The sequence below is a fragment of the Mycobacterium appelbergii genome, from assembly GCF_032883035.1.
Classification (GTDB): domain Bacteria; phylum Actinomycetota; class Actinomycetes; order Mycobacteriales; family Mycobacteriaceae; genus Mycobacterium; species Mycobacterium appelbergii.
The window spans coordinates 1-110,467 of record NZ_JAMQTH010000021.1 but is presented as its reverse complement, the minus strand read 5'-3'; the positions used below and the strand labels follow the sequence as shown (position 1 = coordinate 110,467).

Sequence of the window (110,467 nt, the reverse complement as noted above, 5' to 3'; positions counted from 1 at the left end):
CCACCACGAAAAACCTGATCGTGCACATCGTGGCCGACCCCGCCACCATCAACGCCGCCACCACACCAGTCGACGCCACCCCAGCCGACAAGCCAGACCCTGCCGATGAGACCGCCACACCGGATCAGGCCACCCCTGTCGACGAGACCGCCATCGCGGACGAACCGGACCCTCCCGATGAGGAAGCCGGCACGGTGGACTCGACCGGCCCTGCCGATGAGACGGACCCTGCGCACAACACCGCCACGGTGGACCACACCAGTGCCATGGACCACAGCCATGCCACGGGCACGGGCACCACGTGCACGGTGCCGCCGGCGGTGATCGTCGGCGGCGGCGTGCTCACCGACCACCAACTCGCCGAACTACTTCCCCAAGCACTCGTGCGCACCCTGCACCACCCCGGTAACCGGCCCCCAGAACCCGGGTACGTGCCCTCCCGCGCACTGGCCGACTTCGTCCGATGCCGCGATATGACCTGCCGCTTCCCCGGCTGTGACACCCCGGCCTATCACTGCGACCTCGACCACACCGTGCCCTATCCCCACGGTTGCACCCACGCGTCAAACATGAAGTGCCTGTGCCGTTTACAGCGCCGGTTGTGCGAAATACACTCTAATTATGAGCACCACCAAAGCAGCCGTTTACCTGCGGCAATCGATGGACCGCTACGGCGACACCCTGGCCGTCGCTCGACAGCGCAAGGACTGCCTCGCCCTGTGTGAGCAGCGGAACTGGACGCCGGTCGAATACGTGGACAACGACCGGTCGGCGACCAACGGCAAGGCCCGACCGAAGTATCAGCAGATGCTGGCCGACATCGCCGAGGGCAAGATCGGCGCGGTGGTGGTGTGGGATCTGGACCGCCTGCACCGCCAGCCGCGTGAGCTGGAGGACTTCATCGAGCTGGCCGACGCGCACCGGCTGGCCCTGGCCACGGTGACCGGGGACTGTGACCTGTCCACCGACAACGGCCGGTTGTATGCCCGGATCAAGGGGGCGGTCGGCAAGAGTGAGACCGAGCGCAAAGCCGCCCGCCAGCGCGCCGCGGCCCGGCAGAAAGCCGAACAGGGACGGCCGCAGTGGAAACGGGCGTTCGGCTACGTGGCCGGTGCCAATGGGCCCGAGCCCGACCTCGAGATCGCCCCGCTGGTGAAACAGGCGTACGCGGCATTGCTAGCCGGGTCGTCGCTGAATGACATAGCCCGACTGTTCAATGAGGCGGGTGCGTACGGCCAGCGGTGGATGAGACCCAAAGACTCCCAAGGTAATACGGTCAAAGACGCTGCGCAGCAGTTGATACGTACCCCGTGGTCGGCCACGACGGTGAGCCTGTTTCTGCGCAAGCCGCGCAATGCCGGGCTGCGCGCGTACACCGACACCAAGACCAAAGGCACTGAGATCATCGGCAAGGGCACTTGGCCCGGCCTGGTGGACGAGGCCATGTGGCGGGCCGCCCAGGACAAACTCAACGCACCAGGCCGGGCGCCCGGCCGTAAGAGCGTGCGACGGCACAGGCTGACCGGGGTGCTGCGGTGCGGTAAGCCGGGGTGTGGTGGCTATCTGTCGGGTCAGTGGGTGATGCAGCCGACCGGCGGCAAGCCGGGACGGCCCAAGACGGGTGAAAAGCGGTGCACTAGTGGACAAGTCGCGCACTCGATTACCTACGCCTGCAAGTCATGCCGTGGCGTATCCGTCCGCGCTGAGCATGTCGAGCCGCTGCTCAATGACATCGTCGGCGGTCGGTTAGCGATGCCCGACGCGATCGATCTGCTGAAAGCCGAGGTTCACGACGAGGCTGAGGCCGAGGGGATCCGCCTGGAGTTGGAGACCCTCTACAGCGAGCTGGATAAGCTCGCGGTTGAACGCGCCGAGGGACTGTTAACCGCTCGCCAGGTGAAAATCAGCACCGACATTTTTGCCGAGAAGATCACGAAACTTGAACGTCGACAGCAGGACCAGGAACGGCTACGGGTGTTCGACGGGATCGCGCTGGGTACCCCCGAGGCCGCCGCTGCGGTCAAGAAGTTGTCACCGGATCGATTCCGCGCCGTCGTCGATGTCCTGATGGCACCGACCGTGATGCCGGTCGGAAAAGGTGGGCGAGTATTCGACCGGCAGCGGCTGAATACGAATTGGCATGAGTGATAAGCAATTCAGTGTCGTATGCACGGGGCGGGGCGAACATGGCCGCATCGAATGGCCCGCTGTGACGCTTGCCGATGACGGAACGATCCGGGAGGAGCGCACACGGCGAGCGCCCCTCGATCCAGGCGGCCCGACCCGTCAGGTTGTGATGCCAGCGGATAGTCACCGTGCCGCCAACGGAACGTGGCGGTGGCGCTGTCCGCGGTGTGGCCTCGACAGGCCCCTGACTGAGGACCACCTGCGCGCGTGGATGAACGCCACTACTGCCGACGTTCTCGACGTTTCCCGACTGCCTAGGTAGCATGCCGGATTGAGCGGTTTCGTGGACGCTCTGAATTCCACGGGCAGGCCCCGCCGACAAGCCGGGCGGACTTCTGCTGCCCGGAGGACACCATGTCACCCCGCGCCGACGCTGCGCGAACCATCGCACACCAGATCACCACTGACCCCGAAACTGCTGCCTACCTCACGACAATTCTCACCGAAGCACCACCGCTAACCGAAGAGCAACGTACTCGGCTTGCCGAGTTGTTGCGACCCGTGCGGCAGCGGCGGCCGGATACCGGCGGTGGCGCATGAACGACGGTGGCCCGGCACAAGACCGGGCCACCACCACGACCGCCACCAGGCAAGCCGATACTGGCTTTCCTAGCGCGAGGGAGGCCATGCGCGACTACCTGAGCGTCTGCCTCGGCGCCGCCGAGGGCACGCTGCACGTCGGCGTCGGCCTCGGCCCGCACGTATCCGAGGCCGGTAAGTACATCCACGAGCGCTGGGAGGAACGCCGCTACGCGTGGCCGGGCGAGGCCGACCGGGCCGTGACGGACATGCTCACCACGGCGCCCGACGCCGACGTGTACGTGTGCCCTTACGTGATGCGCGGTGACCGTCGGGCCAAGGGTGAGGCCGTCACCCACACGCTGGTGCACGCCGATGTGGACGACTTGATCGATATCGAAAAGGTGCGCGCCCTCGGTGGTTTCGCCGTCGGATCCGGTTCACGTGGTCACGGGCACGGCTACGTCGCCCTGGCCGAGCCGGTCACCGCGGCACAGCACGAGGTGCTGTGCCGGGCCCTGGGCGGCTACTTGGGTGCGGTCGACGCCAAGATCAGCGACAACGACGTGCTGCGCGCACCTGAAACGGTCAATCACAAGCTGGGTGCGGGGCCGGTGCGCTGGTTGGTGCACCCGTCGGAAAGGGTCCCGAGGACGCCCGGGGACCTAGCCCGTCAGCTGGGCGTGAAACTGGGTAATGCACTAGCCAGTTCCCCTCAGGCCAGCCGGAAACCCACAGTTGCCCCGGTTGACCTTGATCTCTCCGCGCATCCGGCGGTGCAGGCCGAACTGGGCCGGGTCACCGGCGACCGTTCCAGCGATATCTACCGTGTTCTCTCATCCTGTCGCAGTGCGGGTCTCACGTTCAACGAGGCAAGCAACGTCGTGAACAGTCGCCCCGATCTGGCCGCCAAGCTCACCGAGTGCGGCGGCGACGACCTCACCCGATGCTGGATCAAGCTGTGTGACGACCAGCAGCGGTTAGAGCTCCCTGACGGGAACGCGTCGGCCGAATCCACCGGCGGCACTGACGGCACGACCACAGCCTCGGGAATGCCGAAACTCTGGGCTGCAACGGATCTCATGCCCGCTACGCAGGCACGGTGGCTGGCCAAGGACCGGTTACCCCAGTCCGCGGTCACGCTGCTGATCGGCGACGAGGGTATCGGCAAGAGTCTGCTGTGGGTGTGGGTTGCCGCCGCGGTGACCACCGGTAAAGCCCTGCCCGGGTTTGGGATTCCAGCACGTGACCCGTCGCCGGTCATTGTGGCCGTTACCGAGGATGACTGGTCTACCACCGTGTTGCCCCGCCTGATCGTCGCCGGGGCCGACCTCGCGATGATTCAGGTTGTCTGCACCGAGCAGGACGGCACCGGGTCGCCGGTCTTCCCGCGTGACCTGTTCCTGATCGCCGAAGCCGACCCGTCGCCGGTGCTGATCGTCGTGGACGCATGGTTAGACACCGTGCCCGCGGGCATGTCCGTGCGCGACCCGCAGCAGGCCCGGCAGGCCCTACATCCATTCAAGGAGTTGGCCAGCAGCACCGACTGCGCGGTGTTGCTGCTCTGCCACACCAACCGGGTGGCCACGCCCAACGCACGCGATCGCTACGGGGCCACCGGAGAGCTACGCAAGAAAGCGCGCATGACGCTGTTCGCTCAACAGGACGACGAGGGTCACCTCGTGGTAGGCCCCGAGAAGATGAACACCGCCAAACCGATTCCAGCGTCGACGTTCACCATCACCTCAGTGCAGCATTTCGAGCCCACCGAGGACCACGACGGCACCGTGCCGCTGGTGTCCTACCTCGGCGAGTCCGACCAGACCGCGCGGGAACACCTCGCTGACGCCTACGCCACCGACCGCGAAATCAGCGGCGATCCCGGCGATGTGCTGGCGTGGCTGGCCGCCGAACTGGCCGCGGGTCCACGGTGGGCGACCGAGCTGTACACCGCGGGCGAGGAGGCCGGTCACAGCAGCGACAAGCTGAAGCGGGCCAAGCGGAAACTTCGCGTCGAATCCGAGCGCGACGGGGTGGTCGATCGGTGGTTCTGGCGGTTACCCCACCACCAAGGGAGCACCCCGTCCCCGTCTGTTGCTCCCTTGCATCCTTACTCCCTTGCCCCCCATCCGAAAAACCAAGGGAGCGCGTCTACCAGCGAAGAGAGCAAGAGGGTGAATGGAGAGGTACGGCCCACCCTTGCCACCGGCGACAACCAAGACGAGATCGCTTGCCGCGTCTGTGGGCGAGGGATCAACCCCGTGTTCGGGATCGACACCCACTACGACTGCGCCCGGCGGCAGCGATGAACCGCCGCCAGCGTCGCACCACCCGTGACAGCCGCCGACGGCTGGCCGACTTGGAACGCCTGGCCGCCTGCCCCGACTGCTGCGCCGATGTGTCTGTGGTCGAGGTGCTGCCCGGGATCTACCGGGGCGTGGTCCTCCACGACGGGACCTGCCCGTGGTTCGCCGCATTCACCCGCAGCACAGGAAGGAAACGAGATACATGACTGACCAGCCCGACGAGATCCCCAACGGTTTCGCCATCCCGGTGACCTACAACGACATCGACGGCGTCGAAGCCACCCGAACCGATGCGGGCGCCGACTACGTCGCCCCAGCGATCTATTCCAAGGAACAGTTGAGGCGCCTGCGAGAGGAACGAGACGATGACTGACGACACGACAACCCAACTCGACGCCGACCCCGATGGACTCGACGGCTCAGCGGCCGCTGACGACCTGAGCGACCTGTCCGAGGACGACTACGCCACCGCAGCCGAAATCATCGCCCAGGAGGCCACACCGACCCAGGACGACACCAGCGACGCCGCCCCGGACCTCGATGCCCGGGATCAGAAGTACCGCCAGCGTTTACGTGCCGCAGAGGCTGAGAACGACCGGCTGCACGGCCTGGTCGAAGCGATGCAGGCCGACGAGATCCACCGGCTGGCCGCCGGGAAGCTGGCCGACCCGGCCGACCTGTTGCGGGACGGGGCCACCGTGGCCGACCTGCTCGACGACGACGGGCACGTCGACCCGGCCCGGGTCGATGGTGCGATCAACGAGGTGCTGCAAGGACATCCGCATTGGGCCGCCCCGGCGGCGCCCTACCGCGGGCCGCTACTCAGCGGGGCCACCTCGATTCAGTTCGACCGGCCAACCAAGAAGTTCGCCGAGGCTTTCGCCCCGCCGACATCGGAGTAACATCCGGGGGTAACGCGTGCGACGCCCACCCCACGGCTTAGCGCGCGCACCCTGGGCGACGCGTTGCGGGGCACGGCAGTTAAGCGGAGCACTTGCCGCGAAATTCCATCCTGAAATTTTGCAGCGGCTACCTCCTTGCCGCAGAACGGCTGTCCCGCCATGGCTTTCACTGCTACCACCGTCAACAGCGCCAAAGCATGGGCGCCCGATATCACCACCTTCGCACCCGCCGACGCCGTCCCCGACGCCCTGATTCTCCAATGCTCAACGGTCAGCGGCCAAGTGGACGGCGACGCCCCCGCCGTGCGGGTGGCCTACGTCGATGACGACGAGGCCCAGTTCACCGCCGAAGGATCCGAGATTCCCGAAGGCGAACCGACGCTGGCCGAGGTGCTCCTCCACACCGCCAAGGTCACCCAACTGGTTCGGCTGTCCAACGAACAGTTCAACCAAACCAACACCGCCACCCAACTGTCCCAGTCGGTGTCACGCGCGATCACCCGCCGGGCCGACCTGGCTTTCGTCGCTGAGGTCGCACCCAGTGCGCCCGCGGTGGCGCCGGTCGCCGGTCTGGTCAACGTGCCCGGCATCGTGGCAGGCGACCAGATCAGCGGATCACTCGACGCTCTGGTCGACCTCGTCGCGCAGCTGCAAGACCACCTGTCGGTGCCCTCGGCGATCCTGGTCGACCCGCTGGGCTGGGGCGAACTACGCAAGCTCAAGGTGGCCAACGCCTACAACCAAAGCTTGCTCGGCGCAGGAACATCCGACGCCGCACAGCTGCTGCTGTCGCTGCCCGTGCTGGTCAACCCGGCCGTGCCCGACTACACCGGCGTAGTCATCGACCGCAACGCCGTCGTGTCCGCGGTGGGTCAGGTCAAGGTGGCCACATCGGAACACGCTGTGTTCGCCTCTGATTCGGTGCTACTCCGGGCGACGTGGCGGTTCGGTCACGCCGTGGTGAGGCCCGAGCGGGTCGGCACGTTCACCATCGCGGCCGCCGGATCCTAAAGGCGGTGGGCGGCGGTGAGTTCTGGAGATTGGAAACCCCACACCAACCATCCGGGCCAACCTGGCGGTAGCGCCGTCGCCCACTTACGCCCGTCGCCCCGAAGTCGAACGCGGGGCGACGGGCGACCCTGGGGGGAGACCCCCGCCAGGCCGCCGAGCCGGACCGCAGTGCATAGCGGCTGCCGGTCCGCGCAGTACACCCAGAACCTCCAGCAACCGTGGCGACATCCTGTCTTGGCAAATAGGAATTTCTGTTCCAATTTGCCGAGCGGATAATGGCCGCCCCTGACCGGCCACTAAACCCGGCCCGCCGTAAGGAGGAAACCATGACCCCAGGTGACCAACTCCGCGCCGACATGGCCCGCGCCATCCAGCACGCCGCCGCCGAGGCCGGGCGGCCGCTGGAATACGACGAACGTGAGGCCCGCACCATCGAGCACGCCGCCGCGGCAGCCGATCGTGCCGAGCAGCTGCGCGCGTTGTGGGCGGCCGAGCTGGCCGCCGACACCCGTGCCTCGGTCGCGGTCAAGATCGCCGCCGAGATCCGGCTCTGCGAAAAGCATGTGACCGATCTGCTGGCCCGGGTCAACCCGGGACCGGGGCAGGCCAAGAGCGAGCAGCACCAGCGCGCGGCCCGGGCCCGCTGGGATCGTGACCCACTACGGCGTCGCCGGGGCCCGGCCTGATGGCCCGCGACGCCCCGCCGACAACTGTCCACGCCGGGCTCTACGCGTTCCTGCTGGAACGCACCGAACGCGCGGTAGGGTGCCGCCATGCTGACAGGGTTGAGTCCGCGGGCGGCGGCGGTACTGATCATCGCGGTGGCTGTGGGGATAGCGTCGGGACTACTGGTGGCCGGGATCCAGACCGGGTCGACGGTGCTCGTCGTGAGCGCGGCGGTGATCTATGTCCTGGCGGCCTGCGCCCTGGTGGCAGCGATGCGCAAACTGCGCCGCCCATAGATGTCCAAGTAGGCGAGCTGCCTCTCTGGGCGCGCCCCGGTGAAGCCGTGCGCTGGTGGCGCCGGGCCACCGTGACCGCCGACGGGGCGGTGAGCTTCTACGACGATGAAGGCAGCCGGTGGCTGGCCGAGAACGGGTTGTAACTAATTACCACTTGTCCTCCCGAATGCCCGGCGGCAGTGGGGTACCTCGTTGTCGATCCGTGCGGGGTGAGAGGGACCATTCGCCGTAGATCGCCATGACGCCATGGCGTTTGGCCCCGAACTGACGTTTGCGGTCGACGATCCGTGCGACCGGCCGCGCTCGTGTGGTCTCGGCCAATCGGACGCTGAGAGCGTGCGTCCCTACGTGATACTCGTATCGGTGGCTATGGTTACGACCCAACACAATTGGCTGGAACTCGCTACCGTCGTCGGGGCCCAGTGTCATCTTGAAGATCCCGGGCGCGGTTTCTTCGACGTTCGTCGTAATTGCTTTGTCTAGAATGTTTCCCGCGACGGAAACGCCGGGTTGATCGTCTGGTGCGGAGTCAAATTCCCACTCCACCGCGAGGAGTGTCGTCTCGGCGTTGCCCGTGTTCGAAACAGTCACCTGGGCGGTCCAACCGAGGTCAATCGTTTCGCCGCCGTCAAGGCGGCGTTCAATCGCCACACGGTCGTCCTCAAAAACGATGTTCGGTCGATCCCACCAATTGCTCTTGACCTGCCAGAGTAGGGAACCGCCGCCTGCTAATAGAGCCAGTGTCGATACAACGTTGGCGTACCAGTCTGCAGACACGCACGGATCATAGACTGCGGTTCTCCGCGTCCGGCCCCGCCAGGAAGACTTAGATGACTAGACCATCCCGGCGGGTCCGGCAGTCGGCCAGTCGGTCACCCACGATATGATAAAGCTGCAGGCAAGACCAGCGGTGACGACACCCGCGGCGGTCCTCGCAAAGCCCCACAACCCCGAAAGGGGAAGCGATGAACTCACTTCATTGACTGCGTGAACGGTGCTATGGGTATATCGAACGCCAGCTCGACGCCGGTGAATCGTTGTCGGTCGATGGGGTCGGCGACTGGGACGACACCGTGCCGATCGGGATGGTCGGGGTGCGGTTCGTCGGCCGGGCCGGACACACCTACCGGCTCATCCCCATCGCCGACCACCCCAACCGGCGGATGGCGCTGTCGGCGGTGGCCAGATCGCAAACCTGGAACGACTGGAGGTAATCGGATGTATTACTACTACGCCGACGGCGATAACAAACTGATCCGCGTCGATGTGGGCGACAGCAAGCCCAGCATCGAGGTGTTCACCGCCTCACCCGGCCAGCTCTATATCGGCGACGGGGAGTGGATGGATCCGGAGCCCCCGGGCCGCAATCTGGCCACCGAGGCGCTCTACTCCGGCGACTACTACGGGGTCGACGAGACCGAGGCCCAGCGGGTCATGGGTGTCATCGACGCCCGGGTGCAAGCGGCCCGCGGCGACAGGTGATTGCAATAGAGACACTCGGGCGCACTTGGCGGGCCCGAAACTGAAGTGTTCTTTGGCCAATAGTTGCCACCACTTGTTGAAAACATTCTGGATCGGACCCGACGGATGGAGTGACCGCCAACTACCCGACGGCACCGTGATCTGGCGCGCACCCACCGGCCACGAATACACCACCTACCCCGGCAGCACCCTGCTCATCCCCGCCCTGGTAAAGCCGACCGGCACCCTGATCCTGCCCAACACCATCCCCCCCACCGCCGGCGACCGCACCGCCATGATGCCCAAACGCCGCCACACCCGCGCCCACGACACCGCCCAACGCATCACCGCCGAACGCAAACTCAACGACACCCTCATCGCCGAACAAAACCTCCCACCACCGTTCTGAACACTCAGGTGGGCTTGGCGTCGGTGTGTGGCGCCGAAGACTCCTGCTCACTCATCTAATCTGCGGTGTCCTGATGTCGCGGATGCGCGCGATATTCCATGGAGTGTTTACTGCGCACCGGTTTGCGTTTTGCAATCCAATATGCGATCAGATAAATGATCGTAAATGTGCTGGCAGTAATGATTGAAACGATTACAAACTGCAGATACTGCCCACGCGCGATGCCATAACCCCAACTGGCGTCTCCGAGTCCCAGGACTATCGAGAAGAAGAGAAGGAATGCGGCTCCGATAACTCCGGGCACCCAGTCTGCACCTCCACTCTCGATGAATATGCGCACGTTAACTGCAGCAATGAGCATGAGTATGGCAACCACCCACCACAGTTTGCGCGCTGTAAGGAGCCCGCTATAGGAGTCGGGCGCTGCATCACTTACGACGTGATCCTCGCTATCTACGCCGTTTTCCGCAGGTTTGTCCTCAGGGTCCGGCTGGCTATCGACGGAGTTTAGCGCGAATATCTTGCCGCGTATCTTGATGTACGGGGTGTACCCGTACGCGGCTGCTGCCATTGCTCCTAAAAAGAACAGGGCCATCCCGAATCCTTTTTCCCAGTCTGGGTAGAACGCGAAAAACGCGGCAATGGCCCCTACGCAGGCGCAGCTCCAGTAGATGCGGCGCTGAGAGCTACGACTGTGATCAAAAAATTGCTGGATCATCGCAACGGCGACGGCTGCGACGAGAATTGCGAAGAACAAGTTCGACATACCCTTATTTGCCCATCATCCAGTCCACAAACTCTTCTCCTCCAATTCCGCCACCAACGGCGCCAAGGAACCCGACGATGAGTGTGCCTTCGGGACCGACGAACGTTCCCCAGGCCGCGCCGGCCGCCCATCCGCCGAGCATCGTTCCGGCGGTCCGACCGCCGAATTCCGCGGCCTCTTGTCCGGCGGGCGCGCCATGCATCACATCATTGAACGTGATCACGCCGTCGATGAGCGTGCCAAAATTTCCAAGTTTGGAGCCGAAGCCCTTAAGTGCTTCAGCGTCGGCGTGTGACCACACTGGAGCTTTGCCCCAGTGTTCGCCCCCCGGCATAGCGCGACCGTGGGCCTTGGCGCCCTCGCCCAAATTGCTGGCTTGAGTCGCAAGGCCTCCCGTTGCTTCTTTAATGACCTGGTCCGGGGACTTCCCCGCCTTGATCTCCTCAACGGCAGCGTTGGCCCCGTCCGCGGACACTCCGAATTGTTCGAGGTCGTTCGTGAACTCACTGAGTACGCGCGCACGCCCCTCAACCTCCAATCGGTCCATGAACCGCGTTGCGTCGTCGGGTGTCATGAAGCCTGGATGTGCGGCGACTTGGCCGTTCTCGAGCGCGTGTTGCATGTCGAGCCTGGCCTGCGCACGGGTGCGGACGTCACCGCCGACAGCGGTGTCCTTCGGGAGCGGGCCGGTGAAGTGTGCCATGCGATAGTCGTCGAGTCGATCGCCGGCCAAGCGGCGTGCTTTGTCACCACCGTGGATAGCAATGTGACTGGTTGGGTCGGCGATGGTCTTGTAGTCGCGCAAACGGGCCGCCGCATCGACCTCCTCGCGGCTCATATGACCCGACTGCCCCTCCATGCTGGGCAGATAGGAATTTCTACCTTCGGCCTTGGCTTTATCGACGAGAGCCTGGTCCTTTGCACGCTGCCCAGACTGGTCGTACTGCTGAGCGGTAGCAGATGGATCGTCTGGCCTTGTCGTGCCGTCGGCTACGCCGGGCGGCGTGGTGCCCGTCGCCGTCGCAATTTCGCGAGCCAGGTCAGCGTCCACCAGATCGGCATCCGCCAGTACGGCTGCGATATCCGACTCCAAGGACGCGACCTTCGACGCGACTTTTTCGGCGGCCTCATCAGTCAGATGACTCGTGTCCGGGGGGACCACCTGATTGGTGGACTCGTTGATCTCGACCGAAGGCGGTTCGGCGGCATAGTCGAGGATGCCCTTGACCGTCTTGGAAACGTCTTCGGCGTCGTGCGCCGCGTCCTCCATCCCGCCCGCCGCCTTGCGCAGATTCTCCGCTGTTGCGTCGTGATTCTGGGCGGTCGCTTCCATCGCGGCCTTGGCCGCGTCTCCGCCCTCGCCCTCCCACGTTGAAGCTCTGTTCAGCGAGCGGTAGAACTCGGCTGCCTTGGCATGGTTGCCGACGGCCTCGCGCGTAGCTGTTGCCAGGTCGGCGATCTCGCCGTGCCAGTCCTTCAGTTCCTTCAACGACAGCGACATGCCGTCATTTCACAGATTAGAGCTGACGTCGCCGATTCCCTCGGCATTGTCAGTGTCGGTATCCACATACTGGGTCGCCGCACCGCGGTGACCCTCAGCGTGTCCGTCGAAATGCTTGCCGAACCGAGCGCCGTCGGCCTCCCACTCCGCAAGCATCGCCGGCAACGCCGCACCGGCCAAGCCAGACCCCAAACGTGCCTCGCTGGCCCGCCAATGCGCAGTCTGGTGGGCATCCTGGAAATCAGTCGCGTGCCCTTCGATTCGGCCCGCCACCAGACGCAACTCGGTTGGATCGGCTTTCAACGGCTCACTTCGCTTTGGCATCGCTCCCCCTCCCGTGACACCCTCGTCGCTGCAAATTTTACCTACTAGCAACCGCCGGTATACGCACCAATCGCAGTTTCGAGGTTCTCGGCAAACTCAGTGACCCGCTACTCGCCGAGCGTCGGCTCAGGCCCGAACCTGAAAATCAGCGCGCTGACCGCCACGGCGAGGGCAGCCAGGGCGATCACCGGTGCAACGGTGAAGCGTGTCAGTGTGGCGCCGAAGATGGCCCCGCCCAACATCGTTGCCACCACCCCGTAGCGGAGCTTCTCGCGGTGCCCGTTGCCGCCGGCGAGCCGGCTGTCGAATCCGATGCCGACAATGGTCTGAGTCAGCACTGTGGTGCTCAACTCTTGGATGCCGAATTGGCGGGCGGTCGCGTTCTGGATGCCGAACGTGACGGCGAGACCCGATATCAGAATCAGCTTGGTGTTGTCCTGATAGTCCAGGACCCCGGCGCCGGCCAGAATCGAAAGAGCCAGCAGCATAACAACTTCGACGACAAGGCTGATTGTAAGCCAGTTGCGCGCGTTGTAGTCGAGGTGACGGGCGAAGCGCCCACCCAGCACGGTACCGGCCACGAAGCTGACGAATGCGACGATGGCCGCAGTCAGATCGACACCGGAATGCGGCACAAACCAGAATCCCAGGAAGATCACATTGCCGGTCATGTTCGCAACGAATACATGCCCCAGCACCAATACGCTGACTGCGTCGACCATTCCGGTCGCAAAGGTCAGTAACAGCAGCGCGGTGACCGTCAGCCGATCGGAAATCGGCGATGCGATACCCATGGGCTGCTCCTGCGGCTAAAGCTGCGGCGAGAGATCCATTTTGGTCAATGCCGGCATCTGCGTGATCCGCCAGTCACCGCCCTGGCGTTCCAGCGTCAGTCGGTAGGACAGATACCGCAGCGACGGAATGTTCTTGGTCGCCGGGCTGGTCGACACCGAGTTCGTGTAGACGATCGCGGTCGCCTCGTCAGGACTGATGCTCTCCACCGCGGTTCCCATCACCTGGGTGTTGTTGCTGATCTGCGCCTGCTTGTTGGTGGCGACGATGGCATCGATGTACTTGCGGTACTCGTTGGCGAAATCCCCCGACAGATACCTGGCCGCTCGGTCCGGCAGTGCATCCATGTTCTCCGGGGTGTAAGTCCACAACGCAGTGATCGCGTCCGCAGACGTCTGCGCCACTTCAAGTTTCGTGTCCACCAACGCCCGGTCCGCCAGATACGGCTGGACCATCGCACCGGCGAACGCACCTGCTGCAACGAACAACGCCGCAGCGCCCACGGCTGCGTACGTCAGGCGCTTCCCGGCCGGGCGGTACGGGACGAGCACGGCCTCCGGTTCGGGCTCAGCGTCCGGTTCGGGGGCGCCCTCTGCCTCCGGCTCGGGCTCGGTTCCAGGTACGGGCTCCGCCGCCGCCTCCGGCTCGGCTTCCGCCGCGGGCTCAGTTTCGGCCTCCGCCTCCGGCTCGGGTTCGGGCTCAGGTTCGGCCTCCACGGCTGCGGCACGACGTCCTTTGCCTACCGGGACCCGCGGCTGGGGCGGCTCCTCGACGGCATCGGCGGCATCGGCGGCATCGGCTTCAGTCTCTTGCTCGGCCTCAGCTTCGGCCGCCACCTCACCACCGCGCTTCCAGGGGAAACGCCTGCGGCGACGCGGCTTTTCGGCCTTGGCCTGCGCGGCCTCCGACTCGTCCGGCGTCCCGGTGGTCAGATCACCTGAATCAGCTGGCTGATCTTCCACTGCTGTCCTTCCCGAATCGTCGTTGCCACCCAACGGTTTCCGCTCTCGATTGTCGACTTTCCGTCCGAGGAGCGGCTGCTGATCTTGGTGGCGACCAATACGTCGGCGCTGCCGTTGTCATTCCAGCGCTGGACACCGGCCTCGAGCACGGTGCCCTCGGTCGGCTCGGCACGGGCCACCCGGATGACGATCTCGTTCTGCTTTTCCTTGAACATCTTGGCGAATTCACCCGTGGCCTGCGACTGGATGCGATCGGCATAGTCGTTGGCGTGGAAGGGATCCAGGGTCGTGTACGCGGTCATGAACTCGTGCACGTACCACAGCGCCTGATCACTCTTGTTCTTGAGCTGGCGGTCAGATTCGTGTTGGACGACCATCAATGTGCTGCCCGCGATGGCCGCCACGACCAGCAGGGCTGACAGCACCGCGATGATCGGCAATCCCCATCGAATCGGCTTCTTCGGCTCGACCGCGAAGTAATCACGCTCTTGTGGGTCGACCTTGCGCCGCGGACTCATTGCCCTTCCCCGCCCGACTGAGGCTTCTTCAGCACCGTCAGGTTGTCGACGCGCCACTGGTCACCGGATTTGCGGAAATCCACGCGCACCGTCGCGGTGATGAACTTGAGGTCCTGCGGATTGATGCCGCGCTGCCCCTGCATCGCCAGCAGCATCGACGCCTCGGTCTTGGAGGCGGAGAGCACCGCGCTGCTGACCGCCCAGTATTCGTTGGTGGTCGGACCGGCCTTGCGCACCGCATCCTGCTGCGCGACCAGTTGCGGACGGTAGTTGTCGGTCACCAGGGCCTGGGCCTCGCCGAAGTCCTGGTCCACCGAATCGACCCCGTAACTCAGCATCTGTTCGACGATGCGGGGTCCCTGCTCGGCGATCTGCTGTTGAGCCTGATGCACGGCTTGGGCCTGCCGGTACACGCCCAGGTAACCCACGCCCGCTGCGGCCGCACACAGCACCGCCGCCGACAACAGCACGATCCCGGTGCGCCTGCGCACGTTCTGCTCGGGCGCATCGACACAGTGCACCTCGGTGCGCAGCAGCAGATCCGCGAACGTCCGGTTGCGGCTGTCCCACAGCGGCCACAGCCAGCCGATGAACACCGCGGCGGTGTCCAGTAGATGCGCCAGGTCACGCACCAGTAGCCGCAGCAGACCCACAGTGCCGCCGCGCCCGACCACCCGGATGGCGAACACCGAACGGCCCAGCGACCAGCCGGTCGTCGTCGGCAGCAGCACCCGGTTGATCAACATCGCGATCATCACCACCGCGGCGAGCGCCGCGTAGACCCACCACAGCCAGCTGTCCAGCGCCGACCACGCCAGCAGGCCCAACGTCGCGATCACAGCCAGCCCGAACAGCACGTCGATCGCGAACGCCCCCGCACGCGCAGGCCAGGAAGCCAACCGCACCGGGGTGACCTGGGGATCGTCGGCGGGGCGCGCGTCGGGGGTGTCCAGAACGTCCGTCACGACGTGACCTGATCGAGCCTGGCGACCTTGTAGGTGCCGTCGACCGGGGCCATCTGGACCCGCAGCCGGTAGCCCTGCTCCTCGTCGGTCTTCTCGGAGTTGGTCACCAACACCCGCACCGCCACCAGGACGTCCATGGAGCCGTCGTCGTTGTGCTTCTCCACCGCGGCGCGCATATCCGAGACCTTCACCTTGACGTTGGCCGCCTGATAAGCGTCGAGCAGGATCCCGCTGTACAACACTGACTGGGCGCCGAAGTCACCCGTCGCGCATTCGATGATCTTGGTCTGGGCGGCGGTCATCGCCGCGGTATCGGGGGCCTGCGTGGCGGTCACGCAGTCCTTGGCCGCCTGCAACGCCGCAGCCTCGTCACGTCCAATCTGCTCGCTGTCCAGGTGCGACCGCAGTGCCAGGTATCCCCCGGCACCGGCAGCAGCTGCGAGGACGACCAGTCCGGCACAGACACCGGCCATCCACCCCCGGCCGAGCCGGGACGGACGTTTTACGGACTCCTCGACGTGCGGTTCGGTGAGGTTCAGCTGGCTGGCGCCAGCATCTCCTTCCATCCGTCATCTCCTGGGTTATTCGAGTTGGTGACGGAGTACTTCACACCGCCGGGACCGACCACCTCACCACTGGATGGGCTGTAGGTAGCGGTATTGCCTGCAGCCGGAGTGTAGATGCAGGGATTGGGTTGCTGTCCACTGCAGCTGACACTGCCACCACGGGGTGCCGTCAACGGGTCGCTGGTCGGACCCGACGCCACTCCCGGTGGTGGCAACTGACTGGCCGGCAGCGGGTTCATTCCGTTGTTCACCGACGGTGCCGGAATCACCCGCCCCGGGTCGACAGGCTGATTACACCTGGCGCCGGGCGCCGGGCAGTCCACGATCTGGTTCGGGTCACCGATCCAGGGGTTGGTGCCCATCGGCACGTAGGGCTCGTCGCTGCGGCATTCCCTCGGCGTCGCCGCCCGCTTGCCCGGCACGTCCGCGCACGGATAGTTACGGGCACCGCGCACCGCGTTGGGGGCGTCCTTCGGAATCTTGCAGTACATGCCCGACGGCAGCGGAGCCGTCGTGGTGTCGGCTGGCGAACGCCACTGGGAGGCCGGCAGGAAGCCGGTCAGACACGGCGGCGGGATGTTGATGCCGAGGCCGAAGTGCAGCAGACCTTCTGGCGCGAAAATCGTTGCGGTCTGGGCGATCGCGCCACCCTGAGGTAGCACCACCAGTACCTGTTCGACGTTCTTGTTGTACCGCTTGAGCATGTCGATGACGATTTCGAGATTCGCCAGAGTCTGCGGCAACGAGTCACGAACGTCGCTGAACACCGCATTCAACTGGTCGGCTGTGGGAGCCGCCTGCTGCAGACCGCTACGCAACGCCGCATCGTTCTGGGCGGTCTGCGCGGCGATGCTGTTCAGGTTGGCCGCCCAACGCGAGATCGCATCGCCGGAGTTCACCTGGCTGTCGATGATCGGCCCGGAATTGTCGATGATGTCGTTGACCGGGCCGATGTTCTCCTTGAAGTCGCCCGCGATCGCCTGCGTCGAATCGACCAACCGCTGCAGCGACGGGCCGAGTCCGCCGAACGCCGTGGCCGCCTCGTCGAGCAGGCTGCCGATCTTCTCCTTCGGCAGCACCGACAAACCGTGTTCGGCCGCGTCGAGCGCCGGGCCCACCTCCGCAGGCACGGTGCCCTTGTGGATCGTGTCGCCCGGCTTGAAGTACGTCTTGGGTTCGCCGTCGGAGATCAAATCGATGAACTGCTCACCGACCGCCGACACCGAGTGCACGTCGGCCGAGGCATCGGTGGGGATCTTGTACCGGTCGTAGATGTCCATCTCGACCTTGGCGCCCTTTTCGGTGGGCTCCACCGAGGTCACCTTGCCGATGGTGGTGCCGCGATAGGTGACGTTGGCGGTCGCGTACAGGCCTGCCGAGTTGGGTAGTTCGGCCTTGAGCTGATACATGCCGATGCCGAGCGCCGTCGGCAACCGCAGGTAGAGCAACGCCAGCACGAGCAGCGCGACCACCGTCAGCGTCAGGAAGAGAACGAGCTGCATCTTGATGAAGCGGGTCAGCAACATCTCTCACTCCCCCCTTTCCACGAGCGGGCCACCGGGTGCATCGTGCGGGTTCGGGGTGAACCGCACGTCCGGGATCATCGTGTTCGGATCGCGGCCCCAGGCCTGTTCCAGCGCCCGCAGCATGCCCGACACACCGGTCCCGGAGAGGAACCCGTTGTCGACCGAACTCAACGTGAGATCCACGTTCAACGACACGTTGATGTAGTCGCCACGAATCGCCTTCGGGATGTTGTCGATGTTGAACGGCACCGTCAGCAACAGCTTCAGCGCACCCACCAGATACGGAGCCGCCCGGCTCAGCTGCTTGAGCGGCCGCTGCAGGTTCTGCAGGTTGGTATGCAGGTTGGCGTTGGTGTTCGAGAGCGTCTCGTCGGCAGCCGCTGACAACCGACCCAGCGCCGTCACCGCATCGGCGAACAGATCGCGGGTATCCGCGAAATGCTGGATCAGCGGCGGGAATTCGGTCAACACCCGGTCCAGCGTGTCGTTGCGCGCCGCCACGATGTTCAGCAGGCGGTTCGTCGAATCGATGGCGCGGGTGATGTCGTTGCGCTGCTGGTTGAGTTCGTCGGTGAAGGTGTCGAGACGGCCCAGGAAATCCCGGATCTGGTCGCCGCGACCGTTGAGGATGTTGTACACCTCGGTCTGGATGACCTCGATGTTCGGGATGCCGCCCCCGGTCAGGATGCCCGAGATTCCGGCCAGCGTCCGCTCGATCGTGGGATAGGCCGACGACTGCGCCAGCGGAATGGTGTCTCCGCTGCGCAGCATCTCACTCGACGGATCCTTCGGCGGATTGAGCTCGACGTGCTGAGAACCCAGCAGGCTGGTCTGGCCGATCTTGGCCAGCGTGTTCTTCGGCAGCTCGATGCCCTGCTGCAAATCGACCGTCAGGGTCGGCACCCAGTTGATCAGCTCGATTTTGCGGACCCGGCCGACGAACACGTCGCGCACCCGCACCCGGCTGTTGGCGTTGAGCGCCAACGTCTCCGGCATCTGCACATACAGCGTGGTGTGGCCGGACTCGGTGCCAGGACCGCCGGGCAGCGGGACGTTCGCGACACCGCGCCACTGACCGCACGAGGTCAGTATGAGCGCGGCTGCGGACAACACCCCGATACGGCGACCGATGCGACTCCATTTGCGTGCGCTCATGAGCCTGCTCCTGCCTCAGCCGGCAGCAACGGTCCCGCCGGCGCCGGGCCTGGTGCCGGGGCGGCCGGAGCCGCCGGTGCGATGGCCGACAACGGGTCACCGGGGATCACCCCTGGCGCCGGCGCGGGCGGCGGGCCCGGCTGCGGATACCACGGCGGTGGCAACGGATTGCGCTCGTCGTACGCGTTCGGCGGCGCACCCCCGCGGATGCCGGGGTTCGGCGGCGCGATGTCGGGGCCGCCCATGAGCTCGGACAGCGACTCCGGGGTCAGCATCTGCTGCGTGGCCGGCGAGACTTCCACACCCTGCATCCCCGGTGCCACCGTCCAGCCGGGCTCATGGTTGCCGTGCGAGAACAACGTGTCGCGAGACCAGATGCCGGGCACGGTGGTGTCCTTGAATCCCGGCGGCGGCTGCAACCGGGGCTCTGAGTAGGCGATCTGCTTGGGCAGCGTCATCGCGGTGCTCAGCATGTTCACCCCGAACGGCGGGGCGTTGAACTTGATCGCGTCCAAGATCGGGGCCAGGTACTGCGCGCACAGCTCCGCCGAATCCTGGTACCCCAACCGGCTACCGGCCTGGATCGAGCTGCAGATGAACTGCAGGGGGTTGGCCATGTTGTTGATCACCGGCAGGCCGACGATGCCACCCTGGTTGGGCGCCACGATGTTGACCACGTTGGCGGCCAGGTTCGGGTATGCATGCAGGCCGGTCTCGAGACCGTCGCGCGGCTCGGGCTGCAGGATCGCGGTGGTCGTTTCCGCCAGATTGTTGATGTCGTGGGTGAGCACGCCGCCGTTCTTGTCGAGGAACTGGCGGGTGGTCTTGAGCACCCGGTCGAGATCCTGCAGCGCGTTCGCCAACTCCTGATCCTGGGAGAACGAGTTGGTGAACTGCGCCAGATCGTTGTTGAGCGCCACGAACTGCTGATCGCTCTTGTGCAACGCGTTGACGAACAGCGCAAGGCTCTTCACCACGGTGAAGAAGTCGCCGCGCCCCTCGTTGAGTGTGGTCAACGCCTCCGACAATCCGTTGAGGGTGCGGTTGAGCTGCTCGCCCTTACCGGCGAATCCGTCGGCGAACGATTCGATGACGTCGCCGAACGGACCCTTCGGCTGCTCAGGTGTCGGGCCCAGTTCGTCGAGCAGCCGGGTGACCTGATTGCGCAGTTCGTCGTACTCGATCGGGATCTGGGTGCGCTCGATCGGGATGACCGCGTCGTTCTCCATCGCCGGGCCGCCGGTGAACGGCGGAGACAGCTGGATGACGCGCGAGGCGACCAGGCTCGGGTTCAGCACCGAAGCTGTGGCGTCCGCGGGCACCTTGTACTTGCTGTTGAAGTGGAAGACCACTTTCATCTTGTCGCCCGCGGTTTCGATCGAGTCGATCGCGCCGACGCGCACGCCCATGATGAGCACCTTGTCGCCCGGATACAGCGCAAGCACCTCAGGGAAGTAGGCCGTGACCGTGGTGGTGGTGATCTTCCGGTAGAGGCTCAGACCGAAGTAGCCGAGCACCAGTGCCAACACCACAACCAGCGCGCCGACGATCACCGCTGCCCGGGAAAGGGTGGGCAACTTCAGGTTTCGGATATTGAAAATCGTTGACATAGCTGCGGCCTATCCCTGCGAACCTGGCGGAAGGAACGGCGGATTCCCCGGTAGCGGAGGCGCTCCCGCGGGCGCCAACTGCTGCCCGGGACCCGGCGGTGGCGGTGGTCCGACCAACGGCGGCGGTGGCGGTGCGATACCCGGCACGAACTCGGCGGGCCCGGGCTGCGGGCTGACCGGCACGGTGCGGGCGCCGGGCGGGCCGGGCGCCAGCTCGACCGGGGCGCCAGGAGAGGCCGGCGGCAGCTGACCGGGGATGGCCGCGCTGGGCACACCCGGGGCCGGCGGGCCTGCGTCCGGGTTGGGTGCCGAGGTCGCCACATCCGGCGCACCGTAGTTGGGGCCGTAAGGGTTGTCGCCGTACGGGCCCTGGGCCAGGTGCGCACACGGCAGCGGGTTGCCCGGGGACGGAATGCCGTCGGCAGGCGGCGTGTACGAGCACGGCGAACCGGGCGGGACGGCAGGCCCCGGGTGTTCCGGAGTGCCTTCCAGCGGAGTCGGTGCGGCAGGCGGGGCGCCGTTGGGCTGCCGTTCCCCATTGGGATCGGGGAAACGGAAGGCAGGCAGACCGGCGTTGCGCCAGAACTGCTCCGGGTCGATGCCGCGCTTCTTGAACGCCGCGTCGACGAACGGCTGCAGGATCTGGTACGGCAGCAGGTTGACGAGCATGACCTTGAAGTACGGGCCCGACGCCAACGCCTCGGCCAGCGAGGTGATGAACTTACCTGCGACGGTGAGGGTGTCGGCGAGGTCCTGCTTGCGTTCCCGCAGCACGTCACTGACCGTACGCAGCTGCTCGAGCACGTGGTTGAGGTTCGGGTTGTCGTTGATCAGGCCCTCGACCTGATTCGACACCGACGAAATCCGTTGCAGCAGCAGGGTCACAGCCTGTCCGCGGGAGTTGACGGCCGCCAGCAGCGTCTGCGCGTTCACCAGCAGCTGGTTGACCTGGGTGCTGCGGTCGCCGAGCACCGTGGCGACCTTGTTGGCGTTGGCCAGCAGCTTCTTGACGTCATCGTCGCGCTTACCGATGGTGTCGGAGAACTTCTCCACGCCCTCGAGGGCGGCACTGAGATGGGGATAAGTCTGATCTACCGTCTCCGACAACACATTCAGCGACTGCTTGACCGATTTGGTGTCCCAGCCCGAGGCGTTGCGGGTGACGTCAAGGAACGCGTCGTAGATCTGGTACGGCGTCGTCGTCTGGCCCAGCGGCAGCATGCCCCGCGGCGGCAGCGTCTCGTTCCCGCGCGGCTGGATCTCGATGTTCTTGCGGCCCAGGATCGTATCGGTACGGATCGCCGCGCGGCTCTCGGTGCCGATGGTGCGGCCACCGAGGGTGTAGCCGATCTCGACCTTGTCCCCGTTGATGTCCATGCTCTTCACGTCGCCGACGTCCATCCCCGCGATCCGCACCCGGTCACCCACGCTCAGACCGCCGGTGTCGGAGAACTGCGCGTAGTACGTCGGCACGGCGAACAGCATCGGCACGCTGGTGAGCGTCGACCCGACAGCGATGACCATCGCCACGATGGCCACGCCCATCAGCCCCTTACCGAAGCGATCGGAACCCTGAAGTGTCCTCATTTCGGCGTGCACCTACCCGACGGCTGCGATGTGAGTCTGACGGTTCGGACCGGGCCGCCTGGCTGCAACCCGTTGAGCTTCAACGAGATGTCGCAGGCATAGAAGTTGAAGAAGTCACCGTAGATGCCACCCGCGCGGCCGATGATCTTCAGAGCCGCCGGGATCTGCACCAGAATGTCGTTGACCTGCTGCTTCTGGTCGACCAGCGGCTTCTGGACGACATCGAGGTAGCCGACGGTGTCCTTGAGCAGCGGCCGGTTGTCGCCCAGCAGATCGGCCAGCGAGCCGGCGGCGTTGCTGATGTTGGCGACCGACGAGGCGATCGGATCAGCGCGGTTCTTCAGCGAGGTGATCACCACCTCGAAGTTCTTGAGGGTGTCGTCGAACTGCTGCTGATGTTTGACCGTGGTGTCCAGCACCGTGTTGAGGTTCTTGATCACCTCACCGATGGCCTGGTCCCGCTCGGCGATCGAGGAGGTCAGCTGGGCCGTCTGGTCGAGGATGTCGTTGATCGTGCCGCCCTGGCCTTGGAAGATCGTGATGAGCGAGGTGGCAATGGTGTTGACCTTGTCCGGTTCCAACGACTTGAACAGCGGCCGGAACCCACCCACCAGTGCGTCGAGGTCGAGGGCCGGCTCGGTGCGCTCGACCGGGATGGTGCTGCCCGGTTGCAGGATCTGGTTGCTCTCGCCCCGCTTGAGTTCCAGGTACCGGTTGCCGATCAGGTCCTGGTAGCGGATTGCGGCGGTGGTCTCGTCGAACAGCGGCAAGGACTTCTCGACCTTGAACGTGACCTCGGCGGCCTGCCCGCCGTTGATCAGGTCCACGCCGGAGACCTTGCCGACCTCCACTCCGGCGGCGCGCACGAACTGCCCGGTCCGCAGACCGCTGACGTTCTTGAAGATCGCCGAGTACTCCGAGGTCCGGTTGAACCGGATCTGCCCGAACACCACGAAGATGATCGCCGTGAACGTGAGCAGTACCAGCGAGAAGACGCCGAGTTTGAATATCGTGCCTTTGATACTCATGGGTTGATCGTCAACTCCCCCACTTGGCGGCCCCAGACGTACTCGGTCATGATCGGCTGACCGAGTTCCAGGTGGTTGTACGGCGCGATGGATGCTCCGGTATCCATCACCAGATACGGCATCGGCCACAGGTCGCGCGTGATCGGCTGCCAGCAGCCCGGCCGCCCCTCCGGGCCACCCTTGGCGTTGATCCGCGGCAGGTTGTCCGGGTACTTGTACGGGTTACCGGCACCCAGGATGAACGAGTGGGTCTGCAGTGAGTAGCCGTTACCGCCAAGCGCGCCAGCCAGTTTCGGCGCGGCGTCGTGGAAGTTGCGAATGGTGCAGAACAGGGCTGGGCTGTACTTGTCCAGCAGGGCCGAGGTGGGCAGCAGATCCTCTGCGCCCCGCACCAGGTACGGGCCACCGCGTTCGAAGATGTCGCCGCCGGTGTTGCCGAAGCCCACCGCGGCCACCAACGCCTGATCCAGGTTGCCGCGTTGGTCATTGAGCGTGCGCGCGGTGGTCACCGCATTGGACAGGCCGTCGAACAGATCCGGTGACGCATCGGCGTACACCTCGCTCAGATTCGCCAAACCCGTGATGTCCCGGCGGATCTGCGGCATCCGTGGATTCACGTCGGCCAGGATGTCGTTGCCGTTGACGATCGACTGACCGAACTTGTCGCCCAACCCGTCGAGCGCCTGCGCGGTGGCGGTCAGCGTCTCGTTGAGTTTGATCGGATCGACCTGTTCGGAGATCGCGGTGATGGTCTCGAACAGGGTGTTGAACTCCGTCGTCACCCCGCTGGCGTGAATCGGGTCGGCAGGCGACAGCCGCTGCTTCGACGGATTCTCCGGCGACAGGAACGAGATGTACTTGTTGCCGAACACCGTGGTGGCGCGCAACTGGACATCCACATCGGCAGGCAACAACTGCATGTACTTCGGATCCACGTCCAGTGTCAGCTTGGCTTCGGGATTGTCGTCGACCTCCACCACGTCGATGGCGGCGAGCCTGCCGATCGGCACGCCGTTGAACGTCACCTTCGACCCGGGGTCCATCGACAACCCCGCGCGGCCGGAGAGCACCGTCAGCTGCGTCTTGGGCTCGAATGCCCCGCGAAACTGCAACCAGGTCAACCCCAGAATGAGCAGGGTAACCACCAGCAGCACCAGCCCCGCCACCTTGTACGGCGGAACCTTCGACTTGTTCACCGGCGCGGTCATGGCGCTACACCGTGAGGTTGAAGTTGGGGTCGGTGCCGTACAGCGCCAACGATGCCAACAGGACCACCACGACGATCGCGATCAGCGACGTACGCATCGACCTCCCCACTGCCTCACCGACACCGACCGCACCGCCACTGGCGAAATAGCCGAAGTAGCAATGGTTCAGCATGACGATCACCGACATGATGATCACTTCCAGGAAGGACCACATCACGTCGTCGACGCGAAGGAACGTATGGAAGTAGTGCTCATACGTACCGACCGACTGTGAGTAGAAGATGGTGGTCACCAGCTGCGCCGACATGAACGACAGCAGGATCGCCATGGCGTACAGCGGGATGATGACGACTGCGCCCGCCATGATGCGGGTGGACACCAGGTACGAAATCGACTTGATGCCCATGACTTCCAGCGCGTCGACTTCCTCGCTGATGCGCATGGCGCCGAGCTCGGCGGTGGCGCCGGCGCCGACCGTCGCAGCCAGCGCCTGGCCGGTGACGACGGGAGCGACGACGCGGATGTTTGCCAGGGCGGCAAAGAATCCGGTGAACGCCTCGACGCCGATGTTGCCCAGCGATGCGAAACCCTGGATGGCGATCAGTGAGCCTGCGGACAGCGTGACGAAGCCGATGATCGCCACAGTGCCACCGATGACGGCCATTGCCCCGGTGCCCATGCCGATCTCGGCGACCAGCCGCAGCGATTCACGCCGGTAGTGGCGGAACGCATGCGGGACATGGGCAATGGCCTGTACGACGAACCAGGCGACGTGCCCCATGCTGTCGAGCAGCCGGGCAGGCGCAGCGGCGACGCCTGCGGTGCGTGAGAAGGCTCTCGGGAACCGGGAGCGAAGGACTGTTGCGGTACTCATATCAGGTCCTTGTCCCGAACCGGACACCGATCGTGGTGAGCACGACGTTCACTGCGAACAGCGCGACCACGCACAACACCAGCGTCTCGTTCACCGCTGTACCAACACCTTTGGAACCTCCGGCGACCGTGAGGCCGCGGTAGCAGCCCACCAGTCCGGCGATCATGCCGAACAGGGTGGCCTTGATGACGGAGATCATCACCTCAGGGAATCCGGTGAGCAGTGTCAGCGTCGACACGTACGCACCGGCCGAGACGTTCTGGATGTAGACGCCGAAGAAGAAGCCACCGACCAGACCGATGGTGATGACCGCGCCGTTGAGCATGAAGGCGACGAACGTGGAGGCCACCACGCGGGGTACCACCAGTCGTTCGATCGGGTCGATGCCGAGCACTTCGAGGGCGTCGATCTCCTCACGGACCGTCCTGGCGCCGAGGTCGGCGCAGATGGCCGTGGATCCCGCGCCCGCCACCACCAGCACCGTGACGAGCGGGCCCAGCTGGGTGACCGCGCCGAGCGCCGCACCGGCACCGGACACATCGGCGGCGCCGAACTCGGCCAACAGGATGTTCAGCGTGAAAATGATCAGCACGGTGAGCGGTATGGAGACCGCCAGCGTCGGTAGGAACGCCACGCGGATCAGGAACCAGCTCTGGAGGACGAACTCTTTCCATTGGAATGGCCTGGTGAACAGTGCCTTTCCGGTGAGCACCGTCATCTTGAAGAAGCCGCCGACCATCGCAAGCGGCTTCTCCAACTGACCGCGTACGTAACCGGCGAGACCGGTCGACGCAGTCACCGGCGCACCCCCAGGACGTGTCGCACGCCCCCTCCTTGCCTCGTCCTCGCGTGTGTGACGTTGGCCTCCCTACTCGCGAGTAGTAAGTGAGACCACAGGACTGTACCCGATCGAATCGGGCCCATGCACTGCATCGGCTGGATTATGCCCTGAACCGTGAGCAAAGAGACCACCCTTTGGTTATTTTTCCCCACTACCTGCAGAAACCGTTGGCACAGCGCTAGTTTCGCTAACGTCAATCGCGGGTCGCGAACCGTACCGCGCCCTCAACTCTGTCTTCAGAACCTTGCCCGAGGGATTGCGCGGCAACGCCTCGACGATCTCCAACGCTTTGGGGTGTTTGTAGCGCGCCAGACGCTCGGCCAGGAAGCCCTCGAGATCGCCGAGGCTCAGCGGTTGGTCGGCACCGCCGCCGAGCGCCACGACGGCCACCGGCACCTCGCCCCACTTCTCGTCGCGGCGGCCGATGACCGCCACTTCGAGGATTGCCGGATGTGCGGCCAGGACGTTCTCCACCTCGGCGCAGTAGATGTTCTCGCCGCCCGAGATGATCATGTCCTTCTTGCGGTCGACGACCCAGATGTAGCCGTCCTCGTCCTGGCGGACGAGATCCCCGGAGTGGAACCAGCCGCCGGCGAAGGCTTCAGCTGTGGCTCCGGGGTTGTTCCAGTAGCCGGCCATCAACGTCGGGGCGCGGTAGACGATTTCGCCGACGTCACCGACCGCGACGTCGTTCATGTTCTCGTCGACGATGCGGGCCGCGACCGTGGGGATCACCCGACCGACCGAGCCCAGTTTGCGAATCGCGTCGTCGCCCAACAACATGCACGTCACCGGCGACATCTCCGTCTGGCCGAACGCGGCAAGGATCTGGGTTCCGGGGAAGGTCGCGGACATATCACGCAGCAGGGTGTCCGAGGCGGGGGCCGCGCCCCACGACAGCACGCGCAACTTGAGGTCGCGAGGTTTGGCTTGCTGTGCCGAGCAGACCGCCTGCCACTGGGCCGGTACCAGGAAGATGCCGGTGACCTGCTCGGCCTCCAGCACGTCGAGCAGGGCGCTCGGGTCGAACGCGCCCAGCGGATAGAGCACCGTGGGCCGGCCCAGCAGCAGGCCCGTCAGCATGTTGCCGATGCCGGCGATGTGGAACAGCGGGACCCCGATGAACCCGACATCGTTGTTGATGTCGGCGCCGGTGGTGAACAGGCTTGTCATCGCCTGGCCCGTGAGATTGGTGTGGGTGAGGACGGCGCCTTTGGGCCGGCCAGTGGTGCCCGAGGTGTACATGATGAGCGCGGGCGAATCATTCGGGATGTCCACCGGTTCGACGGCCGCGCCGTCCTCGGCGATCAGATCGTCATACCCCAGCACGGCACTGTCCGGAGATGCCTCGGTGCTGCCGCCTGCGACGATGACCGTAGACAGCGTGGGGTCCAGATCGCGGACCGCAGTGGCGACGCCGGCCAGAACGGATTCGGTGACGGCCACCCGGGCCTCGCAGTCGCTGACCAGAAACGCGATTTCCTGCGGAGTCATCCGGAAATTCACGGGCACCGCGATGGCGCCGAGCCTGTTGGCCGCCAGCACCGATTCGATGAACTCGTTGCGGTTGAGCATGAGTATCAGCACGCGGTCACCGAAGGCGACACCGCGGCGACGCAATGCACCGGCCAAGCGGCTCACCCGATCATCGAGGTCACGCCAGGTGGTGGTGTGGCCCAGGAATCGAAGGGCGGTCTGGTCGGGCTGCATCAAGGCGTGCCGCGCCAGTTGATTTGTCCAGTTCTGGCGGCGGGCGAGGTAGGGCTGCTCAGTCGGGGACGGCTCGGCACTCAATGGTCACTTGCTCCGTGGGGATCGGGTTGCGCGATATTTATATTTGATCAAACATGGTGTTGCCCCGGTCACACTATGGCCTCGGCGGCTTGGGGACAAGCACCACGCCAGTAAGGACCGAAAGGCGACCGGAAGTCACGTGAACGCACCCGTCAGACCTGCTGTGCGGCGCCGCGGAGCCCGCCGGGAACAACTTTCCGACGAAGTCGCCGCCCAGCTGCGGGCTGAGATCATGACCGGGATGCTGCGACCCGGCACATTCATCCGGCTCGACGAGACTGCGGCTGCGCTCGGAGTGAGCATCACCCCGGTGCGCGAGGCGCTGCGCACGCTGCGCAGCGAGGGCATGGTGCAGTTGGAACCGCACCGCGGTCACGTCGTGGTGCCGCTGTCCCGCATCGATGTCGAGGACATCTTCTGGTTGCAGGCCACCATTGCACGAGAACTCGCCGCCACCGCGACCGAACACATCACCGACGTCGAGATCGACGAGCTGGAACGGTTGAACGGCGAGCTTGCCGACGCCGTCGCCCGGCACGATTCCGAGGAGATCTCGGCCGTCGAATTCGCCTTCCACCGCGCGTTCAACCACGCCAGCGGCCGGATCAAACTGGCCTGGTTCCTGTTGCACGTGGCCCGTTATCTGCCCGCGGTGATCTACGCGACCGACCCTCGTTGGGGTTCCGAGGCGGTCAAGAGCCATCGCGAGTTGATCGCCGCGCTGCGCCGGCGAGATGCGGATACCGCGGTGCGGCTCAACGGTGGCCAGTTCACCGACGGGGCGCGGCGGCTGATCGCCCGGCTCGACGAGATCGGGATGTGGGACTGACCACTTTCGGGGCCGGTCGTGCGTCGTCGCGTCGTGGAACAGTGTCGTCGTGCCCGCCTATTAGCGACAAAGTCGCTGGAATCGCACCATCAGTCTCAGTAACCCCGTCAGCCCCGGCCTACGGATCGCACTGCGCGCATCCGTAACAACAGACGCGTTCGTCACAGGTTTAGGGCTGCCCGATTGTTAGCGACAAAGTCGCGCTGTTTCGCGAGGTGCCCCAGCGTGACCGTCCGGCGGGACCGGGACCACCGAGATTGCAGCCAGGGACAAAAACAGTCCCGGCCTTGTCCCTCAGCGCAATTCGGCACAGCTCGGCACAGTTTCAGCGTGAGACCGACGAGGCAGGCCGCTTTCAGCGACAAAGTCGCTATTAGGCGGGCAGCTCAAATCCTGATGCCGACGAGGCTTACGAGGCCAATGGGCTAAATGTGATTCCCGGGCTGGTGCCGCTGATACCAGTGCGCACCATGTGGCGTTCTCAGCGACAAAGTCGCTAACAGGCGGGCCGAACGACACATCCTTCCGGAGCCGGGACAGATGTGACTGGTGAGGTCCTGTCGGAGGGCGGTGGCAACGTGACGGCATGGGCACCAAGCTGCAGCTGCGGGGAACCGAACTCCGCTATGTGCTGACCATGTATCTGTTCCAGAACGGCCCGCAGTCGGTGGGCGATCTGGTCGAGGCACTTGATCACCAGGGATTCACCGTCGCCGGACGCGCGTCGAAAGCCGTCTCGGACGCGCTGCGCTGGGAGATCGGCCACGGCCGGGTGCTTCGTCTCAAACACGGCCGGTACCGACCCGCCTGGATGCCCCGTTCCACCGAGTACCGCATTCACCAACGCGTGATGGCGCTGCGCGCGAAAGCGGCGGAACTGGCTGCTTAGGCCGCCAACTGCTCGGCGCGGGTCTTGAGGTTGCCTGCCAGATACTCGAGAGTGTCGCCGATCGCCTTCTTCACCATGGGCCCGGGAATCGGCAACTTGGTCTCGACTTCGAGGTCCACGGTCAGCAGCGAGGTCGCACCGATCGGCACCACCGAGAACTTCTGCTCCTGCTTGGACAGGTGATCGCCCTGCTGCAGCACGGTGTAGATCTGGTTCTCGCCGGGGTAGTAGACGGCCGTGATGAAAACACCGGACTGGCCCTGCACCTCGACATCGAGGCGCAGCTGGCTGGGACGCCCGTCGTCATAGCGGGCCAGCACCCAGGCGCCCTTGATCTCGGGGTTCCACTGCGGATACGCCTCGAAGTCGGCGACGATCGCCATGATCGTCTCGGCGGGGGCTTCGACCTCGACGGTCTTACTCACGAGCGGCATCCGCCGAGCATATCGGCTCCAACAGCGACCGGATCGCGCCGGGAATCGGGACGGGACGACGCGTGGCCCTGTCCACGTAGACGTGCACCCAGTGCCCGACCGCAGCGACCGGACCGTCGGGCTCGAACAGTCCCAAACGGTAGGTGACGCTGCTGTTGCCCAGCCTGGTCACCGCCAGCCCGACCACCAGCGGGTCCGGGAATTTGAGTTCGGAGTAGTAGCGGCAACCGGATTCGGCGACCACTCCGAGCCACGAGGCTGTCACCGGGTCGACATCGCAGTTGGTGTTGATCCACGCATTTATCGCGGTGTCGAACAACGCGTAGTACACCGAGTTGTTGAGATGGCCGAACATGTCGTTGTCGGTCCACCGGGTCAGCACCGGCCAGTGCACCGGGAAATCTCCAGCGGTCAGTTCGGTACCCGTCATGGCTGAAGTCTTGCAGCCGCGGCAGGCTGGACGTCATGAAGATCCGTGGAGCCGTCCTCGAAAGCATCGGCCTGGCCCGTCCCTACACCGAATCCCGGCCACTGAGCGTGTCCGACCTCGACCTGGCCGAGCCCGGCCCCGGTGAACTGCTCGTACGTATCGAGGCTGCCGGGTTGTGCCACTCCGACCTGTCGGTGGTCGACGGCAACCGCGTCCGCCCGGTGCCGATGTTGTTGGGGCACGAGGCGGCCGGAGTGGTGGAAGGCGGTGACAGCGACCTTGCCGTCGGACAACGGGTGGTGATGACGTTCCTGCCCCGCTGCGGCGACTGCCCCGCCTGCGCGACCGACGGGCTGACCCCCTGCGGCCCCGGCTCCGCGGCCAACGGCGCGGGCACGCTGATGGACGGCGCCATCCGCCTGACCCGCAACGGCGAACCAGTGTTCCACCATCTCGGGGTGTCGGGCTTTGCCACACATGCGGTGGTGGATCGCCGGTCGGTGGTGCCGGTACCGCCGGACGTCGACCCTGTTGTCGCATCGCTGTTGGGTTGCGCGGTCCTGACAGGCGGCGGCGCCGTACTCAATGTGGGTAAGCCGCAACCCGGCCAGACCGTGATCGTGGTCGGACTGGGCGGGGTCGGGATGGCGGCGGCGTTGACCGCACTGGCGCACGACCATGTTCGCGTCATCGGGGTGGACCAGTTACCCGACAAATTGAACCGGGCGCGCGCACTCGGGGTCCACGAAACCTACACGCCCGAACAAGCAGCCGATATCAAAGCGTCCGTGGTGATCGAGGCCGCGGGCCATCCGGTCGCGTTGGAGACCGCGGTCGCGCTGACAGCCCCGGGTGGACGCACCATCACCGTCGGACTGCCCCGACCGGACGCCCGAATCTCGTTGTCACCGTTGGGTTTTGTCGCCGAAGGGCGTTCGCTGATCGGTAGCTACCTCGGATCCGCGGTTCCCGCCCGCGACATCCCGCGCTTCGTCGAGCTCTGGCGGGCCGGCCGGCTGCCTGTCGAGGAACTGGTCTCCGCGACGATCACACTCGACGAGATCAATGCGGGCATGGATGAACTCGCCGACGGCAAGGCCGTACGGCAGATCATCAACTTCGACTGAACCCTGTCCAACTTATATGACAAGTTGTACACTTGTCATATGTCTGATCGGATCCGTCACCTCGCCCTGTCCCACGTCGTGCTGCCGCTGACGAACCCCGTCAGCGACGCGAAAGTCCTCACCGGCAGGCAGAAACCGCTCACCGAAACCGTGCTGCTGTTCGTCGAGGTCCGCACCGAACAGGGCTTCGAGGGGATGGGTTTCAGCTATTCCAAGCGCGCCGGCGGCCCGGCTCAGTACACCCATCTCGCAGAGATCGCCGAGGTGTCGATCGGTCAGGACCCATCCGACATCGACCGCATCTACCAGTCGCTGCTGTGGGCCGGCGCCTCGGTCGGCCGTTCGGGTGTCGCCACCCAGGCCATCGCCGCACTGGATGTCGCGCTGTGGGACCTCAAGGCCCGCCGCGCGGATCTTCCCCTGGCCAAACTGCTTGGAGCCCACCGCGACTCCTGCCGGGTATACAACACCTCGGGCGGTTTCCTGCAGGCCTCGGTCGCCGAGATCAAGGAGAAGGCCACCGCCTCACTGGAAGCCGGTATCGGTGGCATCAAGATGAAAGTCGGACAACCGGATTGGAAGCTCGATCTGGACCGGGTCGCCGCCCTGCGCGAACATCTCGGCGACACCCCGTTGATGGTCGATGCCAACCAGCAGTGGGAACGGGCGCGGGCCCGCAGGATGTGCCGCGAACTCGAACAGTACGACCTGGTGTGGATCGAGGAACCTCTCGATGCCTGGGACGCCGTCGGACACGCTGATCTCAGCCACGCCTTCGACACCCCGATCGCCACCGGCGAGATGCTCACCTCGGTGGGTGAACACATGGCGCTGATCGACGCCGGCTACCGCGGCATAGTCCAGCCCGACGCGCCCCGCATCGGCGGCATCACGCCGTTCCTGCGGTTCGCCACACTTGCCTCCCACGCCGGGCTGGCGCTGGCCCCGCACTACGCGATGGAGATCCACCTGCACCTGGCCGCGGCCTACCCCACCGAGCCGTGGGTCGAGCACTTCGAGTGGCTGAACCCACTGTTCAACGAGCGCATCGAGATCCGCGACGGCCGGATGTGGCTGCCCGAACGGGCCGGGCTGGGCTTCACGCTCAGCGACCAGATGCGTGCGCTGACGAAGGAGCGGGCAGAATTCGGCCTGTGAGCGCATCGCAGCGGGTGGTCGCCGGCCTGAAGGACAAGATCCTGGCCGGCGACCTGCCCCCCGGGCACAAACTGCCCTCGGAGTCCGAGCTGATCGACGAATTCGGGGTCTCGCGCACCGTGATCCGGGAAGCCGTGACCCGGCTGCGCGCCGAGGGTCTGGTCGAAACCTTCCAGGGCCGTGGCTCATTCGTGCTGGCCCTGCCGGAACCGACGTCGTTCACCGTCGAATCGGCGGCCATCCGCACCCACCACGACGTGCTCGACATGATCGACTTCCGGCTCGGCGTCGAATGTGAGGCGGCAGCCCTGGCCGCATCCCGCATCGACGCTGCCGGCAGCACGGCGATCAGTACGGCACTCGCGGAGTTCGGCTCGGCCGCCCCCGACGACGCGGTCGAAGCGGACTTCCGGTTCCACCGGGCCGTCGCGGCCGCCAGCGGCAACCGGTTCTACGTCGAACTCGTCGACTCGCTGGGCCCGATGATGATCATGCTGACCCGCACCCGGTTGGGCGCAGCACATTCCATCACCGACGCCGCCCACGCCGAGCGGGTCCGGCGCGAACACGACGAGGTGGCGACCGCGGTCATCGCCGGCAACCCTGAACTGGCCAGGGCCGCCATGCGACTACACCTTGGAAACACCCGTCGGAGGCTCGACTCCGGCCGTTGACGCGGCCCGCCGCTTGCGCAGGTACTGGAACACCGGAAGCAGCGCCACCACAACAAAGATCGCCAGAATAGAGCCCGACAGCGGCCGGGTGACAAAGCCACTGGGGTCGCCGTCGAAGATCAGCAACGACCGACGGGTGCTCGCCTCGATGATGGTGCCCAGCACGAAGGCCAACACCATGGAGCCCGGATCGAAGCCGGTCTTCTTCATCAGGTAACCGAGAATGCCGAACGCGACCATCAGGAAGATGTCGAAGACCGAGTTGTTGATCGTATAGACACCCAGGATCGTGATGAGTGCGGTGATCGGCGCCAGGATCGCAGGGCGTACCCGCAGGATCCGGACGAACAGGCCCACCAACGGAATCGACAGGATCAGCAGCAGCAGGTTGCCGATGTACATCGAGTTGATCACGCCCCAGAACACATCCGGGTGCTCGTTGACCAGTTGCGGTCCGGGCGAGATGCCGAGGATCAACAGCGCGCCGAACAGCATTGCCATCGAGGCGTTGGCCGGCAGGCCGATGGTGAGCAGCGGTATGAACGACGAGGTGGCTGCCGCGTTGTTGGCCGTCTCCGGAGCGGCGACACCTTCGACCGCGCCACGCCCGAACCGCTCAGGATTCTTGGCGCGTCGTTTCTCGGTGGCGTAGGCCACGATTGAGGCGAGCGTGGCCCCGCCACCGGGCAGCACGCCGAGGAAAAAGCCGACCAGCGAGCCGCGGCCGATCGCCCCTGACGACTGCCGCAGGTCCTTGCGCGACGGCCACACATTGCCGACCTCGGCCGGGACGTGGGGCTTGCCGTGCCGCTGCTCGAGGTTGTAGAGGATCTCCCCCACGCCGAACAATCCCATTGCCACCACGACGAAGTCGATTCCGTCGGCCAGTTGCAGGCTGTCGAAGGTGAAGCGGGATGCGCCGCTGAAATTGTCCCGGCCCACGGTGGCCAGCAGCAGCCCCACGGTGCCTGCGATCATCGCCTTGAGCTTGTTGCCGCTGCCGATGGTGGCAACAAGCAACACACCCAGCAACGCCAGCGCGGCGTACTCCGGCGGGCCGAAATCCAGGGCGATGTCTGCCACCACGGGGGCGAGCAGGGTCAGCCCGATGATCGAAATGGTCGCGCCGACAAAGGAACCGATCGCCGCGATGCCGAGCGCTGTCCCCGCCTTGCCTTGTTTGGCCAGGGCGAAGCCGTCGAAGACGGTCACCACCGAGGACGCCTCGCCGGGAAGCCGCAACAGCACCGAGGTGATGGTGCCGCCGTACTGGGCGCCGTAGTAGATGCCGGCGAGCATGATGATCGCCGAGACCGGGTTGATGGTGTAGGTGATCGGAAGCAGGATCGCGATGGTGGCGGCGGGGCCGAGACCGGGCAGCACGCCGATCACCATGCCGACGAGCACGCCGATCAGGCAGTAGAGCAGGTTTGTCGGCTGTGCGACGAGGGCGAAGCCGTCCAGGAATGCGTTGAAATCCATGAACTCAGAAGGCGATCAGGTGGGGCAGTGCGACGCGCAACCCGTACAGGAAGAGAACGTAGAACGTCGCCGTGGTCAGCACGCTGATCACGATGGTGCTGCGCCAGCTCTCGCCGCCGAGGAACCGCAACCAGATCACGCACAGCAGCAGCGCGGGAATTTCGAAGCCGATCAGCGGCATCAACAACCCGAAGGCCGCGAAGGTGATCGCGCCGACGGCCACCAGAATGCTGCTGCGCGTGAACTTCTCGCTGTCGGTCAGTTTGCGGCCGACCACCAGCAGCAACGCCGACAGTGCCGCGATGACCACGCTGACCACGAACGGCCACAGGCCAGGTCCGGGTTCCCGGAGAGAGCCGAGCCCGTAGCCGTAGGCGAGCACGGCGCCGGCGACGCCGATGGCGAGACCGACCAGCGCACCGATGGTCTGGGACACAGGTCCGCCTGCCGGGGGACGCTCCTCCTCCAGTTCTTCGGCGACCTCGGCCTCGATCTCGGCGAGCACATCGCGCGCGTGTGGTTCCTTCACAGCGGTCATCAGCCGTTATCCCGCAGGTTGATGCCGTACTGGTTGACCAGGTCGGCGTAGCGCTTCTTGTCCTTCTGCAGCTGGGCCAGCATCTGGTCGCCCGGCAATTCCATCGGGGTCAGGCTGTTCTGCTCGTTGAACTTCTTGTACTCCTCGGTCGCGAACGTCGTCTTCATCCCTTCGATGAGCTTGTCCTTGACCTCCTGCGGTGTTCCCTTCGGAACCGTCATGAACCGGTACTGCGTCACCTCGACGTCCAGCCCCTGCTCCTTGGCAGTCGGAACCTCCGGCAGATAACTGATCCGGTCGGGCCCGAATACCGCCACGGGCACCAGCTTGCCCGCCTGGATGTTCTCGATCGCCTCGCCAACCTGGATGGAGGCCACGTCGACCTGGTTGCCCAACACCGCGGCCAGCGCCGGTGCCCCGCCGTCGAACGGAACCGCCTGGGATTTCACATCACTGGTCTTGAACAGCAACGCGGCCGACAACTGGGCGCCGGTGCCGACGCCGGTGGTGCCGTACCGCACCATCCGCTGGGCCTTCTTCAGGTCGTCGAGCGACTTGTACCCGCTGGCCGGATTGGTGACCAGCACGTAGTCGTCGCGGGACACGCCGTAGACCACGTCGAAGTCGTCGATGTTGGTGACCTCGTCGGGACTGACCGCCAGCGGCGTGATGGTGAACAGCGATGCGTTCTGGATCGCGATGACCGAACCGTCCGCGGGCGCCTTCGACACCTCGGCGGCCGCGAGTGCACCGTTGGCGCCCTCCCGGTTGATCACCGGGAACGACGCACCGAGCGAGTCGCTGAGCCCCTTGGACACGGCGCGACTGATCAAGTCGCTGGAACCGCCGGCGGAGGCACCGACGTACATCTCGACGGTGCCCGACGGGTAGGTGTCACCGGACCCGCTGCTGGTGCTTGTCTGCACCCCGCCGCAGCCGCTGAGCGAGAGCGCGGCGGCGGCGGTGAGCGCGAGCAGGACGCGAGTTCGACGGGTTGGCGGGCGCACAAGTGTGGCGGTCATCACTACAAAATAGGGAGCGTGGCGATACCTGTCCAAGCCCAACTTGGCATCGCTTAATACCGTTGTTGGATCTGTCAGCGGATGGTGCTGACGCCCCCATCGACCGGGATGACCGCGCCGGTGATGTACGCGCTGGCCCGGCTGGCCAGGAAGACCGCGATACCGGCGATGTCATCGGGCTGACCGATTCGGCCGAGCGGCAGAGCGGATCCGACGGCCTCGGATCCGGCTGCCAACAATTCCTTGGTCATCCGGGACTCGAACAGTCCCGGCGCGATGGCGTTGACCAGAATTTTCGGCGCGAGCTCCCCGGCCAGATGTTGGGTGAGCATGTGCACCGCGGCTTTGCTGGCGCTGTAGGAGAAGTTGTCGCGGCCGCGGCCCGGCGCCACGATGCCGTCGATGCTTCCGGTATTGATCACGCGCGCCGGATCACCCTCGGTGGCACCGGCGTTCAGCAGCGGCGTCAGCGCGCGGGTCAGCAGGAACACGCCTTTGACGTTGACGTTGTACACCTTGTCGAAGCCGGATTCCGGGAACTCGTCGTACGGTGCGCCCCACGCCGCACCCGCGTTGTTGAACAGCGCATGGATGGCGTCCTCGGCCCCGGTGACCGCCGCCGTCAGTGCCGCGACACCCTCGGCGGTGCCGAGGTCGGCAGGCACGGCCGCAACCCGGCCCAGCGGTGACAGCTCGGCCACCGCGGCGTCCAACTCGGCCTCCTTGCGGCTCGACAGGTACACGCTGGCACCGGCTTGCAGCAGGCCGCGGGCCATCATCAGGCCGATGCCACGGCCGCCGCCGGTGACCACGGCGACCTTGCCGTCGAGTCGGAACAAATCAGTCATGACATCAGTCTGGGGTCTGCGTCTTGACGTAGTCGGAGCGCCCCGACGTATAGTTTGTTCAGTTCATACTGAACGTACTTGCGGAGGTACACGTTGTCACCGGAGGAATCCGAGTTCGTGGCCCGGGTCGGGCTGTTCATGGAGATGCTCGGCGGCTCACGCACGATGGGCCGGGTCTACGGCTGGCTGATGATCTCCGAACCGCCGCACCAGTCGCTGTCCGAATTGGCCGATACGCTCGCCGTCAGCAAGGCCTCGGTCAGCACAGTCGCGCGTCAGCTCCAGGAAGGCGGAATGATCGAGCGGCTCCCGAGCTCCAACCGCCAGCACCTCTACCGCGTCGTTCCCGGCGGGTTCACCAGTGTGCTCAACGCGCAATTGGCCCGGATGAAGATGGGTATCGACGTCGCCGATTACGGGCTGTCACTGCTCGACGAGACCAAGACCGAACAGCGCGGGCGACTCGAGGACTTACGGGACTTCTGCGAATTCAGCACAACCACCTATCACGACGAACTGATCCGGCTCTGGACGGACTACCGCGATGCAAGGAGGCAGACATGACGACCACCAGGATCGACTTCAGCTCGGTGCGCTGGAAATCGGTCGAGTGGACCAACCTGTGCACTCTGTATCTGCGGGCGTGCGAAAGCCGCTTGGCACAACCGATTTTGGGCGATCGGGCGGCCGCCGAAGCGGTGGACCGGATCGACTACGACTTCAAACGCGTGCACCGCACCGTCCAGCCGTGGGCGAATCAGTTTCTGGTCGCGTTGCGCGCCAAGAAGCTCGACGTGTGGGCCACCGACTTCCTCGACCGCCATCGCGACGCGGTCGTGCTGCACCTCGGCTGCGGGCTGGACACCCGTGCGTTGCGGGTCAACAAGCCGCCTGCAACAGAAACGACGGACTGGTTCGACGTCGACCAGCCCGGCGTCATCGACCTGCGGCGCAAGCTGTATGACGACGGCGCCCACTACCGGATGATCGGATCGTCGGTGACCGACGCCGGCTGGCTCGACCAGATCCCGGCGGACCGGCCCGCACTGATCGTCGCCGAGGGGCTGCTGATGTATCTCGACGAGCCGGATGTGCGTGAACTGCTGCAGCGCATCACCGACCGCTTCGGTCGTGGCGAGATCCTGTTCGACACACTGTCGTCGAGCGCGCCCCGACTGTCCAGGATGTTCACCGGCGGGATCGTCAAGTGGGGAACCGGCGACGCCCGTGAGGTGGAGCGGTGGAACCCGCGGCTGCGCTTCCGCGAGCAGGTGCGCTCGCTGGCCGGCTACGAGGAGATCCCGTTCGCCGCTCAGCGCATGGTGTTCCGCGTGCTGAACGCCACGCCGGCCGGCCGCTACGACGTCCTGAACCGGTTCGAGTTCTAAGGCGCCTGCTCGACGTCGATGCCCAGCGGCGACTCGGCGCGGATCGCCTCATCCCGGATCAGCCCGCGCAGCAGGGCGGTGCTGAATTCGACGGCGATCTCCTTGGCGGTGCGCCTGCCGTGCGGACGCAGCCACCGGTATGCGCCGAGCGTCATCCCGATGTAGCCCAGGGCCAGCACGTGCGAGTCGCAGTCGTAGAACTCGCCGCTGGCGATGCCGCGGTCGATGACGTCGCGCACATGCTCGTAGACCTGGGTTTCGGCCCGACGGATGTAGGCCACCTGCTCCTCGGTGAACCACTCGGTGATGTAGGGGCCTTCCTGGAAGTAGACCGCGGCCTTCTCCAGGTCGTTGGCGATGCCGACCAGCAGCCGTCGGGTGAAGTTGTAGATGGTTTCCCGTGCGGACGTGGTCGGGTCGTCGTGCAGCGCCTCGACGGTGAAGTCGGCGGTGCTCTTGTAGATGTCGTAGAGGATCAGCGACTTGCTGGAGTAGTAGTGGTAGACCGTCGCCTTGTTGAGGCCCACGGCTTCCGCGACATCGTCCATCCTGGTGCCGTGGTAGCCCCGAGCAGCGAACAACTTGGCGGCCACGGACAACAGCTCGTCGCGCCGGGTCGTTCCGTTCCCGGCGGCGGCACCGCGGCCGGGACCGATTTCTGCATCGGATGACATAGCTACCCACTATCAGCTCGAACCCTGGCGGGTTATCAATCAACTGGCTGGTTGGATAGTCTAGGCAATCACTGTTCAGACCTTGCGCCGTCGGTCTAGACTTCGGGGCATGGACCCGAATCCCGACTACGACCTCAGCGACGAAGGCGAGTTCTTTTTCCCTTGGCTGGCCTGGGGTCTGCGCGGCGTCTATCCGCCGCCGGCCTACCCGCCGGTGTAATCGGAGCCTGTCGATTTCGCGCGCTGGTAATGCCGGCGCGCCTTCATTCGGTTGCCGCAGATCGCCATCGAACACCAGCGTGCGCTGTTCGGCTTGCTGCGATCGAGGAGAAACAACCGACATTCGTCGTTGGCGCAGGGACGTAGGCGTCCAGGGCTGGTGATCCGCAGTGCATCCCAGGCCAGCACGGCCCGTACTGCACCGCTCACCGCACTGTCGGTTCTCAGCCGCCAATCCACACCTTCTGACGTCACCGTCGGCACCAACGCGACCTCATCGAGGAACGGGGCCAACGCGGCCGGACTCTGCGTCCCGCTCACGACGGCCTGCAGCACCGTGCGGGCCGCGACCAGACCGGCAAGCTCCGGGTCGGTCTGAGCGATTCCATGCTCACGCAGCCAGGCCCGCGCTGATCTACCTGCGGCGAGATCATCGCGCCGCACCCCGTCGACCACCGGGGTGGTGTTCAGGAGATCCAGCAGCAGCACCTCATCCCGGGGGTCAATCGCCACCACATCCATATCTAACCTCCAAATACCTGTTGACAGGTTACGCGACCCCGCGTTGAATGTCACTAACCATCAAATGAGTTAAAAGGAGTTAGAGATGACCGCATCCGTTCACCACCGCTACGCCACCGTCGACGGGCACCAGCTGTTCTACCGCGAGGCCGGACCGGTCGATGCACCCGCGATCGTGCTGCTGCACGGGTTCCCCACGAGTTCGTTCATGTTCCGCGAGCTGATCGGCAGGCTCGCCGGGCGCTACCACGTCATCGCCCCGGACCATCTCGGGTTCGGCCAGTCCGATGCTCCGGCAGTCACCGAGTTCGACTACACCTTCGACGCGCTGACCGACCTCACCGAAGGACTGCTCGACCAACTCGGAGTCACCCGCTACGCGATCTACGTTCAGGACTACGGCGCCCCGATCGGCTGGCGCCTGGCGCTGCGACGGCCGACGGCCATCACCGCGATCGTCACGCAGAACGGCAACGGTTACGACGACGGCTTCGTCGAGAGTTTCTGGTCCGCGGTGTGGGACTACCAGCGCGAGCAGACGCCTCAGACCGAGGCCGGGGTGCGCGCGGCCCTGGACATCGAAGCGATCAAATGGCAGTACCTGACCGGGGTTTCCGACGAAAGCCTGGTGAGCCCGGACACCTGGACGCACGACGCCGCACAGCTGGCCCGTCCCGGCAACGACGAGATCCAGCTGAAGCTGTTCCGCGACTACGCGACCAATGCCCCGATGTACCCGGCGTTGCACGAATACCTGCGCACCAGTGCGGTTCCCGTCCTGGCGGTCTGGGGTGAAGGTGATCAGATCTTCGGGCCCGACGGCGCCCGCGCGTTCGCCAAAGATGCCGTGGACCCCGAGATCCATCTGCTCGACGGTGGGCACTTCCTCCTGGAAACCGCGGTCGACGAGGTCGCCGGGCTGATGGACTCCTTCCTCCAGCGGGCCACCCGATGAGGCCCGAGGTGCTGGTGTTCGACGTCAACGAGACGCTCATCGACATCGACTCGCTGCGACCACATTTCGGCCGGATGTTCGGTGATCCGGCCGTGTCGCGCGAGTGGTTCGGTCAGCTGGTGATGTACTCCATGGCCGTCACACTGTCCGGCCGCTACACCGATTTCTTCACCCTCGGGCAGGCGGTGTTGCGCATGACGGCCGAAGTCCACGACGTCGACATCACCGAGGATGACGTGCAATCTCTGGCCCACGGCATGCGCACCATGCCGGCACATCCCGATGTGGCGCCCGGCCTCGAGCGATTGCGCGCAGCCGGGTATCGCCTTGTGACGCTGACGAACTCGCCGCACAGCGACGGTGCCACGCCGCTGGAGCACGCTGGACTGGCGGGTTACTTCGAGCGGCAGTTCACCGTCGGGGAAACCCGCGCCTTCAAACCCGCACCTTCGCTGTACACCGGGGCCGCGGAGGCTCTCGGTGTGGACCCCTCACAGTGCATGATGGTGGCCGCACACATGTGGGACACCCTCGGCGCCCAGGCCGCCGGCTTCAGCGGCGCGCTCATCACGCGTCCCGGTAACGCTGTGCTCACCGCGCCGGGCATCCCGCAGCCGACACTGGTCGCCGCGGATCTACTGCAGCTCGCCGAACATCTGGAGAACCGATCATGACCGACACCACGATGATGCGGGCAATTGTGCTCGACGGTTTCGGCGGACTCGACCGCCTGGTGTACACCGACATTCCCAAGCCCCGGCCCGAACCTGGCGAGGTCGTCATCCAGATCAAGGGCTTCGGTATCAACCACGCCGAAATGCACATGCGCCGCGGTGAATGGGCGGAAGCCGCCGAAGTGAGCGGCATCGAGTGCGTCGGGATCGTCGACTCCTGCCCCGGAGGAGAGTTCCCCGTCGGCGCAAAAGTGGCGGCCCTCATGGGCGGCCTGGGCCGCACCATCAACGGCAGCTACGCCGAATACACCCGCGTCCGTGCCGCGAACGTGGCGCTCATCGACTCCGATCTGCCATGGGAGCAACTTGCCGCGTTGCCGGAAACCTACGCGACCGCCTGGACGTGCCTGTTCCGCAATCTCAACCTTCAGGCCGGGCAAACCCTGGTGATCCGCGGCGCCACCTCATCATTCGGACAGGCCGCACTCAAGCTCGCGGTCAACGCCGGTGCCCACGTCATCGCCACCACCCGCAACCCCGAGCGGTTCACGATGCTCGAGAGCCTGGGCGCCGTGCGGGCCGAGAAGGAGACGGCCGATCTGGCCGCCCATATCGCCGAGCGCGGCAAGATCGACGCGGTACTGGACCTGGTCGGCAACAGCACCATCCTCGATTCGCTCGATATGTTGCGCCGCGGTGGAACCGCCTGTCTGGCAGGCTGGTTGGGCGGCCTCGATCCGATCGCCGACTTCAATCCGCTGCTGCGCATGGCCAGCGGTGTCAACCTCAACTTCTTCGGCAGCTTCGTGTTCGGATCACCGGAATTCCCCTTGTCCGACGTACCACTGAGCGAGATCGCCCGGCAGGTGGCCGACGGCCGGTTGGAGGCCGCCCCGTCGCGGGTGTTCTCGTTCGGTGAGATCCGCGAGGCCCACCGCGTCATGGAGGCCGGTGAGGCAGGCGGGAAAATGGTGGTCGTGATGGGATGAGATGGCAGGGCCCGTCACAGGGGACCTACTTCAACGGGTGACGTCGGTCAACGGGCTCACGGACATTCGTTCGGTGCCCGTGACGCGAAGTATCTCCAGCGCCGAGGCCTCGCGGGTTCCGGCGGCAGCGGAGTAGACGATCATCGACTGGTCGGTGTCAGGCAGCAGCAGGGTGTCGCAGTCCAGCACGAGGCGCCCGAGATCGGGATGGTCGATCGTCTTGTGCATAGACCGCCGCACCGTGGTGCGTTCCTGCTCCCACATGGTGCGGAATCGGTTGCTGCCGTTGACCAGCTCCTCGATCAGCGCACGCAGGTCCGGATCATGTGGGTAGCGCGATAAAGCGGTGCGCAGCAATCCGATCGACTGTTGCGCCGAGGCTTCGTCTTCGTCCGGCTCGAGCGCCACATGAGTGGTGCCGGCGCCGAGGAACCGCTGCCAGATGATATTGCGCTGCCTCTCCGGCCAGCGGCTCAGGTCGCCCAGGAGCGCGTCGGCCATCGGGTTGAGCGCCAACAGGTCTCCCTTGGCGGACACCACCAGCGCGGGCAGGTCGGTCAACCGCTGCAGTAAGCGCAGCATGCTCGGCCGGACCGACAGCTCGATACGGCCGGCGAGCGGCGGTGCGCTGCCTGCGAGGCGGAAGAGCTGATCGCGTTCATCGCGGTCGAGCCGCAACGCCCGGGTCAGTGCCGTGAGCACCTGCGCCGACGGCCGCGGTCCACGGCCCTGTTCGAGACGGACGACATAGTCGACACTCAGCCCGGCGAGTTGAGCCACCTCCTCGCGGCGCAGGCCCACGACCCGTCGCCGGGGACCGGCGGGGAGGCCGACCTCCTCGGGCACGATGCGCGCCCGAGCGGCCTTGAGGAGACGGGCGAGCTCGAGACGGTCCATGCTCTCAGTCTCCTCCTCTCCGCGGGCGGCATCCTGGTACGGCCGGTCCTAGCCTCACGCGGTCCTGGATGGCACCGCCGCGCCGGGGCATCGTCGAGGGATGAGCGAATCACCCAACACCTCAAGCAGTGCGACCACCGTCCTGATCACCGGCGCCAACAAGGGCCTGGGTTACGAGACCGCGCGCCGTCTCGGTGAAATGGGCTGGCGGGTCTTCCTCGGCGCCCGTGACGAGTCGCGCGGCGCTCAGGCCGCCGAGCGGCTCGTCGCGGACGGCCTGGACGTACAGTTCGTGCCCCTGGACGTCACCTCCGACGATTCGGTTCGTGCTGCCGTCCGGGTCGTCGGCGAGCACACCGATCGGCTCGACGTCCTGATCAACAATGCCGGGGTCACCGGCGAGCACATCGGCGCCGAAGGAACGCTGACCCCGCAGTTCACCGGCCCTGCCGAGACCTTGCCGCAGCATCTGGCGCCGGTGTTCGACGTCAACGTGTTCGGCACCGTCCGGGTGACTCACGCCTTCCTGCCGCTACTGCGCGTGGGACAGGACCCACGAGTCGTGATGGTCACCAGCGGCGCCGGGTCACTGACGATCGCCAACGACCCCACCCGCCCGGAATCGGCCCGTCCCCACCTGATGTACCCGGCATCCAAAGCTGCGCTGAACATGATCACGATCCAGTACGCCAAAGCCATCCCCGAGATCCGATTCAACCTGGCCGACCCCGGCTTCACCGCCACCGACCTCAACGGCCACCACGGCACCCAGACAGTCACCGAGGGCACCGATGCCATCGTCGAGTTCGCCACCACCTCGCCCGGACCCACCGGGCAGTACCGCGACCGTGCCGGCGTCGTTCCGTGGTGACGACCGAACCCGAGGAGAACGACATGAATGACATTGCATTACCGACGTACTCGATGGACGAGCGTGATCGTCGCTGGGATCTGGCGCGCACTTTCATGGATCGCGAAGGCCTCGACGCGCTGCTCGTGTTCGGCGAGCACGAGGATGCCGGCCCGGCAGCATTCGCCTACGACACCTGGTTCACCAATGGCAGGGCCGGAACGACCGTCATCTTCGCCCGTGACGGCGAGCCGGTGTCGCTGTTCCCGATGGAGATGTTCGCGACGGACCACCTCGAATCCGCCCAGCGGGGCGACATCACGTGGATCCCGGCAAAAAACATGCGGGCACATCGTGACTCCCACGTGATCGCGGAGACGCTCGACCAATTGGGCCTGGCGATGGCGACGATCGGCGTTCTGGGCCTGGATCCTGTACCCCCGTGGAACCCGGAAGGCCTCATGCCCTACGGCCAGTGGAACAACGTTCTGCAGCGGTGCCCCGGCGCCCAGTTCAAGCCGGTCGGGATGGCCTGGTCCCGGTTCGTCATGCCACTCGGCGATGAGGAGATCGCCGCTGTCCGCCACGCGGCCGAGATCGGTGACGCCATGGTGCGGGCCATGGTCGACACCGCGGCCGTTGGCGTTTCGGAGAGTCAGGTGTACGCCGCCGGTATGGCAGCGGGATATGCACGTGGAACGCTTCCCGCGGCGATGCATTTCTGGACCGGCCCCGACCCTCTCGCCAGAGGCCTGCCGCCATGGGGCTACCGGCCGCAGGCGCCCCGTGTTCTGCAGGACGGCGACGTCGTCTCCGCCGAGGTGTTCTGCAACTTCGGCGGCCGCCACACCCAGCACCAGGTCACGATCACCCTCGGCGAGCCCCACGACGATCTGCAGCGCGCAGCCGCCGTCGCGCGTGCGGCCTACGACGCGGGCCTGCAAGCTCTGCGCCCCGGCCGGACATTCGGCGATGTCGTCGACGCCATCCGCAAGCCGTTGGACGCTGCCGACGGTTGGGAATTCGGCCCGTCGATCCACACGCTCAACCCGCTGATCGCGGCGAGCGGTTTCCCGGCGACCGGGCGGCGACGGCTTTCCGGCGCCGAGGCCTACCCTGTGGAGCTCGACCATCCCACCATGTCAGGCGATCTGGTTCTCAAGCCGGGGATGACGTTCGCCCTGGAACCCAACTATGTGTTCGGACGGCATCTGGCCTACCTCGGCGGCACAGTGATCGTCGGCGACGATCCGATCGAACTCAACCCATACACAGCACAAATCCTGCGGGCGGCCACTCCCTCACCGACGTAGCCCACAGCGGCACTGGACTCCGAGCGCTGAGCTACAGGCGTCACCCGGTCTCTTGCAGGTGGGTGTGAAAGAAGGTCGCGACTTTGCGCCAGAAGTAGGCGTCGTGTGCGCTGTCGAAACCGTGGACTTGTTCTGGCAGCACGACGAACTCGTGTTCCTTGCCGGCCCGGATCAACGCTTCGCTCATTTTCATGCTGTCGGTCCAGGTGGCGTGATCGGAGCTGCCGCAGGCGAGCAGGAATGCTGCCTGCATGCGCTCCGCGAGCGGGTAGGTTTCTGCGTTCCGGTATGCCGCGCGGTTGGTCTGCGGCAAGCCCAGATAGCACTCGTAGAGCACCGACGAGTATGGGTCGAAGCCGGGGGCGGAGGAGATCGCGGCGGTGTAGATGTCGGGGCGTTCGGCGGCGAGACGGAACGCGGAGTATCCGCCCCAGCTGTGCCCGAGCACACCGACTTTCGCGGCAGCGATGAAGGTGTGACGGTCCTTCAGCTGCTGGATCGCAGCGCTGTGGTCAGACACGATGCCGGCCGTCCAATCGCCGTATACCACGTCGTGGAAGGCCTTCGAGCGCTCCGGCGTTCCGCGGCCGTCGAGCACGATGGTGACGTACCCAAGTTGCGCCAAGGCGAGTGCGGCCTTGTTGAAGGCGCCCAGGAACGAGTGTGCCGATATGGCGATTTGCGGTCCGCCATAGACGTATTCGATGAGGGGATATTGCTGGGTCTCATCAAAATCGGCCGGGAAGTACATCACGCCCCACAGTTCCGTCTCGCCGTCGGCGGCGATGACGGTGAACTGTTGTGGCGGCGTCCATGTCAGCTGGGAGGTGTCGGCAGTGGACAGCTCTGTGAGTAACGAGCCGTCGGTGCGGCGCAACACGCTGCGGGGCGCCTGGTCGGGTGTCCACCAGGTGTCGATGAGCGCGGCACCACTGGGGGCCAACGTCATCGAGTGCACGCCGGCTTCGCGAGAGAGCTGTTCGACCGGTCCCCCGGCGAGTGGTACTCGAGCCAGGTGGGTGTCATACGGGCGGCTTTGGTCCAGATGCGCGGTGATGTAGGCGTACTCGCTGTCGATGCGGTGCACGTAGTCGACGGGCCAGTCACCATCGGTGAGTTGCCGGACCAGCGTGCCCTCGATGTTGTAGAGGTACAGGTGTTTCCAGCCAGAGCGCTCGGAGAGCCAGAGCAGGTGGGTGCCGTCGGGGGTGAGGAAGAGTCCGAGCTTGCGGCCGAAGTAGACGTCGTGGTGTATCCGCAGGAAGGTTGTGCTTTCTTCGCTGAATACCGGTCGGGTTGTTCCCGTCCGCGCGTCAGCGAGGAGAACCTGAATCCGGCGACAGTCCCGGCTGAGCACGAACACGAGTAGCTGCGTGCCGTCGGGAAGCCAAGCGGCGTGCACCGGGTAGGTGTCGCTGGTGTCGCCCAGATCGAGCTCGACCGTCGAGTGGCGGTAACCGTCGAGCACCTGCAGTGTGGTGCGTTCGAGCGGGCCACCGGCTTGACCGTGATACCGCTGCACCACTTCCTCTTCGCGTTTCAGGTAATGAACCTGAGGGGCGAGGTGCACACCGCGGTTGTCGACCCTGTAGACCGCGAGCCGCGACCCGTCAGGAGACCAGTTACAGACGGGATGTGCCATCCCGAGCGTGCTCAACATGGGGTCCACGAGGTCGAAGCGATACTCGTGCTCCGGGGTGCCGTCGGTGGTCCACGGCAGCGACCGGCCGTCGATCGTGGATCGCGCAATGATGTTGCCGTCGACGGTGGAAGCGAGCCAGGCTCCGTCGGGTGACGGCACTTCCCGTGCCGGCACTGGGTCGGTCAACGGCTGGGTACGCAGGAAACCTCGGGGAGTGCGGCGGGCGGCCTCCGAAGCCCCAAGGTAAGCATCCGCGACGCTGTCCTCGGGCTGCTTCGCGACCGCCCCGCTGTCCAGTTCAATCGCGACCTTGGCGGTGCCAACGGTTACCGTCACCTGTCGCGCGGCGGTGAAGGCGAGGCTGGCAAATGGCAGCCCGCGCCCAGCCGGAGTTTCTCCGGTCGCCTCGCGGACTGCCGTACGCAAAGCCGGGATATCAGCGATGAGCGGCGCTATCTCGCCCGTAGCGAGGTCGACCAGCCAGCCCCGTCGATCCTCCGCCGGGCCTTCCACAAAGGCGAGCGATTTTCCGTCCGGAGACCAGACAGGAGTAATCGTGCCGCCGGAGACGAGGTGGTCAAAACCGTCGTAGACGCGGTCGAACCTCGGGTCGCCAGTAGGCATGGACATGTTCTCCTAACGTGTGGGGACAGGGGGTATCGCCCGGACGATCGCGCCTCACGTCGCCTCAGCCTCGAACTCGGCCACAAGATCTGGCAGACGTCGGGCGAGGAACCGGTAGAAGTCACGCATCCGGGTCAGCTCGACACGTGCTCGTGAATCCGCGGGTGCGTCGCTCAGCGCTCGGTCGGCCAGCCCGGCCAGGCTGGCCGAGGGCTCGATCGCCTGGTGCATTGCTCGCACGAACGCATCCGAAGCGAGCCGGTAGTGATGCTGGCGGGAGCCGGAGACGCCGAACCGTTCGATCATCCGCATCGCTTCAAGCATCGTGATGGCACTCGACAGGTGGCCCTTGCTCGTGTTGAGCCGTTCGCATAGCTCGGCGGTGGACAGATGCGGCGGCTCCGCGAGCAACAGCTCGCCCAGGACCCGCCCGACAAGGCGCGGCCATCCATGCGCCTCGAAAAGCTCAGCGACACCATCGGCGAACGGGTCGTGCCGCGGAGGGGTCGGTGAGCGACGAATGTTCGGCATAGTTCCGAACGCTACGACACTAAACCGAATCGCAACAAACCGGGCCAACAGTTCTTCGACAGGGGTAGCGCTACGGATTACCGACTGCCCGGATCCCTGCGAGCACCACGTCGACGATGCGCTCGGCGTCGGCGCGGGTGAACGGACGCATCCCGCGGTTGACGATGAGGCGCACCGGCCCGGAGATCATCTCGCCGAGGAAGGCGCTGTCGACCGGTGGCAGCTCGCCCCGGTCGACGGCGAGGTCCACCCGCCGCTGCGTGGCTGCGCCGCGCTGCTCGAGGACCCGGGCCACCGTTTGACGGACCGCGGGATTGTCGTGGGTGGACTGGACGGCAAGTTCGAGTGCCCGACCGAACGGTGTTTCCAAACCACTCGCGAGGGCCACCAGGTAGTCCACGAGGTCGCGGTGGAGGTCACCGGTGTCGGCGATGGACGCGAGGTCCTCGGCGTACTGCAGAAGGGCCTCGGCGACCAGTTCCTCGCGGTCGGGCCAGTTGCGGTAGACGCTGGTCTTGTGCACGCCGGCGAGCTCGGCTACCTCCTCGTAGCGGAAGCCCGCGATGCCGTCACGCGCGACGAGTTCGGCTGTCGCCCCGAGGATCTGCGTGCGCACCCGCGCGTTGCGGCCACCGGGCCGCCGCGTGGAGCGCTGGTTCGCAGTGCCGTGGGCCATGCCCCTGCTCACCTCCGGTCCTGCGCTCGAATGCCGATTGTCACCAGGTCGGGCGTTGCGGTGCAAGCCAATCGTGGTTAGCATTTCTTAAAGCGACAATTTGTCGCTTTAAAGAAAGTCGGGACACACACCATGCACGTCCTCATTTCGGGCGCCGGTATCGCCGGGCTCACAGGCGCCCTCGGACTCGGTCGGCGCGGCCACGACGTCACCGTCGTCGAATACGCCGACCACTTCCGGCTCGAAGGCACGCCCGTCGACATCCGCGGCGAGGCGATCGAGACCGTGGACAGGATGGGACTGCTCGAGAAAATCCACGCGCATCGGCTCCAGATGTCCGAGTCGAGCCGGTTCGTCGACGCCGACGGCGCGCCCGTGGGCAGGGTTCCTTTGGCGGACAACGGTTCCGACGACATCGAGATCCTGCGCGAAGATCTCGTGCGCATCCTTGCCGACGCGCTGCCGGACGCCGTGACGATCCGCTTCGGCGACTCGATCCAGACACTGACCGACGACGGCGACGACGTACACGTCGGATTCGAATCGGGCCGCACCGGACGGTATGACCTCGTGCTCGGGGCCGACGGCCAGCACTCCGCGGTCCGCAGTCTGGTGTTCGGACCCGAACAGGACTACCTGCGCCACCTGGGTGTGTACTTCGCTCTCGCGAACCTCCCCGCCGACGTGTGGTCCGAGCACGCCAATTCCATCTACAACGTCCCCGACCGGCTGGCCGGCATCTTCCGGTACAAGAACAAGACCGTCGCGGTCTTCGAGTTCCGGTCCGAACCGCTCGACTATGACCACCGCGATCTGGAGGCCCAGAAGCAGATCCTCCTCGACGCGTTCGCAGGCCACAGCTCGTGGAAGATCCCCCAGTTGCTCGACGCGGCGCGCGCCGACCCCGAATTCTTCTTCGACGCCGCGAGCCAGATCCATCTGCCCTCCTGGCACCGCGGCCGCGTCGCCCTCATCGGGGACGCGGGGTACTGCCCGGCCTTCCTGTCCGGCCGGGGCACCTCACTCGCGCTCACCGGAGCCCACTTTCTCGCCGAGGAGCTGCAGGCGGGCGGCCAGGCGCACATCGCCGACCTCACTGCCGCGTTCGAACGGTACGAGGCCCGGCAGCGTCCCCACGTCACCTTCGCCCAGGGGATCGTCGACCGTGGCCGCGACCATCTGCTGCCCGCCACCTGGGCCGAGATCGCCGCCCGCAACACGCGTCTGCAGAGCAGCGGACATCAGTGAACGACACGTGGAGCAGGCGACTCATCGTCTGGGTCGCCGTCCTGATCCTCGCCAACGTCCTCGCCGACATGGCCATCGGCTCACCGATGATGGTGCTGCCCCAGTTGCTGGATCATTTCGACACCGATCAGGCCGCGTGGCTCAATGCCAGCGCGATGCTGGCCGGTGCCATCTGGTCTCCGCTGCTGGCCAAGAGTTCCGACATCTTCGGCAAGCGCCGGGTGCTCGTCGCCACGCTGCTGCTCGCCTGCGCGGGAGCGTTGGTCTGCCTCGCTGCCCCCAACCTCTGGATTTTCCTGGCGGGCCGCATGCTCCAGGGCGCCGCCTTCGCGGCCGTCTTCCTCACGGTGGCCCTCGCCCGTCAGATCTGCACCCCGCGGGTGGCGATGGCCGTGGTCGGACTCGTGACGTCCGGTTCGTCGATCGTCGGAATCCTCGAGCCGTTCCTGATGAAACCGGTCATCGACCTGTTCGGCTACCGCAGTGTGTTCATTGCGGCGGCGCTGCTCGCCGCGGTGGCAGCGCTCTGCGTGCGTGTCATCATCCCGGAGTCGCCGATCCGCAGTCCCGGCCGCATCGACGTAAGCGGGGCGCTCCTGCTCGGCGGCGGTCTCGGCGGGATCCTGGCCTACATCAGCCTCGGGCGGGAATTCGGCTGGCTGTCAGGGAACATGATCGCGTTGCTGGTGGCCGGTGCCGCCGCGCTGGCCGCTTGGGCGTTCTCCGCGCTGCGGAACGACGAACCCATCATCGACATCCGGGCTCTGCACCGCCCCATCCTGCTGACGCTGCTGGCCCTGGTTCTGGCGGCAGGCGCCTTCCGGAGCATGCTGCAACTGACGGGCATCATCGCCCAGGTGCCTCCCGAGGTGGGGCTGGGCTACGGGCTGGGGCACGGAGAAGCCGTGGCAATACTGCTCGCCGCGCCCAATGTCGGCATTGTGATCGGCGGCGTCTGCTCGGGCTGGATCGCGGGCCGGTTCGGTCCCTCGGTGCCGCTCCTCGGCGGCATCGCCGTCGGCGCAGTGGCGACCTTCGCGATGCTGGCGGGTGTATCAGCGCTCCCGCTGGCGGTCGCCTGCGGCACCATGCTCGGTATCGCGGCGGGGGCGATCGGCGCGTCCGGGTACAACCTGGCGACCGATCTCGTAGCACCCGAGCGACAGGGGACCATCGCCGGCCTGGTGTCCGTCGTACTCGCCCTCGGATCGGTCGTCGTCAATGTCGCCGGAGGCGAAGTGCTCAAGGCCACCCAGGTACCCGGCGCCTTCGTCGACGGTGCCCCGGTGAGCACGGCCACCGGCGTTCACCTCTACGTCCTCATGGCCGCGGCGCTCTTCACCCTCGCCGCGCTGCCCGCAATCACGCTGGCGCGTGAGTTTTACCGGGGCAGAGCCCGCATCGCGTAGCGGATGCTCAACAGCGCCGCCGTGGTGGTCACCACGAACAACGGCCAGCCCATCGCGATACGGGCCACCGCCAGGAGGTTGGTCTGGTCGGTGTCATAAAGGTGGTTCTGTACGGCGAACCGGGAAGCCGAGGTCACTGCCATGACAAGGGTGACGAGTGCGAATGCCCGACGCACCCGGCGGACCCGGCGCCAGCTGTCGTCACGACCGGTAGCCCACGCCCACACCACTCCGACGAGCGGGCGCCCGATCAGCAGCGAACCGGTGAACACCATGGCCATCACGAGCGAGATCCAGATGCCGGGCAGGTAGAAGTCTTTCGTCCTGCCGGTCGCGAACACCAGCGCCGCGCACAGTGCCACGCCGGCGAACCCCAACAGGGCTGGGCGCGTGGATTCTCGCCGTGCGATCTGCCAGATCAGCACGATCGCGGCAGTGACCAACGCCGCGACGACTGCCGGTATCCGCCCGAACGCTGTCGAGGTGAATGCGAAGGTCGTCACCGGAAGCGACGACGAGATGAGTCCGCGGACACCGCCTGTGCGGGCGAGCAGGCCGTCCAACGGCGAGTTCGTCATGCCCACCGAGAGTACCGAGCGGCGCTGGGTAGGCGTGGTTGACTCAGAGCTCATGACGCACGTGCGGGGGCAGGTCTGGCGGTCCGGGCAACCCGTCGACGAATTCACGTTCTCGGGGATCTCGGACCACCTGGACAGCGAGGACACCCTGCTATGGGTCGATATCTACGATCCCGACCACGAGACACTGCGCGAGCTGGCCGAGGAACTGCGACTCAATCTCTGGGCGGTCGAGGATGCCATCGCTCCCAAGGAGCGCACGAAAGCCTCGGTCTACCACACCCATACGTTCTTCACGGTCTACGCCGTCGACATCGCCGCTACCGATGACGACACGGTCTCGGCGTTGGTCAAGCACCGCATCTCGGCGTTCGTCCTGCCGCGCGGGCTGATCACCGTGCGGCTCCCGTCTGTCGATACCCCGGCCGCCGAATTTGACGCCGATGACGTGTCGCGGCGCTTCGACGAACTCGGCGGCCAGGAATATGGCGTCGGGGCTCTCGTGCACGGCTTGCTCGACGTCGTGGTGGACGGGCATTTCGACGCCGTCCAGGCCCTCGATGACGGCATCGAATCTCTCGAGGACGAGTTGTTCGCCGATGGTGGGCCCCGGCACGGCCTGCAGCGGCGCACCTTCCGCTTCCGCAAGGACCTGGTGGAGCTGCGGCGCGTGGTGCTGCCGATGCGCGAGGTGGTCAGCACCATCCAGCACCGCCGCCTCGACGCCCAGATCTCCCCCGAACTCGACCCGCGCTACGCCGATCTGTACGACCACGTGCTGCGCGCGTCGGAGTGGACCGAATCCCTGCGCGACATGGTCACCACGGTGTTCGAGACCAACCTGTCGCTTCAGGACGCGCGGCTGAACACCGTGATGAAGAAGCTCACCGGCTGGGCCGCGATCATCGCGGTGCCGACGGCGATCACCGGGTTCTACGGCCAGAACGTCGTGTATCCGGGGATCAATACCGTGGTGGGCTTCGTCGCCAGCTCAGCACTGATCGTCGTCCTTGTGATCTTGCTGTACATCATGTTCAAGCGGCGCGACTGGCTGTAGCGATTCAGTGCTGAGCACACCGCTCAGCCCCAGAGGGGGCACGCGGCATGGCCAGGCGCGGATGCAAGACTCTTCCAATGATCATCGGGATACCCCGCGAGTCTCTACCGGGTGAGACGCGCGTCGCCGCCACACCACAGACCGTCGGGCAGCTGATCAAGCTCGGATACACCGTTGTCGTGGAATCCGGGGCCGGCGCGGCCTCCAGTTTCGCCGACGGTGCCTACGTCGCGGCCGGCGCCGATATCGGCCCGGCGTGGGACGCCGATGTGGTGCTCAAGGTGAATGCACCGGAGGATGCCGAAATCGCCGCCCTGCGTGACGGCGCGATGCTGGTCGGGTTGATCTCGCCCGGGTTGAAGCCCGAACTGGTCGAGAAGCTGACCACCCGCCCCATCACGGTGCTGGCCATGGATGCGGTCCCGCGTATTTCGCGGGCCCAGTCGCTGGATGTGTTGTCGTCGATGGCCAACATCGCCGGGTACCGCGCAGTGGTGGAGGCCGCGCACAGTTTCGGCCGGTTCTTCACCGGTCAGGTGACCGCGGCGGGCAAGGTGCCCCCGGCCAAGGTGCTGGTGGTGGGGGCCGGTGTGGCCGGTCTGGCGGCCATCGGTGCGGCAGGCAGCCTGGGCGCGATCGTGCGGGCCACCGATCCGCGACCCGAGGTCGCCGATCAGGTCAGGTCCCTGGGCGGGGAGTACCTGGCGGTGGACCCGGCGGCGGCGGAGGTGTCGGCCACCGGCTACGCCAAGGAGATGGGCGAGGACTACAAGGAGCGCGAGGCGGCGCTGTACGCCGAGACGTGCAAGGACGTCGACATCATCATCACCACCGCACTGATCCCGGGGCGCCCGGCGCCCCGCATCATCACCGCCGAGATGGTCGCGTCGATGAAGTCGGGCAGTGTGATCGTCGATATGGCCGCCGCCAATGGTGGAAACGTCGAGGGCACCGTCAAGGATCAGGCCATCGTCACCGACAACGGCGTGACGATCATCGGCTACACCGACCTGGCCGGGCGACTGCCCGCCACCGCATCCCAGTTGTACGGCACCAACCTGGTCAACCTGCTCAAGCTGCTGACCCCGGAGAAGGACGGAAAGGTCGTCCTGGACTTCGACGATGTGGTGCAACGGTCGATGACCGTGGTCCGCGACGGCGAGTCCACCTGGCCGCCACCGCCGGTGCAGGTTTCCGCGGCCCCGGCGGCGCAGCCCGCCGCGACCCCGGTGGCCAAGGAAGAGAAGCAGCCGATGACCACCGGGCGCCGCCTCGGGGTGACCTTCGCCGTCGCGGCGGCCATCTTCGCGCTGATCGCGATCTCACCCGCGGCGCTGCAGGTCCACCTGACGGTGTTCGCCCTGGCGATCGTCATCGGCTACTACGTCATCGGCAATGTGCACCACGCGCTGCACACCCCGCTGATGTCGGTGACCAACGCCATCTCAGGAATCATCGTGGTGGGCGCACTGCTGCAGATCGGCCACGGCAACCTGCCGATCACCGTGCTGTCCTGCGCGGCGATCCTGCTGGCCAGCATCAACGTCTTCGGCGGCTTCGCGGTCACGCGCCGCATGCTCGCGATGTTCTCCCGCAGCTAGAGCCTGCCCCCACGAAACCCCCTGGAACGGATTCCATGCTCACCTTAGAAAACGTTGCCACCGCGGCCTACGTCATCGCAGCCCTGCTGTTCATCCTCGCCCTGGCCGGCCTGTCCAAACACGAGACATCGCGGGCCGGCAACACGTTCGGCATCGTCGGCATGGCGGTAGCCCTGATCGCCACGATCGCCCTGGCCTTCGACCGCGAGATCGAACCGCTGGGCCTGGCCCTGCTGATCGGGGCGATGATCATCGGCGCCGCGATCGGCTTGTGGCGCGCGCGGGTGGTCGAGATGACCGGCATGCCAGAACTCATCGCCCTGCTGCACTCTTTTGTCGGCCTGGCCGCGGTGCTGGTCGGCTGGAACGGCTACCTGCACGTCGAAAACGACCTCGCAGGCGCCGAGGCCGCCACCCTGAGCGGCGAAGGCATGCTCGGCATCCATTCGGCCGAGGTGTTCATCGGTGTGTTCATCGGTGCGGTCACCTTCACCGGGTCGATCGTGGCCAACCTCAAGCTCTCGGCCCGGATGAAGTCCGCGCCCCTGATGCTGCCGGGCAAGAACTTCCTCAATGTCGGCGCGCTGGTCGTATTCGCCGCGCTGACGGTCTGGTTCGTCATCGAGCCCCACCTGTGGCTGCTGGTCGTGGTCACCGTGCTCGCGCTGCTGCTGGGCTGGCACCTGGTGGCCTCCATCGGTGGCGGCGACATGCCCGTGGTGGTCTCGATGCTCAACAGCTACTCCGGCTGGGCCGCAGCAGCCTCGGGCTTCCTGCTCGGCAACGACCTGCTCATCATCACCGGCGCACTCGTGGGCTCCTCCGGTGCCTACCTGTCCTACATCATGTGCAAGGCGATGAACCGCTCCTTCATCTCGGTGATCGCAGGTGGCTTCGGCATCGAGGCCGGCCCCGCCGAGGACAAGGACTACGGCGAGCACCGCGAGATCAACGCCGAGGGCGCCGCCGAACTGCTCAGCCACGCCGACTCGGTGATCATCACCCCCGGCTACGGCATGGCCGTGGCCCAGGCCCAGTACGGCGTCGCGGACCTGACGCGCAAGCTGCGCGAGCGCGGTGTCAACGTGCGCTTCGGCATCCACCCCGTCGCAGGCCGCCTGCCCGGCCATATGAACGTGCTGCTCGCCGAGGCCAAGGTCCCCTACGACATCGTGCTCGAAATGGACGAGATCAACGATGATTTCGACGGCACCTCGGTGGTGCTCGTGATCGGGGCCAACGACACCGTCAACCCTGCCGCCGCCGAGGATCCCGGCAGCCCGATCGCCGGCATGCCGGTGCTCACGGTGTGGAACGCCGATCACGTGATCGTGTTCAAGCGCTCGATGGCCTCGGGCTACGCCGGTGTGCAGAACCCACTGTTCTTCCGCGAGAACACCCAGATGCTCTTCGGCGACGCCCGCGACCGCGTCAACGACATCCTCGCGGCACTGCCTGTCGGGGAACGCGTCTAGCCTCGAATAGAAACTAGGATGTCCAACTATGCCGGTGGACCGCCTCCTCCCCTCAGATGAAGCGCACGAGCTCATCGCACTCACCCGCGACATCGCCGACAAGGTGCTCGACCCGATCGTCGACCAGCACGAGAAGGCCGAGACCTACCCCGACGGCGTGTTCGGGCAACTCGGTGCGGCAGGCCTGCTGAGCCTGCCCCAACCCGAACAGTGGGGCGGCGGCGGACAGCCCTACGAGGTGTACCTGCAGGTGCTCGAGGAGATCGCCGCACGCTGGGCGGCCATCGCGGTCGCGGTGAGTGTGCACAGTCTGTCCTCACATCCACTTCTGGTGTTCGGCAGTGACGAGCAGAAGACCCGCTGGCTGCCCGGCATGCTCTCCGGTGAGCAGATCGGCGCCTACAGCCTGTCCGAACCACAGGCCGGATCCGACGCCGCGGCTTTGAGTTGCAAGGCCACCCGTGCCGACGACGGATATGTGCTCAACGGCGCCAAATCCTGGATCACCCACGGCGGCAAGGCCGACTTCTACACCTTGTTCGCGCGTACCGGTGAAGGCTCGAAGGGCATCTCATGCTTCCTCGTGCCTGGTGATCTCGGCGGCCTGAGCTTCGGCAAGCCCGAGGAGAAAATGGGTCTGCACGCAGTCCCGACCACCTCGGCGTACTACGACAACGCCGTCCTCGACGCCGACCGGTTGATCGGCGAAGAGGGCCAGGGGTTATCGATCGCGTTCTCCGCGTTGGATTCCGGCCGGCTGGGTATCGCCGCGGTGGCGGTCGGGATCGCGCAAGCGGCGCTCGACGAGGCGGTCCGGTACGCCCATGAGCGGACGACGTTCGGCCGCAAGATCATCGATCACCAGGGCCTCGGATTCCTGCTCGCCGACATGGCGGCCGCAGTGATCAGTGCCCGCGCCACCTACCTGGATGCCGCCCGCAGGCGCGACCGTGGCCTGCCCTACTCAGCGCAGGCCAGCGTGGCCAAACTGCTCGCCACCGACGCCGCGATGAAGGTCACCACCGACGCCGTGCAGGTGCTCGGCGGTGTCGGCTACACCCGGGACTTCCGCGTCGAGCGATACATGCGGGAGGCCAAGATCACCCAGATCTTCGAAGGTACCAACCAGATTCAGCGCCTGGTCATCGCCCGCGGGCTGAATTCCTGACGGCCTACGCCGATGGCCGATATCCTGCCGCAGAGTTCCGCAATTGCCAGATCTGGGCCGGACACAAGATGCCGACCGCGTTGGTGACGACATAATTGGCCGCCTGCTCGTCATTGGGCCTGACATCAGCCTTCACGTCAGTCATGACGGAGCTGTATGGCTCACCCCGAGCTACCTTGTCGCAGATCGCATAGCCATAGCCGATCGCATCATTGTTGGGAAAGTCGAAGTGTCGCCGCACTATGACGTCATAGGTGTATTCCACCTCGGGGCCGGGGACGGCATGGGCTGCTGGCGCCCAGGCGACGCCGGCAAGGGTCGCGACGGCAAGGGTCCTGCCGATCAGTGCGTAGCGAAGGGTCATGTCCGGCTGCTCCTAGCTGGTCGTTTCGATACTGGTGTGGCGTTCGGATCACGAAGCGGACGGGCCAACATGGCGAGCAGGCCAAGACAGAAATACGCAAAGCTTGCGAACAGCAGCCATCTCAGTCCGAGTTCGGCGATGCCGGCTTTCGCGGTCACAATGACTGCCAACGGAATACATGCCGTCGGAGGATGTATGCGGCCAAGGGGCGTCACGGCAACGACAGCGCTGCCCAGCGAGGGACCGAGCAGGGGCGGAAGACCGCACAGGTGGCCACCGACCGACACGACGACCGAGATGAACAAACCAGCCGCATAGCACTTGGCGATTCGCCGAAGATCCACCGCACGTCGCGCCGCCGCATGGAACACGATCGCAACAGTGCTGGCAATTGCCGAAAACGCGAACGGCTGATCGAGACGCACTCCCAACCAAAACGCCAGACCGATGACGACGATCACCATGAACGTCCGTTGGGCTGCCGATACGCGATAGAGCCCGTTGATGCGTGGCGGCGCAACGGATTTCATCAGACTGAACACCGTTGACAGGTGCGATTCACCCGCGCGCATGTCGCGACTGCGTCAGCACCTTCGCTCGCTACCGGGTGCGCCGCAGGCGGCAAAAATCGATTTTCACTGCCGATGGGCCGACACAACCCGTCGCAGGCGAGCGTTCTCAACATGGGAAGCCAACCCATTCGTGTTGGCTTGCCTGAATATAGACCGGGTCCGCGGCTACCATCCCCAACGCTCTCCTCTCGCCATTTAACCGACTATATGATTATGATCGATTATTCTAGCCATGTGGGAATTCACGTGGACCGAGAGGAGTAAACGCTGTGCGTATCGCAAACGTCGACGGTCGGCTGACCTTGGTCGAACGGCAAGGTTTCGTCGACGTCGAGAAGTCATCGGGCGGACAGTTCGGGTCCTCGCCGCAAGATGCTTTCGACGACTGGGCGTCGTTGATGCAATGGGCGACCACCCGCGACGTGAACAACGACGTGTTATCACCCCGAACCGACGAAGCTCCACTGCTTGGCGCCCCCGTACCGTTCCCACGGCAGGTGTTCGCCGTCGGCCTGAACTACCGGTCGCACGCTACGGAAGCGGGCATGGCACTCCCGCGACAACCGCTCGTTTTCACGAAGTTCCCGTCGTGCATCGCCGACCCCGTGTGCAGCGTCGTGCTACCCGATGGCAATGTCGATTGGGAAGCGGAGCTGGTCGTAGTGATGGGCCGAACTGCACACAAGGTGGCCGAACACGACGCTTGGGCCTATGTCGCGGGTCTCACGGTGGGACAGGACCTATCGGAACGCCAACTTCAGCTCGCCGGCGACGCGCCGCAGTTCTCGATGGGGAAGTCCTTCCCGAGTTTCGGTCCGATAGGTCCCCACATCGTCACGGTCGACGAGTTCGATGATCCTGACGACATCGAGATCTCATGCAGGTTGGAGAGCGGAGAGCTCCTCCAACAGGGCCGCACATCGGACCTGATTTTCCCGATCGCAACTCTGATCGAGAATTTGTCGTCGGTGTGCACCCTGTGGCCCGGTGACTTGATTTTCACGGGGACGCCTGCGGGTGTTGGCGCCGTGCGCACCCCGCCGAGGTTTCTGAACCCCGACGACGTACTCATCACATCGGCCGAGAACATCGGCGAGCTGAGGACGACGTTTTCCTGAACAGAACTGCCCCAACAGAAAGGCACACTGCGAAATGACAGCCGATGACAGTTACACCGAGCCTCCTGCCCGACTTCTCAAGGACGGCCTTGGCGGGATGGAGGCGATCGGCGCCGGGGCACACGAGTTGCCGCCCGTGGCAGCCTTACTCGAACAACTGCGCGAGGTAGAAGCACCCGAGCCCGATGCTGATGGGGATGTCGAGCACCTCGGCGCGGTCGCCGTGACGCATCGATTCATCGACGCCCCCGGGGACAGTGAAACCGTGCGTTGGCACCTCGTCGAGGCAGGCGAAAGGAGCGCTCCTACTGTCGTCTTCCTGCATGGCGTTCCCGACTCATGGTGGGAATGGCACCATGTCATCGAGGCGCTCGGCGATACGCATCACTGCATTGCCGTCGACCTCAAAGGCTACGGCCAGTCCGACAAGCGGACCGGCGACTACCGCCAGTCCGGTGTTGCCACCCAACTGATCGCCTTGTTCGACGAACTCGGACTCGGAGAGTTCAGCCTTATCACCCACGATCGAGGCACTCCCCCAGCCGACCACATCGTGGCCACGCTCGGTGACCGGGTAACCCGATACGGACGTGGGCAGCAACATCTTTGGCATCTCAATCCTATGCTGCACCCCCAGGAGGCGATGTTCACCTCGCCCGCTGCACACCAGATCCTCTCGGATGCCGCGGGTTTCGTGTCCACGGCCTATGCGCTGCTCACCGAACGCGAGGTCGCGATCGATGATCTACGCCGCACCGTTCAGGAGTTCAGCTATCCAGGCATAGCCGCCGCGGTTCCCCGGTACTTCAACTCTTCATCATTCCGACAGGAATGGATTGATCGCAGACACTCACTGATTGATCAGTGGCGCTGCCCCGTCATGCTGCTTCAAGGCGCCGATGACCCGTTGCAACCGAGGGAGTTCTATGTTGATCCGGACGTCCTCCGTCGTCTGCCCGACGGCAGCGGCGTGCACCTGTTCGACGCCGGTCACTTCTGGACCTTCGAAGCGGTTGAGGAGACGGTCGAAGTGATCACCGAGTTTGTCGGTAACCCGTGAACGCAACGAAGCTGGATTGATCGCCCATCCTCTCAAAGTGACCGAGGCCACCGGACATTGTCTGATCATTGCTTTAGAATCGATCACACGTAGGTCTTTCCGGCGATCGTTGCACAATGACGGGCATCGAACCCGGACACACATCATTTGGGGAGTACGGAGTGGCGATCACGCAGACGCGCAGCGGACAGGTTTACGACGCTATCCGCGCTGCTATCCTGGCCGGCCACTTCAAGCCGGGGCAGAAACTCAAGCCCAATGAGTTGCGCGAACAGTACGGCGTCAGTTTGAGTGTGGTGCGCGAAGCCCTGGCGAGGCTGGCTGAGCAACGTCTTGTGCTCAGCCAGCCGAATCGGGGTTTTCAGGTCGTACCCGTCAGCGAGAAGGCGTTACGCGACCTCACCGATCTGAGAGTGATGGTTGAATCATTCGCATTGCGCCGTGCCATTGAGCGGGGAAACGTGGCGTGGGAATCAGAGGTTGTGGCAGCGCATCACACGTTGGCCGTCACACCGACCGACTTCGACGGCAGCAACGAAGTTTGGGAGGAAGCTCACCGTCGCTTCCACTACGCGCTGATCGACGGTTGTGACATGCCTGTCGTCTTGGACCTCTGCTCGTCGCTGTTCGACGCGAGCCGTCTCTATCGACGTCTCACGGCGCCGTGGGTGGAGGGCACTCGCGATATCGCCGCTGAGCACGCACAACTCATGGACGCCGCACTGGCGCGCGACGTCGACGTGAGCTTGGCACTGCTCGAGCTGCACTTCCGAACGACCACGAAGGTGTTGCTTACCGAGTTTCTCCACGTCGAGCCAGACGCCTAGCGTCACTCACCAGCAGTACCGCTTTCTCGCGCGCTCCGCCATATGCCTGCCAGGCGAGTTCCAGATCGTGCAGCGCCGTCGTCGACGTCGCCACCACGATTCGGGCCTCGAGGGTCCAGCGCACTAACGTCTCGTATGCCGACCGCATCGCTTCCATGCCGTAATGCGTTTGCATGAAGCCGGTTACCGAACCACCGCTTACCCTCAGGGGAGCAACCGGCAGTGGTATTTCGGCTCCTGCCCGATCGCCGACCTGTACGAGCCGCCCGCGCGGCGCCAGCGAACGGCAGGCGGCCGCAGCCGGTGCTCCGCCGACATAGTCGATGACGACGTCGAATCCGGCCGGAACGGACGCGCGTAGCTCTTCAGGTGGCGTGTGATCATCGAGCACGATCTGAGATGTAGCACCTTGCGCCGCACACACACTGAGAGCTTCGGCACTTCGCCCGGCGGCAACGATCTGTCCAGCACCGAGCGCGGACGCGCATTGCACCGCCAGCTGACCAACCACACCGGTTGCGCCGAGAATAAGGACGCTTTCACCCTCGCGAATCGCCGCGCAATCCCGCAACGGCATCAACGCAGCCATCCCGCCGTTGCCCAGTGCCGCAGCGCGCGCATCGTCGATTCCGTCCGGCACATCGAGAATGTTGTTCTCTGGCACCAATGTGGTTTCAGCCATCGATCCGTATGGAGGCGTTGGTCGCACGAAGTAGATGCGTTTGTGGCCGTCCACGGTCCCGATGCCCTCAATACCTGCGACGACCGGCAGTTCTTTGGGTGCGAGGGGATGACGGCCTGCAGCGAGCGCAACGTCGATCGCATTCAGCGACGCGGCGCGGACGTCGACGACCACACTCCCGGGTTGAGCGGTCGGGGTGGGAAAGTCGCCGTAGCGCGGGACACCGTACTCGCTGAGAACTGCTGCCTTCATGTGAATTTCCCTCTCGTGATGCTGTCACCGGCTACCCACGCTGCCGACGTCTTGAGTGCCAGCGCCGTCGATGTGACGTCATGAACCCGAACGCCATAAGCGCCCGCCGCCGCTGCCAGAGCAGAGACAACCGCGGTCGCGGCATCCAGATCCCGAGGGGTCACGCCTCCATCATCGGCGGCCAGGAGATTGCGCAGGAATGACTTTCGAGACGCGCCGATCAGCACGCGGTGTCCGATGCCACGAATTTCACCCAGCCGCCGCAGGATCTGCCAATTGTGCCCGGCCGTCTTGGCGAAGCCGAGCCCGGGGTCGATGACGATTCGATCCAAGTCGGCACCGGCACATTCGAATACGTCGAGACGCCGGCGCAGGTCGGTGATCACATCGCCGACGACGTCTTGATACTCCGCATGGCGGGACAGGACGCCGTTGGCCGCCCGCCAGTGACTGAGGACATAGGGGACCCGCGCATCGCTGATGAACGCGGGCATATCGGGATCGGCAAGGCCGCCGCTGACATCGTTCACCCCGACAGCTCCGGCTGCGAGTGCCGCCGCGGCGACTCGACTGCGCATTGTGTCGATCGTGACCGGAATACCTGCCCCGGCCAAAGCCCTGACAACCGTCAGCACACGACGTAACTCTTCGGATTCGGTGATCCGCTGTGCACCCGGTCGGGTCGACTCGCCCCCGACATCGACGACGTCAGCTCCGTGACGGATCATCGACAAGCCGTGCTCGACAGCGTCGTTGACGGCCAGATAGCGTCCGCCATCGGAAAAGGAGTCGGGTGTGACATTCAAGATGCCCATGATCGAACACCCGCCGGTGTGGGGATACACAGGCGACGCGATACTCGTCGGCGCCGAGACACTGGTCATTCGAATATGACCGTTCGATGGCCGTGCAACAGCACCCGGTTCTCGGTGTGCCATCTCACGGCGCGGGCCAGCGCCAGACACTCGTTGTCACGACCCATGGTCGTCACCTCCCCAGCGCTCATCGAATGGTCGACCCTGCGTACCTCCTGCTCGATAATCGGCCCCTCATCGAGGTCGCCGGTAACGTAGTGCGCAGTAGCACCGATGAGCTTCACCCCTCGGTCGTAAGCCTGGTGATACGGACGTGCACCCTTGAAGCTGGGCAACATCGAGTGATGGATGTTGATGGCGCGTCCCTCAAGCGTCTTGCACAGATCCGTCGACAGGATCTGCATGTAGCGGGCCAGCACCGTCAAGTCGACATCGAGGTCGTTGATCAACTCGACGAGGCGGTCTTCGGCCGCCTGCTTGGTCTGCGCGGTGACGGGCACGTGATAGAAGGGCACGTCGTAGTTGTCGGCGAGACCTCCAAGATCAGGATGGTTGGAGACGACCGCGACGACGTCAATGCCGAGTTCACCGGTGTCGGCGCGGAACAGGAGGTCGTTGAGGCAGTGACCGTACTTGCTGACCATGATGATGACCCGTTGACGCAGCGAAGCGTCAACGAGCCGCCAGTTCATCGCAAAGGTTGCTGCCACATCGGCGAATTCGGTGCGCAACGCTTCGATGTCTGTGACGCCGTCATTGCCGCGCGCGAAGTGGATCCGCATGAAGAACACGCCTTTGTCACGATCGACAAACTGTTGACTTTCCACCAGGGTGCAGTTCCGTCTGAACAGAAACTCAGAGATCGCGTAGACGATTCCCATCCGGTCGGGGCACGACAGTGTCAGCAAATAGCCTGTGCGGCGCTGGGTTCCGCTGGGAGGCAATCCGGAAATCGTCATCGTCTGCCCTTCCTGAATGCCGTCGACATGCAATCCCTCGCCGCCGCGACGACATTTCGCATCAGCCACACGTCGGTGACCGGTCCGATGCCTCCCGGTACAGGTGTGATCGCGCGCACGCGATTGAGTACCGCGTCGAACGCAACGTCGCCGACTATGCGCGTCGCACCGCTGACCGGATCGACGTCCAGATTGATGCCAACGTCGAGGACGATCGCGCCGGCGCGAACATGCTCGGCTTGGATCAGTCCGGGCACGCCTGCGGCACAGATGAGAACGTCGGCGCGACGGGTGTGCGCACTCAGGCGCCCAGTGTGACTTGCCCATTCGTCGACGGATTCGACAGCTGCCTGGCGTGCGTATGCCAACGACACAAGCGGTTTGCCCACGTTGTTCGATCGTCCGACGACGACGATGCGAGCGCGATGGTAGAAGCTGCTCTTGCACTCGCCTGCCTGTGTCAGCCACTCGTCCAGAACATGGAACACCGATGCCGCCGTGGACGGGATGTAGCGCGGCACACCCAGGGCCAACAAGCCGGCGTTTTCTGGGTGTACAGCCTCGATGTCCTTGACCTGGGACAGTTCTCGAAACACTTCCGCCTCTGAGATATGTCCGGGGAGTGGTCGGAGGATCAAGATTCCCGATGTCGCCTGGTTGGCGTTGGCTGCCCGCACCGCATCGATGACCTCGTCGCAGCCGACGGTTTCCGGAAGAACGACATCTGTGACGTCGATGCCGAGTTCGCCCCCGATCTTCCTCAACCTGGAGCGGTAAGTCTGCGACGAAGGGTCGTTCCCGACCTGGATCGTGATGAGACCACACGAGATTCCCGAGTCTCGTAGCTCGTCGACATCGCGCGCGACATCGCGCTTGAGCTCATCGGCGATCTTCCTTCCATCGATGACTTCGGCAGTCACGTCCGAACCGCCTCAACCGACAGGCCCATCGCACCGGCTGCCTGGTTGGCGGTACGTACCGCGGCAGCGGCGTCGGCATGTGCTTGCGTCAGCCGGATGTCGTCGTCGCGTGCATTGACGCGGACGAGGACCGCTGCCACGCTTGCCGCAGCGGAAGCGAACACCGAGGCGGCGTACGCATCTGAACGAAGGTGTGGACTACCGGAATTGACCAGCTCCAGTCCGATTTCGGCGATCTCGCGGGCGGCGTCGGCGAGTTTCGACGGTGGGATGACCGCAGCCGCTTTTGCCACTGCCATCGCCTCGCGACGTGAATCGCCCCCGTCGTCCACCGGTATCCGTTGAGCCGCGGCCACCTCGGTGTATGCCCGCGCGTCAGCATCGGCCAAGCTGCAGCATCGATTCCGCAACTCTTCTGCCCGGTCGACCAGCACGCGGTGTCCGGCCGAGTCGGTCGCTGACTTGATGGCGAACCGGCCCGCCATCGCCGCCAATGCTGCGCCCAATCCGGCCACCACGCCTGCCACCGCACCGCCGCCCGGCACGGGACTGTCATCCGAGACCATCTCCGCGAAAGCAGATACGGATACCGCGAGCAATGGGCCTTCTGACGTCGTCACCGCTGTCCGTTCGTGGCCAGCCAATCGACCGTCAGATCGACCTGATTGAACGAGAACATGTGCAAGCCCTCGATATTGAGGCTTTCCAGATCGGGTGCGGATACGATGTCGCCGACAAGGTGCGCGGGCTCATACGCGCGCCCCAGAAGCAGATTCCCGACGATGCCGTGCTGCTTCGTCAGGAACTTCACCGACGAGCCGACTCCGATCTTGAGGCTGAGCTCAACCAACTTACGGGCTTGCAATGGCGCCGCAAGACCTATCCGCAACGGCAGGTCGACGCCGAATTCCCGTGTTTCCCTGGTCCAGTCCAGAAGCGCAGCAGAATCGAAACAAAGCTGGCTCACCATGTAGTGCGCATACTCCTGCTTACGCACGAGAGCGTCGATCAGGGCGTCCTTACTGATGTGTGGATGCCCCTCCGGATAGCATCCGACTCCGAGTCGGACGAACGGATGTTCAATGTCCTGCAATGCGCGCAGCACGTCGTAGGCCTCGCCAAAGGGTCCCCTCGGCGTCTCGCCGTCTCCCCCGATGACATACAGGTCGTCGACTCCGAGATCGGCGAGACGACGAACGAATTCGCGCAACTCCTTCTCATCGCTGATCATTCGTGCCGCGAGATGCGGGACAACTCGATGCCCACTGTGGCGCGCTGCAGCCACGTGTTCCAGGGTGCGGTCCAAACCGAACTTCGGAGAGCAGGTGATGGTGATCGGCGTGGTGGCCGGCACCATCCGCACCTTCTCCTCGGCCCCCCGTAGCGGTATCACCTCGATCGCAGCGGCTTGCACGAGCGATTGCAGATTGCCTGCGGTACTTGCGTGGGGTTCGGGCTGGAAGCCATTAGCGGTCACGTTCTACCGAGTCGCCTTTCCTTTTCGGCACCACTGGGATGTGCGGCCCAGCTATTTACTGCGCCAGCGATTGAGAATCGGGTGTGGCAGTGCCACAACGGGATACTGGTTACGATATTCGCGTCGCGGTCCACCGGCAAAGCCGAATGTCGACAGACGGAAGTCCACTTTCCGACGGCTCTCTCTCGCGAATTGGCTGGCGCTTCGCCATTCTCGGATAGCCATACGGCAGCAACCGACATAGCGTGATGTGACGATGAAGGTGGGCCCGGTGACCCGTGACGATCGATCTGTAGGAGCCCTGCCGTGGGCACGTCTCGATGACTTCTCGTCGGGAACGGCTGCGATATACCCGTATTTCGAAGAGCAGATCTGTACCGGCCGCCCCGACGAGGTCATCGATTGCTTGACCGAGGTCGAACAGGCCAGTGCGAGCGGGCGATGGGCCGTCGGCTTCGTGAGCTACGAAGCGGCCGCGGGTCTCGACCCCGACCTTTCGGTGACGGAGGCCCGCTGTTCATCAGATTCCGTGGCAGATCGCTTGCCATTGGTGTGGTTCGGTATCTCCGACCGGGCTCCGCGTATGGATGGCATCGTGCAACGTGCAGATGCAGACGGTTACTGGGCCGATCGGTGGCAGATCCGTGAAACCGAGCAATATGCGGGAGCGTTCAGCGAAGTCAGAGCGGCCATCGCCGCCGGGGACACGTATCAGTGCAATCTCACCTCGCGCGCGACATCGGCCATCCGAGGCGACACCCTCTCGTTCTATGCCGATCTGTCGCATGCTCAGCAGGCACGGTATTCGGCCTACATCGATCTTGGTTCCGATGTCATCGCCAGCGCGAGCCCCGAGCTGTTCTTCCAATGGGCCGGCGATCAAGTCCACACTCGGCCGATGAAGGGAACCGCGCGCCGCGGTGCAACCGTGGAACAGGATCAGCGCCAGCTCAGTCGATTACTCGCAAGTGAGAAGGAACGCGCCGAGAATGTCATCGTCGTCGACCTGCTACGCAATGATCTGAGCCGGATCGCCGTCCCTGGATCCGTAAAAGTACCCGCTTTATTGACAGCAGAACGCTATCGCACTGTCTGGCAATTGACTTCGGATGTCACGGCCCGGCTCAGGCCAGGATGTGGATTTGTCGACATCATGCGCGCGTTGTTTCCGTGTGGATCCGTCACTGGCGCACCCAAAATTGCGACGATGGAACTTATCCGACGTCTCGAGGGGCGTCGGCGAGGAATATATTGCGGGTGCATCGGCACTGTGGCGCCGGCCGGAAGCGAGATTCGGGCGCAGTTCAACGTCGCGATACGCACAGCGCACATCCACCGCGAATCGGGGCGGTGCGAGTACGGCGTCGGGAGCGGTCTTACCTGGGGCAGCACTCTCCAGGAGGAGTTCAGCGAACTCATGGCGAAGTGCGCGATACTGCCGTCGCCGCGGGAGCGCAATGAACCGGCCGTTATGCCGGTCGCGGTGCCTCACAGAGAATCCGGGTCCGCTTCATGATCGTGCGGGCGACGTTTGGCTCCCGTCGTCCCAAGCCACAGGCGGCCGCGATGTCGACCCGACCGTGTCGTGCCGACTCGACCAAGATCAGAACGTCGCGCAGTTGGTCTTCGGACAACCCTTCGTGGACGAAACCGGCAACGAGACGGGTCAGCGGAGGTAACCGGAGATCGCTCAAAGGCGCGTAATAGGTGGCATCCAGCGACGGCGGTTCATCACCCGCGGCGAGCGGCAGGTGCACATATTCGAGCGAAACAGTCGACGGCCAACTAGCGACAATGGCGTTCGTGAGTGCCACCGCCGCCGCGCAATCCCGTAGTCCCGTGATGAACGAGTGATTGCCCAGATCCCCGTAACACAGATGTATGCCGAAGCGCGTACCCGGTGACACTGAACGCGTCAATTCGACAGCCATTCGACCCATCCATCGAGCCACTGCCGGCCGGATCAGCCGCGGAGATCGGGCCACCGCGACCAGCTCCGCCGGAATCTCGATCTGGAATATCACATCGCCGGCCCGTTCTGATCTGATGGCTGCGATTTCACGTGCAGTCGCCACATTGAAAGGCCCCCGATGGCGCAGCGCCCCCGTCCACCCTTGTGAGAACAGGGTCAGGTCGAACGCTGAAACCACACCGACTTGGAGGGGCAGTCCAACAAGGTCTCGTGTTGACGCAGCTGCTTCGATCACCGGCCGGCTGAGTTGAAAGGCGTCGTAGTAGCCGAGCGCCAGCGAGTCCGGGTCAACGCGCATTCGCCGTCGAACCCGGTATTCGGGCACGTCGTCGTATCCCGTCCATCGTCCCGCCTTCTTCAGCTGGAAAGCCGGATTGGAGCTGAGCCGATCGATGATCGCTCCCACCCACGCCTTACGCTCACCGGTCTCACCGTCGGGTACGGCGATCAGCAACGATCCCATCTCGTCCATGGCACACCGCACCGCATCGTCGGTGTCCGCGGCCGGAATGCTGCCAACTAGGAGGCTCTTTCGATGCACGGTCATTGTCCCAGCGGAGTCGTACTGACCGTGCAGCGAATTTCCTTCTGCACGTGTCCCTGATCCACATAGGACTTCGTGGTGCCGCCGTTTGGCTCACCCCAGATAAGGGTGAGCTCCTTGCCGTCGACTGCATCGGCTTCGTCGACCATGCCGATCCCACTGGGCTTGCCGATGTTCACGGTGTAGCCAATCCAGTTGGCGAATCCGACCGGGCGGGTGTCGTCGTATACCGCGTCATACTGGAAAACACTGTAATTCGAGTTCGGGAAGCTCATCCATTGAGCGCGCTCCTCGTCTCCCCGCAGATTGCTGGAGATGACGGCCGCAATGTCTTTGTCGTTGAAGCTCAACCACACCTTGCGCTTGTGGGGTAGATCCGCCATGCGTTCCAGGGCTGACCGACCGATGAAATCGTGGTCGAACTTGATCAGGTGTCCATACCCGAGATCCCACGGAGTCACGTAGTAGCCGTCGATCGAATCGGGGACGTAGCTGCCGCCAATTGTCGCCAGCGTCTCAAATCCTGGCGCCGCCAGCCATTCTCGGTACGGTTTCATCACGTCACCGGAATAGATCGCCGGCACGGGTAGCGCGATCCACCCTGACTCCAGACACGTGCTGGGGTAGGCCGCAGCACCTCCCTGACGCATTCCGAACTCCTCGCCTGCCGTGAGGAGCGCCCCGAGTACGCGACCGGCGTCCTCGACAGGACCCCACAGCTCGAGGCCCGTCATTTCCTGACCCGGCACTCCTGCCATGGTGTGGTTGAGCGCGTGCACGCGGCAACCCGCGATTTCGAAAGACCCGATATTGAAGAATTTGATCCGATCCAGCGGTCCATTGACGGCCTTTTCGAGGACCTTTTGGGTAAGCGGACCGTTGAGCTGATAGCGGAAGAACCGCCGGGTGCCCTCGCCCATCGGTGCCGAGGGATCCTCGGATATCTCGACGTCGTACTTGCCTTGTTCGGCTTGGAACCGCACCCAGTTCGCCGCGCAGGGCGTCCCGACGAGGCTGGCCCGGTCGTCGCCATGTGCGAACAGAATGGCATCCGCGATGACGTATCCGTCTGGATTCACGGCGACGAACTGCTTGGCCTTGCCTTTGCCGAATCGGGCGAAGCTGTTGATTCCGGTATCCGACAGCAGCTTGTAGGTATCGGGGCCTCGGAACGTGGTGTCCCACATGTGGTGTGACTGGTCGAAGAGCGTCACGGTTTCTTTCCAGGCCCGCTGCTCGTCACGCCAGTTGGTGAACTGCTCCGGAAACGCGAAGGACGGATAACATATCGGGCCGTTTCGAAGCATTTCGGCCGGATCACCCGCCCGCTGTAGAACTGCTTCGAGATTCAGGGACATCCGAGTAGCACCTCTCCACGATTGATGGTGTCGACCGCCGGCGGCGATGTTCTCTTGGTCGACCCGAAACCCGACGCTAACTGTCGCCGGATCGCGTGAGCGATCCGATTTGCGCAACGCGGCGTCCGCATCTCGCCGACCTGCTGATGTATGGCGGGCACGGGGCTGCCGATTGTCCGATTCTCGAGGATTTCTGGCCGATAATCGCCACTTTGACGACTCACCCCAGCACCCGCTTGCGCGGGCATAAACTGCGCGATAGGGGGTTGCCACGGCCGCCCCGGCCACCGTCGCAACAAATGAGGTAACAGACCCGTGCAGTCCGCCGAAGCACCTGACGAACCACTGAGCGAATCGCTGAATGCTGTCTCCATCGGCGGCCGCGAAGTGCTTTCGAGGCAGACGGTGGCCGGCTTCGACACGTTCATCGCTCGGGATCGTGACTCGGCCCAGGAAAAAGCCACGCGCGTCCTGTCGCCCCACCGGCTCACCCTGCAGGACCCGAGGAGCGACATGGAGGCCGTGTTCCGTATCGGGCCGTACGGTGCGGTCAGCATTTACATGGTTCAGTTCGGTGCCGATGTCACGATCGACCGTCCCGCGCAGAGCAATTACATGTGCGTGATGATTCCGTGCCGTGGACGGCTCGATGGACGTCATCAGCGCCAGGACTTCTACGCGCCCTCCGGCACCTCCACCGTCGTATTGTCCGAAGGCGATCCCGTCCACATGAGGTGGGACCGTCAAGCCGCCGTTATCGCGCTTCGCGCCGAACTGGAGCCGCTGACCGAGCGGCTCGTAATGCTCGCGCCCGAGACGCGAGTACGCAGCCCGCTTCGGTTCGATCCCCTGGTGTCGTCGGGTCCGGTACACCAGATTCTGGTCGGCACAATGCAATTGCTCGCTCAATCGGCGGCAACTGGTGCAGGATCGGGACCGAGCAGGGTGGCTCTGCGTCTCGCGGGCAATGCACTCGACACGCTGCTTCTCGCGCTGCCACACAACTATTCAGCGGCGCTGAACGAATCGACACCGCCGATATCTCGGCGCGCTGTCAAAACCGTAGTCGATCACATCGCCAATGAGCGCGAACCCGAGTACGCCGTCGGCGACTTGGCGAAGCTGGCCGGAGTGAGCCTACGGACGCTGGAAGCCGGCTTCCGGGCTGAGTTGGATTGCACACCACTGCAATACCTACGCAGAAGCCGACTCTCCAAGGCCCACGCGGAGCTCGCGGCGCTGGATGGCGCCTCAGGTGTGACGGTCGGCAAAGTTGCCGCACGGTGGGGGTTCTTTCACATGGGCCGATTCGCGGCGGCTTTCCGCGAACAATTCGGGATGTCACCCTCAGAGGTCCTCCGCGCAAACTGAGGTCTTACCTGCCGCACGGCGCGAGCGCGTCATCTTCCGGCAGGGCTGCCCTCGAAAAGTGCACAGGCCGGTGCGAATTCTGGATCAGCGTCGAGGCACGGTCGCAGTAGCTTGAGTGGCGCGCGTCCATTATCCAGCAACGGTTTCCGACAGCACCGAGTCGAAATCGATTGTCGAGATCAACCACCGACGCCGGTTGCTATTGACGAGGAGAATCGAACAAGAATATGAGCGCTGAGAACCCGATGAGTGACGCAAGAATGCCCTGGGAGCAACTACGCCGCACCGGACAAGAAATGGGTCTGTTGGCGTTGAAGCTCTATGTCATTTCGTCCAAACCCGTAGCTGGTCTCGGTCCGATCCTCGATCTGCTGGAACCGCACGTCGCATACCAGACGCAGCTCGAGCGAGACGGAGTGATGTTCGCCGCTGGTCCATTGGCCAACGATGACTCATCCGAATGGCTCGGCGAAGGACTCTTCATGTATCGCGCCGAGTCCATCGACCAGGCTCGCGAGATCGCACAAGCAGACCCCATGCACCGCAATGGGGCTCGCGAGTTCACCGTGCGCGAGTGGATGCTGAACGAAGGGACCTGCTCGGTGCAGGTCTATTTCTCGGCAGACATCAAGCCACGAATCAGCTGACTGCCGGAGCAAATCTCTGGTGTTGACGCACGATCACGATGTTCCACGAAAAACCCACCACTACATTTGATGAAAGGTTGAAAGTACATGCAGACATTGGAAGACAGGATTCAGCAGTACGGAAGCGCCGTGAAGATGCTTCGGTCTTCTCCGCTGGGCCACTGGGTATTTCCGTTCCGTCCACAATTCACCAACTGGCGGGATGAACAACAGGCGTGGGCCGACAGCGTCGTCTTCTTCGATCAGTCCTTCCACATGGACGATCGTTACTTCGAGGGAAGCGACGTCAAACGCTTGTTCTCGGATGTGGCGGTCAATGATTTCTCCCGATTCGGCAAGAACAAGGCCAACCAGGTGATCGCCGTCACGCCGGACGGCAAGTACATCGGCGATTCAATCTGCTTTGGCTTCACCGAGAACCGGTACAGCATCGTGGGCGGCCCGATCCTGGCCAACTGGCTTGAATACAACGCCCAATTGGGCGACTACGATGTCGAAATCACTCTTGACCCTCGGACGGAAATCAATCCGCAGGACCGCAAGCTCTTCCGTTTCCAACTGCAGGGGCCGAAGGCGCTCGATGCCATCCGGCGGGCAGCAGGCGGGACGATGCCGGACATAAAGTTCTTCAACATCGGCGAGTTCGAGATCGCTGGCGTACCCGTGCGCGCCCTGAACCACACCATGGCGGGCGTACCCGGACACGAGCACACCGGTTTGGAGATCACCGGTGATTTCGCCCAGCACGGCGTCGTCCACAGCGCAATCATTGAAGCCGGACGGGAATTCGATCTGCGCGAGGGCGGCTCGATCGCATATCCCACGACGTGTCTTGAATCGGGCTGGGTGTCGATTCCCGTTCCTGCGATCTATTCGGGGGATGGCATGAAGGCCTACCGGCAACATCTGTCAGCGGAAACGCTCGAGGGTCACGCCAGCCTCGGTGGCAGCTTCCTGTCCGACGACATCGACGATTACTACTACACCCCATGGGATCTGGGAGTAGGCCGGACCGTCAAATTCACCCACGACTTCATTGGTCGCGAAGCGCTGGAACGCTCGGTCAATGAGCCGAAACTGCGGAAAGTTCGCCTGGAATGGAACAATGATGATGCGCTGAGGTTGATGGGGCGCAGCCTTTTCGCCGATGACTCGACACGAGCGAAGTACATGAACCTGCCGCTGTCGACCTACACCATCTATCAGGTCGACAAGGTGATGGCTGGTGATACCGTGGTCGGCCGCAGCGAGTACTCCGGTTACCTGGCTACCGCCAGAAAGTTTGTGTCCATCGGACTGGTGGACGAACAACATGCTGTGAACGGGACCGAACTGACCCTCGTCTGGGGTAATTCCGGAGACAACCCGAGTGTCGAGAAGCACTCACCATGCGAGGTCCGGGTGACGGTCGACGCCAACGCCTTCCGCTGACTACTTGCGAATCTGAAGGACACTGCCGTTGGCGGGGAGGCTGATGCAGCCACCCCGCCAGCGGCGTCGAAGTACGTCATCATGACCCCGCTGTCCCGTAGACGGCGACGACGACTGTTCGGTCGATCCGGTGCTCGGTCCAGACCCCAATCTGGGTGAAGTCACAGTTCTGCATGATCGCAAGATAAGCCGGGTTGTGGTACCACTGATTGATCAGTTCGATACCGCTGATCGACAGGGCGGGGTTGATCGCCGCGGTCTCGTCGACGTCGCCCAGGTAACCCGCTGCCGCGGCACGGCTTTGCACTGTCGAACCATCTGATCCGACGTCTCCCTCCAGTGACCGGTCGTTGAGAACGTCGAGGGTGTGCCACTGCGCGGCCAGCTGCAGTTTCGGATTGACCTTGATGGTGTCAGTGCACCCGGCGGTACCTTGAATGATCCGAACATCCTGTACCACGGCGGAGTTCAGGCGCTTGTCGTCCGCTCGAGCGACGGGAGCAGCGATCACGCCGTGCGCAGCGAGAATGAGCGCTGTGACCACCGCTGGCCCGACGCATGTCCTCTTCACTTGGGATCGAACCCGGAGATCAGCCACCGGTCACCAGATCGGTCGAGGCTGACCTCGACGACCGAGTTCGAACTCGATGGCGGGTCGGTGCCCATCGTGATGGCTTGATTGACGAAAACCAGTACCAGAGCATGATTTACAGAAGCCGACACCACGGCCGCATCGGCGACGGTCGCGGTCGCCGAGATCGAGCGCTGTTTGGCGCCGGGAATCACGACGTCGTGAGTCAACGACGAATAGGAGTCCCGGAACGTCCCCGTGAGGCGGTCCCGCGCTGCCCCGAGGGTGGCCTCCGCAGTTTCCGGAGTATAGGACAAGATGGCGACGGTACCGTCCTTCGCAGCTTGCACGGACTCCGCGGCCGCACGGTCGGTACGGTTCGCCACGCCGACCTCGTATTTGAGATAGCCGGCCCCAAGCGCGAGGATCATTGTGGCGACTGGAATGAGCCACAGGCTGAGCACCCGAAGGAATCTGCTGGGCGACGGTCGCTGCTGGGCCTCGGCTCGCGCGCTCTCCGTGTCGCCGTCTGGCATGACCGCCTCGTCCGGGCTACCGTCGGCAACGATCAGATCGGTTCCGGTCACGGTACAAACTCCACGTTCGCCACCTTGACGTCATCTCCTACTCTGCGAACTGTCATCCGCATTCGCCACGATCTGGATTGCTGGTCGGTGCTGCTCGCGTTCGATACGTCGACGTTCACGGCGACCAGTACCTTCGCCTCATCACCGGCCTCGGACTGGATACCGGAGGAGACAACCGTTCCCTTCGAGATCGACTGCGCCTGCTTCACCACCTCGATGAAAGACGCGGAGCGTTTGGAGAAATCGTCGAAGAAGGTCCCCGTCGCTGACGTCACGATGCGGTCGACATCTGATTCCGCGCGGCGCCAGTCGATCGTCGTGAGGTTCAGTGCGCCCTGTCGAGCAGCTTGCAGGAACGCCGCATCGTGCACGGCCCCGTTATGGATACCGCGTACTTGCCATCCCAACCAGCCGCCGAGGCTCCCCACGGTCAGCATGATCGTCAATCCAACGACGAGCGCGAGGCGGTACCTGGGCCGTGGACGGTCGCCATCGGCGTCGGCGTCGGCAGCGAGTTCCCCCGTGGCATCCGACATGAGTCATCTTCCTTTCGGCAGCAGCATGTCCTGCCAAGTCCGGTTCTCTGGTGAGCCCTGCGCGAGATCGGCCTGCGTGTACTGCTGACCGTCTGATCCGATGTACCTGCCGGTGGCGGGGTCATACGTTGCCGCGGCGACCGGCGCTGGATCCGCAGCTGCCGGTGCCGGCGGTGGGTGACTGCCCGGGGCGAGTTCCGGAACGGGTTGTCCGGACAAGGTCGCGTTCGGATCTCCCTTCCAGTTGTATCCATCGTTGAGCGGAACGTAGTCGTGATCGCTCTCGCATTCCTTGACGGTGGCAGCTCGCTTACCGGGCCTCGTCTCGCATGGGATGTTCCGGGCACCGCGGACATTGAACGGGGAATCCTGAGGAACCCGGCAGTACAGGTCCCCCTCCGGCCTGGCCGGAAAGTCCAGGGCTGCCGGACTTCGCGCCTGATTGGGCGGAAGAAATCCCGTAGAGCAGACCGGAGGCAAGTTCACATTCGTGTTGAACGACAGATTCACGCCCGGATATCGCGTGTGGCGATTAGGGAGTTCCGCAGCCTGAGTCATCGCAACGACCTGCGGAGCGAGAACCAGTATCTGTTCGATGTTCGGCTGATAGACCACGGCCACATCGGCCACGCTGGCGAGATTCGCCGTAAGTATGGGCAGTGTCGGCTTCAGCCGCTCAAAGAGTGCCCGGGCTTCGTCGAAGGCGGCGGGACCCTTGTCCAACAGCCCAGAGACCGCACCGTCCTGCTCGCGTATCTCACCCGCAATCTGGGCAAGGTTGGCGGCCCAGGCCTGAATCGAATCCGACGTGTCGACCTGGGCATCGAGCAACGGCTTCGAGTCGTCGATCACCGCAGTCAGCGCGTCCAGATCCTGGTGCGCTTTGGCGGTCAGCTCGGTCGTCCCCTTGACAAGGCGCGACAGTTCTGGCCCGAGACCGCCTACTGCTGTGTACGACTCGTCGATCGCGGTTCTGAGGTTGTCATTGGGGATGGCTTGGAGCCCGTTATTCGTCGCGGTGAGCAACTTGTTGATGTCTGGGGGGATGCTTGTGTTGCCGGCTGCGATGATGTCGCCGTCTTTCAACACCGGTCCGGTGCCGTCGCGCGGTACCAGCGCGATGAACTGCTCGCCGAGTGCCGACTGGCTGTGCACCTGGGCTTCGAGATTCGCGGGTATCACGAAGTCCGAGTCGATGGACAACCTCGCTGCAACACCGGCATCCGTCAGTTCAACTTGCTGGACTCTTCCCACTTGCACGCCTCGATAGGTGACGTTGGCATTGACGTACAACCCACCCGAGTTCGGTAGTTCGACCTTCACGCGGTAGTGCCCCCCTCCCCACAGCAGGTTGGGTACGTCAAGAAACTTGATGGTCATGAAGGCACCGGCGACAAGTGTGATCACACCGAAAAGTGCCAGCTGCAGGCGAACTCGACGAGTAAGATTCATTTACGGCCCTTGGTCGAGGCGGTAGGGAGCCAGCAACGGGTTGCCTGCCGTGTACGGGCTCGGGGTCACGCCGATGGTTCGTCCCCATTGCATTTCCAGTTCGGTGAGGTCGCCCTCGAATCTGGTACCAACGAAGAATCCAGAATCGATCCGGCTCAGCGTCATGTCGAGAATCAGGCTGACGTTGCCGTAGTCGCCCTTGATCCAGTCCGCCATCGTGTCCTTGGGGAACGGATAGACAGCGAAGAAGCTGCCGGCGCGGGTCAAGGCTCGACCCGAATTCGCCAACGATTCCAGCACCGGGCCAAGCTGCTCGAGCTCGGTAACCAGGGCGTCCTTGGTCTTGTTGACCGAGTCCGCCGCCAGCGCACTGAACTTACCCAGTTGGTCTACCGCGGAGATGAGCTGATCTCGGTGGTCGTCGAGCACCGCGAGTGCACGGGGAACGGTGTCAAAGGCCTTGTCCACTACGGGCTTCTGATCGGCGAACTGCTTGACCAGTTTGTTCAGGCTGTCGGTGGCCGCGATGATCTCATCGGTCTGGTCATGGACGTGGCCGATGAACACATCGAGTTGTTCCATCATGCTTCGAAACTCGTCCTCACGACCATCGAATGCCGTGGACAACGCTTTGGTGATGCCCTGGACCTGCCCCAATCCACCACCGTTGAGCAGCATCGACACCGCCGCGAGCGTCTGTTCCGTCGAAGGGTAGGTCAGACCCGACGACAGTGGAATCAGCGATCCGTTGTGGAGCCTTCCTTTCGGCGGTGCATTCGTCGGTGGCGCGAGCTCGACATGAAGGGATCCCAACAGGCTGGTCTGACCGAGTGTGGCGGTCGCGTTCTCGGGCAGGTTCACATCGCCGCCCAGTTTCATCGTCACCAGCGCGTGCCAGTCCTGGCGTTCGATCTTGGTGATCGTTCCGACGGTGACGTCGCCCACGCGCACACGCGAATTCTGTTGGATATTGGTGATATCGGGCATCTGAGCCTGGATCGTGAACGTGTCGGGTCCACCACCGGCGGTGCCGGGCAGCGGAAGGGAATTCAATCCGTGCCAGCCGCATCCCGATACCACCGACGCGATGGCTCCCGCCGCGATGACGCATACCGCGCCTCGGATGCCGATCACGATGGTGCCCCTTGCGGCGACATGATGCCGAGCAGCCCCTTGCCGGGGTCCGTCGACACCGTCGCAGTCGGCACGTCGCCCGCGGGAGTCCCGGCGGGTGGCGGTGGCGCGTAGTCCGGTCGCAGTCGGTCCTCGCTGTAGGTTATCTCGTTCGGTCGGGCAGTCGCGCCGACGAAGGGGTTGAGGCCTATCGGCGGGAAGTTGAGTTGTCGGTTCTTGACGATGGGTGCCAGGTATTGCACGCAGAGTTTCGCCGATTGTTCGGCTCCAAGTCGCGAAGCCGCTTGAATTGCGCCGCACATGAACGTGATCGGATCAGCGAAGTTGTTCAGCGCCGCGATGCCGGTGAGGCTGGCTTGTGCCGGCTGGTACAGGTTCACACCATTGGCCAGCGTGTTGGGCAGTACGTGAAGAGTCTGCTCGATGTCATCCAGGCTGTCGACGAGCGTCTGAGAGACCGCCGTCAACTTGTCGCCGGTTGTCCCGATGCTTTCCCGGTTGTCAGCCACAAAGGTCTTGACTTTGTCGGCAACGTCATCGAAATCCTTTATGGCGTTTGCAACCTCTGCCGGATCGTTCGCCAATAGCCCGGTTACCTGAGCCAAGTTGCCGTTGAGTTGTCGGATGATGTCTGCGCTGTCCCGGAGGGCGGAAACCAGAGTCGCGAGATTTCTCACTGACGTGAATGTGTCGTCACTGTGATCGGCGACCGCCGACACCGCTTGCGCGAGTCGTGTCAGGGCGTCGCGGATCTGCGCACCCTGGCCGCGCAAATTGTCCGCGGTGGTGTTGATGAGAGAACCGAGCGTGCTGACGCCGCCCGGCTGTGTGGGCTGGAGGGTTTCGGACAGCTTTTCGAGCTGTGCTCGGAAGTCGTCCCACTCCATCGGGACTGCGGTGCGGTCCTCGCCGATCACCGCGTTGTCGGCCAGGGTGGGTCCGCCCTGATATGGCGGTGTCAGCTGGATCGATCGCGCAGTGATCAGTGTCGGCGAGAGGATGACAACTTTGGTGTCGGCCGGCACCTGATATTGCCTGTCGAACCAGAACGAGACCTTGACCCGAGTTGGCTGGGCCTCGATCTGTTCGATCTCGCCGACGTTCACTCCCCTGATTCGCACGTCGTCGCCGGCGAATATCCCATTGCTGTTTTCGAAGTAGGCGATTACGTGCACCCGGTCGGCAAGTCGGGCCAACTGGACGAGGGCAAGGGTGCCGCCTCCGATACTGATGACCAGTGCCGCAATCAGGACGAGACGTATTGCGCGGGAACGTGTCATTGACCGGCCTCCACAGATTCGGGCGCGATCGGCTCCTGGCCGGGTTCACCCGGAGCCGGGATGAAGACAGGGGACGGCTGAGGCTGCGTCGGCATCTCTTGTCCTGGCGGGAGCCCCGGTGGCCCCGGTGGTGGGCCACCCGGGGGCGGCGCTGGAGGCGGCTCGCGGTAGGGATAGCAGCCGGTGGGGCCGGGCAGGGGCACGCCGGGCGGGCCGCAGCCTTGGTCACCGGGGTTTCCCGTGATCGCGTCGGGGATTGTCATTCGGGGCTCGCCGCCTTGCCCGGTGCGCGGATAAGGCACGGGCAGCGCGGGCGTGCCCGGCTGACCGACCGGAGGGTCCGTGCGCTGCGTGGGCAGCAGCACGCTCGGATCGAGCCCCAGGTCGGAGAACGCCGCATCGACGAAGGGCTGAAGGAATTGTCCTGGAAGGAGATTCGCCACGTACGCTTTGAAGAACGGGCCCGAGGATATTGACTCTCCGAAGGACAACGCGTATGTGTTGAGCCCCTTGATCGATGTCTGGATCTCCGCTTTGCGGTTGTCGAGGATGGCCAGGACGCCGTTGAGCTTGTCGAGAGCCGGCTTCAGTGTCGACTGATTGTCATCGACGAACGCACCGATCTGCTGCGACAGTGCCGAGATGTGCGCTGACACCTCATCCAAAGCGGCACTCTGAATTCGCAGGCTCTCCAGTAGCGCATTGGTGTCGTGCACCAGTTGCACAATCTGGTCGGTGCGATCCGCGAGCACCGTGGTGGCTTTTCGCGCATTGGCCAGGAGCGTGCGGAGTTCAGTGTCGCGTTTGTTCAACGTTTCGGAGAACCGTGCAACGCCGGCGACGGCAATCCTGAGTTGCGGAGGAGTGTCTTGCAGTGTCTGTGAAAGTGTTTGGAGAGATTCCGAGAGTTGGCCGGTGTCCAGTCCGCTGATGGTGGCCGTCAAATCTCCGATCGCGTCGGCCAACTGGTAGGGCGACTTCGTCCGGGCAATCGGAATCGTCTGATCGAGATGTCCTTTGCCCCGCGGCGTGATATCGAGGACCTTGTTGCCCAGCAGAGCGATGGTTTTGATGGCCGCCTCGGTGTCCTCCCCGAGCCGGATGTCGTCGTCGACGCTGAACCGCACCAGCACACCGCGGGAGTCGAGGGAAATGCTGTCGACATGTCCTGCCCCATAACCCGATACCTGCACCGGCGCACCAGTCGTCAGGCCTCCCGACTCTTCAAAGTACGCCGAATAGGTGTTGTCGGTGAGCAGTGAGGCCAATCGCGTGTAGTTGAGCATGCCGAGGACGACGGCGCCGATCGCGGATACTGCGATCACGCAGATGACGATCGGGTTGCGTTCACGGAACGGCTTCATCGTGGGGTGCACCTGCCTGAGTCCTGGCCGACGACCTTCACGTACACCGGTTGCCCGCCCTGTCCGTTGACCTTCAACAAGATGTCGCACACGTAGAAGTTGAAGAAGTCACCGCTGAGTGCCTGGCGATTCGCCACGCGATAGGCGTCTGGCAACGTCTTGAGGAAATCGTCGAAGTAGTCGTGATCCAGCAGCACTTGAGCTGCGGTGCGGTCGGTTTCGTGCACGACCTTCTTGACCGACGGCCGGGTTTGCGACAGCAGGTCGGCGATTGTCGCAGCCGACTCATTCGCGTATGCCAATGAATTCGCGATGTCCTGTTTGCGCCCCTCGAGGCCATCGATGAGTTGGGCGAGGGAATCCACTGCCGAGCCCAGCTGCTCACTGTTGTCTCCGAGAGATCCGAGCACCGTGTTGAGGTTGACTACGACCTGTCCGATGAGTTCATCGCGGTCGGCGAGTGTGTTTGTCAACGCTGCAGTTTGAGCCAGGACCGACCCGATCGTCGCGCCCTGGCCCTGAAATGCTGCGATCAGTTGGCCGCTCAGTGCATTCACCTGCCCCGGGTCGAGGGCGCGGAACAACGGCTTGAACCCACCGATGAGTGCATCCAGATCCAATGCTGGAGCCGTGCGATCCAACTGGATCGTTCCGCCCGGCGGCAGTCTGCGCGTACCACCCGCGCCCTCTTCCAAGGCGAGAAATCGACCACCGATCGTGTCGTCGTATCGGACGGTCGCTTCGGTCCCCTCGGTGAGCACCACCGAATCGTCCGTGCTGAACGTGACGAGGGCCGTCGCGTCGTCTTGGATCTTGATTCCCTGCACTTTGCCCACCTCGACCCCGGCAATCCTGACGAATTGCCCGTCCTTGAGGCCACGAACATTGGAAAAGACTGCGTGGTAACTGTTTCCACTGCTGAATCGCAGTTGCCCATATATGGCCACCAGCGCGAACGCACCGAACGCGCACAGCACAACGAAGACCGTCAGGCGTAATATGGTTCCAGATAAGCTGCGGTGCAAGGCGTTCAACCTCCCTCGTGTGCTGCGGTCGGTGGAGTGGGTCCGTACATCGGCGCACCGTAGGGCGGTGCACCCGGGTAAGGAACTGGTCCCGGCGCCGGACCGCCCTCGGTGTTGCGGATCACCGGAGGCTCTGGCACACCACGGGTCACGGGCAGATAGTTGGCCCAACCTGGGAATCCGATACCGGGATTCGGCCGATTGTCCAGACCGGTGCCCCATCCGGTATCCGTGATCAGGTTCCGGACAGGAAAATTCTTGGCGACATCGGGCAGCGACCCACATCCGGGTTTACCGCCGGGGCCTCCCGTAGCGCGCACGACAGGCAGGTTGTCCGGGTACTTGTATGGGTCATCACCCAGGAGGAGTGCGGCGTCCATCAATAGGGATTTGCCGTTGGCACCCCCTACCGCTGCCTCATGGAATGGCAGTGCGACCTCAGCACCCACCAGTAGGCACGTGAGTTCCGGGTTGTATTTCATCAGCAGAGTGGTTGTCGGTTCGAGGAGGTTCACCGCTCTCACGAGATTGTCCTTCGCCGGTGCGAGGGCGCTGGTACCGCTTTCGGCGAACCCTGCGGCCGCGAGCAGCAGAGCATCGAATTGCTTGCTCTTATCCACGATCGTGGTGCTGGTCACGCTTGCAGCAGAGAGGAACTTGAGAACGTCGGGCGCAGCGGCACCGTAGGCGTCGCTCACCTGCTTCAACGCGATCCAATCGTCGCGCGCCACATCGGCACGTGGATTCAACGCCAGCAGAACCTGATTCGCGTCGGTAATCGAGGTACCGATCTGCTGCCCTTGCCCGGCAAGACCCTCGTCGAGCGCCGACAGCACGGAATTGAGCTTTGCCGGATCGATGTGCTTGAGTAGGTTCACCAGATTCTGGAAGACGGTGTTCACCTCGACCGTGACGTTCTCTGATCTGATCACTGCGCCGGCAGACAACCGTTCGGGGCTGGGCTCGCTCGGGTAGATCAACTCCACGTATTTCGCCCCGAACAGTGTGGTCGCATTGACCCTGGCGGCTATGTTCGCAGGGATGTGGGGGATCTGATCGGCGTCTATGTCGAGGCGCAGAGAAACGTTTTCCAGGCTGGCCGCGATGGTCTCAACCCGGCCAACCTGCACACCGCGCATCTTGACCTTGGCATTGGGCTCCATAACCAGTCCGGCGCGGTCGGACTTCAATGTCACCTGTACGGCTGAATTGAAGGAGTGTGTGAATGCGGCCGCACATAGCGCAATGCTCGCGAAGATCGCCATCACGAGTATCGCGGCGAGCCATTCGGCGGGGATGCGAGAAGATCGGGCGGATGTAGTCACCGGTCAACCCGAGAAATTGAAGCTGCCGGTCTGACCGAAGAGCGCCAGAGTGACGAACATGATGATGAAGCCAGAGGCGACAAGCGACGCGCGTGTCGCCCGTCCGACGGCTTCCCCGACGCCCGCGGGACCGCCGGACGCGGTAAAGCCGTAGTACGTGTGGATGAGCATTATCACGATCACTTCGGCGATAGTGACAACGAATGACTTTATTGCGTCTTCCGCGATGAAAAATGTGTCGAAGTAATGCGTGTAGACCCCGCCGGACTGCCCGTAGAACACCGTGGTGATAACCCTTCCCGCAACAAATGCCATCAGCAGGGCAACGAAGTAGATCGGCATCGCGACGATGATGGCGGCGGCAACACGTGTCGACGCGAGGTAGGCGATGGCCCTGATGCCCATCACCTCCAGTGCATCAATCTCCTCGCTGATCCTCATGGCGCCGAGTTGCGCGGTAGCACCGGCACCGATGGTCGCCGCGAATGCGACGGCGGCCGTCGTCGGGGTGACGATCCGGGTGTTGGCGAAGGCAGCGGCAAAGCCGTTGAGCGCCTCGACACCCACTTGCGACAGGTTGCTGTAGAACTGACTCGCGCCGGCCGCCGCTGTTGACATAGTCATGAATGCGACGATCGCTACGGTGCCACCGATGACCGCAAGCGCACCGGTGCCGAGGCTCATTGAGGCGACCTGGCGTAGTAGTTCAGAGGGGTATTTGGTGAGCACGTCTCTGAATGAGGCCACCGTGGCCCCATAGAACCGAGCCTGCTCGCCCAGGTCTACCCATTTCGCCCTGGCATCGCCGAGCATGCGGGCGCTGCGCGGGTATTGCGAACGTATGGTGGCGTAAAAGCTCACTTGGCTACCGCGAATCCGATTGCGGTGAGAACCGCGTTGATGAGAAGTAGGAAGACAAAGGCGAAGACCACCGTTTCATTGACTGCGTTACCGACCGATGCCGGCCCAGCCTTGACGTTGATTCCCTTGTAGCAAGCGATAAGTCCCGCAGTTAATCCGAATAGTGTCGCCTTGACCATGGACACGAGAACATCGCTCAGGCCGGTGATGACCGTCATTCCAGCGACAAACGCGCCTGGCGTGACGTGCTGAATGAGGACGGCAAAGAAGAACCCACCGGTAAGCCCCGTCAACGTAACCAGGGATGAAAGCAGGAACGCGACTACCGTCGCCGCCAGGACGCGAGGCACAACCAGTGCCTGTATGGGATCGATTCCCATGACGCGCATCGCGTCGAGCTCTTCCCGGATCGTCCGTGCCCCTAAGTCCGCGCACATGGCCGTGGCGCCGGCCCCTGCGACGACGAGCACGGTGACCAGCGGTCCCAACTGATTCACTGCGGCGAGAGAGGCTCCGGCGCCGGAAAAGTCGGCTGCACCAAATTCGACGAGAAGCACGTTCACGGTGAATACGGCGAGCACCACAAACGGCAGCGCAAGGACAAGACCGGGCGTGAGCGACACTCGTGCGACGAACCAGGTTTGACCGAGGAACTCACGCCATGCAAAGGGTGACCTGAACATGGTGACGAAGATGTCAAGGACCAGCGCGAAGAATTCGCCGGTCGTGCGCACCGGGTTGAGCAGCGGGCTGGCGACCCACGATGGCCGCTGTCTGTGTGAAGTGCTGGATTTCAACGACATCTCCCTCCTCTCGGCAACGACTCCACCCCTTCTTACCCGATGATTCTAGATTTAATCGATTATTTGGCAATAGTCAGTTTCACAATGCTCTCCGCGACAGGGCGGCGCGTCTCCCCACCCTCGGCCGAGCAGGTACCAAATCGATCGGTGACGGTTGCGATGGTTCTCCGCCTCAACGCACTGTGCGGTCTGTGGCAACCGCCTGAACACTATGGTCCGCGTCACGTCAGCGGCTATCCGCGAATCGCAACGGCTGCGCCGCTTTTCGCAGAAGCCCGGGTAGCGAGCTGGCAACGATTCCTGTCGTCGACGACCGCATCAGCGATGTCCGCATCGCCCAACAGTTTTCAGCGCTCAGGCGACAGCGGAGTCCATCATCGAGGACCGTGCTCCTGGGTCATGAGATCGGCGAGATCTTCGGGCGCCAAGAACGACGGCGGCACGGAAGGACCCCAGTTGTAGAGGCCACGCATGCCCTCGAAAACGCCTGGCTTCCACAGTGCATCGTCGACAATGCAGTCCAGGTCCGAGTAGTACTCAGAGAAGTTGCCCGCGGGGTCTCGCAGGTACCAGAAGAAGTTGGATCCGACGTGGTGGCGCCCCAGTCCCCAGACGTGTCGCTCAGGGTGACCTTCGAGCATCGCGGTAGCACCGCGACCGACTTCGTCGACATCGTCGACTTCCCAAGCAGTGTGGTGGAGAAAGGCGACGGGCGCTTTCTGTACCAACACGTTGTGATGGTCGGTGGAGCACCGCATGAACGCCGCAAGCCCCGGCACTTGGTCACTGACCTTCAACCCGAGTCCGTCACCAAAGAATCGCTGCGAGCCCGGCTGATCGGTCGAACCGATCACCACATGCCCGAGCTTTCGGGGCTTCACCGCCTCATCTCGTTCGATACCGGGAGCCCGTGAATCGGCGCGGGCCGGCACGCCGGGAGCGTTGTAGGCCGGAGTCGGCGTGGGAGTTTGGCTCATGCGCGGTGCGACCTCGACGATGACCGCGAGCTCGGTACCCGAATCGACCGCGCGGATACTGTCTGTGGAACGCTCCGACGGGATCTCCAAATGTGCCAGCGACCTCGCGATTCGGTCGATGTCATCCGGTCCGTCTGCACCGATCCGCAGCTCCAGCAACTTCCGATGGTCACTTGGCACGATTCGGAGCTGTTCCCCACCATCAACGGTCGCGAACGCGAGCGCTCTCTGTCCCGCCGCATCAGAAGGTGCTTCTGTGAGGCCGAAGTCACGGTAGTAGGCGCCCGTCGTGATGACGTCAGGAACACCCACGGTGATCTGGTTCAGTCGGTGCAGTGCCACAGCCTGTCCATCCTTTCGAACGTCGCCGAGAATTCCATAGACATCGATTATTCACAAAGTATCGATACTACGCGAGGTTTACCGCAATGACGGTGCGGTTGCCTACCCGTGAAACGTCCGCTTCGAAGGCCGTGGCCGAGGTGCTGCGACTGCTGTGGCGAACCTGCAGGCTGCCGCGCAGACACTCGATGGCTCGGCCACATGCTGCCCGTTGATGAACCGTATCACCGCAGTTAAACCGCGGTGCATACCTTCTGCGCCTGTCCGGCTGGTGATACGATTCACCAGCATCACCGCCCAACCTGACGAGGAGGTTTCCATGGGACAGCTTGACGGCAAAGTCGCGTTCATCACCGGAATCGCACGCGGACAGGGCCGCTCGCATGCCTTGACCCTGGCACGCGAAGGCGCCGACATCATCGGCCTCGATCTCTGCGCGAAGGTGTCGACAACCGCCTACCCCGGGTCAACCCAGGAGGACCTGCAGGAGACTGTCCGCCAGGTCAAGGAGACTGGCAGCCAGATCATCGCCGAGGTCGCCGATACCCGCCACTACGACCAGGTGAAAGCCGTATTCGACCGGGGTATCGAACAATTCGGCCGCGTGGACATCGTCATTCCGAATGCCGGCATCTGTTCGGGCGCCAAGACCTGGGAGATCAGCCCGCAGGACTGGCGGGAGATGGTCGACATCAACCTCAACGGGGTATTCCACACGGTCAAGGCCGCCATCCCCACGCTGATCGCCCAGAAGCAGGGCGGCTCGATCGTGTTCATCGGTTCGACCGAGGCCATCAAGGGCGCAGAGAACATCTCGTCCTACGCGGCTGCCAAACATGGTGTCACCGGGCTCATGACCTCGCTGGCGCGCGAACTCGGGCGGTACAACATCCGCGTCAACTCGGTCAATCCGACGTGCGTCGACACCCACATGATCAACAACGACTTTGTCTACGGACTGTTCCGGCCGGACCTGGACAAGCCCACCCGCGACGACGTGATCGACACGTTCAGCGGCACCCACATCCTGCCGGTGCCGTGGATCGAGCCGCAGGATGTCAGCAACGCGATTCTCTATCTGGTCACCGAGCCTGGCCGCTACATCACGGCCACCCCGCTCGTCATCGACGCCGGATTCATCGTGAAGTCCTGAACGAACTGCTCTGCGGCCCAAGCTACTCTTTGTTCGCAGTCCGACAAGAGAGCAGCCACATGGTCACGATGAAAGACGTCGCCAAAGCAGCAGGCGTTTCTCAGGCCTCCGTGTCCTACGCCTACAGCGGCTCCGGACGGGTGTCGGCAAAGCAACGCGAGCAGATCTTCGCGGTGGCCGCTCAATTGGGCTACACGGGGCCGAACATCGCCGGCAGCAGTCTGCGCCTTGGCCGAATCGGGACACTCGGCGTCCTGGTACCGGGTTCGCTCGCCTCCGCGGTCGAGGATCCGTCCACCGCGCTGCTGTTGAAGGGCATCGTGGAGGTCGGTGAACTCGCCGATGTCGCCCTGACGTTGCTGCCCGTGGCACGGACCGCGGTGACTTCGGGACTTCCGCGGCCCGTTCAGCCGGCGGTGCTGCGCGGGCTCGTAGACGGGGTGGTCATGCACTGCCTGCCCAACGAACATCCGGTTGTCGAGGCCATCCTCGCCCGGCGGATACCCGCGGTGGCGATCGACTCTCCCCGGCTGCCCAACATCCCGTATGTCACCGTCGACCACCGGGCGGCCGGCGCAGCTCAGCTGAATCATCTGCTGGCCCTGGGGCATCGCAATATCGGCATCCTGTCCGACCGGCTCGGGCCAGAGACCGTCCCCGGCTGCCGGGCACTTTCCGACATCGAGGACGTCCGCGAGACATACCTGCAGGACCGACTGGCCGGTTACCGCGATGCGGTAGCAGGCGCCGGTCGACGCGCTATCCGGGCAAGGCTGGTGGAAGCCGCCGACATCGACATGGCGAGCGGCATGATTGCCGCCCAGGAACTGATCGCCGGTAGCGATGCGCCGACCGCGATCGTGGCGACCTCCGACGTTCATGCCGTCGCGGCGATGAAAGTTCTCGAACACAAGGGTATTTCGATTCCCGGGCAGGTGTCGGTGATCGGATTCGACGACGCCCCGATCGCAGATCTGGTGGGGCTGACCACGATCCATCAGCCACTGCGCGAGAAGGGGAAGGCTGCGGCGACCATCCTGTTGGATCTGATCGACGGCCGTTCGCGTCGCCGTTCGGTCAAGCCCACCGAATTGGTCGTGCGAACGAGCACCGGACCCGCCCGCTGAATCCGTTTGCGTAACGACCGGTCACTGACTTAGTGTTCGCGTCATGTCGAGCCCCGAAGCATCCAAGGTGGGGGTTGCCGGTCACGCCGTCAGCCCCCTGAACCGCTGAACTCATAGCGCGCCTGGAGCGTTGACCGCGGTGACGAGATGTCTACCTTCTCGTTCGCTCTCACCTCGGAGTTCTCGATGCCTCTTTCGCTGTACCTACTTGCCCTGTCGGTGTTCGCCATGGGCACTTCGGAGTTCATGCTCGCCGGTCTGGTGCCTGACATCGCCACCGGTCTCGATGTGTCGGTCGGGGCGGCCGGACTTCTGACCTCGGCGTTCGCGGCGGGGATGGTCGTCGGTGCGCCGCTCATGGCAGCGCTCGCACGCCGGTGGCCCGTCCGGGCGAGTCTGCTGGGTTTCGTGCTGACATTCGTCGGGATGCACATCATGGGTGCTCTCACAACGAGTTTCGCGATGCTACTGGTCACACGGGCGGTCGCCGCCCTGGCCAACGCCGGCTTTCTCGCCGTGGCGCTGAGCGCGGCGGCCACGCTCGTCCCGGTCGACCAGAAAGGCCGCGCGTTGGCAGTGCTGCTCTCAGGGACGACGGTGGCCATCATCGCGGGGGTGCCGGGTGGCGCGATGCTCGGTACCTTGCTCGGCTGGCGGGCGACCTTCTGGGCGATAGCGCTGCTGTGTCTTCCCGCTGTGTTCGGCATCATGAAGGCCATCCCGGTACGCCCCGCAACGGCCGGCCACCGTGCACCCAAGAGAGCCTGGGCGTGCCCGTCTCTGCGTTCCGAGGTCGCGCAGCTGGCGAGAATCAGGCTTGCTCTCGTCATGTTTCTCGGGGCGCTGGTCAACGGGGCTACTTTCGCGACGTTCACCTTCTTGGCCCCGATCGTGACCGACACCGCCGGCCTCGGCCAGCCGTGGATATCGATCGTACTGGTGCTCTTCGGCTTCGGGTCATTTGTCGGTGTCACAGTTGCCGGACGGATCTCAGATCGTCACCCCGCCAAAGTGATCGGGGTCGGCGGCTCGTTGCTTTTGCTCGGTTGGGTCGCGCTCGCGCTCCTCGCGGCACATCCGCTGCCCCTGCTACTCCTGGTTTTCGTACAAGGCGCATTGTCCTTCTTGTTGGGCAGCACTCTGATCGCGCGGGTGCTTTATGAGGCGGCGGGCGCCCCCACGATGGGTGGGGCATACGCGACGGCCGCGCTGAATATCGGCGCAGCCGGTGGTCCCGTTATGGCAGCGGCGGCACTCCGCGCGGGTGCAGTCGGCCCGGTATGGGTCAGCAGTGTTCTCGTCGCTCTCGCATTGCTCATCGTGTTGCCGCAGCTGCGGTTCGTCGCACCACACAGTAAGCCCCGCCGGTGATCGCGGCGGGGCTTACTGAATCCTGACGCTACTCTGACGCCGAGACCGATTCCCTGGCCGGTGTTCCGGCCACGGCGCGGTGTTCCCGCAGTACCCTGGCGATCTCGATGGCGTCCCCCTCGGGAGCCGTCGACTTTTGGTACGGCTTGGCGATGACCATGTAGATCAGGCCTACAGCGGCCACGACGATGAACCCGGTGAGCGCGATCCAGCGATCGAAGAAGTGCAGGCTGGGATCGCCGTTGGGGCGGGCCAGCACGATCATAGACAGCACCCCGTAGAGGAGCGCTCCGATGCTGACCGGCCAGCCCCACTTACCCAGGGTCCAGCTGCCGCCGGGGTTCCAACCCTTGGCACGGGCCCGCAGGGACGCGAACACCACCATCTGGAAGGCGAAGTAGCCGGCCAGCATCTGGAAGGCGGCCACCCGGAACAACGCATCGGGCAGGAAGTACAACAGCACGAACAGGCAGATCGGCACGAACGCCACCGCGATGATCGAGTTGACGGGAACCTTTCGGCCCGAGATCTTCTTGAAGATCGCACTACCGGGGAACATGTCGTCGCGGGCGAAGGAGAAGATCAGCCGGCTCCCTGCGGCCTGCTGACCCATGACGCATGCCAGGAACGAGGTGAGCGCAATGACCAGGAAGATCTTGGTCCCGACCGGCCCGAAATTGTCGAGCAGAATCGCTGTGATCGGGTTGGCCACTTCACCATTGACGATCGGCTGAAGATTCGGAGCGGCCAGGATATAGCCGATGAACGCGAACAACGCTGCGATTCCACCGAGGATGACCGTGAGCATCATCGAGCGCGGGATCGTCCGGCTCGGGTTCGGGGTCTCCTCTGCGACTTCGCCGCACGCCTCGAAGCCGTAGTACAGGACCAGCCCGATGATGGCCGCGGTCGCGAACGCGCTCATGTAGTCGCCGTTGTTACCAGTGCCCATGGTGTCGAACAACACCGAGAAACTGTTCTCGCGGGAGAAGATCAGCAGGTACAGGCCGACCACGACGATACCGGCGACCTCGGCTGCCAGGCCGACCTTGGCGATGGTCGCCAGCATCTTCGAGCCAGTGGCGTTGAGCACCAGACAGATCAACACCAACACCGTGGCAATGAGCAGCTTCTGCAACGGGGTGGAAGAGATGCTGGAGTCCGAATTGAACAGCGCCAGCACGAAATCTGCACTGAACATCGCGGTGGTGGTGCATCCGACGATGATGCCTGCGATGTAAATCCACGACATGATCCAGGCGTAGGGCCCGTTCCACAGTCGACGTGCCCATTGATAGAGACCGCCGGCAATCGGGAACTGCGAGACGATTTCACCGAATACCATCGCAACCAACAGCTGGCCTGCGGCAGCGACCACCAGCCACAGGATGGACGGCGGACCCGCGGTGGTGAGCGCCTGGGTGAACATCGAGAGCACACCCACCATGGGTGACAGGTAGAGAAACCCGAGCGCGAAGTTTGACCAGGTACCGATCTTTCGCTCGAATTTCTCCTCGTATCCCAACGCCCGTAGATGGGCGTCGTCGCCGCTGAGCGGCTTACCCCCATTTGTCACTGTCATGCGGTCTCTCCTCGACTCAGGATTTGTGTCCATCGGCTGTGTGCGTGGCATCGGCAGGTCGCATCGATGCGGTGCGGTAATCCGGGCCCTGTGACTGCGGCCACACATGAATTCTGATGGACCGTACCTGGTGCAGGCAGACCCAATTCGTGCAAGGAACCGCAATTGGATTTCTCATTGCGGGTAGTCGTCAGACGCCGCGTTTCCCCATAAAACGACGGTAAAAGTGCAGTTCAGGGCATCTCTCGTCGAGCAGCCCAGGCGATGCCCTGTTTGGTCAACCTGCGCACGTCGGCGCCCGCGAGATCCTGCGGGCCGTGACCGATCGAGTGATAGAAGACACGACCCTCGCCCCACTGCCGCACCCAGGCGACTGGGCTCTTCAGCCCGTCCAGCCACGCGAAATGCTCTCCGTTGAACGTGGTTTCGGCCAGCACCACGTTGTTGGGATCGACGCTCATGTAGTACTGCTCGGAGGCCACCGGGAAGTCGTCGACTCCGCGGGTCACCTCGTGTTCGCGATCGACGATGCTCACCTCGTACGGCTGGGGGTAGCCCTCGCCGGCAGGATGCGCCAGGAAGTCACCGCCGAGCATCAGGTGGTAGCGCAAGCTGGACCGAAATGCTGCAGCCGCACCGTGCCAGGCGGCGATGCCGGTACCGGACTCGACGGCGGCCAGCAAATGATCTTCCTGTGAGTCCGACAGGTCTTCGGTGGTCAGTGCGTTGTTCCAGCCAAGAATGATCAGGTCGTAACCGGTGAGATCGCGGTCGAGGGTGAAGATGTCCTGGCACTCTTCGAGGTTGAAGCCGAGCTCACCTACCAGGCCACGGGTCCACTCAGCGATGTTGTAGGGGCTGTGGCCGGGCCATCCGCCGTACAGGTACAGAACATTTGTCATGCGCGAATATCTTTCTATGGATATGTGTCGTTCACCGCACTTGGTCCGACGAGGGACTCGGGTGCCAACAACTGGGCCACCCGTTCAGCGCTCAACAGTTCCTCTTGGACCACCAGGTCGGGGATCGTACGGCCGGTTTCCAACGCCGACTTGGCAATCCGGGCCGACGTGGCATAGCCGAGGTACGGGCTCAGCGCGGTGATGACACCGATGGAGTTGGTCACCGACTCGTACAGGCGCTCAGGGTTGGCGGTGATCCCGACAACGCACCGGTCAAGCAGCGTCCGGCAGGCCGCGTTCAGGTGGTTCAGCGACTGGAACAGGCAATGGGCGATGATCGGTTCAAACGCGTTGAGCTGCAATTGCCCTGCCTCCGCGGCCATGCTGATCGTGACATCGTTGCCGACGATCTCGAAGGCCACCTGGTTCACCGCCTCGGGGATCACCGGGTTCACCTTCCCCGGCATGATGCTTGAACCCGCTTGCACCGCAGGCAGGTTGATCTCGTTGAAGCCCGATCTGGGCCCTGACGACAACAGGCGCAGATCGTTGCAGATCTTCGACAACTTCAGCGCCGTGCGTTTGAGCACGCCCGATACCTGGACGAACGCGCCGACATCCTGCGTCGCCTCCACCAGATTACTTGCCGTGGAAAGTGGGAATCCGGTGATGTCGCCCAATTTTGCGCAGACCAGCGCGGCGTAGCGTGGATGTGCGTTGAGCCCGGTTCCGATGGCCGTACCGCCGAGGTTGATTTCCGCAACCAGCCGGGCCGCTTCCGACAGCCGGTCGGCGTCCTCGGTCAGCATCACCGCATAGGTGCTGAACTCCTGACCGAGTGTCATCGGGACGGCGTCCTGCAACTGGGTTCGGCCCATCTTCAGCACCGTCGAGAATTCTTCGGCCTTCCCCGCAAATGCGCCGGCCAGCTCGAGCAGGGTGGTCTGCAGGGCGGCGATCTGAACCTGCAGCGACACCTTTATCGCGGTGGGATAGACGTCGTTGGTGCTTTGGCTGCGGTTGACGTGTTCGAGTGGATGTAACCGCTCATAGTCGCCGCGGGCAGATCCCATCAGCTCCAGCGCACGGTTGGCGATCACCTCGTTGGCATTCATGTTCGTCGACGTTCCGGCGCCGCCCTGAATCACGTCGACGACGAACTGTTCGTGCAGCGCTCCGCCGCGGATCTCGATGCATGCCGCCGCAATCGCCTCAGCGCGTTCACGATCGAGGAGGCCGAGTTGATGATTGGTGTCCGCGGCAGCCAGCTTCACCGCGGCGAGTGCATCGACGAAGGACGGGTACCGCGACAGCGGAATACCCGAGATCGGAAAGTTCTGCAAGGCGCGCGCCGTATGGACACCGTAGTAGGCGGACGTCGGTACCTCACGCCGACCCAGAGAATCGTGCTCGTCGCGGACGGCTACCGCCATGTCAAACTCGGGCGGGCCATCGCAGCGCTGGGCAGGCCGTCGTAGAACCCTGGCGGGCCGTACGACGTCAGCTCCAGCTGCATCCCCCACGGGGTCTGGAAATAGAACCAGCGTTGACCGGCCACCGGTGCCGTGGGATCGACGTCGTTGGGGCCCTCTTGCACGACAACGCCCGGAATGGCCGCTACATACTCGTATCCGGCGTCGATGTCGTCGACGTAGAAGCCCAGGTGATGTCCGCCGATGTCACTGTTACGCGGCAGGGTCGTCTGCTGCTCAGGTGCGTCGTATTCGAACAACTCGACGTTGTGGTGTTTGCCGATGCGGATCATCGCAATCGTGCACCGCGCCGCGGGGTCCACGTTGAGCCGGCGTCTCATGCCGTCGGACTGCCCGTCGACGAACGGACCGTCTGTGTAGATCAGTTCGGCGCCGAAATGTTCGACGAAGAAGCTGACGGCCTGATCGAGGTCGGGAACGGTGTAGGCGACATGGTCCACCGCTCGTAGGGTCGGTACTTTCGGCTGATTGCGCTCACTCATCTGTTGTCCTTCTCTACGCTTCGCTGCGCACGCCCGGTGTCGCGGCAAGTTCGTCAGCGAACCGGTGGTTGCTCCAGTTCAACACATCCCCACCGTATTTCGCTGCGCGCACGTCGGCGGAGCGGGCGTGGCCCTCGAAGTTCTCCAGCCGGGCGGCACGTCCGCAGATGCGACCGAGGTCGGCGCTGGACTCCGCACTGGTGATCTCCTGATAGGTGACCGTCTTGAGGAACTTACCCACCCACAGGCCCCCGGTGTAGCGGGCGGCCCCGAGGGTGGGTAGTACGTGATTGGTGCCGATTACCTTGTCGCCGAACGACACACAGGTTTTCTCACCTAGGAACAACGCACCGTAGTCGCGCATCGCGCTCAAGGCGCGACGGGGTTCGGCAGTAAGAATCTGGACATGCTCACTCGCGAACTGATCCCCGATCGCGAACGCGTCTTCGAGGCTGTCGACGAGGTGGACTTCACCGTGGTTCTCCCAGGACACCTCGGCAACCGCCCCGGTCGGCAGGTTCTGCAACTGGCGCGACACCTCGACAATCGTCGCCCGCCCCACCCGCTCCGACGTCGTCACCAGCACGCACGGCGAGTCCAGCCCGTGCTCAGCCTGGCTCAACAGGTCTGCGGCGACCACGAACGGATCAGCCGTGTCGTCGGCGATGATCAGCACTTCGGTCGGGCCGGCGAACAGATCGATGCCGACCTCCCCGAACAGCTGCCGCTTGGCCTCGGCGACGTAGGCGTTACCAGGACCCGTCAGCAGGTTCACCGGCGAAATGGTCTCGGTTCCCAGCGCCAGGGCGCCGATCGCCTGCACACCGCCCAGTACGTAGATCTCGTCGGCGCCGGCCAAATGCATCGCCGCGACGCTGATCGACGGTGGGGTACCCGCATTGGGCGGCGTGGTGGCCGCCACCCGTTCGACTCCGGCGACCTTCGCGGTGACCACGGTCATGTGGGCCGACGCCGTCAACGGATACCGTCCGCCCGGCACATAGGCGCCCGAGGCCGCGACCGGCACGTGCTTGTGTCCCAGCCGCACACCCGGCAGTGTCTCGATCTCGATGTCGAGCATCGCGTCACGTTGGGCTTGAGCGAAGTTGCGGACCTGCTGCTGCACGAACGACAGGTCTTCGATCACCGTGCCGGGCAGATCAGCCATGATCTTGGCGATCTGGTCCTCCGTGATCCGAAAGCCCCCCGGTGCCCAGCCGTCGAACTGCTGGGAGTACCTGCGCACCGCTGCGTCACCGTCGGTGCGAATGTCATGAAGAACATTGGCGACGGTTTCGACGACTTTGGTGTTGCTCTTGTGCGGTGTGCCGACCTGCGCGGTAGACGCTTTGAGAATGACCGACACCGAATCTCTCCTTGAACTGAGCTGCTGTGGTTGTGATTCCAGTCTTGGGCTCATCGGATCGGGGCGGCAGACCCACGATGTGCAAAAGATCGGAAAAACTCTGCACAGTCATGCCAATATGTTGGGTCAACGTCGTCCGGGCGCCACCACCGCCGCCGCCGCGGCACCGGCGAGGACCGCACACAATGGCACTACGAACGCGGCGTTGAGCGAGCTGGCTTCGCCGATCCATCCGATCACTGCCGGTCCGGCCAGGATCGCGAGGTACCCGACACCGACGACCCGGGACAGCACACGACCGGCGGCACCGTCGAGGTTTCCTGCGGCGGTGAAAACCTGCGGGACCCCGCCGGAAAGCCCCACTCCGAACAGGATCCACCCGAGCAGGCTGACCTGTAGATTCGGCGCGACGATCACGGTCGCGACACCCACAGCTGCCAGCAGGCACCCCCACCGGAGCACCGCAACTGGACCCAGCCGCTGCGCGAGGCGGTCGATGACGAACCGGCTGACTGTCATCGCGGTGACAAACGCGCCAAACGCCATGGTGCCCAATGCCGGTGACGCATCCCAGTGCTGTTGGGCGTGCACGCTGGCCCAGTCCATCGCCGAACCCTCTGAGAGCAGCAACAGGAATGCCAACACGCCGAGGATCAGGACGCGACCCCGCGCCGGACGTCCGGCCTGCGGCGACGCGCCCGGACCAGGCGCCGGGTCGACCCGGCCGCGCAGCATCAACCGGGCGGAACCGACGAGCCCGACGCAGCCGGCACTCACCGTGGCCACCGCAGCCAGAACGGGGACGTCGGCTGCGTAACCGGCCGCCCCCAGCAGTGATCCGATGACCGTGCCGACGGAGAACACCGCGTGAAACGACGCCATGATCGGCCGGCCGTAGTCGCGTTCGATACTGACGGCCGCCGCATTCATCGAAACGTCGGCACTGCCGGTCGCGAAGCCGAACACCAATGCGCCCAGACCCACGTGCAGCGGAGTGGTCATCGCGAGTGGGGCGACAACCGCCAGTGCCATGGCAGCACCGGCAACGGCGGCCACGGGCGCGGTACCGAACTTGTCGGTGAGCGGTCCGCACAGCTGCATCCCACCCAGTGCTCCGACGCCCACGACGAACAACACCGTGCCCAACCCCGACGTCGACAACCCGCTCGCCCGTTGCAACGCCGGGAGGTGCACTGCCCAGGTGGCGAGCACGATCCCGAACGATACGAACAGCGCGAACACCGCCAACCGGCCGCGCACGGGTCGATGCTCGTCGGTGTGGGTCACCCCGTGGTGGCAGCGATACGTCGCGCGGCCCGCTCACCTTCGTGGACCGCTTCCAGCATGGTGCGACTGGCGATCGCATCACCGATCCGCTCCACGACCACACCGCGGTTCTTCAGCGCGAAGTACAGGTCCGTCACGGGACGGTGCCAGCCGGCCAGAATGACGGTGTCGACGTTGCCGATGGTGGCGGGAACCGTCTTCTCGGTGATGTGAACGGTGCCTGCATCGATTGCGGTCACGGTGGTGAACGGGTGAGTCGTCATGCCGGACCGATGGATTCGCGGCACCGCAAGGTTCGCACTGAACGGTCCGAGCTTGGCGCCGATATACGGTAGCGGCGTCACGAACTCGACGTCGTGGCCGGTGTCGGTCAGCTGTAGCGCCAGACCGATGCCCTTCCAACCACCCTCGCCGTCATCGACGATCACCACCCGATGACCGACGGGCGCGTTCTCCTCGAGCACATCCCAGACCGACAGCACATGGTCCTGGTCGAGGCCGGGTGTGCAGGTGATGCCCTGCGCGAGATTGCCGACGATATCGGTTCCGGGGGCCGATCCGGTGGCCACCACGATGTGGTCCGGATCCAGCGCCAGCACCTCGTCGGCGGTCGGTGACCACCCGAGCCGCACATCCACGCCGTGCTTCGCGACCATCACGTCGAGATGGTCGATGACTCCGGCGATCTCGCCACGTCCCTCGATCTTTGCGGCGATGCGCAGCTGGCCGCCGGTGCGGGTTCGACGCTCGATGAGGATGACCTCATGCCCCTGCCGTGCAGCGATCTCTGCGGCCTTCATACCGGCGGGACCCGCCCCGATCACCACCACTCGGCGCCGAGTGGCCGACTGTGACAGGGTGCCGATCCCGAGTTCCTGCTCATAACCGGCGGCAGGATTGTGCACGCAGGACGAATGCGTGACCGCGAACAGCCGGTCGATACATCCCTGGTTGCAGCCGATGCAGCGACGGATCTCATCGAGCCGGCCCTGCCGCATCTTGTTGACGGTCTCCGGATCGGCGATCTGCTGACGCGTCATCGCGACCATGTCGGCATGCCCGAGGTGCAGGATGTCCGCGGCGTCCATCGGATCGTTGATCCGGCCCACTGCGATCACCGGGATGTCGACGACCGACTTGACCGCGGCCGCAAGGCCTTCCCAGATCCGCTTGGGGTGCTGCATGTCTGGCACATTCTGGTGCGCTGCGAGATAGGTGGCGGCTTTGACGCAGATGTAGTCGATCTTGCCGGTCGCGGCGATCGCCTGCGCGATCTGCTGCGCATCGCCGGTCTGCAGGCCACCGGGACTGAAGTCGTGGCCCTGCAGATTTATTCCAACCAGGAAATCGGGGCCGACCTCGGCACGCACGGCGTCGATGACCCGCATCACGATGCGCATCCGATTCTCCAGAGAACCGCCGTACTCGTCGCCGCGGTGATTGGAGAACGGCGAGAGGAACGATGCCAGCAGATAACCGCCGTAGCCGGAATGGATCTCGACGCCGTCCATGCCACCCTGTTTGGCATGCCGCGCGCCGACGGCATGGGCTTCGACGATCTCGTCGATGTCCTCGCTCTCCATGGCCTTTGGCATTTCCAGGTTGAACGGGCATGGGGTGTTTGACGGTCCCCACAGAGCGCGTTCAGTGAATGTCGAATGTCCCTGCCGTCCACCGTGTCCGAGCTGCATGACGATACGTGCGCCGTATTCGTGTACGGCGGCGCTGATCTTGCGTAATCCCGGCACGATTTCGGGCAGCCAGGCGCGTGGCTCACCGGGTACGTCCTGTGAGGTGGGGTGAATCTGTGGGAACGCCATACCGATCAGCCCGGCGCCGCCGATCGCGCGTTCCCGGTAGTAGGCGACGTGCTGGTCGGTGGGGAGGTAGTCCTTGGCCATGCCGGTGCCGTGGCCGGTCATGACCACCCGGTTGCGGACCTCGACGTTGCCGAGGGTGATCGGCTCGAACAACGGGGCGAGAATGGGATCGGTGCTGAGTTCGGAAGGCACGGTGGATGTCACTGCTTGTTCTCCTAGATCAGGGCGCCGGAACGGCCTAGACGGAGCGACAGGGCAGCTGCGGTGATCGCGGGATTGACCGCTGCCGAGGACGGGAACGTGGAAGTGTCGGCGATCCACAGGTTGTCGAGGTCGTGGGCACGCAGATCGGCGTCGACGACACTGGTGGCCGGATCGTTGCCCATGACCGCGGTGCCGCACTGGTGGGAGGTGGCCTCGACTCCGAGGCTGCGGGTGAGGACCACGGGGAACCCGGCCTTGCGGACCACCTTCTTCATTTTCGCGATCAGCTCGTGGTGCGCTGCGAGGTTGGTCTCGCGTCGCGACAGTTCGATCCGGCCCGCGGCGTTCAGCGTCACCCGGTTCTCCGGCAATGGCAGGTCTTCGGTCTGGATGAACAGGTCGAGGGTGTACTTGGTGACCTCGTCGAGGATCGGCATCGGGACCCGCGGCTGCCCCATCTTCGCCTGCGGCCCACGGAGTTTACCGAGGCCCTGGACATTGCCGAGCGGGTACTTGTTCGACGGCCCGGCCATGTACCAGTCGTTGATGCCGATCGTCTTCTGGTAGACAGCCTCGTTCTTGCGTCGCGGATCGATGGCGAGAAAGAAGGTGGTGATGTGCGCCATGTAGTTGCGGCCCACCTGATCCGAGGAGTTCGCGAGCCCGCGTGGATGTTTCTGCGACGCTGACCGCAGCAGCAGCGCCGCGGTGTTGACGGCCCCGCAGGCGACGACGAAACGCTTCGCCCGCACCTGGATCGGGCGGCCCCGGTGCTGGATCTGCGCGGTGGTGACCCGGCGACCGTCGGCGTCGGTGTCCAGCCGCGTCACTTCGGCATTGGTCAGTAACCGGACATTGCCCGACTCTGCCTGCAACGCCGGACGCACCGCGGCGACATCGGCGTCTCCCTTGGCATCCACCAGGCAGGCGAAAGAGTCGCACGTGTAGCACAGAACGCACCCGCCGCCGGGGCGGCGGTCCAGTGCCTGCGGTGCCGAGAAGGGGTGGAGCCCCTGCCTTTTCGCACTTTCCACCAGTCGCGCCATCGCCCCTTCGTGCGGCACACCCGGGAACGGATAGTCGGTGGAACGCCACGGGTCGGTGGGGTCCTCCCCCTTGTTACTGTGCACCCAGAACTGTTGCTCGGCTTCGCCATAGAACGGTTCGAGGTCGGCGTAGCTGATCGGCCAGGCCGGCGACACCCCGTCCACGTGCTCGATGGTGTCGAAGTCGCACTCCCGGAACCGCGGCAAGGTGGCGCCGTACAGCTTGGTGCTGCCACCGACGAAGTGGTAGTTGCCGGGTACGAAGTTGTTCCCGGTCGTCGCGTCGTACCACGGCGCGGAGTTCTTGTACCGGCCGTGCGTGTGGACGGCGTCGAACGACCAGTTCTCCCGCTCACTCGGCAGGAAGTCGCCCTGTTCGATGATCAGTACCTGGGCGCCGGAGTCACGCAGGGCGTAGGCCAGGGTGCCGCCACCCATGCCGGAGCCGATGATCGCGACATCGGTCTCAAGGATCTCGGGTGGTTCGGCGACGACCTGGGAATGCACGGCTGCCACGGGAATGGCCATGTGAAGACAGCTCCTCTGGGCTGAGAGGATGAAAAGGGCTTGTCGCCTGGCGACACAGTCAAAGCTAGAACCGCCCGTGAACTTCCGCGAGGCCCAGTCTGCGCAACCCTGTCAGGCTTCAGTGCGCATAGTGTGCAACGGTGTCGGTCAGCGCCGATTCAATGCCGGTTCAGTGCTGGTTCAGTGCTGGTCCTGGCGTTGCAGCAGATCATGCCCGCGCACCGCGAAGATCAGGGCCTGCCGGGTATCCGGGTCATCAAGAGACCGTCCGAGCAGACTCGTGATGCGTTCCAGCCGGTAGTACAAGGTCCGCCGCTGCACGAACAGGGCTTGAGCCGCCTGCGATTTGTTGCCGTCACAGGACAGGTAGGTCCGCAGAGTCGGCAGCAGCGGGTTCGTCGCCTTGGCATCGTGTTTGAGGATCGGACTCAGCTCGTCCTCTATGTAACGGGCCAGTTCAGGACCGCCGGCCAGCGATGCCAACAGCCGCAGCACGCCCAGGTCGTCGAACCGGTGCACCTGCTTGTCGGGGCGCGCGGCCGCGACCGAGGCCGCACTACGTGCCTGTTCGACGGCGGCGGACAGCTGGCTCGCGCTGACCGGCCTGCTGATCCCGGCCCGCACGTTCAACGCCGTCAACCGTTCGACGACCTGCTTCTCCGAGCTGGTCCTGGACAGGCCCATGATCGCCAGCGTGTGCTCACCGAGGTCGGCGACGACCGCGGGAACGTGCAGGGTGCGACACAACTCCTCGATCGCCTCGTCGCTGGTGTTTCCCGCCGGGTTCTCCCGGCACACGAACACGGCCAGCAGCGCGCGGTCACGCAGGTCGCGCCCGATCCGTAACGCCCGGCCGACAAATGCGTCGCCGGTGATGTCGCCGAGCAGCAGCCTGCTGACCAGCGCATTTTGCCGCTGCGCCGACCTGGCGCCACTCTCACGCGCGCCCAGGAGCGCGATGGCGATGCCGTCGGTGGCGCGGTCTACGGCATAGGCGGCGGTGCCCACCACCGCGGTGCCCCCGTGCAGCACATGCAGCCATCCCCAACGCTCGCCCCGCAGCACGACAGCGCGGCGGGTGCAGTTGTGGGCCTCGTTGACATTGCCGTCGGTCGTCACCGAATCGTGGTCGATCCGCGAGTGGTGCTCCCATTCGGTGAGCACCTCGTCGCCGGCAGGGGTGCCGCCGGAATACGCGATGACCTGGCGGGTTGCGTCCTCCAAGACGACGGGATGATCGACCTCGGCGCTCAACGCATCGGTGAACAGCGCCGGATCGCCGCCGGCCAGCAACAACTGCATGAAGCTGGCGTTGAGTCGTTCGTAAGCGCTCAGATCGAGCACTCGCTGATCGACGATCGATTCGTGTACTTGCGCGGACACCTCGACGAACGGCAACTCACCATCGAGGCCCACCAGCGGAAACCCGCGGCCCCTGGCGGCTTCGATCAGCGCGTCGGGCATCGTGTCGAAGGTACGGCCGCTCAGTTCGATGATCAGCACCGCGGCGCCGGCATCGGCGATCTGTGTGATGTACTCGCGTTGCCGCTCGGCTGTCGATCCGATGCCCAGCCCGGCGGTCAGCAACATCTCACCCCCGCTGAGAAACTTTGCTATATCAGGGATTTCAGTCGGGTGAACCCACCGGATGGCGCGGCCGAGATTTTCCACACCAGCGTAGATTTCCAATGGCACGCGGGTGAACACTTCGAGGTCGAGCGCGGCCCGGACCGTCATCACCATGAACGTCACCAACCCTTTGTGATCACTTTGTGCAGAATAAATCCCACCTACTGCGCAGATCGAGTCTACGAGATCTGGATCACCCTGAGCAGACTGGTCGCAAGGTCACACAGCTCTCTCCCCTGAACCGAAAGGACATCTCATGCCGAGGCTCAACGGCGGTCAGGTCATCGCCCGCATCCTGAAGGAGTACGGGGTCCCGTATGCGGCGGGCATTCCCGGGCACGGCATCTGGGGTCTGATGGACGCGTTCAACGAGGACGAATCCAGGATTCCTTTCATCCAGACCTACCACGAGCAGAGTGCGGTACACCTGGCCGACGGCTACTACCGCGTGTCCGGTAAACCGATGTGCGCGGTCACCTCGATCGGTGCCGGCGCCTCCAACACCGTCCTCGGCCTGGCCACCGCGTACAGCGATTCGACCAGCGTGCTGGTGATCACCGGCGGACCGCCCCGACACATGCGTGGGCGCGGTGTCCTGCAGGAGTTGGAACGCCAGAAGGACAATGGCTTTCCGCAGGTGGCCGAGGCGGTGTCCAAGCGCAGCTGGGTGGCCAACAGCATCGAGGATCTCCCGTTCATCATGCATCGGGCATTCTCGACCATGCTGACCGGACGCCGGGGCCCGGCGCACATCGAGGTGCCGTGGGACCTACACGCCGAGACCGCGGAGGTGAACTTCCACGACCTGGCCCGGCGCCTGCCTGTCGGCCTGCAGTATCCGGACCCTGAGGCGATCGGCCGGGCGGTCGATCTGCTCGCCACGGCGAAGCGACCCGTGATCGTCGTCGGCGGAGGTGCGATCAGTGCGTATGCCACCGACGAGGTGCGCGCACTGGCCGAGGGCTTCGACATTCCGGTGGTCACAACCTGGAACGGCAAGAGCGCCTTCCCTGAGGACCACGACCTGTTCGTCGGCAGCGTCGGACAGACCGGCACCATCCACGGCAACTACCTGGCCGCCAACGCCGATGTTGTGGTCTCCATCGGCTGCCGGTTCACCGACTGGTCGGCGTCGAGCTACGCCCAGGGCCAGTCATTCTCGTTCCCGCCGGCCAAGCTCATCCACATCGACATCGACCCGCATGAGATCGGCAAGATCTACCCCGCCGAGGTCGGCATCCTCGCCGACGCCAAGCCCGCGGTGGCCGCGATCGTGGACTCGCTGCCCGCGAAAGCCGAGCGCAGCGAGTACCTCGCGGAGGTCGCCGAGCGGAAAGCCAACTGGGAGAACGAGCTTTCCTCTCGCCGCGACAACGACCGCTTCCCGTTCACCCTGCAGCGACCACTCGCGGCCCTTCGCCAGGTGATGGACCGCAGCGGCATCGTGCTGGTCGGCTCGGGCAACACGCAGGGCGCGGTCAAGCAGACTTTCCCGGTCTACGAGCCCCGCACTCACCTCACCACCGGGGGCTTCTCCTCGATGGGCTGGCCGGTGCCCGCCGCGCTCGGTGCGAAGTTGGCCGCACCGGATCGTCAGGTCGCCAGCATCACCGGCGACGGCGACTTCCTGATGACCGCACAGGAGATCGGCGTCGCGATCCAGCACAACATCCCGGTGGTGTTCATCGTGCAGGACAATTCCGGCTACATCTCGATCCGCGGCGGCCAGCGCAACGCCACTGACCGGATCATCGGCACGGAATTCAATCGGCCCGATGGCAGTCCGTACAGCCCCAGCTTCAAGGACCTCGGTAAGTCGTTCGGCCTTGAGTCGTTCCGGGTGGAAAACGCCGCCGACCTCGAGCCCACCTTCAAGCGGGCCTTCGATGCGCAGGCGCCGGTCCTGGTCGAGGTGCCCACCGACCGGGACCTGGCCAGCCCATTCGTCCCCGGCTGGCTGGACTTCCCGCCCCTGCCGCACATCACCGACGAGCGTGCCGACGAGTACCGGACACTGCGCTCGCGCGAGCAACACCAATAGCACTTCGTCACAAGCTGATTCAGCCCGGTCCCATCACCGAGGAGTACATCCATGCCCAGATTGGACGGAAAGGTGGCGCTGATCACCGGCGCCGCTCGTGGCCAGGGCCGCTCGCACGCCCTGAGGCTGGCCGAGGAGGGGGCCGACATCATCGCGCTCGACATCTGCGCGCAGATCGATACCGTCCCCTATCCGATGGCTGATTCCGACGATCTCGTCACCACCGTCGATCTGGTGAAAAGCCGGGGGCGACGCATCGCGGCCGCCGAGGTCGATGTCCGTGATCTCGCCGCACTCGAAGCTGCTGTCAGCGACTGTGTTTCACAGTTGGGCCGGCTCGATATCGTAGTGGCCAATGCCGGAACCCTGAACGACACCGCGCCGCTGTGGGAGCTGTCCGAGCAGCAATTTCAGGATCAGATCGATGTGAACCTCACCGGGGTGTGGAAGACCGTCAAAGCCACCGTGCCGACGCTGCTGCAGCAGGATGAGGGCGGCGCGATCATCCTGATCAGCTCGATCTCCGGACTGACCGTCGAACTCAACGTCGGTCACTATGCCGCATCCAAACACGGCGTTAACGGTTTGATGCGCACACTGTCGGGTGAACTTGCGCCGTACGGGATCAGGGTGAACTCGATCAACCCGACGAATGTGAACACATTGATGATCAACAATCCTCGCTACAACCGGCTGTTCGCAGGGGGCAAGGACGGCGCCTCGCAGGAGGATGCGCTGCCCGCGTTGACCGCGATGCACGCACTACCGATTCCGTTCCTCGATCCCGTCGACGTGAGCAACGCGGTCCTGTATCTGGCCGGCGAGGACGGCCGCTACATCACCGGAACCGCACACATCATCGATGCCGGCGCCATGAACCCGTTCAAGGCGCCGCACCCGCCCGCCGAATACGCCACCCGACGAGGTGAGCAGGTGCCCTCTAAACTCACCTGATCATGGCCTACATCCTGCAGCTCGACTCCTCCGCCGACCTCAGCTCGTCGACATCGCGTCTGCTCACCGACGAGGTCGTACAGCGTTGGGCTGCAGCTGGTCCCGATCGCGAAGTTCGCCGACGTGACCTGCACACCGATCTACTACCGCATCTGTCCACGAACCACCTCCACTTCAGCGACTCACGGCGCCCCACGGACGGCATCAGCCCGGCACCCGAAGCGCTTCGGCTCCAAGAGGAGCTGATCAGTGAACTCAGCGCTGCCGCAGGGATTGTGATCGGCGCACCGATGTACAACTTCTCGATGCCGTCCACGCTCAAGGCTTGGCTGGACCATGTGCATGTCATCGGCACCACATCTCCGTCCGACGAGGGCATCGCTCCGCTGCGGGCAAAGCCGGTGATCGTCGTATCCGCCCGGGCAACACCGACCGGAACCGACCCGCGAACCGACTTCGTCCTCGGCCCGTTGTTCACCATTCTGGGGGATTTCATGGCCATGAACGTCCACGGCTTCGTCGTCCACACCGAACCGCCTGCCGCTCCGGGAGACTTCCATCGCCCGCTCGGGCTGGTCCGCGACGAGCTTTTCGCGTCGGTCGACAGTTGGGACGGCCCGTAACCGTCAGGACGGCGTGGGCGCGTCCTCGCGGATCAATTGAGCGGCGCGCAGATCATCCCACAGTTGTTGTGGCACAGCTGTTTCAAACAGGTCGGCGTTGCGCTGCTGTTGATCCGCATTACGGGCTCCGATGCAGATACTGCTCACCGCAGGGTGGGCGTATGCGAACTGCAGCGCAACCGCGGGCAGTTCGACTCGATATCGGCCGCAGATATCCTCCAGACGCTTCGCCTTGGACAGCACATCCCGCGGTGCGGGGCCGTAGTTGAAGCGTGCGCCGTCGATCGGACCCGTCGCGAGCACTCCGCTGTTGTAGACGCCGCCCAGGACCAGTCCGATGCCACGCTCCTCGCAGATCGGTAGCAGTGCATCGAGCGGATCCTGCTCCAGCAGGGTGTACCGGCCGGCGAGCAGGCACAGGTCGGAATCGGTCGCCTTCACGGCCTCGGTCATCACATCGGTTTCGTTGACGCCGAACCCGATGGCCGTCACCACCCCCTGGTCACGTAACGACTCCAAGGCCGGGAACGCGCTGACGATGGCCTGGCGGAGATATTCGGAGTGGGCATCGCCGTGGGTATAGCGGTCACAATCGTGGATGAACAGCATGTCGAACCGGTCGGTCAGCATCCGCTGCATACTTTGTTCCACTGCCCGCATCACGCCGTCGTAGGTGTAATCGTAGGTGGCGACAAAGGGCGGAATGTCCTGGTACTGGCCGTTGTTCGAGGGCGCGTTCATCGTCGGCGTGAGGACTCGACCGACTTTGGTCGAGAGCACCAACTCCGTACGGTCGTGGCCGCGCAACGCATGGCCTAGGCGATGTTCACTCAACCCGTTGCCGTATCCCGGTGCGGTGTCGAAATAGCGGACGCCCTGCGCCCATGCCTGAGAAACCATCTCGAAGGCCGCCGCGTCGGTGAACACCCCGTTGAAGTTCCCGATGGGGGCACCGCCATACCCCACTGCCGTGAAGGGCAGACCCGTACGCGCGTGCACTCTGATGTCGGTCACCTGCATGGTCCTGACAGTAATGACTGCACGACCGACCGAACCGACACAGATCGGGCAGGATCGGGAGCCGGTTTTGCACGTTGTGCGCAAGTCGGGTTGTATGGGAGCGATGGTGAGCCGCCCACCTCGAGGGCGGATAATGAGCTCCTATATGACTCAACCTGCCCATGCGCGGCACCGACTGGACCGCCGCGCAGCCCGTCGTGGGGCGCTGATCGCACGCCGCGTGGCCGTCGCCCTGGCCGCGGTATCCGTGCTGGCCGGGACCGGCATGGGCTGGGTCACCTACCGCGGTGTGCTCGATGGCATCACCACCTCCAACGCGCTCGACGGCGATCCCAGTTCGACGGGGGACACCGAGAACATCCTCATCATGGGGCTCGACAGCAGACTCGATCAGCACGGCAACCCACTGCCCCAGGACATCTATGAGGCACTGCACGCCGGCGACGAAACCGTGGGCGGCTACAACGCCAACGTGCTGATCGTGGTCCACCTGCCGGGCGACGGCAGCCCCGCCACCGCTTTCTCCATACCTCGCGACGACTACGTCGACCTGGCCGGCTGCGACGTCAGCCCGTGTAAAGGCAAGATCAAACAGGCCTACGGATTCGCCTATCAGAACACGATGGATTCCCTGGAATCCGACTCCGGCGACATGGTCGACCACGAACAGCAGGCCCGCGAAGCCGGCCGCAAGGCGCAGATCCGCACGGTGCGAAACCTATTGGGAATCCCGATCGATCACTTCGTCGAGGTCACCCTCGGCGCGTTCTTCCAGATCGCCCAGGCCGTCGCGCCGATCACCGTGTGCCTGAATGCCGACACGTCAGATCCCTACTCCGGAGCTGACTTTCGCCAGGGCGTCCAGGAGATCGACGCTGCCCAGGCGATGGCCTTCGTGCGGCAGCGACGCGACATCAATGACGAGAACTTCACCGACCTGGACCGCACCCGCCGCCAGCAGGCCTTCATCGCCGCGCTGGTCTCGGCGCTCGGTAAGAGTGGAGCGCTCAACAATCCCAGCACCCTGCGCAACCTGCTGGCGGTGACCAAGCAGAACGTCGCCCTCGACGCCGGTTTCGATCTGGCGAACTTCGCCCGCCGCGCCTCAGCGCTGACAGAGCACCCGCCGACGCTCTACACCCTGCCGATCCAGGAGTTCGGGCAGAACTACCTCGGCGAGGACATCAACATCATCGACGTGCCCACGATCCGCGCCATCGTGAAGGATCTGGTGTCGGATTCGGCGTCGTCGGCGCCGACCACCAAGGCCGCCGCGGCGGATCTCGACGGGCACGGCGCGATCCTCGACGTCATCAATGCGTCCACGTACACCGGTCTGGCCGCCCAACTGGAGACCACCTTCGCCGCCAACGGGTTCACCCCCGGGCAGATCGGTGATGCCGAGGCGCTGGCCGCCGTCACCACGATCGACTACGGGCCGGGAGCCGAGGCCGCCGCCGACGGGCTGGCCGACGATCTGGGGGTCACCGCCACCGCCTCCGAGCAGGTGGCCGCGGGCACGGTGCAGTTGACCATCGGCACCGACTTCCCAGGCGACGAATACCTCGACACCACCACGCTCGACGCCACCACGACGTCGGAGACCACCACCACGACCACCACGGCCAGCACCCCGGTCACTCCGGTGGCAGCCACCGCGACCGGGAGTTACACCCCGGCGCCGACCGACCTGACGCGGATGACGGCATCCGGTGTGCCGTGCGTGAAGTGAGCCGGCTACAGCGTCACCGTCACCTGCGTGCCGGCACCTGGCTGTGAACTGATGTGCATCTCACCGCCGGTCGCCTCCACGCGGACCAGCAGGGACGCCAGCCCGATGTGCCCCTCCGCCACCCGTTGGGTGACGATCGCCGGATCGAACCCGGCGCCGTCGTCGGCGATCTCGAGAACGATGCGGTCGCCCTGCCGGAACAACGTCACCCTGACCACCGTCGCCGCCGCGTGCTTGGCGATGTTGTTGAGCAACTCCCGCGCGGTGCGGTACAGCAGCGCCTGGGAGTCCGCCGGTCCGACCTCGTCGAGTTCGGCTTCGACGATGAAGTCCCCGCGACTGTCGTACTGACGCACCAATTCTCGGATCGCCTCGGTCAGACCGAGCTGGGCGAGCACCTGGGGATGCAATGCGGTCACCGTCGAACGCATTCCCGCGGCGGTCTCCTGCAACGCGGTGTGCACGATGTCCAGCCCCGGGTCGGGCACCCGCTCACGTACCTCATCGAGCACCAGTCGTGCGGCCAGCAGGGTCTGCAAGGGCTCGTCGTGCAGATGCTCGGCCAGTTCCCGGTTCTGCCGTTCCTCGGCACGCGCGGACTCCGAGACCAGTTGTCGCCGCATCTCCATAAGCGCCATGACGCGGTTCGACCTGCGGGTGAGAACGAAGCAGAGGGCGCTGGTGGCGGCTGCCAGCCACAGCAGGAACGCGAATTGGATGTACACCACTCTCGTCATCTCGACTGCGTCGTCCCGCATCGAGTAGACGACCCACGCCACGAGATAGCCGACGGCCGTGATGATTCCAAGGGCTGCCGTCAGCCTCGGGCGGTCCTGGAAAGCGACCGAGATCGGTAGCAGGAAGAACAACGGCAGCAGTGCCGCGGTCGCACCGCCGGATGCCACACACAGCGCCAGTACGGCCAGCACGTCGATGCTCGTCGAAACCCAGGCCGCCCACGGCGGCACCGGCTTACGCAGCACCATCACCAACCACACCAGCGCGGCGGCGGCATAGGCTCCCAGCACTACGCCATAGACCACCGGCAGCCAATGCACCACGTCGGCGGCGTAAACCCGCAGCACCATCAGGGCGACCAGGGGCAACCGCAGACAGGCCCAGACCCGGACGGGCTCGCTGGCAAGGTGATCAACGATCCGGGCCAGTGAATACATCACGCTGCGGGCATTTCCACGCCGACCATGCACTCACCTTTCCACAGCAACCGGTTCCCATGTCCCCTGATCGGGGGACACGCGATTCATCCGTTCCGTGGCCTGTTCGCCCGACATACACCGCGGTGTTGGCGCGGCACAGTTGTTGCTACCGGAAAGACCGGAACTTGAAAACCGAAACAAACACTCACAGAGGAGAATCCACATGAGCACTCAGATCATCCGCCGGTTCACCAGCTACCTGGCCGTCCCCGCCGTATCCGCCGGGATCCTCGGCGCCGCGGCAATCGGCCTGGCCGGCCTCGCAAATGCGGACACCACGCCGTCCAACACCAAAGCCAACCTCGCCTCGGTCTCCCAGTGCTGCAAGGCCGACCTTGCCTCGGTCTCCGACCCGACCGCCACCAAGGCGAATCTCGCCTCGGTCAAGCCCACCGGCAAGAAGGCCAACCTGGCCTCCGTCTCCGACCCTGCCGGCAAGAAAGCCAACCTCGCCTCGGTCTCCGACCCTGCCGGCAAGAAGGCCAAGAAGGCCTAGTGTCCTGAGTCATTAATTCTGATGCAGTAGTTGCCGATGCTGGTGAAGATTTGGTCGGCAGTCTTGGTCCAGA

At 64.4% G+C, this 110,467-nt stretch carries 109 protein-coding genes and 1 pseudogene; 46 read left to right on the top strand and 64 right to left on the bottom strand.

The window, feature by feature from the left end; genetic code table 11:
- The 9 genes and pseudogenes from M1247_RS34335 to M1247_RS34300 form a co-directional block, all read left to right on the top strand.
- Positions 1-725, top strand: a 725-nt coding sequence (locus M1247_RS34335; protein WP_317160915.1) for an HNH endonuclease signature motif containing protein, incomplete at its 5' end; no start/stop codon positions are given.
- On the top strand, positions 622-2,148 hold the full coding sequence (locus tag M1247_RS34330; RefSeq protein ID WP_317160914.1) for a recombinase family protein: 1,527 nt from the start codon (positions 622-624) through the stop codon (positions 2,146-2,148). The genes M1247_RS34335 and M1247_RS34330, both read left to right, overlap by 104 nt.
- Before the next feature lie 477 nt (positions 2,149-2,625).
- Positions 2,626-2,727 (top strand): annotated as a pseudogene (locus M1247_RS36505) (hypothetical protein); the annotation flags it as partial.
- Between the two features lie 86 nt (positions 2,728-2,813).
- Positions 2,814-5,015, top strand: a complete 2,202-nt coding sequence (locus M1247_RS34325) for an AAA family ATPase (RefSeq protein WP_317160913.1) — start codon at positions 2,814-2,816, stop codon at positions 5,013-5,015.
- A 199-nt stretch (positions 5,016-5,214) separates the two neighbouring features.
- The gene (locus M1247_RS34320) at positions 5,215-5,385 is read left to right on the top strand and encodes a hypothetical protein (RefSeq protein WP_317160912.1); all 171 of its coding nucleotides are present in this window, start codon (positions 5,215-5,217) and stop codon (positions 5,383-5,385) included.
- Positions 5,378-5,914 carry a hypothetical protein gene (locus M1247_RS34315; protein WP_317160911.1) on the top strand — a complete coding sequence of 179 codons (537 nt, stop codon included), beginning with the start codon at positions 5,378-5,380 and terminating at the stop codon, positions 5,912-5,914. Before M1247_RS34320 ends, M1247_RS34315 begins: the two co-directional genes overlap by 8 nt.
- A 159-nt stretch (positions 5,915-6,073) precedes the next feature.
- Positions 6,074-6,925 carry a phage major capsid protein gene (locus M1247_RS34310; RefSeq protein WP_317160910.1) on the top strand — a complete coding sequence of 284 codons (852 nt, stop codon included), beginning with the start codon at positions 6,074-6,076 and terminating at the stop codon, positions 6,923-6,925.
- A 326-nt stretch (positions 6,926-7,251) separates the two neighbouring features.
- Positions 7,252-7,611: a hypothetical protein gene (locus M1247_RS34305; RefSeq protein ID WP_317160909.1), complete on the top strand. Its 360-nt coding sequence runs from the start codon at positions 7,252-7,254 to the stop codon at positions 7,609-7,611.
- 87 nt (positions 7,612-7,698) lie between these two features.
- Positions 7,699-7,887 carry a hypothetical protein gene (locus M1247_RS34300; RefSeq protein ID WP_317160908.1) on the top strand — a complete coding sequence of 63 codons (189 nt, stop codon included), beginning with the start codon at positions 7,699-7,701 and terminating at the stop codon, positions 7,885-7,887.
- Positions 7,888-8,034: 147 nt separating this feature from the next.
- Here the strand turns inward: M1247_RS34300 and M1247_RS34295 are convergent, their stop codons facing one another.
- A complete protein-coding gene (locus tag M1247_RS34295; protein WP_317160907.1) occupies positions 8,035-8,664 on the bottom strand; it encodes a hypothetical protein in 630 nt (209 codons plus the stop codon).
- A gap of 260 nt (positions 8,665-8,924) precedes the next feature.
- Between M1247_RS34295 and M1247_RS34290 the strand changes: the two genes are divergently transcribed.
- From M1247_RS34290 to M1247_RS34280, 3 genes are all read left to right on the top strand, one after another.
- Positions 8,925-9,101 carry a hypothetical protein gene (locus M1247_RS34290; protein WP_317160906.1) on the top strand — a complete coding sequence of 59 codons (177 nt, stop codon included), beginning with the start codon at positions 8,925-8,927 and terminating at the stop codon, positions 9,099-9,101.
- A gap of 4 nt (positions 9,102-9,105) precedes the next feature.
- Positions 9,106-9,369: a hypothetical protein gene (locus M1247_RS34285; protein ID WP_317160905.1), complete on the top strand. Its 264-nt coding sequence runs from the start codon at positions 9,106-9,108 to the stop codon at positions 9,367-9,369.
- 76 nt (positions 9,370-9,445) lie between these two features.
- Positions 9,446-9,757, top strand: coding sequence for a hypothetical protein (locus M1247_RS34280; RefSeq protein WP_317160904.1), 312 nt, complete (start codon positions 9,446-9,448; stop codon positions 9,755-9,757).
- 55 nt (positions 9,758-9,812) lie between these two features.
- On the opposite strand, the gene M1247_RS34275 is transcribed toward M1247_RS34280, so the two are convergent.
- The 17 genes from M1247_RS34275 to fadD5 form a co-directional block, all read right to left on the bottom strand.
- Positions 9,813-10,523: a hypothetical protein gene (locus tag M1247_RS34275; protein WP_317160903.1), complete on the bottom strand. Its 711-nt coding sequence runs from the start codon at positions 10,521-10,523 to the stop codon at positions 9,813-9,815.
- 4 nt (positions 10,524-10,527) lie between these two features.
- A complete protein-coding gene (locus tag M1247_RS34270) occupies positions 10,528-12,024 on the bottom strand; it encodes an Rv0964c family protein (protein ID WP_317160902.1) in 1,497 nt (498 codons plus the stop codon).
- 9 nt (positions 12,025-12,033) lie between these two features.
- Positions 12,034-12,348, bottom strand: a complete 315-nt coding sequence (locus M1247_RS34265; RefSeq protein ID WP_317160901.1) for a WXG100 family type VII secretion target — start codon at positions 12,346-12,348, stop codon at positions 12,034-12,036.
- Positions 12,349-12,455: 107 nt separating this feature from the next.
- Positions 12,456-13,142, bottom strand: coding sequence for a YoaK family protein (locus M1247_RS34260; protein ID WP_317160900.1), 687 nt, complete (start codon positions 13,140-13,142; stop codon positions 12,456-12,458).
- Positions 13,143-13,157: 15 nt separating this feature from the next.
- A complete protein-coding gene (locus M1247_RS34255; protein WP_317160899.1) occupies positions 13,158-14,102 on the bottom strand; it encodes a mammalian cell entry protein in 945 nt (314 codons plus the stop codon).
- On the bottom strand, positions 14,069-14,620 hold the full coding sequence (locus M1247_RS34250; protein ID WP_317160898.1) for an Rv1363c family protein: 552 nt from the start codon (positions 14,618-14,620) through the stop codon (positions 14,069-14,071). Before M1247_RS34250 ends, M1247_RS34255 begins: the two co-directional genes overlap by 34 nt.
- On the bottom strand, positions 14,617-15,585 hold the full coding sequence (locus tag M1247_RS34245) for an RDD family protein (RefSeq protein WP_317160897.1): 969 nt from the start codon (positions 15,583-15,585) through the stop codon (positions 14,617-14,619). The genes M1247_RS34250 and M1247_RS34245 overlap by 4 nt, the downstream gene beginning before the upstream one ends.
- Entirely contained in the window at positions 15,582-16,151 is a 570-nt protein-coding gene (locus M1247_RS34240; RefSeq protein WP_317160896.1) for an Rv1363c family protein, read from the bottom strand. The genes M1247_RS34245 and M1247_RS34240 overlap by 4 nt, the downstream gene beginning before the upstream one ends.
- The gene (locus tag M1247_RS34235; RefSeq protein ID WP_317160922.1) at positions 16,121-17,674 is read right to left on the bottom strand and encodes an MCE family protein; all 1,554 of its coding nucleotides are present in this window, start codon (positions 17,672-17,674) and stop codon (positions 16,121-16,123) included. The genes M1247_RS34240 and M1247_RS34235 overlap by 31 nt, the downstream gene beginning before the upstream one ends.
- Before the next feature lie 6 nt (positions 17,675-17,680).
- Positions 17,681-18,832 (bottom strand): virulence factor Mce family protein, encoded by a 1,152-nt coding sequence (locus tag M1247_RS34230; protein ID WP_317160895.1) that lies wholly within the window; start codon positions 18,830-18,832, stop codon positions 17,681-17,683.
- The gene (locus tag M1247_RS34225; protein WP_317160894.1) at positions 18,829-20,442 is read right to left on the bottom strand and encodes a virulence factor Mce family protein; all 1,614 of its coding nucleotides are present in this window, start codon (positions 20,440-20,442) and stop codon (positions 18,829-18,831) included. Before M1247_RS34225 ends, M1247_RS34230 begins: the two co-directional genes overlap by 4 nt.
- 9 nt (positions 20,443-20,451) lie before the next feature.
- Complete coding sequence (locus M1247_RS34220; RefSeq protein WP_317160893.1) at positions 20,452-22,029, bottom strand: MCE family protein; 1,578 nt, start codon at positions 22,027-22,029, stop codon at positions 20,452-20,454.
- Positions 22,026-23,057, bottom strand: coding sequence for an MCE family protein (locus M1247_RS34215; RefSeq protein WP_317160892.1), 1,032 nt, complete (start codon positions 23,055-23,057; stop codon positions 22,026-22,028). The genes M1247_RS34220 and M1247_RS34215 overlap by 4 nt, the downstream gene beginning before the upstream one ends.
- Positions 23,054-24,265 carry an MCE family protein gene (locus M1247_RS34210; protein ID WP_317160891.1) on the bottom strand — a complete coding sequence of 404 codons (1,212 nt, stop codon included), beginning with the start codon at positions 24,263-24,265 and terminating at the stop codon, positions 23,054-23,056. Before M1247_RS34210 ends, M1247_RS34215 begins: the two co-directional genes overlap by 4 nt.
- Before the next feature lie 4 nt (positions 24,266-24,269).
- On the bottom strand, positions 24,270-25,139 hold the full coding sequence (locus tag M1247_RS34205; protein WP_317160890.1) for an MlaE family ABC transporter permease: 870 nt from the start codon (positions 25,137-25,139) through the stop codon (positions 24,270-24,272).
- 1 nt (position 25,140) lies between these two features.
- Positions 25,141-25,938 carry an MlaE family ABC transporter permease gene (locus M1247_RS34200; RefSeq protein WP_317160889.1) on the bottom strand — a complete coding sequence of 266 codons (798 nt, stop codon included), beginning with the start codon at positions 25,936-25,938 and terminating at the stop codon, positions 25,141-25,143.
- A 180-nt stretch (positions 25,939-26,118) separates the two neighbouring features.
- Positions 26,119-27,774: a fatty-acid--CoA ligase FadD5 gene (gene fadD5 / locus M1247_RS34195; RefSeq protein WP_317160888.1), complete on the bottom strand. Its 1,656-nt coding sequence runs from the start codon at positions 27,772-27,774 to the stop codon at positions 26,119-26,121.
- 139 nt (positions 27,775-27,913) lie between these two features.
- On the opposite strand from fadD5, the gene M1247_RS34190 reads away from it, so the two are divergent.
- Complete coding sequence (locus tag M1247_RS34190) at positions 27,914-28,603, top strand: GntR family transcriptional regulator (RefSeq protein WP_317160887.1); 690 nt, start codon at positions 27,914-27,916, stop codon at positions 28,601-28,603.
- Positions 28,604-29,189: 586 nt separating this feature from the next.
- Positions 29,190-29,492 carry a hypothetical protein gene (locus M1247_RS34185; protein WP_317160886.1) on the top strand — a complete coding sequence of 101 codons (303 nt, stop codon included), beginning with the start codon at positions 29,190-29,192 and terminating at the stop codon, positions 29,490-29,492.
- Here the strand turns inward: M1247_RS34185 and M1247_RS34180 are convergent.
- A complete protein-coding gene (locus M1247_RS34180) occupies positions 29,489-29,926 on the bottom strand; it encodes an SRPBCC family protein (RefSeq protein WP_317160885.1) in 438 nt (145 codons plus the stop codon). The two genes, M1247_RS34185 and M1247_RS34180, sit on opposite strands and share 4 nt — an antisense overlap.
- Positions 29,910-30,356 (bottom strand): acyl-CoA thioesterase, encoded by a 447-nt coding sequence (locus M1247_RS34175; protein ID WP_317160884.1) that lies wholly within the window; start codon positions 30,354-30,356, stop codon positions 29,910-29,912. Before M1247_RS34175 ends, M1247_RS34180 begins: the two co-directional genes overlap by 17 nt.
- 35 nt (positions 30,357-30,391) lie before the next feature.
- Here M1247_RS34175 and M1247_RS34170 point away from each other — a divergent pair, with 35 nt between their 5' ends.
- Genes M1247_RS34170 through M1247_RS34160 form a run of 3 tightly spaced genes read left to right on the top strand, consistent with a single transcriptional unit; the run spans position 30,392 to position 33,315 of the window.
- Positions 30,392-31,483, top strand: a complete 1,092-nt coding sequence (locus M1247_RS34170) for an alcohol dehydrogenase catalytic domain-containing protein (protein WP_317160883.1) — start codon at positions 30,392-30,394, stop codon at positions 31,481-31,483.
- Between the two features lie 39 nt (positions 31,484-31,522).
- A complete protein-coding gene (locus M1247_RS34165) occupies positions 31,523-32,641 on the top strand; it encodes an L-talarate/galactarate dehydratase (RefSeq protein ID WP_317160882.1) in 1,119 nt (372 codons plus the stop codon).
- Positions 32,638-33,315, top strand: a complete 678-nt coding sequence (locus M1247_RS34160) for a FadR/GntR family transcriptional regulator (protein WP_317160881.1) — start codon at positions 32,638-32,640, stop codon at positions 33,313-33,315. Before M1247_RS34165 ends, M1247_RS34160 begins: the two co-directional genes overlap by 4 nt.
- Here M1247_RS34160 and M1247_RS34155 read toward each other — a convergent pair.
- The 4 genes from M1247_RS34155 to M1247_RS34140 form a co-directional block, all read right to left on the bottom strand.
- On the bottom strand, positions 33,271-34,797 hold the full coding sequence (locus M1247_RS34155) for a tripartite tricarboxylate transporter permease (RefSeq protein WP_317160880.1): 1,527 nt from the start codon (positions 34,795-34,797) through the stop codon (positions 33,271-33,273). The genes M1247_RS34160 and M1247_RS34155 overlap by 45 nt on opposite strands.
- A 4-nt stretch (positions 34,798-34,801) precedes the next feature.
- A complete protein-coding gene (locus tag M1247_RS34150) occupies positions 34,802-35,335 on the bottom strand; it encodes a tripartite tricarboxylate transporter TctB family protein (RefSeq protein ID WP_317160879.1) in 534 nt (177 codons plus the stop codon).
- A complete protein-coding gene (locus tag M1247_RS34145) occupies positions 35,335-36,357 on the bottom strand; it encodes a tripartite tricarboxylate transporter substrate binding protein (RefSeq protein WP_317160878.1) in 1,023 nt (340 codons plus the stop codon). The genes M1247_RS34150 and M1247_RS34145 overlap by 1 nt, the downstream gene beginning before the upstream one ends.
- A 74-nt stretch (positions 36,358-36,431) precedes the next feature.
- Positions 36,432-37,205, bottom strand: coding sequence for an SDR family oxidoreductase (locus tag M1247_RS34140; RefSeq protein WP_317160877.1), 774 nt, complete (start codon positions 37,203-37,205; stop codon positions 36,432-36,434).
- Between the two features lie 93 nt (positions 37,206-37,298).
- Here M1247_RS34140 and M1247_RS34135 point away from each other — a divergent pair, with 93 nt between their 5' ends.
- Positions 37,299-37,769, top strand: coding sequence for a GbsR/MarR family transcriptional regulator (locus M1247_RS34135; RefSeq protein ID WP_317160921.1), 471 nt, complete (start codon positions 37,299-37,301; stop codon positions 37,767-37,769).
- Entirely contained in the window at positions 37,766-38,593 is an 828-nt protein-coding gene (locus M1247_RS34130; RefSeq protein ID WP_317160876.1) for a class I SAM-dependent methyltransferase, read from the top strand. The genes M1247_RS34135 and M1247_RS34130 overlap by 4 nt, the downstream gene beginning before the upstream one ends.
- On the opposite strand, the gene M1247_RS34125 is transcribed toward M1247_RS34130, so the two are convergent.
- Positions 38,590-39,267, bottom strand: coding sequence for a TetR/AcrR family transcriptional regulator (locus M1247_RS34125; protein WP_317160875.1), 678 nt, complete (start codon positions 39,265-39,267; stop codon positions 38,590-38,592). The genes M1247_RS34130 and M1247_RS34125 overlap by 4 nt on opposite strands.
- A gap of 109 nt (positions 39,268-39,376) precedes the next feature.
- Between M1247_RS34125 and M1247_RS34120 the strand changes: the two genes are divergently transcribed.
- Positions 39,377-39,487 (top strand): hypothetical protein, encoded by a 111-nt coding sequence (locus M1247_RS34120; RefSeq protein WP_317160874.1) that lies wholly within the window; start codon positions 39,377-39,379, stop codon positions 39,485-39,487.
- Here the strand turns inward: M1247_RS34120 and M1247_RS34115 are convergent.
- Positions 39,472-40,008: a CGNR zinc finger domain-containing protein gene (locus tag M1247_RS34115; RefSeq protein ID WP_317160873.1), complete on the bottom strand. Its 537-nt coding sequence runs from the start codon at positions 40,006-40,008 to the stop codon at positions 39,472-39,474. The genes M1247_RS34120 and M1247_RS34115 overlap by 16 nt on opposite strands.
- 85 nt (positions 40,009-40,093) lie before the next feature.
- Between M1247_RS34115 and M1247_RS34110 the strand changes: the two genes are divergently transcribed.
- The 3 genes from M1247_RS34110 to M1247_RS34100 are packed head-to-tail and all read left to right on the top strand — an operon-like array spanning position 40,094 to position 42,626.
- A complete protein-coding gene (locus tag M1247_RS34110) occupies positions 40,094-40,963 on the top strand; it encodes an alpha/beta fold hydrolase (RefSeq protein WP_317160872.1) in 870 nt (289 codons plus the stop codon).
- Positions 40,960-41,637, top strand: a complete 678-nt coding sequence (locus M1247_RS34105) for a haloacid dehalogenase type II (protein ID WP_317160871.1) — start codon at positions 40,960-40,962, stop codon at positions 41,635-41,637. Before M1247_RS34110 ends, M1247_RS34105 begins: the two co-directional genes overlap by 4 nt.
- Positions 41,634-42,626, top strand: coding sequence for a zinc-binding alcohol dehydrogenase family protein (locus tag M1247_RS34100; RefSeq protein WP_317160870.1), 993 nt, complete (start codon positions 41,634-41,636; stop codon positions 42,624-42,626). Before M1247_RS34105 ends, M1247_RS34100 begins: the two co-directional genes overlap by 4 nt.
- Before the next feature lie 30 nt (positions 42,627-42,656).
- Here M1247_RS34100 and M1247_RS34095 read toward each other — a convergent pair whose 3' ends face one another.
- The gene (locus tag M1247_RS34095; protein WP_317160869.1) at positions 42,657-43,523 is read right to left on the bottom strand and encodes a helix-turn-helix transcriptional regulator; all 867 of its coding nucleotides are present in this window, start codon (positions 43,521-43,523) and stop codon (positions 42,657-42,659) included.
- A 100-nt stretch (positions 43,524-43,623) separates the two neighbouring features.
- Here M1247_RS34095 and M1247_RS34090 point away from each other — a divergent pair, with 100 nt between their 5' ends.
- Positions 43,624-44,394 (top strand): SDR family oxidoreductase, encoded by a 771-nt coding sequence (locus M1247_RS34090; RefSeq protein ID WP_317160868.1) that lies wholly within the window; start codon positions 43,624-43,626, stop codon positions 44,392-44,394.
- 23 nt (positions 44,395-44,417) lie between these two features.
- Positions 44,418-45,686, top strand: a complete 1,269-nt coding sequence (locus M1247_RS34085) for a M24 family metallopeptidase (protein WP_317160867.1) — start codon at positions 44,418-44,420, stop codon at positions 45,684-45,686.
- Between the two features lie 40 nt (positions 45,687-45,726).
- Here the strand turns inward: M1247_RS34085 and M1247_RS34080 are convergent, their stop codons facing one another.
- The 3 genes from M1247_RS34080 to M1247_RS34070 form a co-directional block, all read right to left on the bottom strand.
- On the bottom strand, positions 45,727-47,952 hold the full coding sequence (locus tag M1247_RS34080) for a DPP IV N-terminal domain-containing protein (protein ID WP_317160866.1): 2,226 nt from the start codon (positions 47,950-47,952) through the stop codon (positions 45,727-45,729).
- 54 nt (positions 47,953-48,006) lie between these two features.
- Positions 48,007-48,483 carry a GbsR/MarR family transcriptional regulator gene (locus M1247_RS34075; RefSeq protein WP_317160865.1) on the bottom strand — a complete coding sequence of 159 codons (477 nt, stop codon included), beginning with the start codon at positions 48,481-48,483 and terminating at the stop codon, positions 48,007-48,009.
- 70 nt (positions 48,484-48,553) lie between these two features.
- Positions 48,554-49,171 carry a TetR/AcrR family transcriptional regulator gene (locus tag M1247_RS34070; protein WP_317160864.1) on the bottom strand — a complete coding sequence of 206 codons (618 nt, stop codon included), beginning with the start codon at positions 49,169-49,171 and terminating at the stop codon, positions 48,554-48,556.
- A 120-nt stretch (positions 49,172-49,291) separates the two neighbouring features.
- Here M1247_RS34070 and M1247_RS34065 point away from each other — a divergent pair, with 120 nt between their 5' ends.
- Both M1247_RS34065 and M1247_RS34060 read left to right on the top strand, forming a co-directional pair.
- Positions 49,292-50,407, top strand: a complete 1,116-nt coding sequence (locus M1247_RS34065; RefSeq protein ID WP_317160863.1) for an FAD-dependent monooxygenase — start codon at positions 49,292-49,294, stop codon at positions 50,405-50,407.
- Positions 50,404-51,816, top strand: coding sequence for an MFS transporter (locus tag M1247_RS34060; protein ID WP_317160862.1), 1,413 nt, complete (start codon positions 50,404-50,406; stop codon positions 51,814-51,816). The genes M1247_RS34065 and M1247_RS34060 overlap by 4 nt, the downstream gene beginning before the upstream one ends.
- On the opposite strand, the gene M1247_RS34055 is transcribed toward M1247_RS34060, so the two are convergent.
- Positions 51,789-52,394, bottom strand: coding sequence for a DUF3159 domain-containing protein (locus M1247_RS34055; protein WP_317160861.1), 606 nt, complete (start codon positions 52,392-52,394; stop codon positions 51,789-51,791). The genes M1247_RS34060 and M1247_RS34055 overlap by 28 nt on opposite strands.
- 52 nt (positions 52,395-52,446) lie before the next feature.
- On the opposite strand from M1247_RS34055, the gene M1247_RS34050 reads away from it, so the two are divergent.
- From M1247_RS34050 to M1247_RS34035, 4 genes are all read left to right on the top strand, one after another.
- Positions 52,447-53,451 (top strand): magnesium transporter CorA family protein, encoded by a 1,005-nt coding sequence (locus M1247_RS34050; protein WP_317160860.1) that lies wholly within the window; start codon positions 52,447-52,449, stop codon positions 53,449-53,451.
- Positions 53,452-53,528: 77 nt separating this feature from the next.
- A complete protein-coding gene (locus M1247_RS34045; RefSeq protein WP_317160859.1) occupies positions 53,529-55,052 on the top strand; it encodes a Re/Si-specific NAD(P)(+) transhydrogenase subunit alpha in 1,524 nt (507 codons plus the stop codon).
- A gap of 35 nt (positions 55,053-55,087) precedes the next feature.
- Complete coding sequence (gene pntB, locus M1247_RS34040; protein ID WP_317160858.1) at positions 55,088-56,527, top strand: Re/Si-specific NAD(P)(+) transhydrogenase subunit beta; 1,440 nt, start codon at positions 55,088-55,090, stop codon at positions 56,525-56,527.
- Positions 56,528-56,555: 28 nt separating this feature from the next.
- Positions 56,556-57,695, top strand: coding sequence for an acyl-CoA dehydrogenase family protein (locus M1247_RS34035; RefSeq protein WP_317160857.1), 1,140 nt, complete (start codon positions 56,556-56,558; stop codon positions 57,693-57,695).
- A gap of 4 nt (positions 57,696-57,699) precedes the next feature.
- On the opposite strand, the gene M1247_RS34030 is transcribed toward M1247_RS34035, so the two are convergent.
- Together M1247_RS34030 and M1247_RS34025 are read right to left on the bottom strand one after the other, a co-directional pair.
- Complete coding sequence (locus M1247_RS34030) at positions 57,700-58,059, bottom strand: DUF732 domain-containing protein (protein WP_317160856.1); 360 nt, start codon at positions 58,057-58,059, stop codon at positions 57,700-57,702.
- Positions 58,056-58,523 (bottom strand): hypothetical protein, encoded by a 468-nt coding sequence (locus M1247_RS34025; protein ID WP_317160855.1) that lies wholly within the window; start codon positions 58,521-58,523, stop codon positions 58,056-58,058. The genes M1247_RS34030 and M1247_RS34025 overlap by 4 nt, the downstream gene beginning before the upstream one ends.
- Positions 58,524-58,900: 377 nt before the next feature.
- On the opposite strand from M1247_RS34025, the gene M1247_RS34020 reads away from it, so the two are divergent.
- The 3 genes from M1247_RS34020 (at position 58,901) to M1247_RS34010 (ending at position 61,636) form a co-directional block, all read left to right on the top strand.
- The gene (locus tag M1247_RS34020; RefSeq protein ID WP_317160854.1) at positions 58,901-59,749 is read left to right on the top strand and encodes a fumarylacetoacetate hydrolase family protein; all 849 of its coding nucleotides are present in this window, start codon (positions 58,901-58,903) and stop codon (positions 59,747-59,749) included.
- Positions 59,750-59,783: 34 nt separating this feature from the next.
- Positions 59,784-60,809 (top strand): alpha/beta fold hydrolase, encoded by a 1,026-nt coding sequence (locus M1247_RS34015; RefSeq protein ID WP_317160853.1) that lies wholly within the window; start codon positions 59,784-59,786, stop codon positions 60,807-60,809.
- A 161-nt stretch (positions 60,810-60,970) separates the two neighbouring features.
- Positions 60,971-61,636 carry a GntR family transcriptional regulator gene (locus tag M1247_RS34010; RefSeq protein ID WP_317160852.1) on the top strand — a complete coding sequence of 222 codons (666 nt, stop codon included), beginning with the start codon at positions 60,971-60,973 and terminating at the stop codon, positions 61,634-61,636.
- Here the strand turns inward: M1247_RS34010 and M1247_RS34005 are convergent.
- The 6 genes from M1247_RS34005 to M1247_RS33980 form a co-directional block, all read right to left on the bottom strand.
- Positions 61,602-62,570: a quinone oxidoreductase family protein gene (locus M1247_RS34005; protein ID WP_317160851.1), complete on the bottom strand. Its 969-nt coding sequence runs from the start codon at positions 62,568-62,570 to the stop codon at positions 61,602-61,604. The two genes, M1247_RS34010 and M1247_RS34005, sit on opposite strands and share 35 nt — an antisense overlap.
- Positions 62,567-63,385, bottom strand: coding sequence for a dihydropteroate synthase (folP, locus tag M1247_RS34000; RefSeq protein ID WP_317160850.1), 819 nt, complete (start codon positions 63,383-63,385; stop codon positions 62,567-62,569). Before folP ends, M1247_RS34005 begins: the two co-directional genes overlap by 4 nt.
- Positions 63,386-63,450: 65 nt before the next feature.
- Positions 63,451-64,344, bottom strand: coding sequence for a formyltetrahydrofolate deformylase (purU, locus tag M1247_RS33995; protein ID WP_317160849.1), 894 nt, complete (start codon positions 64,342-64,344; stop codon positions 63,451-63,453).
- Positions 64,341-65,264, bottom strand: a complete 924-nt coding sequence (locus M1247_RS33990) for a bifunctional 5,10-methylenetetrahydrofolate dehydrogenase/5,10-methenyltetrahydrofolate cyclohydrolase (RefSeq protein WP_317160848.1) — start codon at positions 65,262-65,264, stop codon at positions 64,341-64,343. The genes purU and M1247_RS33990 overlap by 4 nt, the downstream gene beginning before the upstream one ends.
- Positions 65,261-65,884 carry a cyclodeaminase/cyclohydrolase family protein gene (locus M1247_RS33985; protein ID WP_317160847.1) on the bottom strand — a complete coding sequence of 208 codons (624 nt, stop codon included), beginning with the start codon at positions 65,882-65,884 and terminating at the stop codon, positions 65,261-65,263. The genes M1247_RS33990 and M1247_RS33985 overlap by 4 nt, the downstream gene beginning before the upstream one ends.
- Positions 65,881-66,621 carry a methylenetetrahydrofolate reductase gene (locus M1247_RS33980; protein WP_317160846.1) on the bottom strand — a complete coding sequence of 247 codons (741 nt, stop codon included), beginning with the start codon at positions 66,619-66,621 and terminating at the stop codon, positions 65,881-65,883. Before M1247_RS33980 ends, M1247_RS33985 begins: the two co-directional genes overlap by 4 nt.
- 391 nt (positions 66,622-67,012) lie before the next feature.
- Between M1247_RS33980 and pabB the strand changes: the two genes are divergently transcribed.
- Positions 67,013-68,257, top strand: a complete 1,245-nt coding sequence (pabB, locus tag M1247_RS33975; protein WP_317160845.1) for an aminodeoxychorismate synthase component I — start codon at positions 67,013-67,015, stop codon at positions 68,255-68,257.
- On the opposite strand, the gene M1247_RS33970 is transcribed toward pabB, so the two are convergent.
- Positions 68,211-69,260, bottom strand: coding sequence for a hypothetical protein (locus M1247_RS33970; protein ID WP_317160844.1), 1,050 nt, complete (start codon positions 69,258-69,260; stop codon positions 68,211-68,213). The genes pabB and M1247_RS33970 overlap by 47 nt on opposite strands.
- On the bottom strand, positions 69,257-70,615 hold the full coding sequence (locus tag M1247_RS33965; RefSeq protein ID WP_317160843.1) for a hypothetical protein: 1,359 nt from the start codon (positions 70,613-70,615) through the stop codon (positions 69,257-69,259). Before M1247_RS33965 ends, M1247_RS33970 begins: the two co-directional genes overlap by 4 nt.
- A gap of 315 nt (positions 70,616-70,930) precedes the next feature.
- On the opposite strand from M1247_RS33965, the gene M1247_RS33960 reads away from it, so the two are divergent.
- From M1247_RS33960 to M1247_RS33950, 3 genes are all read left to right on the top strand, one after another.
- Positions 70,931-71,986: an AraC family transcriptional regulator gene (locus M1247_RS33960; RefSeq protein ID WP_317160842.1), complete on the top strand. Its 1,056-nt coding sequence runs from the start codon at positions 70,931-70,933 to the stop codon at positions 71,984-71,986.
- A gap of 227 nt (positions 71,987-72,213) precedes the next feature.
- The gene (locus tag M1247_RS33955; RefSeq protein ID WP_317160841.1) at positions 72,214-72,633 is read left to right on the top strand and encodes a YciI family protein; all 420 of its coding nucleotides are present in this window, start codon (positions 72,214-72,216) and stop codon (positions 72,631-72,633) included.
- Positions 72,634-72,720: 87 nt separating this feature from the next.
- Positions 72,721-74,064, top strand: a complete 1,344-nt coding sequence (locus M1247_RS33950; RefSeq protein WP_317160840.1) for a hypothetical protein — start codon at positions 72,721-72,723, stop codon at positions 74,062-74,064.
- 79 nt (positions 74,065-74,143) lie between these two features.
- Here the strand turns inward: M1247_RS33950 and M1247_RS33945 are convergent, their stop codons facing one another.
- From M1247_RS33945 to M1247_RS33890, 12 genes are all read right to left on the bottom strand, one after another.
- Positions 74,144-74,608 (bottom strand): CAP domain-containing protein, encoded by a 465-nt coding sequence (locus M1247_RS33945; RefSeq protein WP_317160839.1) that lies wholly within the window; start codon positions 74,606-74,608, stop codon positions 74,144-74,146.
- A gap of 23 nt (positions 74,609-74,631) precedes the next feature.
- Positions 74,632-75,222 (bottom strand): Rv1363c family protein, encoded by a 591-nt coding sequence (locus tag M1247_RS33940; protein WP_317160838.1) that lies wholly within the window; start codon positions 75,220-75,222, stop codon positions 74,632-74,634.
- Positions 75,219-75,758: an Rv1363c family protein gene (locus M1247_RS33935; RefSeq protein ID WP_317160837.1), complete on the bottom strand. Its 540-nt coding sequence runs from the start codon at positions 75,756-75,758 to the stop codon at positions 75,219-75,221. Before M1247_RS33935 ends, M1247_RS33940 begins: the two co-directional genes overlap by 4 nt.
- A gap of 3 nt (positions 75,759-75,761) precedes the next feature.
- Positions 75,762-77,210, bottom strand: coding sequence for an MCE family protein (locus M1247_RS33930; protein ID WP_317160836.1), 1,449 nt, complete (start codon positions 77,208-77,210; stop codon positions 75,762-75,764).
- Positions 77,211-78,344: an MCE family protein gene (locus M1247_RS33925; protein WP_317160835.1), complete on the bottom strand. Its 1,134-nt coding sequence runs from the start codon at positions 78,342-78,344 to the stop codon at positions 77,211-77,213.
- Entirely contained in the window at positions 78,341-79,624 is a 1,284-nt protein-coding gene (locus tag M1247_RS33920) for an MCE family protein (protein WP_317160834.1), read from the bottom strand. The genes M1247_RS33925 and M1247_RS33920 overlap by 4 nt, the downstream gene beginning before the upstream one ends.
- Positions 79,621-80,988, bottom strand: a complete 1,368-nt coding sequence (locus M1247_RS33915) for an MCE family protein (protein WP_317160833.1) — start codon at positions 80,986-80,988, stop codon at positions 79,621-79,623. The genes M1247_RS33920 and M1247_RS33915 overlap by 4 nt, the downstream gene beginning before the upstream one ends.
- Entirely contained in the window at positions 80,985-82,013 is a 1,029-nt protein-coding gene (locus M1247_RS33910; protein WP_317160920.1) for an MCE family protein, read from the bottom strand. The genes M1247_RS33915 and M1247_RS33910 overlap by 4 nt, the downstream gene beginning before the upstream one ends.
- 5 nt (positions 82,014-82,018) lie before the next feature.
- Entirely contained in the window at positions 82,019-83,338 is a 1,320-nt protein-coding gene (locus M1247_RS33905; RefSeq protein ID WP_317160832.1) for an MCE family protein, read from the bottom strand.
- A 3-nt stretch (positions 83,339-83,341) separates the two neighbouring features.
- Positions 83,342-84,199: an ABC transporter permease gene (locus tag M1247_RS33900; protein ID WP_410506991.1), complete on the bottom strand. Its 858-nt coding sequence runs from the start codon at positions 84,197-84,199 to the stop codon at positions 83,342-83,344.
- A complete protein-coding gene (locus M1247_RS33895; protein WP_317160831.1) occupies positions 84,196-85,002 on the bottom strand; it encodes an MlaE family ABC transporter permease in 807 nt (268 codons plus the stop codon). The genes M1247_RS33900 and M1247_RS33895 overlap by 4 nt, the downstream gene beginning before the upstream one ends.
- Before the next feature lie 374 nt (positions 85,003-85,376).
- Positions 85,377-86,321 carry a VOC family protein gene (locus M1247_RS33890; RefSeq protein ID WP_317160830.1) on the bottom strand — a complete coding sequence of 315 codons (945 nt, stop codon included), beginning with the start codon at positions 86,319-86,321 and terminating at the stop codon, positions 85,377-85,379.
- Between the two features lie 319 nt (positions 86,322-86,640).
- Here M1247_RS33890 and M1247_RS33885 point away from each other — a divergent pair, with 319 nt between their 5' ends.
- The 3 genes from M1247_RS33885 to M1247_RS33875 all read left to right on the top strand — a co-directional run bounded on the left by M1247_RS33885 (position 86,641) and on the right by M1247_RS33875 (position 89,972).
- Positions 86,641-87,474, top strand: coding sequence for a mycofactocin-coupled SDR family oxidoreductase (locus M1247_RS33885; protein WP_317160829.1), 834 nt, complete (start codon positions 86,641-86,643; stop codon positions 87,472-87,474).
- Between the two features lie 59 nt (positions 87,475-87,533).
- Positions 87,534-88,601: a LacI family DNA-binding transcriptional regulator gene (locus tag M1247_RS33880; RefSeq protein WP_317160828.1), complete on the top strand. Its 1,068-nt coding sequence runs from the start codon at positions 87,534-87,536 to the stop codon at positions 88,599-88,601.
- Between the two features lie 186 nt (positions 88,602-88,787).
- On the top strand, positions 88,788-89,972 hold the full coding sequence (locus tag M1247_RS33875) for a Cmx/CmrA family chloramphenicol efflux MFS transporter (RefSeq protein ID WP_317160918.1): 1,185 nt from the start codon (positions 88,788-88,790) through the stop codon (positions 89,970-89,972).
- Between the two features lie 28 nt (positions 89,973-90,000).
- On the opposite strand, the gene M1247_RS33870 is transcribed toward M1247_RS33875, so the two are convergent.
- The 9 genes from M1247_RS33870 to M1247_RS33830 all read right to left on the bottom strand — a co-directional run bounded on the left by M1247_RS33870 (position 90,001) and on the right by M1247_RS33830 (position 102,425).
- Complete coding sequence (locus M1247_RS33870; RefSeq protein WP_317160827.1) at positions 90,001-91,554, bottom strand: APC family permease; 1,554 nt, start codon at positions 91,552-91,554, stop codon at positions 90,001-90,003.
- A 233-nt stretch (positions 91,555-91,787) separates the two neighbouring features.
- Complete coding sequence (locus tag M1247_RS33865) at positions 91,788-92,456, bottom strand: ThuA domain-containing protein (RefSeq protein WP_317160826.1); 669 nt, start codon at positions 92,454-92,456, stop codon at positions 91,788-91,790.
- A 14-nt stretch (positions 92,457-92,470) separates the two neighbouring features.
- Positions 92,471-93,889, bottom strand: coding sequence for an aspartate ammonia-lyase (locus tag M1247_RS33860; protein WP_317160825.1), 1,419 nt, complete (start codon positions 93,887-93,889; stop codon positions 92,471-92,473).
- Positions 93,880-94,431 (bottom strand): VOC family protein, encoded by a 552-nt coding sequence (locus tag M1247_RS33855; RefSeq protein ID WP_317160824.1) that lies wholly within the window; start codon positions 94,429-94,431, stop codon positions 93,880-93,882. Before M1247_RS33855 ends, M1247_RS33860 begins: the two co-directional genes overlap by 10 nt.
- Positions 94,432-94,444: 13 nt before the next feature.
- Positions 94,445-95,797, bottom strand: a complete 1,353-nt coding sequence (gene hisD / locus M1247_RS33850) for a histidinol dehydrogenase (protein WP_317160823.1) — start codon at positions 95,795-95,797, stop codon at positions 94,445-94,447.
- Between the two features lie 126 nt (positions 95,798-95,923).
- Complete coding sequence (locus M1247_RS33845) at positions 95,924-97,084, bottom strand: MFS transporter (protein ID WP_317160822.1); 1,161 nt, start codon at positions 97,082-97,084, stop codon at positions 95,924-95,926.
- Positions 97,081-99,108 (bottom strand): oxidoreductase, encoded by a 2,028-nt coding sequence (locus tag M1247_RS33840; protein ID WP_317160821.1) that lies wholly within the window; start codon positions 99,106-99,108, stop codon positions 97,081-97,083. The genes M1247_RS33845 and M1247_RS33840 overlap by 4 nt, the downstream gene beginning before the upstream one ends.
- Positions 99,109-99,119: 11 nt before the next feature.
- On the bottom strand, positions 99,120-100,682 hold the full coding sequence (locus M1247_RS33835; RefSeq protein WP_317160820.1) for an FAD-dependent oxidoreductase: 1,563 nt from the start codon (positions 100,680-100,682) through the stop codon (positions 99,120-99,122).
- A gap of 180 nt (positions 100,683-100,862) precedes the next feature.
- Complete coding sequence (locus tag M1247_RS33830) at positions 100,863-102,425, bottom strand: PucR family transcriptional regulator (protein ID WP_317160917.1); 1,563 nt, start codon at positions 102,423-102,425, stop codon at positions 100,863-100,865.
- A 142-nt stretch (positions 102,426-102,567) separates the two neighbouring features.
- On the opposite strand from M1247_RS33830, the gene M1247_RS33825 reads away from it, so the two are divergent.
- Genes M1247_RS33825 through M1247_RS33815 form a run of 3 tightly spaced genes read left to right on the top strand, consistent with a single transcriptional unit; the run spans position 102,568 to position 105,929 of the window.
- On the top strand, positions 102,568-104,352 hold the full coding sequence (locus M1247_RS33825; protein WP_317160819.1) for a thiamine pyrophosphate-binding protein: 1,785 nt from the start codon (positions 102,568-102,570) through the stop codon (positions 104,350-104,352).
- Between the two features lie 51 nt (positions 104,353-104,403).
- Positions 104,404-105,306 carry a mycofactocin-coupled SDR family oxidoreductase gene (locus M1247_RS33820; protein ID WP_317160818.1) on the top strand — a complete coding sequence of 301 codons (903 nt, stop codon included), beginning with the start codon at positions 104,404-104,406 and terminating at the stop codon, positions 105,304-105,306.
- Positions 105,307-105,308: 2 nt separating this feature from the next.
- A complete protein-coding gene (locus M1247_RS33815) occupies positions 105,309-105,929 on the top strand; it encodes an NAD(P)H-dependent oxidoreductase (RefSeq protein ID WP_317160817.1) in 621 nt (206 codons plus the stop codon).
- A gap of 3 nt (positions 105,930-105,932) precedes the next feature.
- On the opposite strand, the gene M1247_RS33810 is transcribed toward M1247_RS33815, so the two are convergent.
- Positions 105,933-106,949 (bottom strand): aldo/keto reductase, encoded by a 1,017-nt coding sequence (locus M1247_RS33810; RefSeq protein WP_317160816.1) that lies wholly within the window; start codon positions 106,947-106,949, stop codon positions 105,933-105,935.
- Positions 106,950-107,094: 145 nt separating this feature from the next.
- On the opposite strand from M1247_RS33810, the gene M1247_RS33805 reads away from it, so the two are divergent.
- On the top strand, positions 107,095-108,681 hold the full coding sequence (locus M1247_RS33805) for an LCP family protein (RefSeq protein ID WP_317160815.1): 1,587 nt from the start codon (positions 107,095-107,097) through the stop codon (positions 108,679-108,681).
- A 5-nt stretch (positions 108,682-108,686) separates the two neighbouring features.
- On the opposite strand, the gene M1247_RS33800 is transcribed toward M1247_RS33805, so the two are convergent.
- The gene (locus M1247_RS33800) at positions 108,687-109,856 is read right to left on the bottom strand and encodes a sensor histidine kinase (RefSeq protein WP_317160916.1); all 1,170 of its coding nucleotides are present in this window, start codon (positions 109,854-109,856) and stop codon (positions 108,687-108,689) included.
- Between the two features lie 205 nt (positions 109,857-110,061).
- On the opposite strand from M1247_RS33800, the gene M1247_RS33795 reads away from it, so the two are divergent.
- Complete coding sequence (locus M1247_RS33795) at positions 110,062-110,394, top strand: hypothetical protein (RefSeq protein WP_317160814.1); 333 nt, start codon at positions 110,062-110,064, stop codon at positions 110,392-110,394.
- Positions 110,395-110,467: the final 73 nt, after the last annotated feature.

Excerpts from the sequence above, each read along its gene's own strand:
- M1247_RS34330 (WP_317160914.1), top strand. The coding sequence starts at position 622 with ATGAGCACCACCAAAGCAGCCGTTTACCTGCGGCAATCGATGGACCGC.
- M1247_RS34325 (WP_317160913.1), top strand. The coding sequence starts at position 2,814 with ATGCGCGACTACCTGAGCGTCTGCCTCGGCGCCGCCGAGGGCACGCTG.
- M1247_RS34320 (WP_317160912.1), top strand. The coding sequence starts at position 5,215 with ATGACTGACCAGCCCGACGAGATCCCCAACGGTTTCGCCATCCCGGTG.
- M1247_RS34315 (WP_317160911.1), top strand. The coding sequence starts at position 5,378 with ATGACTGACGACACGACAACCCAACTCGACGCCGACCCCGATGGACTC.
- M1247_RS34310 (WP_317160910.1), top strand. The coding sequence starts at position 6,074 with ATGGCTTTCACTGCTACCACCGTCAACAGCGCCAAAGCATGGGCGCCC.
- M1247_RS34305 (WP_317160909.1), top strand. The coding sequence starts at position 7,252 with ATGACCCCAGGTGACCAACTCCGCGCCGACATGGCCCGCGCCATCCAG.
- M1247_RS34300 (WP_317160908.1), top strand. The coding sequence starts at position 7,699 with ATGCTGACAGGGTTGAGTCCGCGGGCGGCGGCGGTACTGATCATCGCG.
- M1247_RS34285 (WP_317160905.1), top strand. The coding sequence starts at position 9,106 with ATGTATTACTACTACGCCGACGGCGATAACAAACTGATCCGCGTCGAT.
- M1247_RS34275 (WP_317160903.1), bottom strand. The coding sequence starts at position 10,523 with ATGTCGAACTTGTTCTTCGCAATTCTCGTCGCAGCCGTCGCCGTTGCG.
- M1247_RS34270 (WP_317160902.1), bottom strand. The coding sequence starts at position 12,024 with ATGTCGCTGTCGTTGAAGGAACTGAAGGACTGGCACGGCGAGATCGCC.
- M1247_RS34265 (WP_317160901.1), bottom strand. The coding sequence starts at position 12,348 with ATGCCAAAGCGAAGTGAGCCGTTGAAAGCCGATCCAACCGAGTTGCGT.
- M1247_RS34260 (WP_317160900.1), bottom strand. The coding sequence starts at position 13,142 with ATGGGTATCGCATCGCCGATTTCCGATCGGCTGACGGTCACCGCGCTG.
- M1247_RS34250 (WP_317160898.1), bottom strand. The coding sequence starts at position 14,620 with ATGAGTCCGCGGCGCAAGGTCGACCCACAAGAGCGTGATTACTTCGCG.
- M1247_RS34240 (WP_317160896.1), bottom strand. The coding sequence starts at position 16,151 with ATGGAAGGAGATGCTGGCGCCAGCCAGCTGAACCTCACCGAACCGCAC.
- M1247_RS34230 (WP_317160895.1), bottom strand. The coding sequence starts at position 18,832 with ATGAGCGCACGCAAATGGAGTCGCATCGGTCGCCGTATCGGGGTGTTG.
- M1247_RS34225 (WP_317160894.1), bottom strand. The coding sequence starts at position 20,442 with ATGTCAACGATTTTCAATATCCGAAACCTGAAGTTGCCCACCCTTTCC.
- M1247_RS34220 (WP_317160893.1), bottom strand. The coding sequence starts at position 22,029 with ATGAGGACACTTCAGGGTTCCGATCGCTTCGGTAAGGGGCTGATGGGC.
- M1247_RS34215 (WP_317160892.1), bottom strand. The coding sequence starts at position 23,057 with ATGAGTATCAAAGGCACGATATTCAAACTCGGCGTCTTCTCGCTGGTA.
- M1247_RS34210 (WP_317160891.1), bottom strand. The coding sequence starts at position 24,265 with ATGACCGCGCCGGTGAACAAGTCGAAGGTTCCGCCGTACAAGGTGGCG.
- M1247_RS34205 (WP_317160890.1), bottom strand. The coding sequence starts at position 25,139 with ATGAGTACCGCAACAGTCCTTCGCTCCCGGTTCCCGAGAGCCTTCTCA.
- M1247_RS34185 (WP_317160886.1), top strand. The coding sequence starts at position 29,190 with ATGGGCACCAAGCTGCAGCTGCGGGGAACCGAACTCCGCTATGTGCTG.
- M1247_RS34180 (WP_317160885.1), bottom strand. The coding sequence starts at position 29,926 with ATGCCGCTCGTGAGTAAGACCGTCGAGGTCGAAGCCCCCGCCGAGACG.
- M1247_RS34175 (WP_317160884.1), bottom strand. The coding sequence starts at position 30,356 with ATGACGGGTACCGAACTGACCGCTGGAGATTTCCCGGTGCACTGGCCG.
- M1247_RS34170 (WP_317160883.1), top strand. The coding sequence starts at position 30,392 with ATGAAGATCCGTGGAGCCGTCCTCGAAAGCATCGGCCTGGCCCGTCCC.
- M1247_RS34165 (WP_317160882.1), top strand. The coding sequence starts at position 31,523 with ATGTCTGATCGGATCCGTCACCTCGCCCTGTCCCACGTCGTGCTGCCG.
- M1247_RS34155 (WP_317160880.1), bottom strand. The coding sequence starts at position 34,797 with ATGGATTTCAACGCATTCCTGGACGGCTTCGCCCTCGTCGCACAGCCG.
- M1247_RS34150 (WP_317160879.1), bottom strand. The coding sequence starts at position 35,335 with ATGACCGCTGTGAAGGAACCACACGCGCGCGATGTGCTCGCCGAGATC.
- M1247_RS34145 (WP_317160878.1), bottom strand. The coding sequence starts at position 36,357 with ATGACCGCCACACTTGTGCGCCCGCCAACCCGTCGAACTCGCGTCCTG.
- M1247_RS34140 (WP_317160877.1), bottom strand. The coding sequence starts at position 37,205 with ATGACTGATTTGTTCCGACTCGACGGCAAGGTCGCCGTGGTCACCGGC.
- M1247_RS34130 (WP_317160876.1), top strand. The coding sequence starts at position 37,766 with ATGACGACCACCAGGATCGACTTCAGCTCGGTGCGCTGGAAATCGGTC.
- M1247_RS34125 (WP_317160875.1), bottom strand. The coding sequence starts at position 39,267 with ATGTCATCCGATGCAGAAATCGGTCCCGGCCGCGGTGCCGCCGCCGGG.
- M1247_RS34120 (WP_317160874.1), top strand. The coding sequence starts at position 39,377 with ATGGACCCGAATCCCGACTACGACCTCAGCGACGAAGGCGAGTTCTTT.
- M1247_RS34115 (WP_317160873.1), bottom strand. The coding sequence starts at position 40,008 with ATGGATGTGGTGGCGATTGACCCCCGGGATGAGGTGCTGCTGCTGGAT.
- M1247_RS34110 (WP_317160872.1), top strand. The coding sequence starts at position 40,094 with ATGACCGCATCCGTTCACCACCGCTACGCCACCGTCGACGGGCACCAG.
- M1247_RS34105 (WP_317160871.1), top strand. The coding sequence starts at position 40,960 with ATGAGGCCCGAGGTGCTGGTGTTCGACGTCAACGAGACGCTCATCGAC.
- M1247_RS34100 (WP_317160870.1), top strand. The coding sequence starts at position 41,634 with ATGACCGACACCACGATGATGCGGGCAATTGTGCTCGACGGTTTCGGC.
- M1247_RS34095 (WP_317160869.1), bottom strand. The coding sequence starts at position 43,523 with ATGGACCGTCTCGAGCTCGCCCGTCTCCTCAAGGCCGCTCGGGCGCGC.
- M1247_RS34090 (WP_317160868.1), top strand. The coding sequence starts at position 43,624 with ATGAGCGAATCACCCAACACCTCAAGCAGTGCGACCACCGTCCTGATC.
- M1247_RS34085 (WP_317160867.1), top strand. The coding sequence starts at position 44,418 with ATGAATGACATTGCATTACCGACGTACTCGATGGACGAGCGTGATCGT.
- M1247_RS34080 (WP_317160866.1), bottom strand. The coding sequence starts at position 47,952 with ATGCCTACTGGCGACCCGAGGTTCGACCGCGTCTACGACGGTTTTGAC.
- M1247_RS34075 (WP_317160865.1), bottom strand. The coding sequence starts at position 48,483 with ATGCCGAACATTCGTCGCTCACCGACCCCTCCGCGGCACGACCCGTTC.
- M1247_RS34065 (WP_317160863.1), top strand. The coding sequence starts at position 49,292 with ATGCACGTCCTCATTTCGGGCGCCGGTATCGCCGGGCTCACAGGCGCC.
- M1247_RS34055 (WP_317160861.1), bottom strand. The coding sequence starts at position 52,394 with ATGACGAACTCGCCGTTGGACGGCCTGCTCGCCCGCACAGGCGGTGTC.
- M1247_RS34050 (WP_317160860.1), top strand. The coding sequence starts at position 52,447 with ATGACGCACGTGCGGGGGCAGGTCTGGCGGTCCGGGCAACCCGTCGAC.
- M1247_RS34045 (WP_317160859.1), top strand. The coding sequence starts at position 53,529 with ATGATCATCGGGATACCCCGCGAGTCTCTACCGGGTGAGACGCGCGTC.
- pntB (WP_317160858.1), top strand. The coding sequence starts at position 55,088 with ATGCTCACCTTAGAAAACGTTGCCACCGCGGCCTACGTCATCGCAGCC.
- M1247_RS34035 (WP_317160857.1), top strand. The coding sequence starts at position 56,556 with ATGCCGGTGGACCGCCTCCTCCCCTCAGATGAAGCGCACGAGCTCATC.
- M1247_RS34030 (WP_317160856.1), bottom strand. The coding sequence starts at position 58,059 with ATGACCCTTCGCTACGCACTGATCGGCAGGACCCTTGCCGTCGCGACC.
- M1247_RS34025 (WP_317160855.1), bottom strand. The coding sequence starts at position 58,523 with ATGGTGATCGTCGTCATCGGTCTGGCGTTTTGGTTGGGAGTGCGTCTC.
- M1247_RS34015 (WP_317160853.1), top strand. The coding sequence starts at position 59,784 with ATGACAGCCGATGACAGTTACACCGAGCCTCCTGCCCGACTTCTCAAG.
- M1247_RS34005 (WP_317160851.1), bottom strand. The coding sequence starts at position 62,570 with ATGAAGGCAGCAGTTCTCAGCGAGTACGGTGTCCCGCGCTACGGCGAC.
- folP (WP_317160850.1), bottom strand. The coding sequence starts at position 63,385 with ATGGGCATCTTGAATGTCACACCCGACTCCTTTTCCGATGGCGGACGC.
- purU (WP_317160849.1), bottom strand. The coding sequence starts at position 64,344 with ATGACGATTTCCGGATTGCCTCCCAGCGGAACCCAGCGCCGCACAGGC.
- M1247_RS33980 (WP_317160846.1), bottom strand. The coding sequence starts at position 66,621 with ATGGTGCCGGCCACCACGCCGATCACCATCACCTGCTCTCCGAAGTTC.
- M1247_RS33970 (WP_317160844.1), bottom strand. The coding sequence starts at position 69,260 with ATGACCGTGCATCGAAAGAGCCTCCTAGTTGGCAGCATTCCGGCCGCG.
- M1247_RS33965 (WP_317160843.1), bottom strand. The coding sequence starts at position 70,615 with ATGTCCCTGAATCTCGAAGCAGTTCTACAGCGGGCGGGTGATCCGGCC.
- M1247_RS33955 (WP_317160841.1), top strand. The coding sequence starts at position 72,214 with ATGAGCGCTGAGAACCCGATGAGTGACGCAAGAATGCCCTGGGAGCAA.
- M1247_RS33950 (WP_317160840.1), top strand. The coding sequence starts at position 72,721 with ATGCAGACATTGGAAGACAGGATTCAGCAGTACGGAAGCGCCGTGAAG.
- M1247_RS33935 (WP_317160837.1), bottom strand. The coding sequence starts at position 75,758 with ATGTCGGATGCCACGGGGGAACTCGCTGCCGACGCCGACGCCGATGGC.
- M1247_RS33930 (WP_317160836.1), bottom strand. The coding sequence starts at position 77,210 with ATGAATCTTACTCGTCGAGTTCGCCTGCAGCTGGCACTTTTCGGTGTG.
- M1247_RS33920 (WP_317160834.1), bottom strand. The coding sequence starts at position 79,624 with ATGACACGTTCCCGCGCAATACGTCTCGTCCTGATTGCGGCACTGGTC.
- M1247_RS33915 (WP_317160833.1), bottom strand. The coding sequence starts at position 80,988 with ATGAAGCCGTTCCGTGAACGCAACCCGATCGTCATCTGCGTGATCGCA.
- M1247_RS33895 (WP_317160831.1), bottom strand. The coding sequence starts at position 85,002 with ATGTCGTTGAAATCCAGCACTTCACACAGACAGCGGCCATCGTGGGTC.
- M1247_RS33885 (WP_317160829.1), top strand. The coding sequence starts at position 86,641 with ATGGGACAGCTTGACGGCAAAGTCGCGTTCATCACCGGAATCGCACGC.
- M1247_RS33880 (WP_317160828.1), top strand. The coding sequence starts at position 87,534 with ATGGTCACGATGAAAGACGTCGCCAAAGCAGCAGGCGTTTCTCAGGCC.
- M1247_RS33875 (WP_317160918.1), top strand. The coding sequence starts at position 88,788 with ATGCCTCTTTCGCTGTACCTACTTGCCCTGTCGGTGTTCGCCATGGGC.
- M1247_RS33870 (WP_317160827.1), bottom strand. The coding sequence starts at position 91,554 with ATGACAGTGACAAATGGGGGTAAGCCGCTCAGCGGCGACGACGCCCAT.
- M1247_RS33865 (WP_317160826.1), bottom strand. The coding sequence starts at position 92,456 with ATGACAAATGTTCTGTACCTGTACGGCGGATGGCCCGGCCACAGCCCC.
- M1247_RS33860 (WP_317160825.1), bottom strand. The coding sequence starts at position 93,889 with ATGGCGGTAGCCGTCCGCGACGAGCACGATTCTCTGGGTCGGCGTGAG.
- M1247_RS33855 (WP_317160824.1), bottom strand. The coding sequence starts at position 94,431 with ATGAGTGAGCGCAATCAGCCGAAAGTACCGACCCTACGAGCGGTGGAC.
- M1247_RS33835 (WP_317160820.1), bottom strand. The coding sequence starts at position 100,682 with ATGGCCATTCCCGTGGCAGCCGTGCATTCCCAGGTCGTCGCCGAACCA.
- M1247_RS33830 (WP_317160917.1), bottom strand. The coding sequence starts at position 102,425 with ATGGTGATGACGGTCCGGGCCGCGCTCGACCTCGAAGTGTTCACCCGC.
- M1247_RS33825 (WP_317160819.1), top strand. The coding sequence starts at position 102,568 with ATGCCGAGGCTCAACGGCGGTCAGGTCATCGCCCGCATCCTGAAGGAG.
- M1247_RS33820 (WP_317160818.1), top strand. The coding sequence starts at position 104,404 with ATGCCCAGATTGGACGGAAAGGTGGCGCTGATCACCGGCGCCGCTCGT.
- M1247_RS33815 (WP_317160817.1), top strand. The coding sequence starts at position 105,309 with ATGGCCTACATCCTGCAGCTCGACTCCTCCGCCGACCTCAGCTCGTCG.
- M1247_RS33810 (WP_317160816.1), bottom strand. The coding sequence starts at position 106,949 with ATGCAGGTGACCGACATCAGAGTGCACGCGCGTACGGGTCTGCCCTTC.
- M1247_RS33805 (WP_317160815.1), top strand. The coding sequence starts at position 107,095 with ATGACTCAACCTGCCCATGCGCGGCACCGACTGGACCGCCGCGCAGCC.
- M1247_RS33800 (WP_317160916.1), bottom strand. The coding sequence starts at position 109,856 with ATGTATTCACTGGCCCGGATCGTTGATCACCTTGCCAGCGAGCCCGTC.
- M1247_RS33795 (WP_317160814.1), top strand. The coding sequence starts at position 110,062 with ATGAGCACTCAGATCATCCGCCGGTTCACCAGCTACCTGGCCGTCCCC.